Here is a 115,343-nt window from a genome sequence, read left to right on the forward strand (position 1 = left end):
CTCGGTGGCCACCGCCCAAGGAGCCACACCGCCAACCGCGTTGATGAATCCGATGGTGTTCGGACCCATGATCGTCAGATCGAGTTCGACCGCGCTCTCCGCCAGCCGGCGCTGCCGATCACGTCCGTCGGCGCCGGTCTCCCCGTATCCGGAGGCGAGGACGACGGCGTTCTTGATGCCGGCGGCAGCGGCGTCCCGGAGTATGGAGTCGACGCGGTTCGGGCCCACCATGATGTAGGCCAGGTCGACGCGCTCGCCGAGGTCGCGCAGGGTCGGGACGGTCGGCTTCCCGAAGATCTCGTCGTACTTGGGGTGGACGAAGCGCACGTCCTTCACCCCGCCGCCGAGCGCCAGGGCGTTGAGGAGATTCCGCGCCCAGCTGGAGCTTGGGGATGCCCCCACGACCGCGATGCTGCGGGCGCCGAAGAAGCGGCGCAGCCGGACCGGCTCGACGATCGAGCGTCGTGCCGCGTAGTCAACGGTGAGCATGGAGCGTGACTCCTCGAACCTCGGGCGATTTATTTAGCTACGCAAAGTATTCTACATGTCTGACCGCCGGGCAAGTACCGGACCGGTTCCCGATGCCCTCGGCCGCGGTCACCTCCGCGGGTGACCAGGGGCTTCCGGGCGGACCGGGCTAGCCGAAGTAGGCGGTGTTGAGCTCGGCCCCCTGGAGCGTGGCCGGTGTCCCGGTGGCGGCGATCCGTCCGTCGCGGAGCACGATCATCCGCTCGGCGGCTCTCGCCAGGCGATCGCTGTTCTGCTCGACGACCAGCATCGAGATGCCCTCGGCCCGGAGCGACCGCAGGGACGAGTAGATCTTCTCGACCACCACGGGTGCGAGACCCAGTGACGGCTCGTCAAGGAGCAGGAGTCTGGGCCGCTGCGTGATCGCGCGGGCCAGTGAGAGCATCTGCTGCTCTCCGCCGGACAGCAGGCCGGCGAGCTGTGTGCGCCGTTCGGCCAGAATCGGGAACAGCTCGTACACCAGGTCCTGCACTTCCGCGAGCCGGCGTCGCACGGCACGCCGGCTCAGCCGCATCGCGGAGATCTGGAGGTTCTCCTCGACCGTGAGCGGGCGCAGTACGCGATGCCCTTCGGGGAGGATCACGATCCCCTTGCGGACGGCGGCGGCGGTCGACAACCCGTTCACGCGCTCGCCCCGGAACAGGACCTCTCCCGACCTCGGCCTGAGTCCTCCACTGAGGGCCCGCATCAGGGTCGTCTTCCCCGCGCCGTTCATCCCGACCAGGCCGAGCAGTTCGCCCTCGTCAAGAGTGAAGGACACATCATGAAGGACGGTCCGGTGGTCGCCGTAACCGACCCTCAGATCGCGTACGTCGAGAAGCGGCGCGTTCATCCGGGAACCCCCAAGTAGGCTGAGATGACCTCTTGTTGCGCGAAAACCTCTTTGGGCGGGCCTTCGGCGATGACCTGGCCGTGGTCCAGGACGTAGACGCGGTCACACGCGCTGGTGATGAGAGGCAGGTTGTGGTCGACCAGGACCACACCGAGGTCGCGGGCACCGAGCGCGCGAACGGTCGCGGCGATTTCCGCGCGTTCGAACTCGGTCAGTCCGGCACCCGGCTCGTCGAGCAGCAGGAACGCCGGGTCGAGCATCAGGTTCCGGGCGATCTCGACCAGCCGGAGCACGCCGTACGGCTGGTCTCCGGCCAGGCTCTGCGCGCGGTCGGCCAGGGCGAGGCCGGTGAGCAGTGTCATCGCCCGTTCACGGCCGGCGAGCGCTTGCCTGCGGGCGGCCGGGCTCAGCAACGACTGACGGAACCACCCGACCTTTCCGATGCCGTCTCCGGCGAGCATGACGTTCTCCAGCAGGGTCAGTTCGGGGATCACCTTCGGGCTCTGGAATGTCCGGCCGATCCCGGACCGCACGAGATTCTGCGGTGGTACGCCGAGGATCTCGTCGTCGCCGAGGCGGACGGAGCCCGTCGCCCGGACGTCCCCGGTGATCGCGTTGAGGAGCGTGGTCTTGCCGGCACCGTTGGGGCCTATGAGCCCGATGACCTCACCGGTGGCGAAGGAGATCGAGACGTCGTCGACCGCCGTGTTGCCGCCGAAGGCGACCGACACACCGCGCACTTCGACCCGCAGGTCCCGGTGTACGGCCTTGACGGAGTCCGCGAGGTAGCGCGTCACGGTCCCGGTCGCGTCACCACCGCCGTCACCGGTGCCGCCACCGCCCGGATCCGCCGGCTCCAGGGCGTCGGCGGTCCCCGCCGGGTCCGGTCCCCTTCGCCGGACGATCCACTTCATGAGGCTGTCCAGCCAGCCGGCGATACCTCCGCTGGCGATGACGACGAGCACCAGAATGCCCACGCCGTAGACCAGGTCCTGCGCTTGGCTGGTGGCCAGCGAGAGCTCGTCCATCACCAGGATGGCGACGACACCGAAGACAGGACCGAGGAAGTAGCCGCCGCCACCGAGGATCGCGGCGAGCAGCAGAGCGACCAAGCGCGTGAAGCTGAAGGTATCGAGGTCGATCACCAGCTGGAAGTGCGCGAAGAGGACGCCGGCCAGCCCGGCGAGCGCACCTGAGAGCGCGAAGGCGACGAGCCGGGTCGAGTCGGGCGAGACGCCCACCGCGGCGAGGACTCGGGGTCCCTCGCGCAGCGCGGTCAGCTTGCGCCGCATCGCCGAGTGGTGGATGCGCAGGACCAACTCGTAGGTGAGCCAGGCGAAGAAGGCGGCGAGCCAGTAGTACGGCAGGAGGCCGCCGGTGAACTCGTAACCGAAGAGCGTGGGCAGCGGAACGGCGTAGATGCCGATCGTGCCGCCGCTGAACTTCTCCCAGTTCACCATGATCTCGGCGAGGGCGAGCGCGAACGCGAGCGTCTGGATGGCGAGGAACAGTTCGTTGAGGCCCCTCGTCGGTACGGCCACCAGAACGGACAACGCGGTGGTGACCGCGACGGAGATCAACAGGGCCGGCCAGAAGGGCAGTCCGAACTGGACCTCGAGGTAGACGCTCGTGAACGCGCCGGCGCCGTAGGTGATGACGATCGAGAGGTTGAAGATGCCCGCGTAGCCGTAGACGATGTTGAACGCCGCCGTGAGGATGTAGGCGATGACCCCGGCGGACGCCAGATGGACGTAGTAGTCGTTGCCACTGGCGACCAGCCCGATGACCACCAGTACCAGTGGCCCGGCCACGTGTTTGGCCCAGGCCGAGGTCAGTGCGCGGCGGGGTCCGCCGGCCTTCCGCGGGGCGCCGGTCACCTCGGGGCGAGCGGCCTTGTCCAATCCGATGATGCTCATACGCGCTCAGCCGTTCCGCGGAAGGTGAACAGCCCTGTCGGCCGCACGAGCAGCACCAGGGACAGGATCACGAAGAGTGAGGTCAAGTGGTAACTGGCGGCGATGTGCTGGTCGGTGAACGTCATCACGAAGCCCGCCACGACGGCACCGCCCACCGCGCCGAAGAGACTCCCGAGGCCGCCGATGACGGCGCCGACGAGAGTCAGGACGAGGAGGGTCGGCGCTACGTCGACCGAGACGCTGCCGAGAGAGGCCTGGAACATGCCCCCGATGACCAGGCAGACGCCCGAGACGACCCAGGCGAGCAGTTCGAACCGCACCGTGCGGACGCCGTAGACCTGCGCCAGCTCATGGTCGAAGGAGACGGCGGAGAGGTTGTGCCCGATGAGCGTTCTGTCGAACAGGAACCACATCACGAGCAGGAGCAGGAGCGACAGGCCGATGACCAACAGCCGCTGCCTGGACGTTTCGTAGCCGCCGATCGAGACCGACCCGTGGATCCAGGGCTGCACGATCGAGGGCTCCCCTCCGAACCATGTCCGGGTCAGGAAGCTGAGGAGCAGGCCGAAGCCGAGCGTGGCGAGGGTGAGGCCGATGACCGGCGCCCCTTTCCGCTGCGCGGGAACGATCGCGATGGCGTAGCAGAGAGCGCCCAGAACGCCGCCGGCCATGATCGTGAGAAGGACGCCGGCCGCGCCGCTGCCCGCTCCCCACGAGGCGCACGCCGCGCCGGCGAAGACACAGAAGTTCCCCGCGCCGAAGTTGACGACTCCGCTCACGCGGAACACCAGACTGACCGCCAGGACCAGCGGAATCAGCACCGCTGCCTGGGACAGGCCGGTCACGACCAGCGAGATCATTACGCACTCCCTTGTGCTTCGGGATCGGCCGGAACCAGAATCTTTCACGTGGCTAACTGATGTGAGACTGAGGTCGCGCGTCACCCGTGTCAAGGGTTTGGGGGAACCTTCCGCATCGGCCGACGCCGACACTGCCAGATTTACTTAGCGTGGTGTAGCGTTCGTCACCCGATCACAGAGAGGGCCCTCGTATGACCACCGAGCCGCTGCTTCGCCTCTACCACACCGGCATCATCGCGGACAGCCTCGACAACGCGATGGCGGCCATGGGCGATGCCCTGCGCCTCGACTGGGCGCCGCCGTTGACCTCCACGGTGCCGCTGGAATGCCCGGACGGCATCGTCGGGCGTGAGGTCCGGTTCACCTACTCGCTCCAGGGCCCGCACTTCATCGAACTGCTGGAGCAGATCGACCCGGCTCCCTATCTCAATGTGACGGGCGGACGGCGGGTCCACCATCTCGGCTACTACACCGACGACCTGCGCGCCGCGGCGGCGATGCTCGAAGCCAAGGGATACCGGCGCGAGTTGAACGGCGTCGACGAGGACGGCGGTATCGGCCGCGCCACCTTCCACTACAACCCCGAGTCGCCCGGCATGTGGATCGAGCTCGTCTCGCACGAGGTTGCCGAACAGATCGACGGCTGGATCGCCGACGCGGCCGCGGCCAAGAACATCCCGTACCTCTCCCCGTTCGCATGAGCGGGCCGCTGGCCGGCCTTCACGTCCTCGACCTGTCGACGTACGTCGCCGGCCCGTCGGCGACGATGACGCTCGCCCAACTCGGCGCGGACGTCGTACGGGTGGATCCCGCCGGCGGGGCGACGGACACCCGGCGGCTCCCGCGCGCCGCGGACGGCACCAGCCTGTACTGGGCCGGACTGAACAAGGGCAAGCGCTCGGTCGAGGTGGATCTGAGGTCGGAGTCGGGACGCGATGTGGTCCGCTCGCTCCTGGCCGCCCCCGGGAGCGGCCACGGTCTGCTGGTCACCAACGCGGTCGGACAGTCGTGGCTCGACTACGAGGAACTCAGGCGGGTCAGACCCGACGTCATCGTCGCCCACGTCAGGGGCCGCCGCGACGGGCGTCCGGCCGTCGACTACACGATCAACTCGGAGGTGGGCCTGCCGTGGCTGACCGGACCGACGGACAGCTCGCTCCCGGTCAACCATGTCCTGCCGGCCTGGGACCTGCTCGCCGGCCTGCACGTCGCCCTGGCTCTGGTCGCGGCGCACTCCGAGCGCGTCGCCACAGGCCGAGGCCGGCTCGTCGAGGTCAACCTCGCGGACGTCGCCGCCGCGACCATGGCGCACCTGGGCTTCGTCGCCGACGCGGTGGTGAACGGGGCAGGACGGCTCCGCGACGGCAACTACCTCTACGGCAGCTACGGTTGCGACTTCGCGACCGGTGACGGCCGGAGGGTCATGGTGGTCGCCCTGACAGCTCGTCACTGGAACAAGCTCGTCGGGCTGACGGGGACACGTACCGTTCTGGAGAGCCTTCAGCTGACGCTCGGCGTGGACTTCGGCGAGGAAGCGGCGCGATACGAGCACCGGGACCTGATCTCGGCGATCCTCGCCCCCTGGTTCTCCGCGCACACCCACGCCGAAGCCGTCGCGGCACTCGACGCCGGCCACGTCCTGTGGGGCGACTACCGGACCGTCGGCGAGTTCGTGAACGATCCGCTCGTGAGCGCCAATGACCTCTTCCATCAGGTGGATCAGCCAGGTGTGGGGTCCTTTCCGGTTCCGGGTCCGGTCGCTCGATCAGCCGGCTGGGGGCCGGACAGGCCCGGCCCAGCGCCTCGACTCGGCGCCGACAACGACACGGTCGTCAGCGAGTGGTTGCGGACGGAGGGCCGGCAGGCATGAGTACGGAGCGGCTTTTCCTCACCTTCACGCACCTTCGTGACGCGACCCGGCACGCCGAGTACAACGCATGGCACCAGCTCGACCATCTGCCGGAGAACAAGCTGCTTCCCGGCGTCGCCTGGGGGGACCGCTGGGTCCGCACCCCTCGGTGCGCGGCGGCCGGTCATGTGGGTGACATCGCGTACGAGCCGGTCCAGTACGCCGTCGCCTACGGCTTCCGTTCCCCGCTGGAGCCGGCGCTGCGGGACTGGACCGAGCTCAATCAGAGAGCGCTCTGGTGGGGGCGGCGTCCCGAACTGGCCTGGACGGAGCGACGACCGGCCGGCTTCTTCCACCCGGTCAAGGAGTACGCGGCTGCCCGCGTACTCGTCGCGGCGGCGGCACTGCCGCACAGACCGCATCGCGGCATCCACCTCACGCTGTCCAGAACGGCCTCCCCCTCCGTACCCGCCGGCGCCTCCCACTTCGAGGCCCTCGACCGGGAGTTGATCCCGGCGGTACTGACGCTTCCGGGGGTCGCGGGTGCGGCGACGTACCGGTTCGCCGAGGGGGCCGGTGGACTCGGGTCGCCGGCCCCGGGCGCCGACAGGGACCTGACGGTTCGGATCCTGTATCTCGACGGCGACGTCCTGGAGACGAGCTCTCTCATCGAGAATGAGCGGCCGGACTGGATCGGGCGCTCCAGCGCGCCCGGCGACGCCGAGCACGTCCTGCTCAGCACTCCGCTGCTGTCGATCCGCCCCTGGGAGTGGGACTGGTTCGACCGCGGGGCCTGATCCGGGAGAAGGGTCCTGAGCCGTGTCGTCAACGTCCCGTCCGGCTCACGACGCCCGGCTCGGTACACAGCAGCTGACGACGACCGAGGCCGCGCACGTGGCGGAACAGGCGAGCGCGGCCCAGGTAAGCCCGGTCGTCGTCGCCTCTCCCGCCGGGCCGGCGGTCGCACCGATCAGGGCCGCGGTGACCGCACTGCCCACCGCCCCGCCGACGGCCCGCAGGAGGATGTTGACGCTCGTGGCACTGCCTGTCTCCCCCGGCTCGACCGAATCGACGATGAGTCCGGGCAGCGTGCCGAACGTCGCCCCCGCGCCGCAGGACGTCAGGACGACCGATGCCAGCAGCAGCGACAGGCGCCCATCGACCCCGATCAGCATCAGCGGCCCGAGCGCGCCCGCGACACCCCCGGCCGCCAGCGCGATCCGCCGGCCCCACATTCTCGCCATCGCCGTCGCGGTCCTGCTGCTCAGGTAGTTGCAGATCGCGATCGGGACCATCACCACACCGATCGCGCTGAGGCTGAGCCCCACGCCGAACTGGCTGCTTCGGGGGGCGAGACCGACACGGGTGATGAGGACCGGGGTGCTGTACAGGCTCACTCCCATGAGCAGGCCGGTGAGGTGTGCCGCGAGCACATCGCGCCGGGCGAACAGCCTCAGCTCCACCAACGGATGTGCCGCGCGGAGTTCGAGCCGGACCCACAGGAGCAGGAGGACGAGGGCGACTCCCCCGAGAACCAGCACTCCGGCGCTCGACCAGCCCCACGAGTTGCCTTGGCTGATGGCCAGCAGCGCGCACACCGTGGCGGCGATCAGAACGATCGCGCCGGGCACGTCCAGTCGCGGCTTGCCGTCCACCGGCACCACCGCCGGCAGGCCGCCGGCCACCGCGAGGGTGACGAGCAGCGCGAGCGAGGTGGCACCGCCGTAGGCCGCCCGCGGACCGAAATGCTCCGCCACGTACGTCGTGAGCGGGTACGCCGCCCCGGCGCCGAGCGCCGTCGTGATCGACAGGAGCGCGACCAGCCGCGTCATCGCCGGACCGGTGAACAGATCTCGGGCACATGCGATGGTCATCGCCACCAGGGCCACCGCGACGCCCTGGAGCGCACGTCCGGTCAGGAAGACCCCGAACCCTGTCCCGACGGCGGAGATCGCGCAGCCAAGGGTGACGAGGGCGCAGACAACGATCATCGCGGGCCTGCGCCGGCGCCCGTCCGCGAGCCGGCCGAGCAGCGGCGTCAGTGTGGCGCCGACGAGCAGGGTGATGGTGTACGACCACTGGGATGCCTCGGTGCCGACACCGAAGGTCTGCTGGACCTGCGGTACCAGCGGCGCGCCGAGGGTGACGACCGCCGCCGAGACCAGGGCAGTGCTGACCAGGAGTGCCGACAGGGCCCGGCCGCGCATCCCCGGCGCCGGTACCCGATCGCTCAGAGGGTCACCGTCAGCCTGTCCACCGACCGCATCTTCAAGCCTGCCCACTCGGGCTCGAACCCGTCGGCCAGACGCATGTCGGGGAACCGGTCGAGCAGCACGTTCGATGCCATCTCCAGCTCCGATTTCGCCAGCATCGCGCCCAGGCAGAAGTGCCGCCCGGAACCGAAGGCGAACGTGTCACCGGCCGCCGTGAAGGTCTTCGCGTGGTCGAGGTCACCGCGGTGGAAGTCGAAGGTGTCCGGGTCGGCGAACCGCTCCTCGTCACGGTTCGCCGATGCCATGAGCAGCATCACCAGGGAGCCGGCGGGCAGCCGCCTGCCCTGGATCTCGACATCCTGGGTAATCTTGCGGCCGTTCATCTGGGAGGGCGGGCTGATCCGGAGGGTCTCACTGATCGCGGGAATGAGCTGGGAGCGATCGTCCCGCACCTCCTCGAACAGCTCGCGCTCCCGCAGGAGATACGCCAGCATGCTGGCCAGAGCCTTGCCCGTGGTCTCCGAACCGGCGTTGAGCAACTGCGTGACATGGGTGAGGATCTCAAGGTCCGCCAGGCGCTCGCCGTCGATCTCGGCGGTGATCAGCCCGGAGATGAGGTCGTCACCGAGGTTCGAACGACGGTCTTCGACCACGGGGGCGAGGTACTCCCACAGTTCCCTGGTCGCCCGGCGACCGCGTTCGTCGATCTCCGGGTCGCGGGCGAGATTGCCGAGGAAGGCGACGTGACGGCTGTACCAGTCGAAGAACCGGTCGTAGTCGCTGTGCGGCAGCCCGAGCATGTCGGTGATCACATAGACCGGGAGGTAGTAGCCGAAGTCGGCCAGGAGGTCGACGGTGTCGCCCGGCCGGAAGCCACGCGTGATGTGCTCGGACGCCGACGCGACGGAGCGGTCCAGGATCGTCGCGACATTGCGCGCGATGACCGGCGCCCACTTCTGGAGGCCCTTGCCACGGAAGTACGGGGTGACCAGAGCCTTCTTGCGGCTGTGTTCCGCGCCGTCCATCTGAAGCATCGAGCGGCCGAACACGGGCTGCAGGCTGACCTCGTAGTTCTGGGTGGAGAACAGCGGGTTGCGGTAGGCGGATCCGACGTCGGCGTGCTTGCTGATCAGATAGCCCTGGTAGCCGTCGTCCCAGTGCACCGGGTCCTCGGCCCGCAGCCGGCGGTAGAAGGCGTCGGGATCGGCCGCGACCTCCGGCGAGAGGAATCCGGGTAGCGTCTGAGCTGCGGTGTTGGTCATCGCGACGTCGCCTCCTGCGCGATCTCGTCCAGTCGGTATCCAGGGGTGCCCCCGGTGAGGGGCATGACGGTCAGCGAGAGGCCGCCGTCGACGGGCAGATCGACGCCGGTGATGTGCCCGGCGCGCGGACCGGCGAGAAAGACCACCGCCTGGGCGATGTCCTCGGCGCGTCCGATCTTCCGCATGGGCGAGACCGCTTCGCGGTAGCGCCGGTTCGCCTTCGCGGCGGCGTCCTCCGGGTCGCCGAAGGACCCGCGGGTGAGGCCGGTGTCCGTCGGGCCTGGCGAGACGCAGTTGGCACGGATCCCGTAGCGGCCCCATTCGACCGCCATCTGCTGGATCATCACCCGGAGAGCCGCCTTGCTGGCGCTGTACATCCCCAGGGGCGGGGTCGGATGGGTGGCGGAGATCGAGGCCGTGGCGACGATGGAACCGCGCGAGTCACGCAGCGCCGGGAAGGCCGCCCGCGCCAGCAGGAAGGTCGCCCGGGTGTTGACGTCGAACGTCCGCTGATAGGCGTCGAGGCTGAGATCCTCGATCGCGCCGACGGAACTGATCCCGGCGTTGCTCACGAGAGCGTCGAGACCGCCGAAGGCCGAGACGGCTTCTTCCACCGCCTCGCCGACCGCCGGCGGATCGCTCAGGTCGACGGCCACTGGCAGGCAGTCGGCCCCTGTCCCCCGTAGCTCCGAGGCGAGCGACCGGATGGAATCGGCGTCGCGGTCCAGCAGTGCCAGCCGCACCTGCCCGGCTCCGTCACTCCCGGCCGCCCGCGCGGCCAGCGTCGCCACCGCGTGCCCGATCCCACTGCCCGCACCCGTGATGACGTATCGCACCGGAACCTCCAGATTCATTCATTTAGCTATGTGAAATAACACGATAGAAGTGAGGCCCCCCACCGTCAAGGGACATGCTCAGCCCATGAGCCGGATCGGCATGGCGAGGGGAGTCCGCAGCGAACGGCCGCCCCAGCGGAGGTCGGCCTCGACCAGTCTCGCGCCGGGAAACCCGCGTACGACGGCGCCGAACAGCGCCGTCGCCTCCATTCGCGCCAGACCGGCCCCCAGACAGAAGTGCGGTCCGAGGCCGAGCGAGACATGCGCGCGACTGTCCGGGCGCTCGATGTCCAGCTCGTCCGCGCGCCCGAAGACGGCGGGGTCCCGGTTGGCCGCGGCGAGAACACCGATGACCGTGTCACCGGCCTCGACCGGCACGCTGTCGATCTCCCGGCTCTCCTTCGCGACGTACGGAAGGAAGTGCGCCGGCGTGACGAATCGGAGCAGTTCCTCGACCGCGGCCGGGACCCGCTCCGGTTCCGCGACGAGCCTGTCCCACTGATCCGGGTGGCGCAGCAGCTCAAGAAGGCCGATGGCCAGCAGATTGCTGGTCGTCTCGTGACCGGCGAAGATCATCAGTGCCACCATGGCCATCGCCTCCTCGTGGGAGACCGCGCCGCTCTTCTCCGAATCCAGGAGCGCGGCCACGAGGCCCGTCTCGGAGCCGCTCGCCCGCTGGCGCGCGACGAGCACGTCGATATAGGCCATCAGCTGCCGATAGGCCTCGTCGGCCTCGATCGCCGCCCTTTCGGAGTCTGCGTTGAACTTGTTCTCAGCGATCTTCTGGGCCCATGAGTGGACCATGTCGAGGTCGTCGATCGGGATACCCAGGAGATCACCGAGAACCTGGAGAGGGAGTGAGTAGGCGAACTTCTTGAAGTCGGCCTCACCGCCGCCCGCCGCGAGTGAGGCCAGATTACGGTCGACCCGTTCGGTCACCTTGCTCTGCATCTCGCGAGCCAGGCTGCGCGCCGAGAACGGCGGCTGGACGGCCTTGCGCACACGTGGGTGGTCCGGCGGATCCATCCGTACCAGCTGATGGAACTCCTGGTCGAGAACACGGCCGAAGGCGGCACCCCCATGAGGGCTGAACTCCCGCGTCGCACGCTCGTAGCGGGCGGAGGTCTTCGTCCCCTGACGGCTGTAGAGAATGTTGTTGTCCCCCAGCAGCTCCCGCACCTGCTCGTGCCGGCTCAGAATCACCACATCCCCCTTCTTCCACACGGGGATCTCGTCGCGGAGCCGGTTCCAGATGGGATAGGGATCCGCGAGCCTCTCGCCGTCTCCGGCCAGCAGCGCGGTCACGTCATCCCGCAGAGCGTTCATGCCTGCACCTCCACTACGAGCTTGCCGACGACGCGACCGGTGAGCAGATCGGCGAATGCCGAACCCGCGGCGGCCCAGCCGGATGCCAGGTGAATCTCCTGGTCGAGCGCTCCCGACGCGATCATGTCCGCGAGCGCACGGCGCGCGTCGGCGTTCTCCGCGGCGAAGTCGGCGGCCCGGAAACCCTGGACGGTCAGCGAACGGGTCACCAGCCGGAACCAGTTGTCCAGGGGCAGCGGCGGGATCACCGCAGCGCCGATGCCGGACATCTGCCCGCACAGGGCGACGCGGCCGAGCGGTCGAAGCCGCTCGACGAGCCGTGCGGAAGCCTCGCCCCACACATTGTCGAAGACCGCGTGCAGACCGTCGGGCGCCAGGCGGTCGATCTCGGCCTGCCAGTCCTCGCGACGGTGGTCGACAGCGGGGATGCCGAGTCGGTCAAGGCCGTCCACCTTCTCCGGGCCACCCACGAGGCCGATGACATCGGCGCCGCTCGCTGCGATGAGCTGTGCGGCGACCTGGCCCACCCCGCCGAAGGCGCCCGTGACCACGATCTTCTCGCCCGTACGCGGGCGGAGCACCCGCGTCACGCCGAAGTAGGCCGTCAGGCCGGTCAGTCCGAGCAGACCGACGGCGTGATGAAGGGCCACGCCGTCCGGAGCGTCGTACCGCTCGGCAGCGGTGGCCGGGACGCACACCTTCGTGGCCCAGGCGCCCGGCGCGATCACGGTGTCGCCCACGGCGAATCCGTCAGCGCGGGACTCCACCACGGTGCCGACGATGCCCGCGGGCGGGACGAAGCCGGAGCTCTCCGACCGGAGACGGATCCGCTGCGAAGGATCCAGGGAGGCGTACCGAACGTCGACGACGATCTCGCCGTCCGCCGCGCCCGGCAACCGCCGCTCGACCACCTCGAACGAACCGGCGGTGATCGGATCCGCGCCGTCATGGGTGAGCCGGGCTTCGTATGTGGTGGCCGACGCCGCCATGGGGTCCCCTTCACATCCAACGATAAATCAGCATGGTTAATCGAATCTGCCGCCGTCCCTCCCTGGACAGCTCACGAGAGCCGGCCGCCGAGGGCGGAGGCGCCCTACCGGAGAGGGTCCACGGTGCGGTGGCCGCCGACGGCCGCCGCCAGACGTGCGAGGTGGTGGCGCCGATCGCCCAGAAGGTGCTCGATGGTGGTGAGCCGCATCGCGTAATGGCCGACCTGGTACTCCATCGTCAGGCCGATCCCACCGTGCAACTGGATCGCCTCCTGGCCGATATGACGGCCGGACTCGGCTGCCCGGAGCTTGGCCCGCGACGCGGCCTCGATGCCTTCGGCCTCGTCGCCGTCCGCGAGCACCATCGACGCCCAGAGCACGGTGCTGCGTGCGAGTTCGAGGGAGACATACATGTCGGAGGCGCGGAAGGCGAGGTTCTGGAACGCGCTCAGCGGCTTCCCGAACTGGTGGCGGTCGCGCAGATGGTCGCGGGTCATCTCCAGCGCGCGCTCCATGGCGCCGAGCGCCTCATGCGCGTAGGCCACCCGCGCACGCGCTCGCGCGTACTCGATCGTGCCGGTCGCGTCGGCCGTCGGGTCACCGAGGGGCTCCGCGGCGGTTCCGTCGAAGGTCACCCGGGCGGCGCGCCCCCCGTCGTAAGTGCTGAACGAGGTCCGCTCGCCCTGGGCCGTCGTGAAAAGCGCCGGTGTTCCGCCGGCCTCGGCGACCACCACGAGCAGGTCCGCCCTCGCTCCATTGAGCACCGGCGAGACGCTGCCGTCCAGCACCCAGCGGTCACCGTCGCACCGGGCGGCGACCCCCGGACCACCCACGTACGCCGGCAGGACAACGCCCTCCGCGATCCCGGAGACATCGGCGCCGGCCCGCGCGAGGAGTCCGCCGCAGAGTACGACGGCCTCGACGAAGGGCTCGGGGGCCAGCACGCGCCCCATCTCCTCCGCCACCAGCCCGACCTCGACGGGTCCTGCGCCCATACCGCCGGCCTCCTCCGGGAACGGCAGACCGAGGACTCCCATCTCGGCCAGCCGGGACCACATGCCCTCGTCGAAGCCCGGGTCCCCGGCCGTGGCCTCGCGGCGGCCGTCGATCGTGGCGTAGGTCTTGCTCAGCAGACCACGTACGGCGTCCCGGAGGGCGCGCTGCTCGTCGGTGTGGTCGAAGTCCATGTCTCAGAGCCCCAGGATCGTGCCGGCGATGATCTGTCGTTGCACCTCGTTGGAGCCGCCGTAGATGCTGGCGGCCCGCAGATGGAGGTACGAGGGTGCCGCCGGGCGCGTCCACGCCGGCGCCCCCGCGGCCGGGTCACTGGAAAGTCCTTGCTCGCCCGCGAGGTTGAGCACGAGCTCGGTGACCGCCTGCTGCAACTCGGATCCCGCGAGCTTGAGGACGGAGGAGGCGGGCTGGGCCTTGCCGTCCGAGGACTCGGCGGCGACCCGGATCGAGGTGAGCTCGATCGCCAGCAGGTCGTTCTCCAGCCGTGCGAAGTCCGCCGCCAGAAGCGGATCCTCGCGCAGCCGGTCCCCGGCCCACGTCTTGGCCTCCGCCAGCAGCCACTTGGTTCCGCCCACACCCGCGATCCCCGCGCGCTCGTTGCCGAGGAGGAACTTGGCGTAGTGCCATCCGTGGTTCTCCTGACCGACGAGGTTGTCGGCAGGCACCCGGACGTCCTGGAAGAAGACCTCGTTGACAAGGCTCCCGCCGTCGATGAGCCGGATCGGCCGGACGGTGACACCCGGCGTCGTCATGTCGATGAGGAGGAAGGAGATACCGGCCTGCTTGCGGGGAGCGTCCGGATCGGTGCGTACCAGGGTGAAGATCCAGTCGCCGTACTGGGCATAGGAGGTCCAGGTCTTCTGGCCGTTGACGACGTAGTGGTCGCCGTCGCGCACGGCCGAGGTGCGCAGAGCGGCCAGGTCCGATCCGGCGTCGGGCTCGGAGAATCCCTGCGACCACCAGATCCCGGCGTTCCGCGTGGCGGGCAGAAAGCGCTCCTTGACCTGCTGGGAGCCGAACGCGGCGATGACGGGGCCGACCATGGAGGCGTTGAACGTGATCGGCGGCGGGACGCAGGCCGCCCGCATCTCCTCGTGCCAGATGTGCCGCTGGAGCGGAGTCCAGTCCTTGCCGCCCCATTCGACCGGCCAGTTGGGCACGGCGATCCCGGCGGCGTCGAGCGTTCGCATGGACTCGACCATCTGCTCCTTGGTGAGGTCCTCGCGGGCCGCCACCGTGTCCCGGATGTGCCGCGGCACCTGGGTGGTGAAGAACTCCCGCAGTTCGGCACGGAAGGCCGCGTCCTCAGGTGACAACCTCAGTTTCATGCCGCTCCTTCGAGGCGTTCGCCGAGGACGGGGGCAGCACCCCCGGAGATTCACTTAACATCGCTAAATAACACCCTCACCGTTGCATGGCTCACGAGTCGTGTCAAGAACATCTCCGGGCCCGCCCGCACCCCCGCCCCGTCGGCGACGGCCACCGACCCTCCACCCACCACCACAGGCCGCCCTCAAGCCGGGGACTTCCCTGACCGCCCCCAACGAGAGGAATCATCCGATCTCATGAGGTGGAGCGAGATCATTTCGAGCGATCAGACGCCATGGATGCGAATAAATAGGGCTCAAGGGAATCGAGCGGACCGTATAGATCGGATGCTTGGACGTCCTAACCCTTGACGCGTTCCTCGTATTTTATGAATAGTTGCCGACGACACTCTGCGTGAAGCCCGTTGGAAGGGACCCAACTGTGCCCGCTTCGTCTCGTCGCGATTTTCTCCGCATCACCGGAACAGCCGCGGGCGGCGGTCTCGCCCTCGCCGGTGGACTCCGCCCATTCGCGGCCCATGCCGCCCCCGTTCGCCCCTCCGGCGTGGACCTCGTACCGGAGAGCAAGGCCACGGCAATCTGGTACACCACGCCCGCAGTTGAGGCGAGCATCATGCAAGAGGCCCTGCCCGTCGGCAATGGCCGGCTCGGCGCGCTGGCCGGGTGCGATCCGGTGGACGACTACCTCTACCTCACCGACGGCGCCTTCTGGACCGGCGGCCGTAACGACAAGCTGACCGACGACGGCCAACTCCCCTACGGCGCCGATGACTTCGGAAGCTTCGGGCTGCTGGCCAAGCTCCGTGTCGCACTGCCCGGCCACTCGGGCGAGGCGGTGAGCGACTACCGCCGCCAACTCGACCTGAGCAACGGCGTGGTGTCGGCGCGCTATCGACACCGCGGCGTCCGGTATCGCCGCGAGATCTACGCCAGCCACCCGGACGATGTGATCGTCGTCCGGCTCACCGGTGACGGCCCCCACACCGGCACGATCTCCCTGTCCGGCACGCACGAGGAGACCACGTCCGGGGACAAGGGCGGGTTGTCGTTCAGCGGGACGCTGGGCAACGACCTTCGCTACGCCGCGGCCGTGACAGCGGTCAGTGCCACCGGCCGGGTCCGCGTGGAGAACGACAGAATCACCTTCGCCGGCTGCCGTGAACTGCTGATCGTGGTCTGTGGAGGCACCGACTACTTCCCCGACGCCGCGAAGAACTTCCGCGATGCGGCCACCGCTCCCCTCACCGTTGCCCGCGCCAAGGTGGCCGCCGCCGCGAAGGTCTCCGGTGGCACGTTGCTGGACACCCATGTGGCCGACTACCAGCGCCTGTACAACCGGTTCAGCATTGACCTGGGCGAGTCGTCGCAGGTCCAGCGCTCGCTGGACTCGTGGTCGCGCGTCGCGGTGCGGCACACCGACCGGTCGACGCCGGACCCCGAGCTTGAGGCCACGTACGTCCAGTACGGCCGCTACCTCACGATCACCGGATCCCGCGACTGGCTCCCAATGAACCTCCAGGGCATCTGGGTGCACAACAACAAGCCGGACTGGTACGCCGATTACCACACCGACATCAACGTCCAGATGAACTACTGGCTGGCCGACCCCGCCGGACTGGGCGAGAACTCCCTCGCCCTCGCCGAGTACTGCGTGTCCCAACTTCCCGTGTGGACCGATGTCACCAAGCGGCTCTACAACAACGAGAAGAACAGATTCCGTAACAGCACCGGGGACATCGCCGGTTGGGCGGTGGCGTTCTCCACCAACATTCACGGGGGCAGCGGCTGGGTCTGGCACCCGTCCGGCAACGCCTGGCTCTGCAATTCGCTCTGGCGCCACTACGAGTACAGCCAGGACCGGGACTATCTCAAGCTGATCTACCCCGTCCTCAAGGGCGCGGCGGAATTCTGGCGGGCCCGGCTGATCACCGAGACGGTCACCGATCCGGACGGGACCAAGCGTGAGGTGCTGATCGACGACACCGCGTGGTCACCGGAGCACGGCCCGGACGGCAAGGGCAACACCTACGGGCAGGAGCTGGTGTGGGAGCTCTTCGAGGAGTTCGGTACGGCAGCGGCGGTGCTGGGCCGGGACGAGGAACTGGCGGCCGAACTCGCCGCGATGCAGGCCAGGCTCTATCTGCCCCGGGTCAGCCCGAAGACCGGCTGGCTGGAGGAGTGGATGAGCCCGGAGAACCTCGGTGAGACCACGCACCGTCATCTCTCCCCGCTGATCGGTTTCTACCCCGGCGACAGGATCGCCGCGGACACCAGCCCCGCGAAACTCCTCGACGGTGTCCGCGAACTGCTCACCGCACGCGGCATGGACAGCTACGGCTGGGCGTGCGCGTGGCGGTCGTTGTGCTGGTCACGCCTGAAGGAGGCGGAGAAGGCGTACCAGCTCTACCTGACGATTCTGCGACCGTCGATGAACAACGGGAACGGCACGTCGGCCAACTGGTTCGACATGTACAGCCAGGGCAGTTACACGATCTTCCAGATCGACGCGAACCTGGGCGGCGCCGCCGCCGCTCTGGAGATGATCCTCTACTCCCGGCCGGACGTGATCGAGTTGCTGCCGGCTCTCCCCCGTGCGTGGGCCGCCAAGGGTTCGGTGAGCGGCGTCGGGGCTCGCGGCGGCTTCGAGGTGGACCTGTCCTGGCGCGACGGCAAGGCGACGACGGCGACCGTCCGCAGCGTCGGCGGCCGCACGACCGAGCTGCGGGCCGGCGCCTTCCGCAAGCGGATCACCCTGAAGCCCGGCGAATCCATCAAGGTGCGCATCTCCTGAGCCGACATGGACCGGTCGGGCCAGGGGTCCGTCCGCCGTTCGTCGCACCGCTTCCCGGCCGTCCGCTCCACATGCGGTGGGTGGAGCGGACGGTCCGTGTCATGTGGGGCGCCTCCACGCCGAGGGCCGCCGGATGGTGAGCACCTGCGCGGGGCGGCTTCAGACGAACTACGCCCGTCACCGCGATGGCTACTAGGTCCTGTCCGGTGGATCTTCGCGGATAAGACCGGGGCGTCTGGTGCGGTGCATCGCAAGGCGCCGAAGTGCCCACAGGGTGGTTTCCTGTGGGCACTTCGGCAACGCGGCGAGGTGCCGCCCGCCGCGGCAGCGGCTGATGTCACTGCGGCGTTCCGGGCCCGCGAAGATCCGCCGGACAGGACCTAGAGCATCTCCAGAAGGATGCGCCGCAGATCCGTGCGGTCCTGCGGGGTAACCCGCGCCAGCCTGCGGTCGAACTCCGCCGCGAGCGCTGAGAGCGCGCGGTCCCGCGCCGCCTCGCCCTCGGCGGTCAGAAAGAGCCGGTGCCGCCGCAGGTCCTCGTCGTCGATCTCACGCCGCATGAACCCCTTCGCGACGAGGTTGCGGACGTAGACCGTCACGCTCGCCTTAGGGATCATCAGCGCCGCCGCGAGTTCGGCGGGATACGGCGACGCGGCCACCTCGGCCAGCACGAAGAACTCCTTCGTCTCCAGCCCGAGCTCGGCCAGTTCACCGCTGCAGGCATCCATTACGACGCTCAGCAGACGCTGGTTCAGCGTCCACAACTGCGCCCCGTCAACCGCCACGCAAGCCCCTCCATCCGTCCAGGTGGTACAGTTCTGAAGTAGTTCCAAACTGTATCAGCGGTGTTTCGTACTGGGCAGCCATGGAACAAATACATTCGCGAAAGGTGTCATCAGATGCTTCAGCACATCACGATCCCGCGCGGACCGATCGATCTCTCGGCCGATCTCCACCTGCCCGACAGCACCGACGACGCGGCGCCACTGCGCGCCGTGGTGCTCTCCACGCCCGGCAGCAGCGTGAAGGAGCAGATCGGCGCGAACTACGCGTCCCGTCTCGCCGCGCGCGGCGTCGCCGCGCTCGTGTTCGACCCCGCCCATCAAGGTCAGAGTGGCGGAGAGCCTCGCGACCTCGAAGACCCCTACCGCCGCGGCGAGGACATCTCCTACGCGATCGACGCGCTCAGTACGGTCCCCGGCATCGCCCCGGAACGCATCGGCGTCCTCGGCATCTGCGCCGGCGGAGGCTACGCGGTGCACACCGCCCGCACGGACCATCGCATCAAGGCGGTCGGCACGGTCGTCCCAGGCAACATGGGCACGTCGTTCCGCGGCTTCCAGCCCGATGGCGCGGCGGCCGCACTCGACACCATGGCCGCCGCGCGCACCGAAGAGACCCGCTCCGGCGAACTGACCCGCGCGAACTGGCTGCCCGACACCTTGGAAGAGGCCACAGCGGCCGGGCTGACCGATATCGACACGACCCAGGCACTCACCTACTACCGCACCGAGCGGGGCAGGAACGAACACTCCACGAACCGCCGCCTCTCACGCGGCGACTCGCTGCTGCTGGGCTATGACGCGTATCACCTGGTCGACCAGCTCATGACCCAACCGCTCCAGGTCATCCTCGCCGGACGCATCGGCAACACCGGCTCCTACGAGTCCGGCATGGAGTTGTGGAAGCTGGCCCCCAATCCGGTCGACCTCATGGTGATCGACGGCGCCGGCCACTACGAGATGTACGACGAGCCCGAGTACGTCGACGCCGCCGTCGACCGGCTCGCCACCTTCTACTTGAACAACCTCTGAATCATCCGACCCGGTGCCCACCTGGTGCCGACAACAGTCAGGAGTGACCCCGTCGGCGCCATTCCTCCGCGAGCAGTTCGTACGAGCGGACCCGGTCCGTGTGGGCGTGAGTGATCGTCGTGATGAGCAACTCGTCCGCGCCCGTGGCCTCCTGCAATTGTTCCAGCTGGTCGGCCACCCGCCCCGGTGAGCCGACGAACTGTGTGTCGATGCGGTCCTGGACGAGGGCCCGGTCCTCGTCGGTCCACGTGTGGGCACGCGCTTCCTCCGGTGTGGGGAACTCTATGGCGCCCTCGGCGGTACGGATGCTGCGCACCCACAGGCCGTAGCCGGTGGCGAGTTCGCGGGCGGTGGCGTCGTCCTCGGCGACGACGACGTCCGCCGAGACGCTGATGTACGGCTTGTGGAGGAACTCGGAGGGCTGGAAGAAGGACCGGTAGCCGTCCACAGCCTCCAGGACCGTGGCCGGGCCGACGTGGTAGTTCGCCGCGAACCGCAGGCCCCTGGCGCCCGCCACCTCGGCGCTCTGACCACCGCTGCTGCCCAGGATCCACACCTCCACGTCGGCGCCCTCCCCCGGCACGACGTGTGCCTCGACGCCCTCCGGGGAGCGGTAGGTGCCGGCCAGCAGGGCGAGGATGTCGCCGATCTGCTCGGCGTAGTCCTGTGACTCGGCGCCCGGCAGCAGGAGCAGCCTGCGCTGCAGCGCGATGCGGGGTGAGCCGAGCAGATGCTCGAAGGAGAAGCGGGGCGGGATCAACAGGCCGTTCGGGGTGCGGCCGTCGACGACCGGGGTCGCCGTCGGCAACGGTGCGGCCGGCTGTCCCGGCGGGCGGCCGCCCGAGCGGCCCAGGCCCAGATCGAATCGGCCCGGGTGCAGCGCGTCGAGCAGGCCGAACTCCTCCACGGTGGACAGCGCCGTACGGTGCCCGAGCTGCACGGCTCCGGAGCCGAGCCGGATCGTGGAGGTGGCGGATGCGGTCAGGGCCAGGACGACGGCGGGTGACGTGCCGGCCACGCCGGGGTTGAGGTGGTGCTCGGCGAACCAGTAGCGGGCATATCCGAAGCGCTCGGCCCGCTGTGCGAGGTCGATGGAGTTGCGCAGGGCATCGGCTGCCGTCGAGCCGGACGGGATCGGGACCAGGTCGAGGACGCCGAGGGAGATGTCAGACACGGGTGGACTCCTGGGAGGTCTGGGCGACGTGGACGCCGGCCGTGCCCGCGCCGACCGCGATCAGGGTGATGGCGATGAGCTTCACGACGCCGCCCGCTCGCCCCGGACGTCGTCCGGGTGCGCGAGGCCGAGGTGGTCGCGCAGGGTCGTGCCCTCGTACTCGGTACGGAAGACGCCCTGCTCCTGCAGCAGCGGCACGACCTTGTCGGCGAAGGGGTCGAGTCCGCCGGGGGTGATGTGCGGGACGAGGATGAAGCCGTCGGACACATCCGCCTGGACGAAGTCGTTGATGGTCCTGGCGACGGTCTCCGGGGAGCCGACGAAGGTCTGCCGGTTGCCGGTGTGGATGACCAGGTCGCGGATGGACCAGTTGTTGGCGGCCGCCAGCTCGCGCCATTCGCGCGCGGTGGCCAGCGGGTCGCGGTACATGCGCACCTGGGCTCGGCCCTTGGAGATGTGGTCGCCGCCGGCGTCCGGGTCGATGCCGGGCAGCGGTCCTTCCGGGTCGTACGCCGACAGGTCCCGGTTCCAGACGAATTCCAGGTGCTTGATGGCGGTGGCACCGCTGACCTGCTGCCGGCGCACCTCCCTGGCCAGTTCCTCCGCCTCGGCATCGGTGTCGCCGAGCACGAAGGTGGCGGCGGGCAGGATCAGCAGATCGCGGTGGGAACGGCCGTATCTGGCGAGGCGGTTCTTGACGTCCGTGTAGAACGCCTGGCCCTCCTTGAGCGAGGCGTACTGGCTGAAGACGGCGTCCGCGCTCGAAGCGGCGAACTCGCGGCCGTCCTCGGAGTCGCCGGCCTGGAAGATGACAGGGCGTCCTTGCGGGGAGCGGGGCACGTTGAACTGGCCGTGGATGTCGAAGTGTTGACCCGTGTGGACGAAGGAGCCGGCTTTCGCGTCCCGCAGGAAGACACCTGTCGTCCGGTCGGCGACGATCTCGTCGCCGTGCCAGGAGTCGAAGAGCTCGTTCGCCGTGGCCAGGAACTCCTTGGCGCGGGAGTAGCGCTCCTCCTGCGGCAGGAACCCGCCGCGCCGGAAGTTCTCGCCGGTGAAGGCGTCCCAGGAGGTGACGACGTTCCAGGCGGAACGGCCGCCGGAGAGGTGGTCGAGGCCGGCGAACTGGCGGGCCACCTCGTAGGGCTCGTTGAAGGTGGAGTTGATGGTGCCGGTCAGGCCGAGACGCTCGGTGACGGCGGCCAGGGCGGCGAGGACGGTGAAGGTGTCGGGGCGGCCGACAACGTCCAAGTCGTAGATGTTCCCGCCCTGTTCGCGCAGCCTGAGGCCCTCGGCGAGGAACAGGAAGTCGAACTTGGCGCGTTCGGCGGTCTGTGCGAAGTGGACGAAGGAGCTGAACTCGATATGGCTGCCGGCCTTCGGGTCGCTCCACACGGTGGTGTTGTTGACACCGGGGAAGTGCGCGGCCAGATGGATTTGCTTCAGCGGCTTGCTGGTCATGTCGGTACGGTCCTTCCGGCTCAGGCGGTGGCAGCGGCGTAGCGGTTGGCGGGGCGAGGCAGACCCAGCAGGCCGCGGAGGGTGTCGGCCTCGTAGGCGGTACGGAACGCGCCCCGGCGCTGGAGTTCGGGGACCAGGCCGCGGGTGATGGCCAACAGGTCGTGCCCGGCGACGGCGGGCCGCAGCCGGAAGCCGCTCAGCCCCGCCTCGCTGAACTCCTGGATCAGATCGGCGAGTTGGGCGGACGTACCGGCGAAGATCCGGGCGTCGCTGGTGTACGGCTCCCCCGCGAGCGCGTCGAGCCGTGCGCGCCGGTCCTCCGCTGCGGCCTGGTCGTCGTCCAGGAGGACAACCAAGTCCCCGAAGACGTGCAGGAGTTCGTCCGCCCGCCCGGCAGCCTCCTGTTCGGCGCGGATCTCGGCGACGATCGCCCGGACCTGGTCCGCGTCGTGCGGGGTGACGTAGCCGATGTCGCCCTGGCGGGCCACCAGCCGGTACGGGACGGTCTGGTGGGCGAGGGCGGTGACCGGCGGCCGGCCCTGCGGCGGGCGCGGTGTGATGGACGGGCCGCGGACGCTGAAGTGCCTGCTCTCGAAGTCGATGTGGTGCAGCTTGTCCCGGTCGACGAAACGCCCGGTGGCGGCGTCCCGGATCTCCGCGTCGTCCTCCCAGCTGTCCCAGAGTCGGCGCACCACCTCGACGTAGTCGGCGGCCTCGTCGAACAGGTCGGTCAACCGCTCCTGGCCGGAAGGGGTCCGCAGCTCCTCCAGGTTCAGCCGCGGGAAGGTGCGACGGCCGAAGTGGTCGGCCTCGTGCGGACGGGCGGAGATCTGCACCCGCAGACCGGCCCGGCCGGCGCTGACGTAGTCGAGGGTGGCGATCGCCTTGGAGATGTGGAACGGCTCCGTGTGAGTGGCGATCACGGTCGGAACCAGGCCGATGTGCCGGGTGAGGGGTGCGATGCGGGACGCGGTGAGTACGGCGTCGAGGCGTCCGCGTACCTGGTCGGTGCGGCCGTCGAGCTCGCCGTAGTGCGAGGACTGCGGGCCGAGCCCGTCCTCGAAGGTGACGAAGTCGAGCAGCCCGCGCTCGGCCTCGGCGACCAGGTCGGCCCAGTACCCGGCGGTGAACAGGTCCCGGGGGCGGGCGACTTGCTCGCGCCAGGAGGCGGGATGCCAGCCGGTGCCTTCGAGGGCGACGGCGAGGTGCAGCGAAGAAGGGGACACGGATGAATGCCTTCCAGGAGATCCGACGAGAAACGGCGACCCGCTTGAACGGGGCGAACGGCGGCCGACGAGCGGCGGGATGGGGTCCGCCGGCCGAAGACCGGGGAAGGTCAGGAGCGGCATGCCGCTTCTTCCGCGGCGGCGGCTCCGGTGTTCCGCACGAGCCAGAAGACCGTGTGGCAGCGCAGGGTGAAGCCGAGCGACTCGTACAGCCGGATGGCGTCGGTGTTGGTCGCGGCGGCGTGCAGGAAGGGTTGCTCGCCGCGTTCCCTGATGCCGGCCGCGACGGCACGGACCAGGCGCGTGGCCAGGCCCCGGCCGCGGTGGTCCGGGTCGGTGCACACGGCGCTGATCTCGGTCCAGCCGGGCGGGTGCAGCCGTTCACCGGCCATCGCGATCAGTCGGCCGCGGTGGCGGATGCCCAGATAGGTGCCCAGCTCGACGGTGCGCGGCAGGTAAGGGCCCGGTTGGGTGCGGGCGACCAGATCGAGGATCTCGGGTACGTCGGCGGGGTCGAGCCGTACGGCTTCGGGGTCGGGCTCCGCCCGCAGCCCGGCGTCCACGAGCTGGACGCCCTGGCCTGTCTGGACGAGCTCCCAGCCGTTCGGCGGTTCGGTCGCGCCGCTCATCGCGGCGCTGCCGCCGGGGCCGACGAGCGTGGCCAGGTCGGCCCAGGCGCGCGGGTCGTCCTCGTCGGTGACGGCGTGGAAGGGAGCCACGTCGCGCGGATAGCGGGCGGCTCGGCCGACGCGTTCGGCGAAGTGGGCGTGCGGGCCGGTGAGCGCGGCCCAGGCGGGGTTGTCGAGGACGTGGGAAGAGGTGGCTTCGAGGCTGGCGACGGACATCGCGTGACGGCTCCGGTGCTGGGGACATGGGGTGGGGATCCCGCCGCGGGGCGGCGGCGGGATCCCCGGCCGATGGCGGGTCAGGAGTTGTCCAGCGGCAGTCCGGGCGGGTTGACCTCGGACGTGGCGACGGCCTCGTTGGAGAGGTTGTAGGCCTTGAGCCACTCGGCGTACTGACCGTTCTTGATCAGGTGGTTGATGGCGTCGGCGAGGGGCTCGGCGAGGCCGCTGCCCTTCTTCGAGGTGGCCGCGATCAGGCCCTGGAGGCTCGCGCCGGCGCCTGAGTAAGTCCCTGCGGTACGCGTGGCGTTGGGCGTGTCGGCAACCTGGCGGTTGTGGTACGCGATGCCGGGGTTGGGGCCGAAGTACGCGTCGATCCTGCCGCTGGACAGGGCGAGATAGACGCTGTTGCTGTCCTGGAAGTACTTGACGGTGAGCTTCTTGCCCTCCTTGGCCAGCTTCGCCTTCCATTCCAGGAGGATCTTCTCCTGGTTCGTGCCGGAGCCCACGGAGACCGTCTTGCCGGCGAGGTTCCCGTAGTCGCCGTCGAAGTTCCAGGTGCTCTTCTTCGGTGCGGTGAAGGCGAGGTTGTCCTGCCGGTAGGAGGCGAACTCGTACTTCGTCTTCCGCTCCTCGGTGTCCGTGACGTTGGTGAACGCCACGTCGACCTTGCCGCTGTCGATGCCGACGAAGAGGTTCTCCCACGTGGAGTTCTTCACCTCGGGCGTGAGACCGAGGACCGCGGCGACCAGTCGGCCCAGGTCGGGTTCCGCACCGGTGAGGGTCTTCTGGTCGCTGCCCACGTACGCCAGGGGCGGGAAGCCGGCCGGCAGGGCGCCGACGCCGATCGCCAGCTTGCCGCTCTTCCTGACAGCGGCGGGCAGTTCGGCGCTGATGGACGTGACCTCGGAGACCTTGATGGTGGTCTGCCGGGCGGCGCCGTTGGAGACCTGGCCGATGACGACCTCGCCGGTCTTGGCGGCGGTGTCGGTGGAGGTGGCCGCGTCGCTGTCGCCCCCGCAGGCGGCGAGCCCGGTGGCCAGGGAGGCGACGGCGGTCGCCGCGGTGATGCCGCGTATCAGGCCGCGTCGGGTGAAGTGGGTAGGCATGGCCATTCCTTGTCGCTGGAGGTGATGAGGGTGGCGTGGGGGAGGTCGGGGGGCGCGGCGGGTCAGAGGACCTTGCTGAGGAAGTCCCTGGTCCGCTCGTGCCGGGGCTTGTCGAGGACCTCGGAGGGCGGACCCTGCTCGATGATCTTGCCGCCGTCGATGAAGACGACCCGGTCGGCGATCTCTCGGGCGAAGCCGATCTCATGGGTGACGATGACGAGGGTGGTGCCGCCGGTCGCCAAATCCCTGATGACGGCGAGGACTTCGCCGACCAGTTCGGGGTCGAGTGCGGATGTGGGCTCGTCGAACAGGATGACGCCGGGGCGCAGGGCGAGGGCCCGGGCGATGGCGACGCGCTGCTGCTGACCGCCGGAGAGCTGGCGTGGGTAGGCGCCGGTCCTGTCGGCGAGGCCGACCCGGCCGAGGAGTTGGCGGGCGAGTTCCCGCGCCTCGGGCTTGCCCAGCCGGCCGGTGGCGACGGGGGCCGCGGCCACATTGTCGAGGACGGTCAGGTGCGGGAACAGGTTGAAGTTCTGGAAGACGAAGCCGATCCGCCCGCGCTGGGTGAGGATGGCCCGCTCGCTCAGTTCCTTCAGCCACTTGCCCTGCCGCTTCACACCGATCGGCTCGCCGTTGACGCTGACGTAGCCGATCTCGGGCTTCTCCAGGTGGTTGATGACCCGCAGCAGGGTGGACTTGCCGGAGCCGGAGGGGCCGAGGATGACGGTGACCTCGCCGGGACGGACCGTCAGGTCGACGCCGTCCAGCACCCGGTGGGTGCCGTACCACTTGTGCACACCGTGCACCTCGACGGCGGCGGCGTCGGCATCCGCCAGGGCGTCGAGCGTCTTGGCGGTCATACGGCGGCCTCCCGGCGGATGCGGACGCGCAGGTCGGTGAGACCGGTGCGGAGCTTCCGCAGCGGCGTCGGTGGCAGGCCGCGGGTGGCACCGCGGGCGTAGTGCCGCTCGACGTAGAACTGGATGACGGAGACGACGCTGGTCAGGATCAGGTACCAGACGGTGACGACCAGCAGCAGCGGCACGATGTCGCCGGGGTAGGTCGAGCCCATGGTCTGCGCGGAACCGAACAGGTCCAGCAGGGAGACGTAGAAGACCAGCGAGGTGGCCTTGATCAGGCCGATGAGCTGGTTGACGTAGTTCGGGACGATCGAGCGCAGCGCCTGCGGAAAGACGATCTTCCGGAACTGGTAGGACTTCGGCAGGCCGAGCGCCGCGGACGCCTCGTGCTGGCCCTGGTCGACGGAGAGGATGCCGCCGCGGACGACCTCGGCCGCATAGGCGGCCTCGTTCAGGCTGAGACCGATGACGGCGACGACCATGTCGGTGGCGAGTCTCGACTCGTCGAAGGAGAAGAAGGCCGGACCGAAGGGAATGCCGACGCTCAACGTCTCGTACAGCGCACTGAAGTTGTAGAGGAGGATCAGCACAACGATGAGCGGGATGGAGCGCAGGGCCCAGACGTAGGTCCAGCTGACCGCGCGCAGCACCGGGCTCTTCGAGAGCCGGGCCAGGGCGAGCAGGATGCCGCCGAGCAGGCCCAGCACCGCGCTGTAGGCGGTGACTTCGAGGGTGATCAGCAGGCCGTCGAGGATGGTGGGGCGCAAGAACCAGTAGCTCCAGCGGTCCCACTGGTAGAAGGGGTTGGAGACCAGCCCGTGCGCGAACTGGGCGACCAGGACCAGCACGACCGCGGTGCCGATCCAGCGTCCTGGCCGCCGCAACGGCAGAACTCGCTGGGCGGTGAAGGCTTTCGACGGTTCGTCGTCGGTCGGCGCCTCGGGGAGGGTGACGCTGGCGCCAGGGGGTTCACTCATGGTGGGCTCCGGCTGGTTCGGACATCACGGACAGCGCGCCGGCATGCGGCGGCGGATGCCACGGCGAGGTACCAGGGGCAGGGAGGAGGACGGCACACCGCGAGAGCGGTGTTCGTCAGGGATTGAGGCTGCGGGGAGAGGTCAGCCCCGACAGCGGGCACGGCCCGATGCGGTACACAGCGCGCTGTTCACGCGGAGCAGATCGACGGCACGATCGGCGACGAGGATGTTCGGGTACGGCTGTACGCAGCCCTGCGGGCGGCGTGTCGCCGTCCTGGGAACTGCGTACATGGCGTCACCGTCACTGTCTCGGCCCTGTGGGCCTGGCGCTTACCGAAGTGTCATCCGGTCCGGTCGTCACCTGGGGCACCCCCTGCGGTGCGGGGGTTGCCGGTCAGCAAGCCAGGGCTTGTCGCTGACGCTCATGACCATTCTGGGCCGTAGTTAAGACATCCGCCCGAACGAATGTCAACGCCGGTCCACCAGGTGGAACGGCTAGGGCGTGTTTGAGAAGTAGCGTCGTCCGCCCATCGGGCGGGGCCCACGGCGTCTGGTGCGTGCGATCGCAAGGCGGAGACGGGACTTCTCAAACACGCCCTAAGGGGCCGAGTGCGCCGCCCAGTCGAGTATCTGGACCGCCGCTCCGGCGGCCTCCAGGCCCTGGCAGCGCGCGTGGTGACGGCGTTCGATGCCGTCGAGGTCGAGGTGGCCGCCGAAGGCCGGGTGGGCGGCGAGCCGGCGGGCGTAGGCCCACAGGGTCGGATGGCCGGCGATGCGCCGGACGGCGGAGGCGTCCAGGTGGTTGCGGTGCACGGTGTCGAGTTGGACCAGCGCGACCCACAACTCGACGTCGGCGGCGGTGATTTCGTCGCGGATCAGGCAGGTGCGCCCGAAGAGCCGGCGCTCCAGCGCGTCCAGGGTCTCCAGCAGCGTCCCAAGTGCTGTGTCGCGCTCCGCCTGCTCCCCACCGGCCGAACCGGCGCGCTGGGCGGCCTCCTCGATGCCCCGCGCGCACATCCGCTCCACGGCCTCGATCTCCGATTCCGCGCCGCAGGGGTAGAGCGAGGGACCGCGGCCGCCGAAGCGGTGGGCGAGGTCGCGCATGATGTCCGGGGCGTGGGTGCTGACGATCCGTCCGGACCAGTCGTCGCTGAGCACCGGAGCGACGGCGGGGCCCGGGTACCGGTGGGCGCTGGCCTCGTAGAGCGGGCTCAGGGCCGAGTGGCCGCCATCGGGACAGTCGGGCACGGCGGGCAGTCGGGTCACCGGACAGACGGTGTCCAGGCCGAGCAGGCCGTGGGTGACGGCGATGCGCAGGCCGTCGGGACAGGTGGTCGACAGATGCAGGCGGTAGCGGCCCGGAACGGCGTAGTGGCCGCTGCGCGCGTCCGGGCCGATCCGGCCCCGGAAGGCGGGCTCGGGTCGGAGGGACGGGCGGGCGGCCAGCGGTGTGACGGTCATGACTCTCCCCGGGAGCGGGCGCGGACGTACGCGCGGCGGAAGCGATGTCGGGCTGGGGTCTGTTGCCGGATTCCCGTCGTCCGTGCGGAGGGCGGGCGCGGCGTTCCAGGGGACGCCGTGGGCGCAGGGCAGGCGGAGTTCAGCCCTTGGGGCTGATCGCGCTGCAGATACGGAGCAGATCGATGTGACGCCGGGAGGTCAGAAGAGGCGAACGGCTCACTCGGACGGTGACCGGATCAAGGCGCCTCATATTTCCCTACCTATTTACTAGGAATCTCCAGTGAGTGTCGGCCCCACCGACACCGGCGTCAAGAGGGCCGCCCCGCATCGCTGAACGCCCCGGCGGACGGCGGCCGGACAGCCGGTCGGCGGCGCCCATCCGCCGGGGTGGACCTTGACACTCACGGGGGCGGGCAACGTACGTTGAAAGGGAAAGTTCCTTCACGGGTGGAGGCTTTGATGCACGTTCCGGGCGCGGCATCGCGTGGTACGTGCACCAGGCCGTGTCTTCGAACTCCCGCCTGGCCTGCGGCGCCTGGCGCGCGGCTCATCACCCGGCGGCATGTCGACTACTGCCGTACCTCCTCCGCCGTCTGTCCTTCCGTACACGTCTGATCACCGCCGGCCGTCCCGCCGGCTGTCTCGTCGTGGCCCTGTGGCCGCGAGTCATCGTGTTTCCCGGAAGGAACCCCGTTGTCCGGTCCTGCCCTGCACCTCGCCGTCGAGATCGACGGCGACGGCGCCCATCCCGCGGCCTGGCGCCGCGCCGCCCACTCCCCCGGTCAGCTGCTCGCCCCTCGCCGCGTGGCCCGTGTCGCCGCCATCGCCGAGAACGCCGGGTTCACCCTGCTCACCCTGGACGACGGCGTGCTGCCGCCCGGCGCCGCACCGGATCCGGTGGGCCGTATCGGCGCGGTGGAGCGGGCGGCTTTCGTCGCGGCGTCCACGAGCACCATCGGAATCGCGCCCGTCGTCCCGGTGACGTACGCCGAACCCTTCCATGTCTCCAGCCAGTTGGCGGCCCTGGACCACATCTCCGCCGGTCGCGCCGGGTGGGTGGTGACGGAGGAGGAACGTCCCGAGGCGGCCCGCGCCTGGGGGCGCCCACGGGTCGACGACGCCGGCGCGCGGACCCGGGAGTCCCGTGACGGGGTCGAGGTGGCCCGCGCCCTGTGGGACTCGTGGGAGGACGACGCGGTCATCCGGTCCGTGGCCACCGGCCGCTACCTCGACCGCGAACGGCTCCACTACATCGACTTCACCGGTGAGACCTATGCCGTCAAGGGCCCGGCGATCGTGCCGCGCCCGCCCCAGGGCCAGCTCGTCGTCCTGGGACGGCCCGACCGGGTTCCCTCCGCACAGCTCGACGTCGCCCTCGTCGAGGGGCGCGACCTGGCGTCGGTCGCCACGGCCGCTGCCGCCGCCGGTACGCCCCGCGTCCTCGCCGAGGTCGAGGTGGCGCTGGACACCCCGGGGGCCACGGCCGCCGAGCGTGTCGCCGACCTGGAACGGCACACGGCCTGGAGCGACCGGGGAAGGCTGCGGCACATCGGCACCGCTGACCAACTCGTAGCTGTGCTGGTTGAGTTGAGCCGTCACGTCGACGGCGTACGACTGCATCCGCTGGTGCTGGACGAGGACCTGGCCGTCCTCTCCCGCCTCGTCCTGCCCGCCCTGTCCGGGCGACGCCTCGTCGCCCGTCCGCTGCCCGGCACGTCTCTGCGCTCGGCCCTGGGTCTGGAGCGCCCTGCCAATCGCTTCACGGCCGCGGCCGTGGCCACCCAGGAGGACGCCCGATGACCCTCAGCGATCCCCTCGACGTACCCAGACCGCACGCCCAGCTCCACTTCGGAGTGTTCTTCCAGGGCGTCAACCACTGGACCATCTGGTCCGCCCCCGACAGCGGCTCCCAGATCGACCCCGCCTCCTTCCGACAGGTCGCCAGGACCGCCGAACGCGGCCTGCTCGACGCGTTCTTCCTCGGCGAGGGCCTCCGGCTGCGCGAAGTCGACGGCAAGATCCACGATCTGGACGTGGCCGGACGACCGGACGCCATCACCCAGCTCGCGGCGCTGGCCGCGGTCACCCGCCGCATCGGTCTGGTCTCCACCTCCAACACCACCTTCAACGAACCCGCCGATCTGGCCCGCCGCCTGTCCGGCCTCGACCTCCTCTCCGAGGGCCGCGCCGGCTGGAACGTGGTGACCACGGACAACGCCTGGACCGGCGCCAACTTCCGGCGCGGCGGCTACCTCGACCACGCCGACCGCTACCGGCGCGCCGAGGAGTTCCTCTCCGTGGCCCGCGCGCTCTGGGACGGCTGGGAGGACGGAGCCGTCGCGCCGGAAGTCGGCGCGCCCGCCTGGTCGGCGCCCGGCGGCGTACACCAAGTGCGTCACAGGGGACCGCAGTTCGACGTCGACCTCGCCCCGACCCTGCCGCGCAGCGCCCAGGGCCACCCGGTCATCTTCCAGGCCGGGGACTCCGGCGAGGGACGCGACTTCGCCGCCCGCAACGCCGACGTCATCTTCTCCGGGCACGGCAACGACTTCGACGACGCGCTGGCCTTCGCCGACGACATCCGGCGCCGACTGCGGGCGGTCGGGCGGCCCGACGACGATCTGCGGATCCTGCCCGGCACCGAGATCATCCTCGGCGCCACGGAGGAGGAGGCCCAGGAGAAGAAGCGCTGGATCCGTCTCCAACAGGTCACCCCGGCCACGGCGTTGGGGATCGCCGGGCCGCTTTGGGGCATCGATCTCTCCGACCGCGACGCCGACGGGCCGCTGCCGAAGGAAGATCCGGTCGTCAGTGAGAACGACAGCTCCTTCGGTGCACGGCGCATCGCCGACCCGCGTGCGGTCGTGGCCGAGTGGCAGGCGAAGGCGGAGGCGTACGGCTGGTCGCTGCGCGAGACCGTCATCGCGCTCGGCCCACAACGCGGGCACGTCGGCACCCCGTCCGGCCTGGCGGACAAGTTCGCCCACTTCGTGCGGCACGGCGCGACCGACGGCTTCAACGTCACGCCCCACCTCATCCCCGACGGCCTCGACGACATCGTCGACCTGCTCGTCCCGGAACTCCAGGAACGCGGGATCTACCGCACCGAGTACACCGGCACCACCCTGCGCGAGAACCTCGGTCTGCGCGAACCCCTCACCCACCGGTCCGCGCCGGGCCGGCGGCAGGCGGGCTGAGCGCCGGACCGGCCGTTCCGCTCATGACCGAGTACACACGACTGACAAGAAGCCGTCACGAAGGAGATTCCCCATGCCCACCGAGGCCACCACGACGGACCTCCAGGCCTTCACCGAGACCTGGCAGGAGTGGTACCGCGCCCAGGAGGCCCGGCTCGCCGCCCCGCACGGATTCCTCGCGATCACCGGACTGCACTGGCTCGACGACCGGCCCCAGCGGTTCCCGGACGCGCCCGGTGCGTGGCGCACCGGGCCGGAGGGGGTCGTCGTCGACCTCGACGACGGCGAGGAACTGATCGTCGGCGGAACGCCGGTGCGCGGTGAACACCGCTTCGGCGTGCTTCCCGAGCGCGGCGGCGTCGACGCCGTCTGGGGCGACGCCGTCATCGAGGTCGCCCGGCGCGGCGGGCACGACATCGTACGACCCCGGCACCCGGACGCACCGCTGCGCACGGCCTTCACCGGAACGCCCGCCTACGACCCCAACCCGCGCTGGGCCGTGAGGGGCCGCTACATTCCCTTCGACACGCCACGGCCGACCACCGTGGGCGCCGCGGTCGAGGGCCTTGAGCATGTGTACGACGCGCCGGGCAGGGTCGAGTTCGAGCTGGACGGGCGCCGGCTGTCGCTGACCGCGTTCCCCGGTCATGGCGCGGGCCGGCTGATGGTGCTGTTCACCGACGCGACCTCCGGCGTCACCACCTACGCCGCCAACCGGGCCCTGGCCCTGGAGGCACCCGCCGCCGACGGCACGGTCGTTCTGGACTTCAACCGTGCCGCCAACCTGCCGTGCGCCTACACGGACCTGGCCACCTGCCCGCTGCCCCCGGCCGAGAACCGGCTGTCGGTGGCGATCGAGGCCGGCCAGAAGATCCCGCGCGAGCGCGGCGGTTCCTGAACGGGACCCTGACGCGCCTTCCCCCCCCGCCGGCCGCGGTACGGCACCTGTCGCCACCGCACCCGCCGACGCCTGATCTCCGTCTGCCGGTGATCCCCGTTTCCCCCTGATCCCTGGCTCTACAGCACTCCCCCGGGACCGGCGTCGCTCCGGCCGGGGCCACACGCCCACGCACGGCCGTGCCTCGTACGGCGTCCGTGCCAGGTGACACGAGTAGGAGAAGCCCTCCGTGACGACGCTTCCCGATGTCAGATCCACCCGGTGGGCGGCACTGACCGCCCTGGTGACCACCAGTGTTCTGCTGACCGCCTGCGGCTCCGGCGGAGGCGATTCCGGCAGTGGCACCGGGCGGCCCGAGTCCGGCGGCACCCTGACCTTCGCGGTGGGCTCGGACGCCGGCTGCCTGGATCCGCAGCAGGTCGCCAGCAACGAGACCATCTATTCGGTGCGCCAGATCGTGGACTCCCTGACGGATCAGGACCCCAGGACCGGCAAGATCGTGCCATGGCTGGCGAAGAGCTGGGACGTCAGCTCCGACGCCACGGCGTTCACCTTCCGGCTGCGCCCGGACGTCACCTTCAGCGACGGGTCGAAGCTGACCGCTCAGGTGGTCAAGGACAACTTCGACGCGGTGCCCCGGCTCGGTGCGCTCGGCACCCTCGCGCAGGGCTATCTGAGCGGCGTCAAGAGCACCACGGTGACCGGCCCGCTCACCGTGAAGGTGACCTTCGGGCAGCCCAACGCCCAGTTCCTGCAGGCCACTTCGACGCACTCGCTCGGCATAGAGTCCTCGGCGAGCGTGCGGAGGACCCCACAGCAGAAGTGCGGCGACGGGGTGATCGGGTCCGGGCCGTTCGTGCTGAAGCGGTATGTGCAGAACCAGTCGCTCACCCTCGCCAAGCGCACCGGATACGCCTGGGGCTCCTCGCGGTGGAGCAAGAAGGGCGAGGCGTACCTGGACGAGCTGGTGTTCAAGGTCGTACCGGAGGCGGGGGTACGGGCGGGCAGTCTCCAGTCCGGTCAGGTGGACGCGATCAGCAGCGTCGGCAAGGCCAACGAAGCGGCGCTCAAGGGCGGCCAGGTCTCCCTCCAGCGACGGGCCAACCCGGGCGTCGTGTTCGGTCTCGGCCTCAACAACTCACGGCCGGCCCTGAAGGACGCGAGGGTGCGCCGGGCGATCCTGTACGCCATCGACCGGCAGCAGATCGCGGACACCGTGTTCCCGACCGGCACCCGGCCGGCGACCAGCATCCTCGCGCACACCACGCCCGACTACACCAGCCTCGCCCCGGATCTGACGTCCGACGCGGCCAAGGCCAAGCCCCTGCTGGACGCGGCCGGTTGGCAGGCCGGCAGTGACGGCATCCGCACCAAGGACGGCAAGAAGCTCGGTCTGACCATCAACTGGATCCCCAACGCCGACACCAACCAGCCCGCGCTGGAGCTGATCCAGCAGCAACTCAAGGCCATCGGCGTCCAGGTGACCCTCAAGCAGCTCCAGCTCACCCAGCTCACGCCGACGCTGCAGTCGGGCGACTACGACGCGGCCTGGGGCAACGTCACCCGTGCCGACCCGGACATCCTGCGCAGCTCCTTCTCCACCGGGCTGGCCAACTTCTACCGCATACCGACGAGCGGCCTGGACACGGCCCTGACCGCGCAGGCCGCGACCACGGACACCGCAAAGCGAAAGCAACTGATCGGCCAGGCCCAGCAGTTGATTGTGCGGAACGCCTATTACGTGCCGGTCGTCGAGCTCCAGACCCAGTTGGGTGTGTCGAAGCGGGTGCACGACCTGAACTTCGACGCCTCCAGCCGGCTCCAGCTGCACGACACCTGGATCGGCTAGGGCATGCGCCGCTATGTGATCAAACGGCTCGCGCAGGCGGTCGGCGTGCTGTGGGCGGCGTACACGGTCTCGTTCCTGGTGCTGGACTATCTGCCGGGCGACCCGGTCACGGCGATGGCCGGTGCCGGGATGGACTCGGGACAGGTCGACCCGGAGCAGATCGCCGCCCTGCGGCACGAGTACGGCTTCGACAAGCCGGTGCTCGTGCAGTACGCCGACTATCTCGGCCGGGCGGTGCGCGGGGACTTCGGTGACTCGGTCGCCACCGGCCGCCCGGTCACCTCGACGCTGGCCGACGCCCTGCCGCAGACACTGCAGTTGACCGGCGCGGCCCTGTTGCTCGCGGTGGTACTCGGCGGCGGTCTGGCGGTGCTGGCGACCTACACCGCCCGGCGCTGGCTGCGGCAGTTCCTGCTGTCGCTGCCGCCGCTGGGGGTGTCCGTCCCGACGTTCTGGGTGGGGCTGCTGCTGGTCGAGACGTTCTCCTTCCGGCTGCGCTGGTTCCCCGCGTTCGGCAACGACGGACTCAAGGGGCTGGTGCTGCCGGCCCTGACGCTGGCGGTGCCGACCGGCGCGCAGATAGCCCAGGTGCTCGCCAAGAGCCTGCTCACCGCACTGGACCAGGCGTATGTGGAGACCGCACGGGCCAAGGGCGCCGGCCGGTGGCGAATCCATCTGCGGCACGCCCTGCGCAACGCGTCCCTGCCGGCGCTGACGGTCGTGGGCCTGCTGGTGGGGCAGCTGATCGCCGGTTCCGTGGTCGTCGAGACGGTGTTCTCCCGCGACGGCCTGGGCCGCGTCACCGCGGCGGCGGTCACGGCCCAGGACATCCCGCTGGTCCAAGGAGTGGTGATGTTCGGGGCGCTGATCTTTGTGACGACGAACCTGGTCATCGACCTGGTCTATCCACTCCTCGACCCGCGGATCGTTGTGGCCTCACGCAGAAGGGCGGCACTCGCATGAGCCAGAGCCTTGTCGACGACCCGGCCGAGGCGGCGCCGGGACCGGCCCGCCCGGTCGAGGCCGGTTCGGGGCCGGAGCCGGGACGCCGCCTGGACGCGGGGCGGCTGCTGCGCTTCATGGTGCGCCGCCCGGGTCTGCTGCTGTCGGTGGTCGTCCTCGTACTGGTGGTGCTGGCCTCGTTCCGGCCCGGCCTGTTCACCTCGCAGGACCCGCTGAAGGGCGTGCCGTCGGCGAACTTCCGCGGTCCGAGCGGCAGTCACTGGTTCGGCACCGACGAGCTGGGCCGTGATGTGTTCTCGCGAGTCGTCCACGGCGCCCAACTGTCCCTGAAGGCAACGCTGATCGCGGTACTGGTCGCGTTCGTGATCGGCGGGCTGCTCGGGGTCGTCGCCGGGTTCGTGGGCCGCTGGGTGGACGACGTGTTGATGCGCTTCGTGGACGTACTCCTGTCCATCCCCGCCCTGTTCATGTCCCTGGCACTGGTCACGGCGCTGGGCTACGGCACGGTCAAGGTGGCGGTTGCCGTCGGCATCGCCAGCGTCGCCGCGTTCGCGCGAGTGGCCCGCGCGGAGGTGCTGCGGGTGCGGCAGGCGGTGTTCGTGGAGGCGTCGCGCGCGAGCGGGGCCCGCTGGTACTCGGTGCTGGGCCGGCACGTGCTGCCCAACGCGGCGGGCCCGGTGATCGTCCTGGCCACCCTCGACTTCGGCGCCTCCATCCTGGCCGTGTCAGCCCTGAGCTTCCTCGGCTACGGCGCTCCCCCGCCGGCCCCGGAATGGGGCACGTTGATCTCCGACGGCCGCAACTACCTCGCCAACGCCTGGTGGCTGACCGCGCTCCCCGGGCTCGCGATCGCCGCGACCGTGCTGGCCACCAACCGCATCGCCCGAGCACTGGACGGCGAATGGTCCCGACAGCGATGACAGACGAACGTGAGAACGGGGACGACGTGACCGCACCACTGCTGGAGATACGCGGCCTCTCGGTGTCGTACCGCACCCGGGGCGGCACGGTCGAGGCTGTGCGCGGCGTGGACCTCGACGTATGGCCGGGACAGGTGACGGCGGTGGTCGGCGAGTCCGGCTCCGGCAAGAGCACGACCGCGCACGCCGTCACCCGGCTCCTGGCCGCGAACGGCCGTATCGACGCGGGCACGGTCCGCTTCGGCCGGCACGACCTCGCCACGCTGTCGGAGGCGGAACTGCGCACCGTACGCGGAGCACGGATCGGACTGGTCCCGCAGGATCCGACCGTCTCCCTCAACCCGGTCAAGCGGATCGGCGACCAGGTCGCCGAGGTGCTGCGCATCCATGGTCTGGCGACCCGCCGATCGGCTCCCGCCGAGGCGGTCGCCGTGCTGAACCGGGCCGGGCTGCCCGACGCGGCCGTCCGGGCCCTGCAGTACCCGCACGAACTGTCCGGCGGAATGCGGCAACGCGCCCTGATCGCCATCGCCATCGCCGCCCGGCCCGAACTGATCATCGCCGACGAGCCCACCAGCGCGCTCGACGTCACCGTGCAGCGGGTCATCCTCGACCACCTTCAGCGGCTCACCGAGGAGTCGGGCACTGCGGTCCTGCTCGTCACCCACGACCTCGGGGTCGCCGCCGACCGGGCCCAGCGGCTGGTGGTGATGGCCCAGGGCAAGGTCGTCGAGGCGGGCCCCACCCGTGACATCCTGGCCGGCCCACAGGACGACTACACCCGGCACCTGCTGTCCAGCGCCCCGAGCCTGACCACCGCCCGGCCCCGCACCCCGGTCTCCATCCCCGAGGCGGAGACCGCGCCCCTGGTCGAAGTCCGCAACCTGGTCAAGGAGTTCAGGCTGCCCCGTACCGGGGACGGGCCCCGCACCCTGCGCGCCGTCGACGACGTCAGCCTCACCCTCCAACGGGGCCGGACCCTCGCCCTGGTCGGCGAGTCGGGCTCGGGCAAGTCCACCACCGCCCGCCTGGTCCTCCGCCTCGCCGACGCGACCGCCGGACGGATTCTCTTCGACGGCACCGATGTCACCACCGCCAAGGGCGCCCGGGCCAGGCAGCTGCGCCGCCGCGCCCAGCTCGTCTACCAGAACCCCTACGCCTCGCTCGACCCCCGCTTCTCCATCGCCGAGGTGATCACCGAACCGCTGCGCGCCTTCAAGGTCGGCGACCGCGCCTCCCGGCTCGTCCGGGCCCGCGAACTCCTCGACCGCGTGGCCCTGCCCGCCGCGACCCTGGAGCGCCGCCCGGCTGAACTGTCCGGCGGTCAGCGACAGCGCGTGGCCATCGCCCGCGCCCTCTCCCTCTCCCCCGACCTGGTGGTCTGCGACGAGCCGGTTTCCGCGCTCGACGTGTCCGTGCAGGCCCAAGTCCTGGACCTGCTGGCCGAGTTGCAGGCCGACACGGGGGTGGCGTACCTCTTCATCTCGCACGACCTGGCCGTCGTACGGCAGATCGCCCACCAGGTCGCCGTCATGCGGACCGGCCGCGTCGTCGAGACAGGCCTGCCGGATGAACTGTTCACCCGCCCTCGCCACGAGTACACCCGCGAACTGCTCGCGGCGATCCCTGGCAGCCGCTTCCCCGCCCCCGCCGCCGAAACCACCACGAGCTGAGGACCACGGTCGCATGAGCACACCCACTATCACCTCACTGGCCCTTCTCACCCCGGGCAACTTCGCCGACGACGACCCGTACACCGGCCTGGAGGAGACACTCCAACTCTTCGAGTACGGCGAGCGGTTGGGCTTCGACGGCGCCTGGATCCGCCAGCGCCACCTCGAACACGGCGTCGGTTCGGCCGCCGTGTTCCTCGCCGCGGCCGGCCAGCGCACCGAGCGGATCGAGCTCGGCACGGCGGTCATCCCGATCGGCTACGAGAGCCCCTTCCGCCTCGCCGAGGACCTGGCCCTGGCCGACGTACTGTCCCGCGGCCGCCTCCAGGTCGGCTTCAGCACCGGCATGCCCCACGCCGGCCTGCTCGGCGACCTGGTGTACGACGGCGACTGGCGCGGCTTCGACCTGTCGTACGGCAGGATCGCCCGCCTCGTCGACAACTTGCGCGGCGACTACCTCGGCGGCCCGGACACCGTGATCCACTCACCCGGCAACGTCCAGCGGCCGCGGCTGCAGCCGCACAACCCGGGTCTGGTGGAGCGGATCTGGTACGGCGGAGGCAGCTCCCGGTCGGTCCGCTGGGCCGCCGAGCAGGGTCTCAGCCTCCTGTCCGGCAACATCGTCTCCGGCGAGGACACCGACGACTTCACCACCGCCCAGCTGAACCTGCTCTCGGAGTACCGGCGCGGCCTGGGCGACGACCGGCCGACGGCGCGAGTGGCGCTCGGGCGGGTGATCGTGCCGCTCGACAGCGCCGACACGCTCACCCGGGCCCGCTACCGGGACTACGCGGCTGGTCGGCGCGAACGCACCCTGAAGCCGCAGAAGTTGGCAGCGTTGGGCGGGAAACGGTTCCTGTTCGCGCCGGACGTCGTGGGAACCGCGGAGCAGATCCTGGAGCAGCTGACCGCGGACCCCGTGCTCGCCCAGGTGTCGGAGCTGCGTCTGGAGCTGCCGTACGAGTTCCATCGCGAGGAGTACGAACAGATCCTGCACGACGTACGGCACCTGATCGCCCCCGACCTGGGCTGGCGCCCCGCTTCCCCGGCGGCTCAGGAGACGGGCCGGTGAGTCCGCTTCCGGAGCAGTGGTTCACGAGTCGAAGGGCCGCACCTCCTGGATCGCCTCGGCGAAAGTCCGTGGTGCGCGGCCGAGTGCGCGCCGCACCCCGTCGGACACGTACGCGTCCTTACCCAGGCTGAGCGACTCGGCCACGTTGGCGAACGCCTCGGCGTCCGTGGCCGGCACTCCCTGTTCCACGAGTTCGGTGATGTACTCGCGCCTCGACAGCGGTACGTAACGTACGGTGCGGCCGATGGTCTCGGACAAGGTGGTGGCCACTTCGGTGAGCGTCACCGCGCTGGGACCGGACAACTCGTAGGTCTGGCCGGTGTGGCCGTCCGCGGTGAGAGCGGCGACCACCACCGCGGCGACATCGTCGGCATCCAGGAAGCCGGCGGCGCCGTCACCGGCGGACAGGCGCAGCTCACCGGCTCGGACGGCGTCCGCGTAGATGCCTTCGGTGAAGACCTGCGCGAGCCAGCCGGGGCGGATGATGGTCCATTCCAGCCCGCTGTCGCGTACGGCGGCCTCGCTGTCGAGCGCGGCTTCCCGGACGGCGCCGCTCCCCTTGATGAAATCGGGGTCGTCGAGGCCCCGGCCCGAGGCCAGGACGACACGTCGCACTCCATGACGCAGCGCTCTGTCGAGGAAGGGACGAACGAGCCGACTGCCGTTGAGCTGCACGAGGTACAGCCCGCGCACACCGTCAAGAGCTGCGTCCCATGTGCTGGAGTCGGTCCAGTCGAAGGGATGCTCGCCGGTGCGCGACGCTGCGCGTACGGGTGTCCCGAGAGCTCGCAGACGGGCTACGACGCGGCTACCGGACTTGCCTGTGGCCCCGGTGACGAGGATCAGTGGTGTGTTCATGCCTTGAGCCAACCGCGAGAGGGTGCGAGGAGCCATGCTCGGGACGATTTGATCGATGTCACAGCGTCTAAACTCGTGATGGTGGATGCCGTGTCCGAGTTGCTGGCAGATGTGTGGGGTCGCGGTGCGGTGTTCCGGTCGACGGTCCTGCGACCGCCTTGGGCACTGCGGATGGCCACCGACGCCCCACTGATGCTGGCCACAATGCTGCGAGGGCGCGCCTGGTTGGTTGCCGACGGACGAGACCCTGTGCACATGACCGCGGGTGACATCGCTGTTGTACGTCGCGACGTGCCCTACATCGTGGCCGATACTCCGTCATCGGCCTTGTTCCCGGACGTGACACGGACGGTGACCGCGGCCGACCACTGTCCTGGCGGCACCGGGCCCACTCGCTCCTGCGGCAGGCGGGACGGCGAACTCGACGAGGGTCCTGTACTGCTCAGCGGCGCGTTCACACGGCGCGGTGGCCTCAGCGAGCATCTGCTGCAAGCCCTGCCCGACCTTCTCGTCACGTCGGCCGCCGGAAGTGCGATCCCGCCGCCGCAGGTGATGGCCGAGGAAGTTACCCGGCCCCGTCCGGGCCAGGTACTGATACTGGAACGACTGTTGGACCTGCTCTTGGTCGCGGCACTGCGCGAGTGGTTCGACAACGGCCCTGACCGGTGCCGCGCGTTGGACGACCCACGTACGGGCAACGCCCTGCGGCTGATGCACGACACCCCCGCACATCCGTGGACGGTGGCCGAACTCGCCGCCAGGACCGGAGTGTCGAGGGCGTCATTTGCCCACCACTTCGCGTCTCTGGTCGGCGAACCTCCGATGACCTACCTGATGAGTTGGCGGATCGCCCTGGCTGCGGAACTGTTGCGCGACACCGACCTGACCGTCGACGCCGTCGCCCGACGGGTCGGCTACTCCGGGGCGTTCGCATTGAGCGCGGCGTTCAAACGAGTACGCGGCTCGCGTCCCAGCGACCACCGGCGCACCGCCCGACAACCGGAACACTGAACTACTTCAGTATTGCCACGTTATTGGAACCGTATGGGGACTTGCTGTCTAGTGCTGTGACCGCGCCGGAACGTGACGGAGCCCGGGAGCATGTCCAGCTCCCGGGCTCCAGCTTGCCACCCATTTGCGCACACCGGCGGCGTTTAAGAACCGCGGGTCATGTTGAGATCGACGTGTTCTGCCTTTGAACTACAGCGCCACGAGAGAGGCGCCGGAGGGACTTGAACCCCCATCCGTCGATGTTCGCCCACGCTCGGTCGATCCGGTGTTCGGCGGCGAATACTGAGACTGGAGCGAGAATCTGAGTTTCACGGGGCCGCCTCTGCCAGGCTTGGGCCACCCCCGCACGTGGTGCGGGGAGAGGGATTCGAACCCCCAACTGACACCCCTTCATCAGCTTCAACATCAGTTTCAGCTTGCGCTCATCGCGCACCCTCCGCTCGCGACGGAGGGCGTATGTGGGGGCTACCGGAAGAGGTAGCCGAATACCGCCTCGCCGACCCGCTGGTCGGTGACCTCGGTGTTGTTCGCCTCCTCGCGGGCGAACTTGACGGACTGCTGGAGCTTCTCGACGCGGTCGAGGAGCTCGTTGACCCGCCGGGCGGGCAACGCGCCGGAGAACTTCACCGTGGTCCAGTAACCGACCGGGACGTCCTCGTAGTACACCTCGACCTGCGCCGGGTGCTTCTCCGTGGCCTCGGCCTTCACGTGGTTGCGCGGAACCTTCTTCGTGCGGATGGTCCGCACCGGGTCCGTCTTCCACGAGTCCGTCGAGGGGTCCAGATTCCACGACTCGGAGGCGTCGAGCACCGGCAGCTTACGCACGAAGGTGTGCAGATCGGTGAGCTGCTTCTCCAGGAACAACAGGTACGGGACGGGCACCTGGGGCAACAGCACCGTACCGTCGACCACCACGTCCGCGACCGCGGACCGGTTCGCCCAGTCCTTCGTCGCGGTCACGTCGAAGAGCCGCGTCAGCGTCCCGGCGGTCGCCCGCAGAGCGTCCTCGGCCTTGATCTGCACCCGCGTGGACTCGGGCGGCAACTGCTCGCCCTCCTCGTCCTTGGGCTGGTAGGTCCGGGAGATGCCGGCCAGCAGGGCGGGCTTCTGCACGTCCTGGTGAGCCTGGGTGAGCTCCTGGAGGGCCTTGGACTTGACGCCCTTTTCGACTGCGATGATCTGATTCAACTTCGGCACACGGCGAACCTAACAACCTTGCGCCGCACGCACATCCGATTAAACGCCGGCCCCGTCCCTTCCGACCGAGAGGGCTGTCCGACGCGCGAGGCCGCGCTGGGCATCGAGATCGTCACACGGATGCGTGGCCTTCATTCCACCAGTCGGTGACGAGCGCGGCGTACTCGTCAGGTTCCTCTTCCCAGCAGAAGTGACCAGCACCGTCGATGAAATCCACGCGGCTGCGGGGCAGTCGGTCATGCAGGAACTCGGCGTTGACCGGCGGCACGACCTGGTCCTGGCTGCCCGCCACAATACGCACCGGTGTATGGATATCCGGAAGCAAGTCGCCCAGAACGGGAAGCAGTTCGGGATAGCTGCGGGCATAGCTCATCGTCCTGAAGAAGCGGTCGTCCGCGTAGGAGGAGAGATAGTCCTCCTGGATTTCGGGGGACGGCGTGTACCCCTCGATGGTCGCGAGTGTGGCCGTGACGACCTGACGTCCGTCCATCTGTCGGTACGGTTCCAGATCGGAGGCCTCAACCCACTCCTTGAGTGGGCCCGCGAGTTGCAGAGGAACGGCTGCGCCTCCGCTGCCGACGACCACGGTACGAAACCGACCAGGCTGAGAGGCCGCCGCGAACAGTGCCGACGACGTGCCGATGTCGGGGCCGACGAGATGTGGATTCCCCAGCTCGAAGGCATCGGCGACGCGGACGACGAACTCGCCCATCGCCTTTGGGTTCATCAGTGCCTCGCGGCGTTCCGACTGACCGAATCCGGGCGGGTCGACAGCCACCAGATGTGCGTTCTCGGCCAGTTGGGCCCAGGACTGCGCGAACGCGAACACGCTCTCCGGCCAGGGGCTCAGAAAGATGGCGTCCTGGGGCCCATCCCCGCTTTCGGCGAAGCGTACCGACAGTCCGTCGATCGTCCTGAACTGCGGACGGACATCAGAATTCGACCACGATGTACTCATAGACAAGTCCCATCCTGCTCGCACCGCTAAGAATATGTTTACTCGCGCATCCCGGGACAAATGAGAACGCTCACAGCTCAACGTTACCGCTCTTACCCCTTCCTCGCTGTGCGAGCAGACACCCCTCGGAATACTTGGGCGGTAACAGGAGCAGTGCCCCCGTACATCCCCGGCATGGAAGCCGCCGGCGTTCTGGACGAGATCGGCGACCGCGTCATGGCGATGGTGATGCCGAACCGCCCTGAACACGAGCCAGAAGAAGAGCGATGTCGTCCTCCGAAGGCGAAGTGGCCACCATGGTGTCGACGACCGCCTCGCAGAGGTCGTCCAGTGCTACGACGGGCGAGGCAAGGGCGAGACCCAGCCGGTCCAATCCATCGTCGATGTCCCCTCCGCGGGTCTCGATCAAGCCGTCGGTGTACAGGGCGATCACGCTGCCCTCGGACAACTCCACCTCCACCGACTCGAATTCCATCAGTCCAACTCCGATCGGCGGCCCAACCGGTAGATCGGCGAAGGCGACGGTGCCGTCGGGGGAAAGGATCGCGGGGGGAGGATGCCCGGCGCTCGCCATGGTGCAGCGCAGAGTGCTGGGGTCGTAGACCGCGTAGAGACAAGTCGCTCCCACAGTTGTCGATGTGAGACCGGTGTCGTCGGGGCCTTCCCGGGCCATCTCAAGGACGAGCTCATCCAATCGCGAGAGCAGTTCGGCAGGGGGAACTCCCAGGTTCGTGAGCGTATGGACAACCGTACGAAGCCGTCCCATGGCCGCTGCCGCGTTGATGCCGTGGCCGACAACGTCTCCGACCACCAGGGCAACTCTGTCATCGGACAAGGGGATGACATCGAACCAGTCGCCACCCACACCGCCGTGGGTGTCTGATGGCAGATAGCGGGACGCCACCTCGACGGCTCCTTTGCCCCACAGGCGATGCGGCAGCAGATCACGCTGCAGTGCCAGGGCGGCCTCTCGCTCGCGCGTGTACCGAATAGCATTGTCGAGACTCAACGCGGCCCGGTCCGACAGCCCTTCGGCAAGGGCAAGATCGGCCATGGTAAATGGGACTTGGTTCTCCGTACGTACGAAGACGGCCACCCCCAGTACTGCCCCACGCGCCTGAAGCGGGACAATCATCAGGCTATGCATTCCGGTCGCACGAATGACACGCGCCCTGTCCGGATCGTTGTCGAGCCAGGTGCCCGGCGAGGTGTCGAGCAAGGGCTCGAAATGAGATTTCCGCGACTCCAGAACAGCGGTGAACGGGGATGCCGGCGGAACGAATACCGGTTCTCCGCGGTGCCAGAGGGACTCACGCATATCTGAGTGGATGGATTCCGCGCCGGCGCGGTAGAAGACCGGAATGCTGATGTCGGTGGAATTCAGGTGGTTCAGAGGCTCCTGTCCGAGCGCGACAACCTCCGCCAGATCCACCGTGGCGTAGTCCGCCAACGCCGGAACCGCTGTGCTCGCCAATTCCTGAGCGGTGTTGAGAGGATCGAGCGTGGTGCCGATACGCGTGCCTGCCTCGCTGAGCATGTTCAGCCGCTGTCGTGCCCGGCTGTCTTTGATGTTCACAGCCATCGAGCACACACCCACCGCTCGGCCTTCCGCGTCATCAAGGCGGAAGAAGGAGACCGAGAAGCGGGGAGGCTGAGCGTCGGGCGAAGGGCTTGTGCTCGGATCCAGTTCGTGATCGAGGAGGGGCAGGCCCCGCTCCAGGACGTGCCGCAGAGCAGTCTCCAGGAACACGGGATGGTTGGTCGCGACCACATCTGTGATGTGGCGTCCCAGCTCCACATTCGACTTGTAGACTCCCTCGTTGGTGTCGCTGCTGTTGAACCAGACACAGCGCAGATCGCGGTCCCAGACCGCGATACCAATGGGTGAGCTGTTGAAGATCGCGTTCAGCACCGAAGGATTCATATCCGTCGACACCGCCAACTTGCCCGACCACACAAACCAGTCGTTTTCACTGTCGCCGCTTTGAACGGGCGATACCTGGATATCCAGTTTCACTTTCCGCCGGTCACGGCACCTGATGTCCATCGACCCCGACCAGGACCGGGACGCTGCCGAAAGGTTGGCATGCATTGAATTTCGGGGCAGGCCAAACAGGTCTTCCACCGGCCGGTTCACCACCTCTGCGGCTGAGTATCCCCAAATGCGCTCGGCGGCCGGGGTCCACCTGACCACGGTCAGAGCAGCGTTGGTCAGAGCCAGCACCTCGATCGCCTCGCGGTCGGATCCCATTCCAGCGGAAGCCGCAGATCGACAAGTTGAGGCGCAACCATGTGAGCGCGACGGGACAGCCATTATGGCGAACTCCCGACGCCCCGCTCCTCGCCGGTCATCGTAAGAGCGGCAGGAACGGGAACTTCAAGACTCTTGAGCAGTCGCGCAAGCTCTCCGTCCAACTCCACCCCCACACGTGCGATCCGCGAGTCCCCGAAACTGGCGAACTGGGTACTCGGCTGGTCGATACAGAATCGAACGGCCCCGTCCGGATCTTCAATAATGGTAGTCCGCAGAGGCGCGTAGAGCATTGCCGCCGCATCGTGACGGAACATACGCTCGGCCATGCCATGATTTCCCATAAGATATTGCGTGCACCGGGCCTCGTCACCTGCGAGATTCATCATCGCAGTCACATCACTACGCCAATAGATGATGAAATCATGCGGAGCGTTCTCCGCCGTTGCCGTAAGCACGGCGTCCCAGTCGGCATTGTTTTCCTTAAGCGCATCAAAGCGTGCCACGTCCAGCGTCGGCACCGCGGCTTCGTAGCGCTCTCGAAAATCTTCGTAAGATACACCGACATCAACCTGCAGCCGCCGCACCTCGTGTACGACCGCTGGAGCGCTTTCGGATTTTGGCGTCACCACGCCCCCTCACAAGAAGCCCTTGACAGTCGGGCTGACAAGTCTAGCCTGCTTATCACCATCGCGCCTGGCGACTGTTTAGCGGTACCGGAAACAATGGCCGCCGGCCCAGTGTATTGACGCGCAGCACCAGGGTCGTGAAGTGCTGGCGGCGGCCCCGGGCTCGGTGACTTCGGGCCGCATCTTGGGACACATCGTCAGCACAGGCCGTGGTAGGGCAGGTCCGGGATATACGTGCGCCACTCCTCACGGGTGATGTCACGGCCGGCCTTCTTGCAGACGGTGACCGCCAGTGCGTCGGGCGCCAGGTCGACGGACTGGGCGCGGCTGCCGCTGAGGGCGCGCAGCACGCTGCCGTCGAAGGCCATGGCGTCGATCTCCCGGCCGCCCATGTCGAGGGGTTGGCCCAGGGAGAGGCGGGCGTCGACATCCCACAGCTGCACGGTGTCCGTCTCGACGGTGGCGGCCAGCAGAGTGCCGTCAGGGGAGAAGACGGTGTCCGAGAGGTATGCGCCGGAGCGTGTGCCGCCGCGCACGGTGCTGCTGGGCATCCGGGCCAGGCGGTGGCGGACCTCGCTGTCCCACAGCTCGACCCAGCCGGTGGCGCGCACCACGGCAAGGACCTTGCCGTCGGGCGAGTGGGCGAGGTCCACGGTGTCCTCGTTGCCGAAGGCCGCGCGGCGGTTGGTCCGTGTCGCCAGGTCGAGGACGTCGCCCTCGGTGGTGACCAGACGGCGGCTGTCCCGGCTGAACTGGCCGAATCCGTGCTGTCCTTGAGCGAAGCGGTGCACCCGCCTGCGATCTCGGATGTCCCAGACGTCGATGGCACCGCCCTCGCCGGAGGGAACTCCCGCGTAGTCGTTGCTGAAGGCGATATGGCGGTTGTCGCGGGAGATCGTGATCTCGAAGACGTCGCGTTGTTCGGGCACGGGCGCGCGCAGCAGTTCCTTGCGGGCGCGCCGGTCCCACACGCTCACGGACAGACGGAGGTCGCCCCCGGACGGCCGGAAGTCGGTGAAGGCTACGAGGCTGCCGTCCGGGGACAGGGCGCTGACCCGGGTCTGCGCGGCCTCGCCGAGCCCCGGACTTTGCGGCAGCGGCGTACCGCTCTCCTTGCCCGTGCGCGCGTCGAAGACGTGCTGGACGGGAGCGTCGACACCCTGGCGGTAGAGACCGGTCCGGCCGTCCGCGGAGATCGCCGCGCCCTCGACGGCCGGCCCCTGCCCTCCGCCGGACAGGGCGGCTGTCAGGTCGAGCCGGTGGACCTGTTGGGAGCCGCTGTCCAGATAGGTGAGCGTGCTGGACTTCTCGTCCAGGCCCATCCGGAAGCCGCCGCTGTTGCTGCCGTCCTTGTTGCCTGAGCGGTCGGCGAGCCGGAAGAGCGGGACGGAGGAGCCGTCGAGCGCCCAGACGGCGATGGGGTGTTCCTGGGAGGAGGCGAGAGCGTAGTGGCCCCCGGCACTCAGATATACGCTCGCGTTCGTCTCGTCGAGCGTCTCGATCGAGGTACCGGCTCGCGGGAGGCCGTCCGCGGTGGACCAGACGAAGAAGCTCCCGCCGTCCCGCAGACCCAACAGGCTGCCGTCCGCGCTGAAGTCCAGCTCTCCGCCACAGGTGACCCGTACGTCGTCGAAACGACTCGCGGGGCTGGTGCTGGAGAACACGAACCGGGGCTCGGCGTCCCCCGGGCGGATCGCCCACACGGTCAGAGGCTCGCCGCTGCCGCCCGCGGCGCTCTGTGGGCAGGACGCGAAGTGCGTGCCGTCCGGCGAGAGATACATCCCGCTCGACTTCTCCGTCGTCCAGGAGACGAGCCCGGTGGCGGGCGAGAAGAACCGATGGGTGACAGGTGCGTCGGTCGGCGGGCTCTCCTGGACGAACAGGACATGTCCCTGGTTCGACAACTGGTCGGGGCGGAAGCCGGGCTGACGGGGTACTGGCTTGCCGGACGGTTTGCCGTCACGGGTGGACACGAGCTGGTAAGTGCCGGACGTGCCCTTCTTCAGCAGCAGTCGGCCGTCCCTGCTGACCAGGGGCGGAGTGGGTGGATTCACCATGGCGCCGGCCACCGTGAGCCGGGGCTTCGTGACACCCTCCTGCCCCTTGGTCAGATCCCAGAACCTGGTCTCGTCCTCGGTGTAGGTCATGAAGCTGAGGCCGCGCTCCAGGAGCGCCTCACCGTTGTCCGGGGACGAACTGGGCGAGGGCACATCGATCACGCCGGTCTCCTGCTGCGTCGCCGCCGCGCTCAGCGACGACCGCGCCTCCGGTGTCCGCGCGATGCGCCACGCGGCGAGGCTCAGCAGCAGTGCGGTGTCCGGACTGCTGCCACGCAGATTGTCCGCGGCCTGTGCCACGGAGCGGGACGTGGCCTGGTCGCGGCGGAGTTCCGCCTCGGCGCCACGCCGGGCACTCTCCCGGCTCTGGAACCAGGCGACGGTTCCGGCGAGCAGCGCCAGGACCGTCAACGCGGCTGTCACCGAGAGCAGTTGACGTCGACGACGGGCGGCACGGGCGGACCCTTCCCGGGCCGCGTGCAGAAAGCGGAGCTCCAGGGGATTTGGCCGCAGATGGAAGGGCGCCACGGCCAGCCAGTCCAGGAAGGTGCGCAGGGCGGTGCCGTGCGGCAGGTCGTCAGGCCGTTCACCGTGCGCCAGCCACTGGCGGGCGGCGCGCCCCAGAGAACGGTGGACAACGAGGCTCTGGCGGTCGGCGTCGACGGCGTCACGCAGCCTGCTCCAGGCGGGGACGAGCGCGGCGCTGACGGGGCGTACGGAACCGTCCTCTCCGTCGGCCTCCAGGACACCGGCGTCGGCAAGTACGGTGACGGCCGCCTGGATCGCCCGCCGCTCGCTGTCGGGGCGCCCGGCGTACAACTCGTCCTGGCTCGCGGTACGTACGGAATCCTGGGAGCCGTCCACCGCGTCACCGGGGACGACCAGACGTAACAGAAGTTCGTGGGCCGCGAGTTGGGACGCGGGAGGCAGCGAGCCGAAGGCCGCTTCGGCGCGCTCGCCCAGCGGGGGAACGGTCTCGGCGGAGGGCGGCACGTCCTCACGCGAGGTGGCGCGGCGCGCGCCCGCTTCGAGCAGCGCCCGGCGCGGATCGACGGCCTTGCTCGGCCCTCCGATCAGATCGCTGAGCAACTCCTGTGCGGAGGGCCGCAGTTCGGGATCCTTGGCGAGAGCTGCGGCAACCAGTGGGCGGAACCGGGCGGGCACCGCGCCGAGATCCGGGTGGACGGACGCGGTGCGGTGAGCCACCTCACCGAGATGGGCGCCGCGGAACGGTTCGTCACCGCTCGCCGCGAACAACACCACAGCCCCCCACGCGAAGACGTCGGACGCGGTGGTCGCCCGCTTGCCGGACAGGACCTCCGGCGCCATGTAGCCGAGGGTGCCCATGAGCGCGCCGGTGTCCGTGAGGGACATGTCGGCGGCGCGGGCGATACCGAAGTCGATGATGCGGGGCCCGTCCGGACCCAGAAGAATGTTGCCGGGCTTCAGGTCGCGGTGAATCACACCGGCGCTGTGGATCGCGGCGACCGCCGTCGCCGCGCCGATCGCCAGACGCAGTACGGCATCGGGGTCGAGCGGCCCACGCCGCTGGACATGGGCGGTGAGGGTGGGCCCCGGAATGTACTCGCTGACGATGTACGGCACGGCGCCCTCGTGCCCCGCGCCGTTGGCCGGCGGCAGGGCCACGTCCAGGATCCGGGCCGTACAGAAGGGGGCGACCTTCCGTGCCGCCTCGGCCTCCTTGCCGAACCGGTCCCACACGAACTGCGTGGCGTCCCGGCGCAGCGCCTTGACGGCGACCCGCGCGCCGCCCCGGTCGTACGCCTCGTACACCACACCCTGCCCGCCGGACCCCAGCCGCGATGCGATCCAGTAGTCGCCGAGCCGCTCGGGGTCCTCCGGCGTGAGTGGAGTCGTCAACTCGACTTGCCTCCTTGACTGTTGGTGGTGCCGATGGGCGAGCCCGGTAAGACCGACCTGACGCTCTTTTCGAGACGCCCGAGGGTGGGAATTCGGTTGCCGGGGCAGGGACGGAATCGCCTGACGTCGCCGGAGCGGGGTCGCCGGAGCGACGGGCTGTTTCGGATCACGAACAGGATCTACATCGTTCGGGACGCCGACCAGGGTGTCGACAGCACCCGAATCGACGAGGTAAAGCGACTGCACACCGGCCACGGCCGAGGAAGCCGCCTTCGAGAACAGGGGGTTCGCCACCCACGACGACACCGAACGCGCCGCCCGTCTCGACGGATTCGCCGGCGTCTCCGACAACTCCGACTCCACCGGCGACGCCGCGCCCGTATCGGCGCATGAGCTGTCCGCATCCGCTGCAGGGTCCGATCTCCCAGGTCGGACATCCGAGCGCGGAGGCGGCTGCGGCCCGTTCGTCTGGGGCCACCTGGCGGAGAACGACCGGGCTGGTGGCCGTTGATGGCGTAAAGATCGCGTCGGCTCTCCCTAAGACGGTGTCCTATGTGGTGAGGTGGTCGTTGGGTCAGTTATGGGGCGGGGTAAGTGGAGTTGGATTGTTCCGGACGGGTTGTGGGAGATCGCGGAGCCGCTGATCCCGCCGTCGAAGGTGCGGCCGCAGGGCGGCGGGACCCAGGACACGCCTGATGAGACGCTGTTCGCGGCGAACATCTACGTGTTGGTCAGCGGATGCGCCTGGCGGGCATTGCCTCCGTGCTTCGGGATATCGAAGTCGACGGCCCACCGCAGGTTTCTGATCTGGTCAAGAGCCGGTGTCTGGGGCCGGCTCCACGAAGAGATCCTGCACCGCCTCGACGACGCCGGCCTGCTCGACCTCTCCCGGGCCGTCCTCGACTCCGCGCACGTCAGGGCCAAAAAAGGGGCGAACTCACAGGCCCGAGCCCCGTGGACCGGGGCAAACCGGGTTCCAGGATGCACATCCTGTCGGACGCGAACGGACTGCCCCTCCTCGTCGGCCTCTCTGCGGCGAACACCCACGACAGCCTCGCGCTGAAGCCCATGATCGAGGGCCACCAAACGAGACACGACCCCCACCACGGCCGCTACCTCAAACCCCCAGCGCCCGCACGCGGACAAAGCGCACAACGTCCCCCACCTGCGGAAATGGTTACGGGGCAAGCGCATCGGCGTGCGCATCGCCCGCAAGGGAGCCGAGTCCAGCGAACGGTTAGGACGACGGCGATGGGTCATCGAGCGGACCATGTCCTGGCTGACCGGCTACCGCAGACTCAACCACCGCTACGAACGCCACCCCCGCAACTACCTGGCCTTCCTCGGGCTCGCCGCAGCCCTCTGCTGCTACAAACGACTCGTCCGACTCACCACATAGGACACCGTCTTAGGGGCCGAGCCTATGAACGCCGGTCCGGTCGGCCCAAGGCGACCGGATACAGTGCGCGAGACGGCAGCCTGGTCAGGAGGCGAAGCATGACCGACACCAGCGACACCCGGCCCGCCGAGGGCGAAGCGCAAGCGCCGCGGCGGAGCCGACTGCGCCGCCTGATGCGCTACATCCCTCTGATCGCCCCCATCCTGCTCTGGGCCGTGCCCTGCTGGGTGCTCCTGCACACCGGCCAGCACTGGCCGCTGCCGGTCACGCTCGTCGGCACCGCTCTGTTCGCCCTCGGTCTCGTCGGTATGCCGCTCGCGATGGCGCGCGGCCACGGCCGGCGCCAGCAGGATCGGGCGGCGATCGTAGGTGACACCCTGCTGGGCACCAGCTGGGTTCTGTTCACCTGGTCCGTTCTGATCGGCGGCCTCTTGCGGCTCGTCCTGACCGTGGCCGGCGTCGGCGAGGGTCAGGACCGGGCCCGGACCGTCACCTGGGCCGTCCTCGCCGTCAGCGCCGTACTGCTCGGCTGGGGGTACGCCGAGGCCCGTCGCGTGCCGCGCGTGCGCCGGCTCGACGTGCGACTCCCGCGGCTGGGTGCCGGGTTGGACGGCCTCCGGGTCGTCCTCATCACTGACACCCACTACGGCCCGCTCGATCGCGCTCGCTGGTCGGCGCGGGTGTGCGAGACGGTGAACACTTTGGAAGCCGACCTGGTCTGCCACACCGGCGACATCGCGGACGGCACCGCCGAGCGCCGCCGCGCCCAGGCGATGCCACTCGGTACCGTGCGGGCAACCCGGGCCCGCGTGTACGTCACCGGGAACCACGAGTACTACAGCGAGGCCCAGGGCTGGGTCGACCTGATGGAGGAGCTGGACTGGGAGCCGCTGCGCAACCGCCATCTCCTGCTCGAACGTGGCGGCGACACCCTCGTGGTGGCCGGCGTGGACGACGTCACCGCCGAGTCCTCCGGCCTGGCCGGACACCGAGCCCACCTCGCCGGAGCCCTGGAGGGCGCCGACCACAATCTGCCCGTCCTGCTCCTGGCCCATCAGCCCGCGTTCATCGACCGGGCCGCGGCGGGCGGTGTCGACCTCCAGCTCTCCGGACACACCCACGGCGGCCAGATCTGGCCCTTCCACCACCTGGTCCGCCTCGACCAGCCCGCCCTCGCCGGACTCAGCCGCCACGGCGCCCGCACGCTCCTCTACACCAGCCGCGGCACCGGCTTCTGGGGCCCGCCGTTCCGCGTCTTCGCCCCCAGCGAGATCACCCTGCTCGTACTCCGGTCCCCGCACCCCACCACCTCGCCCTAGGGTCTGTCGTTTGGATCTTGCCGGGCTCGCGGTCCCTGGAGCCGCGCCTCGCCTCGTTGTCGTCGGTCGCCATGGCTCCGCCATGACTCGCTCCTCCGCCTTGCGATCCACGACACCAGACCCCGCTCCCTGATCCGGCCTGATCCAAACGACAGACCCTAGCCTCAGCCGCATCACGAGGCATCAAGGCCACCTTTGGCCTTTCGGCTTCATTCAGGGTGGGGGCAGCGCGGTGCGGCCTGGATCCTGGAACATCGGTGCCGAGTCGCTGGCGGTCGCGACAGGCCATTCGCGCAGGTCAGCGGCGTCGCCCCGTCGGCCCTTGCCGCCTTGACAGGGTCCGACCTGCCCGACAGTACGCCTGACACACCATCAGAACGAGCGTCACGAGCGTCATTTCAGCGTCAAGATATCGCCCGTAACGCTCACACCGCACATAATGCCCACTCAAAAAACCGCAGGTCAGTCGTCCTTCTTCACCGGCTCCAGGATCGCCACGCACTCGACGTGGTGCGTCATCGGGAACAGGTTCAAGGGACCGCCCACCTTCTGGGTGGGATACACGAACGACCAGCACGATCCGGGTATCGGTTCAATCTCCCGCTGACGGACGACTACCTGCTAACGATCAAGGCCCCGCCCATCCCGAGCTCCCCGCCCCGGTCGCACGCCAGCCCCGTGACCTGCAACCTCAAGTTAAAAAGGCTGACTTCCAACACGGCCTGGCAGTCCTGGATCTCACTCCTGCTCACTCCGGGTGGCTGCTGAAGGCCGCTCAAGAACCTGCTTCGCAGACCGGACCCACTGCGACACAGAGATCGCTGGGGAGCGTCTGGGGAGAACCGACTGTGTTACCGGGCACGAGCCTGAAAGACGCCGAAAGAGACATCCCTGCGGATCAGAGGCTAGATTCACGGCAAAACCGCAGGTCAGCCCGACCTTCTGGACAACTTCATGACGTACGTCCGGGGATCGTCGGCCTCGACGATCCCGGGGAGCGAGCCGCCTTCACACAAGGGCGTGGCGTAGCGGGTCGCAGGGACCTCTTGCAACACTTTCCAGGCCATCCATCTCTTGTCTTGCACTCCGCGACCACCGTCGGCCTTGCCAAGGTTACGACGGACGCTCCGGCCTCCCGCATGATCGAGGCAACGAGCCGCTGCCGGCCCGCTCCGCGGCGCTAATCGATCCCTTCCGCTGCGACAGCGAGGGCTTCGCGCAGGGTCGTCTCCAACTCGGTCTCCGCTGACGTGCGTTCACCTCGCGCGTGGTCGCCGCGCCAGGCGTAGTGTTCGACCGCCGCGCGCAGGGCCGCGTTGAACATCGCCGCACGGATCGTCACGCGCAGGTCGGCGGGCGGCAGTCCGGCCCGCTCGGCGAGGGCGCGGGCGAAGGCCGGCTCGGCCTCGTCGTAGGTCTGGAGCCAGACGGCGCGCAGTCCGGGTTCAGTCCGGGTGAGCCGGACCAGGGCGCCGACGGTGGTGCGGTCGGGGCCGCCGGCGATGCCGGGCGCCGCCACGAGCCATCGGCCCACGGCCTCTTCCAGGGACTGCCCGGGCGGCCACTCGCGCAGGAAGGCGGCGATCGTGTCGATGCCTTCGGAGAACAGCGGTGTCACGCAGCTCTCCTTGCTCGGGAAGTAGCGCCACACGGTGCGCGCCGACAGCCCGACGGCCCTGCCGATCTGCTCTCCGGTCGTGGACGTGACGCCCTGGGTGACGAACAGGTCCACCGCGGCCCGGGCGATCTCCCGTCGGATCTCGGTCTTGCGCGCCTCGGTCAGGGGCGGTCGTCCCGTACGGCCATGGGGTGCGGTCATCGGTTCCTCCTGCTCCGTCGTTCGTGCGATCGAGCTCTCGGAGATCTTCCCTCACGTCTTTATGTCACTCAGAGACAATAAGTCGTACGGTGGTGGCACCAGGGGCCGATCGGAGCCCCACACGACGAGGAACAGGAGAACCACGTGGCCGGCACATTCGACGGACGCGGCGTCATTGTCACCGGAGCGGGATCGGGGATAGGCCGCTCCACCGCCCTGGCCTTCGCCGCCGAGGGCGCCCGGGTGCTGATCGCGGACCTCAACGCCGGGGGCGCCGCGTCGACGGTCGAGGCCATCGAGAAGTCGGGTGGCACAGCCGTCGCCGTCACCGGCGACCTGGGCGAGCAGGCCGTCGTGGACCAGGTGACGCGGACCGCGATCGAGCGCTTCGGCAGCGTGGACGTCCTGGTGAACAACGCCGGGATCATGGACGGGATGACAGCGCTGGCGGATGTGACCGACGCGGAGTGGGAGCGTGTCCTCCGAGTCAACCTGACCGCGCCCTTCCTGCTCACCCGCGCCGTGCTGCCGCACATGCTGGCGGCCGGCGAGGGCGCCATCGTCAACACCGCCTCCGAGGCCGGCCTGCGGGGCAGCGCGGCGGGCGCCGCATACACGGCCTCGAAGCACGGCGTGGTGGGACTGACCAAGAACCTCGCGGTGATGTACCGCAAACAGGGCATTCGCGCGAACGCCATCGCCCCGGGCGGCACCGCCACCGGCATCGTCCACAGTGCCGACCCGGCCGCACACGGCCCCTCGGCACTCGGCCCCCACTTCGTCAACCTCGGTCGCCTGGCTCAGCCCGAGGAACAGGCCGCAGCCATCCTGTTCCTCGCCTCGGACGCGGCGAGGAACATCAACGGAGCGATCCTGCCGGTGGACGACGGATGGGCCGCGGTGTGATGGCGACGGGTCTCGCTACCAGCCGGCCTTCACCCCGTTGTAGGCCTTGCGGCAGTCGGCGTTGGTGGCCTCCACGGCGAGCTTCTGTGCGACGTTCTGCCAGACCTTCTTGGCCACCTTCTCCAACTCCCGTGTCGCGGCGGGGATGTTCGGGGCGTACTTCCTGATCGTCCCGATGGCGGAGGTGGTGAACTTGTTGCACACGGGTCCGGCGGCGTTCCGGTAGCGGGTGTCCAGGTCCGTGGCCACCGCCTGGCCGTTCCTGGTGGCCCAGTTGTTCCAGGCAGCGCACGCGTTCTCGGTGAAGGCCCGCTGGTCGGCCTCGCTCAGCTTCCCGACCTCGTCCAGCATGGCGCTCTGGACCTTGTCGGGGACCGTGAAGTCCGCGACGGGGAACTTGTCGAGGGTGGTGAGCAGCGCTTCCTGACACGCGGGCGGCAGCGGAGCCGCCTGCGCGGAGGCGGGGACGGCCAGGGTCGAGGCGGACAGGAGAACCGCGGTGAGGACGGCGCTCCGGACGGTACGGGTACGCGAAAGGGTCATGGGGATGGTGCTCCTTGTGCGAAGAATGTGATGGCCGGGCGACGGATCATCGCCCGGTTGCAGAACGATCTCCGGCTCCCGCAGGTCACGGCGGCCGTCAGGCCGGACGGCCGGTGGCCCGCCGGTCAGTTGGGCCGTACGCGCTGTGCGACCGCGCCGGGAGTGCGTCGCGGGTACGCCGGCGGAAGACCATGAACGCGGCCAGCGCCGCCCCCAGGAGCCAGAGCGACTGGATCGCGAGGCCCTGGGCCACCGGCGCGGTGGAGAAGGCCGCGGACATGCTGGCCTGCACGGCTCCGTACGACGGCAGGAAGCGCACGACGGCGCTGTCCGACCCGGAGCTGGACAGGGGGTTCTGCAGGGCGACGTCGATGATGCTGATCATCAGGATGGCGAACATCCCCTCCACCTCGCGGCGGAGCACCGAGCCGAACACCACTCCGAGCGCGCCGTAGGTCAGGGCCGCGCAGAACAGCGCGGCGGCGAGCATGAGGGGCTGTCGGGGGGACCAGGCGAAGCCGGCGGCGGCCGTGGCGTATGCCGCGACGGCGGCGCAGACCAGGGTGAGCGCGGAGAGTTTGGCGAGGACCAGGTGATGACGCGGGTACCCCGCCATGGCCAGGCGCCGGTCGAAGGCACCGCCCGTGAAGGTGGCGGCGAACATCATGAACCCGGCGATCAGGGTGACCGCGTTCAGCGCGCCGGTGATCTGGGTGAGGTGATTGCCGGGCGGGGTCAGCACCTCGCCCGTGGCCCGCAGCCGGAACGGTGCCGGCCGGTCGGGAATGGTCACGTAGGCCAGGGCGATCCACACCGGGATGTACAGCACCACCAGCAGCATCGCGAACCGGTTGCGGGCGTGACCGATCAGCGCGTACCGGGAGGCCGTGGTGAACAGGGACCAGTGTCGCCTCATGCGGCCGCCTCCGAGTACCGGTCCTGGCGCTGGAGGCGCCCGTCCTCCAGGCGCCACAACTGGTCCAGCCGCTCGGTGTCGTACGCGAGGTGCGAGACGACCAGCACCGAGCGTCCGGCGTCGCGCAGCCTTGTCGCCAGTTCCCAGAAGCGCAGGTACGTCTCCCAGTCGAAGCCCTGGTAGGGCTCGTCGAGCAGCAGCACGTCCGGGTCGTGCATGAGCGCGAGGGTCAGGTTCAGCTTCTGCCGTGAGCCGCCGCTGAGCAGACCCGCGCGCTGGTCGAGGTACTCGGTGAAGGCCAGGGTCTCCATCACTTCCTCGGCTCGCCGCAGGTCCGCCAGTCCGAAGGCGTGCCGGAACAAGTCCAGGTGCTGGCGGACGGTGAAGGAGTCGTCCAGGACCACGGACTGCGGGCAGTAGCCGAACCTGCCGTTGTGGTGCACCGAGCCCCGGTCCGGCCGGAGTTCACCGGCGAGGATCCTCAGCAGCGTCGTCTTGCCGGCGCCGTTCTCGCCGACGATCCCGGCGAGGACCCCGGGCCGCAGTTGGAGGCCGGCGCCCCGGAGAACGGCGTGCTGCCGGTAGGAGTGGTGCACATCTGTGACGTCCATCGCGCTGCTCCGTCGTGCCAGGTCTTCCGGATGGCCACGGAAGCGGTACGCGTCTTCCGATGGGCGGCGGAACCGGGCCGCCCGTGCCCAACGAGCAGGCAGCGCAACGGAAACGGCGCCGGGAGCGGTTCCGTTCCACGGCGTCAACCCGCCGCATACCGCGTCACACGTGCGGCGGCTTCGCCGGCGGAAACAGATTTCGGGGCGCCCGGGGCGGCTAGCGTGGCCACCCCCGGCAGTCCGGTCCACGTGGGATGCCGGAGAAGTCACGCACGCACAGGGAAGATCGGTCGGTCATGCGGAGAACATGCGTCATCGGCGCCGGCCCGTCAGGCCTGGCCGCGAGCAAGGTCCTTGCCTCGCGGAACGTTCCGTTCGACTGCTTCGAGGCCGGGTCGGGCGTCGGCGGACTCTGGCGGTACGGCAACGACAACGGCATATCGGGGGTGTACGCGTCCCTGCACGCGAACATCTCGAAGGAGAGCATGTCCTTCTCCTCCCTGGCCATGCCGGAGACCGGTCCGGTCTTTCCGCACCACAGCGTGGTCCTGGCCTATCTGGAGGACTACGCCGCGTCGTTCGGTCTGCACCGCCACATCGTGTTCGGCACGAGGGTCACCTCGGTGCGGCCCCTGGACGGCGGCTGGGAGGTGGTCTGCCGGCGCCGTGGCGGCGTGGCCGAGGAGACGCGGCGCTACACCGAGGTCGTGGTGGCCAACGGGCACCACTGGGATCCGCGTTTCCCGGCCCCCGCCGTGCCCGGCGCCGAGGAGTTCGGGGGGACGGCGATCCACTCGCACGACTACCGCACCCCCGACCCGTACGCCGGCCGGCGGGTGCTGGTGATCGGCATGGGCAACTCCGCGTGCGAGATCGCGGCGGAGGTCTCGCGTACGGCGGCGCGGACGTTCCTCTCCGCGCGCGACGCGGCCCATCTGTTCCCCAAGATGCTGCTGGGCCGTCCGGCGGACCATCTGGCGTGGAGCCCGCTGTCCGATCTCCCGCGGTTCCTCAAGGATCCGGCGTTGCGGCTCCTCCTGCGGTTCACCTGCGGTGCCCCGGCCCGTTACGGGCTCCCCGAACCGGTCCGCGGACCGCTCGCCGGCCACCCCTCCACCTCCGACGAACTCCTCGCCCAGCTCGCCCGGGGCGCGGTCACACCGAAGCCCGGCGTCAGTTCCTTCGGCCGGGACACTGCGGTCTTCGGGGACGGCAGCCGTGAGGCGGTGGACGCCGTGGTGTACGCCACGGGCTACAGGATCTCCTTCCCCTTTCTTGAACCCTCCGTTTTCGCCGCCCCGGACGGCCGCACGGAGCTCTATCTCCGCACGGTCCCGCCCCGCGTCCCCGGGCTCTACTTCATGGGGCTCGCGCAGCCCTCCGGTGCGGCGTTCCCGCTGCTCGAACCGCAGGCGGAATGGATCACCGAGCTGATCGAGGGCGCGGTCGCCCTGCCGTCGCCGGCGGACATGGCGCGGGCGATCGCGCGCGAGTGGCGCCGCCATCGCAAGACGTACGTGTCCACCTACCGCCACGGGATCGAAATTGACTTCCGCTCCTACCGAAGAGCCCTCCACCGGGAACGCCGAGCAGGCAGGCGTCGCGCACGCGGCGCCGTCCCTGCCCTGCCCGCCGTGGCCCGCCCCGCCCCGGCGGCCGACGCCCTGTGATCCGCTCAGCGAGGTGTTCCACCGGATGTCCGGCACGCACCAGTTGGCGGTGGGGTGGGCGGTGCGCTTCCGTGGGGAGCCGCCTTCACCGGACGTCCTGCGCCAGCACGTACGAGCCGGACTGGCGGACCTTCCGACGCTGACCCACCGTGTCGAGGAGGGGCTGGGGCCTCGTCCCTGCTTCGTGCCCGTCCCGGACCTCGACCTGCGCCAGCATGTGCGCGAACTGCTCATGACGGATCCCCGGGAGCGGTGGCAGAACTGCCTGGGGGAAGTGCTGGCGCGACCACTGCCGGCCGCGCCCCGCCCGCCCTGGGATCTCTGGCTGATTCACGGGTGCACCGGTACCACCGGCACCACCGGCCCGCCCGAGTACGTGCTGGTGTTCCGCATCCACCACGCTCTGGAAGACGGCGCGGGGCACCACTACGTACTGCGGACGCTGTTCACCCCGCGCGTGCCGGCGCAAAGGCCGCACGGTGTCCGGGACTCGTCTGCGCCCGCCGACAGCGGGGGGCGGGTCTCCTCCCGTGCCGTGCTGGGCATCATGGGCGACGTCGCCGGAAGCCTGCGGGGCAGCGGCACCTGGTCGGTGCTGCGCCGGCCGCCGACGGGGAAGCTCGCCACGGCCGTCGGGACCGTGCGGACCCCGCGGCTGCTCGCTCTCTCCCGGGCCCTCGGTACCGACGTCAGCGCGGTCTTCCTGACCGCGCTGACCGGGGCGATGCGGGCTGTCGCCCTGGCCGAGGACGAACGTCCGGCGCCCCTCACACTCCTGTGGCCCGTGTCGGTCCGGACCGGCGGCGAACGGGGCGCGGTGGGCAACTTCCTCACCATGGTGCGTCTGCGGCTGCCCTGTGAGGAGCCCCTTCCTCCGCGCCGACTCGCCTCTCTCTCAGGTCAGTTGGAGCCCGGACGCGTCGAGCGGAGGATGCACACCACCCGCGCTCTCATGCGGCGCGCGCCGCGTCCGGTGAGCCTCGGCACGCTGCGGCTGCTCATGCGTCCGCGCCACGCCTCCCTCACCGGCACCTACTTCCCCGCGGCCCTGCCACAACCGGTCCTCGGTGAGGCACGGTTGGACGGCGCGCTCGGGCTGGGCGCTCCCCTGCCCGGTCAGCTCTGCCATCTGACGCTGCTCAGGTACCGGGCCGAGTGCACGCTCTCCGTCGTCCACGACACGGCCTTCCCCCGCGGGGCCGACCTCCCGGAGCTGTGGCTGACGGCCCTGGCAGAACTCGAAGCGACGGTCTGACAGGGACGGCGAGTGCCGCGACCCGCGCCGCGAGAGCGTGCTCACACCGGCGCGAGGGTTTTCTCCAGTTCATCCACGGCCTGCTCCCACAGTTCAGGAAGCAACTCCCCGAGCGGAAGGGCGCGGTCGGCCACGAAGGACGTCTCGGTCCAGTCGCCGAAGAACGAAAGGCCCACTCCGAAGAGGTGCCCGGGCACGAGCAGGGGGAGGAGGGCGACGCCGGTCACCCGGCCGTCCCCCAGGCTTCCCTTGTCGGCGACCGGCATGGACGTGGCCATGACGTCGGTCACCCGCGGGGAGAGCATCCTTCGCAGGTACCACTCGGTCGGGCGGTCCGGCATGTAGCGGACAAGGTCCTGAATGGCCTGCCGCCAGGTCTCGCCCCGCAGTCTCCGGGTCGTGGCCATGACGTGCTCCAGCCGCCGCAGGGGCGAGTCGCCGTCCCGGGATCCGGTCCCGCGCTCCGGGGCGGCCCGCACGGGCAGCTCCAGCGGCAGGGCGAAGCACCGGTTGCCCCAGGTCTGTTCCTCGTCCGAGCGGCGTGCGTCGACGGGCAGCAGCGCCCTCACCCGGGGAAGCGGTACGCCGGACCGGGCCGACCAGACCGACAACGCCCCGGCGAGCGCGGCCAGATGGACGTCGTGGGCCGATCCGCCATGTGCCGCGGCGATCCGGCGGAGGGCGTCCGTCGGTACGCGGCCCCGCCACAGCCGCCGCTCTCCCGTGGGGACGACGGGGACGGCCGGGCGGTGGCCGCGAACGGCGAGGGAGCCGGCCAGGAAGATCGTGGACAGCCCGACCGCCGTGGCCACCCGTCGGGGCAGACCGGCCGGGCGGCCCTTCCTCGGCACCGGGCGGGCCGATGGCTCCCCCTCGCCCAGCAGGGCCCGGAAAGTCATCGCGGCGGCCGAACCGTCCTGGCAGGCGTGGTGGAAGCGGTAGCACACGGCGTACTCGTCAGGGATATGGCCGTGGACCAGCCAGATCCCCCAGTAGGTGCCGGGCGCGAACGGCGCGTCGAGCGCGGTGCGCAGGGCGGCGTCCCACCCCGCGAGGTCCTTCGCGACCACCTCGTGGACGTGCCGGTCGACGGTGAAGTCCGCGTCCGGCCGCCACCGGGGGCGCCGGGAGCCGCCCTCGACCCGGCTCGTGAGCAGAGGCAGCCGGCCCAGGCGAGAGCCCACGTACGCGCGGAAGTCCGCCAGGCTCGGGGGCGGACCGCTCAGATACGCGACACCGCCGGCGTCCCAGCGGACGTCGGGGTGGCGGCGCTCCATGCCGAGGAACGCGCGGTCGACCGAGTGGGTGGGGTGGCTGGGGAGGGGAACGGACCGCGTTGACGGATCGGACACGGGCATCGGGGAGCTCCAGTTCGTGCCAGGGGACGGACAGGCGGGCGAGGTCTCCCGACCGGGACGGACCACCGGTTGGAAGGGCCGCCGGTCGGACGGACCACCGGCCGGAAGGACCACCGGTCGGAGGCCGCAGCGACGCCGAACGCGTCACGGGCCTGAATAGACACGGTTTATATCCGGCCACGGTGATCGGTCGTGCTCGCCCGCGGCCCGCGACGTACGCGCTCCCCTCCGCCCCACCGGGCTCGACGCCCGGCACAGGCCGCCGGCGGGGACGCGGAGCCGCCCCGGACCGCCCGCCGTCCACCGCCCGCGAGATCACCCGAAAGGGGGACGGTCCGCCGGGCGGCCCGCCCCTTCCCGGCTCCTTGCGCCGCGAGCCGTCCGGGACACACACGAACCGTGGCGTGGGTACTTCATTCGGGTGAGCCGGTGGAATCGAGGGCTCCATCACCGACCACCGTCTGACACTGTGTGCCGTGCGCCAGTGGTCATCAAGCCCGGGAGATGCCTGAGCGGCCCCCGGCGGGGCCGGAGGTGGTCCTGTCCCTTTCAGAGCCCTTGGAGCCAAGGTCATGCACGTCGCCCTCACCGGCGCCACCGGATTCCTCGGACTGCGCCTGCTGCGCCGTCTGCTCGACACCTACCGGTCGGTGACGGTCCTGGTCCACGCGGGGTCGGGTGACGCGCTGCACCGCATCACCCGGTTCTTCGTACTGACCGGCGTGCCCGAGGCGTTCGTCGCCGAACTCCCCGGCCGGCTGCGGGTGGTGGAGACCGAGTTGGAGCGACCCGGGCTGGGGCTGTCCAGGCGCGTGTTCCAGGAGTTGGCCGACGGTCTGGGCGCGATCTGGCACAGCGCGGGCAGCATCAACCTGGAGGGAGACCTTCCCGAGTTGCGCCGGACCAACGTCGAAGGAACCCGGCACGTACTGGAGTTGGCCGCCGCCGGACGCGAGAGACCCATGGTCCACCACGTGAGTACCGCTTTCGTCGCCGGAAGCCGGCGTGAAGGGGTGGCGTACGAGGACGAGTTGGACGACACGTACGGCTTCGAGAACGCCTACGAACGCTCCAAGTACGAGGCGGAGGTGCTGATCCACGCGTGGTCGCGCGAGCACCGCCGACCGGTCGTGGTGCTGCGGCCGAGCATCCTCGTCACGGATCTGCCTCCGCACCCGGAACTGCCCTCGCATCCGCTTCAGGTCGTCGAGCGGATCCTGCGCGACGCGCGACGCACCGCCCACCCCGGAAGCCCGGGCCACGACGGCGACGGACCCGACGACCCCCGCGTCCGGTTGGTGGGTCATCCGCACGGCCGGCTGAACCTGATGCAGGTGGAGCACGCGGCCGAGGTCATGGTGCGGCTGGCCGGCCGGACGCCCTCGGGCGGAGTCGACACGTACCACGTCGTCCACGACCGCGACGTGCCCGTGCTGACGGTCAAGACCCTGCTGGAACGCCTGATCGAGGTGTCGATCGACCTGGTCGCCACGGCGCCGGACGACCCGTCGGCGCTGGAGGCGCTGGTGGACTTCTACCCGGGTCTGACGGCCTACCTGACCCACCGGCGGCGCTTCGACGACACCCGGGTCCGGGCCCTGTTCGGGTCGTCGGCGGCCTCCGGCCGGGTGGACCTCGACTACCTGTGGTCCGGCCTGGCCCCGAGGGGCCGGGTTCCCGCCGGGCCGTCGCCCACCGCCGCCTTCCCGTCCGCCCGGTACGCCTGATCCGCACGTCTCTCTCCCGCAGGAGCCCCTCCTTGTCCGTCCTCTCCACTCCCGTCGCCCCCGCCGCGGCCCCGCCGGTCTTCTCCCCCGAGGAGATCGCCGCCCGGGCCCGGCGGATCCGGGAACCCGTACACATCGTCAGCGGGCCGACCGGCCGTGAACTGGGTCTGGCGGCCGGTCCCTTACCCGACGGCCCGGTACTCGGGACACTGCCGCCGCTCTACCCCGAGTGGCTCGGCGGGCGCACCTTCTGCGAGGCGCACGGCGTCCGTTTCCCTTATGTGGCGGGCGAGATGGCGAACGGCATCGCGACCACCCGGATGGTGTCAGCGATGGCCCGGGCGGAGATGCTCGGGTTCTTCGGCGCCGGCGGCCTGGCGTACGCCGATGTGGAACGGGCCGTGCACGCGCTGGCCGGGGAGCTGCGGTCCCGTTCGAACTGGGGCGTGAACCTGATCCACTCACCGGCCGAACCCGCGCTGGAGTTCCGCGTCGCCGAGCTGCTGCTGCGCAGCGGTGTGCCCCGGATCTCGGCGTCGGCGTTCATGGAGCTCACCCCGGCCGTCGTGCTGTGCTCGGCCCGGGGACTGCGCCGCGGCGCCGACGGCGCAATCGTCCGGCGCACGCGGATGCTCGCCAAGGTCTCCCGGCCCGAGGTGGCCGAGAGGTTCCTCTCGCCCGCCCCGGCCGCGCTGCTGGACCGGCTCGTCGTCCAGGGGAAGCTGACCCCGCAGGAGGCGGGCCTCGCGGCCCTGGTGCCGGTGGCCGAGGACATCACCGTGGAGGCCGACAGCGGAGGTCACACCGACAACCGGCCGTTGTCGGCCCTGCTGCCGAGGATCGCCCTGCTGCGCGACACACTGTGCCGGCGGTTCGGCTACCGCCGCCCGGTCAGGATCGGCGCGGCCGGCGGCCTGGGCACTCCGGCCGCGGTGGCCGCCGCCTTCGCCCTCGGCGCGTCCTACGTCGTCCTCGGATCGGTGAACCAGACGGCCACCGAGGCGGGGCTCTCCGAAGAGGCCAAGGAGATGCTCTGCGAGGCTGATGTCGCCGATGTGGCCATGGCGCCGGCGGCGGACATGTTCGAGCTGGGTGTCACGCTGCAAGTGCTGTCCCGGGGGACGATGTTCGCCCAGCGGGCCGGCAGGCTCCACTCGGCCTACCGGGCACACGGTTCGCTGGAGGAGATCCCGCCCGCGGTGCGCGCCGCGATCGAACGGGACGTGCTGCGCGCCTCGTTCGACGAGGTCTGGCAGCACACGCGCGCGTTCTGGGAGCGGCGCGATCCTTCGGAGATCACGCGTGCGGAGGCCGATCCGAAGCACCGTATGGCGCTGGTCTTCCGCTGGTACCTGGGCAGTTCCAGCCGGTGGGCGATCACCGGCGAGACGGCCCGGCGTACCGACTACCAGATCTGGTGCGGGCCGGCGACGGGGGCGTTCAACCGCTGGGTCGCTGGCACATTCCTGGCCGAACCGGCGAACCGGTCCGTGGTGCAGATCGCGCTCAACCTGCTCGAAGGCGCCGCGGTGCTCACCCGCGCCCATCAACTGCGCACCTATGGAGTTCCGTTGCCGTCCGAGGCGTTCGTCTACACCCCGCGCGTGCTGGCATGAGCGGCCCCGGCGCCCCCGAGGCGTCAACCGCGGGCGTTCAACTCGGAGATGACGATGCGCCAGTTCGTATCCGTGGGCAGGTGCCCGTCGCCGTGGTCGGTGTCGGCGCCCTGGTGCCCGGCGCGACGGACGCGGCAGGCTACTGGCGGATCCTGACCGGCGGCCGGGATCTGATCACCGAAGTGCCCGCCTCCCGCTGGCTGGTGACGGACCATTACGACCCCGATCCGGCCGCACCCGACAAGACGTACGCCCGCCGTGGCGCCTTCCTGCCGGAGGTGGACTTCGACCCGTTGGCGTACGGCGTGCCGCCCGCCAACCTGTCTTCGACGGACACCTCCCAACTGCTCGCCCTGATGGTCGCCGACCAGGTGCTGACCGACGCCGGCGGTCTGTCGGGCATGGACCGGGACCGGGTCGGCGTCGTCCTCGGCGCGGCCGCCCTGGAGCTGCTCCCGCACATGTATGGGCGCGCGCATCGCCCGGTGTGGCTGAAGGGGCTGCGGGAGAGCGGTCTCGCCGAGGCCGAGGCGCAGGCCGTGTGCGACCGTATCTCGGCGCACTTCGGTCCATGGCAGGAGTCGACCTTCCCGGGCCTGCTCGGCAATGTGGTCGCGGGCCGGATCGCCAACAGGTTCGACCTGCACGGCATCAACCACACCACCGACGCCGCCTGTGCCAGCTCCCTGGCCGCACTGTCCACGGCGGTCGGTGAGCTGACGCTCGGGCGGACCGACCTGGTGATCAGCGGCGGTGTGGACACCGGGAACGACATCGGGATGTTCCTGTGCTTCTCCAAGACGCCCGCGCTCTCCCGCACCGGTGACTGCCGTCCGTTCTCGGACGCGGCGGACGGCACCATGCTCGGCGAGGCGGTCGTCATGTACGCACTGAAGCGGCTGTCCGACGCGGAGCGGGACGGTGACCGGATCCACGCGGTGATCCGGGGCATCGGCACCTCGTCCGACGGTAGGGGTACGGCGATCTACGCGCCGCTTCCCGACGGTCAGGCACGGGCTCTGCGACGCGCATACGAGGACGCGGGCTACGGTCCGCAGACGGTGGAGCTGGTCGAGGCCCACGGGACCGGCACGAAGGCCGGGGACACCGCCGAACTCACGGCGCTGCGCGAGGTGTTCGAGGCTTCGGGACGCGACGACGGGCAGTGGTGCGCGATCGGATCGGTCAAGTCGCAGATCGGCCACACCAAGTGCGCCGCGGGCGCGGCGGGGCTGCTGAAGGCGGTCATGGCCCTGCACCACAAGGTGCTGCCGCCGACCATCAAGGTCGACCGGCCGGTGCCGGCGGCAGCCGCCCCGGACGGCCCGTTCTACGTCAACACCGAGGCCCGGCCGTGGGTGCGGTCCGCCGCTCATCCGCGCCGGGCGTCGGTGTCGAGCTTCGGCTTCGGGGGCAGCAACTTCCACGTCACGCTGGAGGAGTACGTGCCCTCGGGCACCCCGGCCCGGGTGCCGCCGCGCCATCGCTCCGCACCGAGCGAACTCGTCCTGTTCAGCGGCGCGTCGCCGTCCGACCTGGTGCCGCCGGAAACGTATGGCGACCGTCCGCTGGCCGCGCTCGCCCGGGAGAGCCACAGCGCGTTCTCGCCCACCGATCCGGTGCGGCTGGCCGTCGTCGCCACGGACACCGGGGACCTGAGGGAGAAGTATGCGCGGGCCCTCGCACTGATCCGGCAGCGGCCCGGCACGGCGTTCGCGGCACCGAACGGCGTCCGGTACGCGTGCGGGGATCCCGTGCCCGGCCGACTCGCGTTCCTGTTTCCGGGGCAGGGATCCCAGTACGTGGGGATGGGCGCCGGCCTCGCGATGCTGTCACCGGCCGCCCAGGCCGTGTGGGACCGGCTGGGCGGCACCAGGTTCGACGGGCGGTCCCTGCACCGGCTGGTGTTCCCGCCGCCCGCCTTCGCCGACGAGGAACGCGCGGCCCAGGCCGCGCGTCTGGCCGCAACCGAGTGGGCGCAGCCCGCGCTCGCGGTGCACGCGCTCGCCTCGCTGGCCGTACTGCGGGGTCTGGGGCTGCGACCGGACTGCGTGGCGGGCCACAGCTTCGGTGAGCTGGTGGCGCTGCACTGCGCGGGTGCCATGGACGCCGATACGCTGGTCGCTCTGGCCCGCAGGCGCGGTGAGCTGATGCGGGACGTGGCCCGCGTACCGGGCGCGATGCTGGCCGTGGCGGCGGACCGCGAGCACGTGGCGGCGGTGCTGGACGGTGGCGAGTTCGGCGACATCTGGCCGGCCAACCTCAACTCCCCGCTCCAGGTGGTGCTTTCGGGTACGGGAGAGGCTGTCGCGCGCGCCGAGAAGGCGTTCGCGGCAGAGGGTGTCGGCACACACCGGCTGACCACTTCGACCGCTTTCCACAGCCCGCTGGTCGCCCCGGCCGGTGAGCCGCTCGCCGCGTTCCTGCGCACGGTCCCGCTCACGGAGCCCCGGATCGAGGTGTACGGCAACGCGGACGCGGCACCGTACCCGTCGTCGCCCGACGAGGTACGCCGCCGGATCGCCGGCCATCTGGCCTCACCTGTGCTCTTCCAGGACCAGATCGAGGCGATGTACGCGGCGGGGGTGCGGACCTTCGTCGAGGTCGGCGCCGGCACCGCGCTGACCGGCCTGGTCGGACAGATCCTGGGTGACCGCGAGCACGCGGCCGTCCCCGTGGACCGGGCGGACCGGTCCGGGGTCGGCGCCCTGCACACCGCGCTCGGTGAACTCGCCGTACGGGGTGTCCCGTTGGACTTCGATTCCCTCTGGGCGCCGTACGCCGCGCCCGAGACCTCAGTGAAGGAGCGCAAGCCCCGGATGACCGTGCAGATCAGCGGAGCCAACTACGGTCAGCTCTACCCGCCCCGCGCGGAGGCCGCCGCACCGCAGCAGCCGCCCACTCCGGAGCCGTCGGCGTACGGGACAGCGCCCGTCCTGGAACCGGAGCCCGCGTACGACCCCGTGACCGCGTACGGCGCCGAGCCCGAGCCCGAGCCCGATGCCGGCGTCGGCGTCGGCGTCGGCGTCGGCGTCGGCGTCGGCGTCGAGTGGTACGCCGCGGTGGAGAGCGTCCAGCGGCAGACGGCGGAGGCGCACGCGGCCTGCCAACGCATGCTGACCGAGAGCCATATGGCTTTTCTGCGGATGACCGAGACGACCCTGGCCGCGATGCTCGGGGCACAGGGCGTCGCCGCCGTACCCGACGCCTTGGCTCCCCCGGCGGCGATCGGCGTTCCCGGGACCGTGCCCACCGTCGTACCCGCCGCGCCCCGCGAGGCGCCCTCGCCCGCACCGGTCGCCACCGAGGAACGGGCCCCGGCCGCCGTCCCGTTGGCCCCCTCGGCGCCGGCCGCCGATGCCGCGCCCCTGACGGTCCCGGACCTGGAGGAACTGCTGCTCTCAGTGGTGGCCAAGCTCACCGGCTACCCGACGGAAATGCTCAACGTGGACATGGAGTTGGAGGCGGATCTGGGAGTCGACTCGATCAAGCGCGTCGAGATCCTGTCGGCCGTACGCCGGAGGGTGGGCGACGTGGCGACGGGAAACGTCGGACAGCTCGGCAAACTCCGCACGTTGCGCGAGATCGTCGAGGCGCTCACCGCGGCCGACCGGCCGCCGGGGACCCCGGCGCCGGACTCTCCGGCCGTGACCGGGCCCCCGGCCGTCCCTGAGATGCCCGTCGTCCCGGAGATCCCCGCCATGCGCACCGGGTCCGGGCAAGGGGCAGCGCTGACGAGGCTGGTGCCGCGCGCGGTGGAGTCACCGGCGTCCGGCCTGGCGACGGCGGGGCTCCTGGACGGGCCGCTCGTGGTGGCGGGCGGGGGCGCCGACGGCGCCGCGCTCACCGCCCTGGTCGCGCGGAAGCTGGCGGAGCACGGCGTGGACGCCACCGCCGTTGCGGAGGTGCCCGGGGACGCGCGCGGAGTCGTGCACCTCGGCGGGCTGACCGGGGGCGGCACGCCGGACGATGCGCGGGAGGTCCACCGGTCGGCGTTCCGCGCCGCGCGCGCGGTGGCGGCACAGGCCGGCGAAGGGGGCGGACTGTTCGTGACCGTGCAGGACACCGGAGGCGACTTCGGGCTCGACGGCCGCGCACCCGAGCGCGCGTGGCTGGGCGGCGTCGCCGGTCTGACCAGGACCGTGGCGAAGGAGTGGCCGGGTGTCCCGGTCAAGGCCGTCGACTGCGAGCGGGGCGGTCGGAGCGACGAGGAGGTCGCCGAGGCGATCGTGCGGGAACTGCTGGAAGGCGGCCCCGACCCGGAGGCGGGTCTCCGCGCGGACGGCACCCGCACCACACCGCGCACGGTACCCGCGCCGGTGATGCCCGGCAGCACCCGGCGGATCACCTCGGAGTCGGTGATCGTGGCCACCGGAGGGGCCCGCGGGGTGACCTCCGCCGCGCTGCTGGACCTGGCCAGGACCCACCGGCCGCGGATCGCGCTGCTCGGCAGGACGGCACCGGCTCCCGAGCCCGCGGGGCTCGCGTCGGCCGCCGACGAACCGGCGCTCACCCGGCTGCTCGCCGAGCGTTCGGCCGAGGGCGCGGCCGAGGGCGCGGCGAACTCCTCGCCCGCCCGGATCGCGGCGCGGGCCCGGGAGATCCTGGCCGCGCGCGAGGTACGGGCGACGCTGGCGGCGCTGGAGGCGGCGGGATCCCCCGTCCGGTACGTCCAGGTGGACGTCCGTGACGGCGACGCCGTCGCCGCCGCCCTGCGCGAGGTACGTGACGCGTGGGGGCCGGTCACCGGCATCGTGCACGGTGCGGGAGTACTGGCCGACAAGCGGATCGCCGACAAGACCGACGAGCAGGTCGAGCGGGTGATGTCCACCAAGGTGGACGGTCTGCGCGCGCTGCTGGCCGCGACGGCGGACGATCCGCTGGAGGTGATCTGCCTGTTCTCCTCGGTGGCCGCCGTGTTCGGCAACGCGGGACAGAGCGACTACGCCATGGCCAACGAGATCCTGGGTCAGGTCGCGTCGGCGGAGCAGGCCCGCCGCCCGGACTGCCTGGTGCGGTGCGTCGCCTGGGGGCCGTGGCGCGGCGGCATGGTCACGCCCGCTCTGGCCGGGCATTTCGGCCGGTCCGGGGTTCCGCTGATCCCTCTGGAGCAGGGGGCGGCCGCTTTCACGGCCGAGCTGGACGGCACGGTCGGCGAGGCCCGCGTCGTCCTGGTGGCCGGCGACGATCCGGCGGCCCTGTCCCCGGCCGGCGATCCGCGTCCGGCGCAGTTGCTGGTCCGGGCGGACAACCTGCCACAGCTCGCCGACCACGCGCTCGCCGGGGTGCCCGTGCTGCCCGTGGCGATGGTTCTGAACTGGTTCGTGGGGGCGGCCACCGCGTGGCTGCCCGGTGCCGGCCAACTCGTCCTGCGCGACCTGCGCGTGTATCAGAAGTACGCCCTGCCCGAACTGGCCGGCACAGGCCACAGGATCACCGTGCACGGCAGCCGGGGCGCGGCCGGTTCGCCCACGGGGCTGGAGGCGGAACTGCGCGGGGAGAGCGGGGTGGCGCACTTCCGGGCCGTGCTGGACACGGGGGCCGAAGAGCCGGATCCGGCCACGTGGGGCAGCCCGGACGGTCTCAAGCCACTGGACCGCACCGAGTTGTACGACGGGGAGAGCCTCTTCCACGGCCCCCGCTTCCACTCCGTGCGCTCACTGCGCGGTGTCTCGGAGCACGGAGCCGAGGCGATCGTCGCGGGCGTACGCGCCTTGGAATGGTCCGGTGAGCACTGGCCGCTCGACCCGGCCGCCATCGACGGCGCGCTCCAACTCGCCCTGGTCTGGGCGCAAGAGGTACTGGGCGCGGCGACGCTGCCGATGGCCGTCGCGGAGTGCCGGGTGTACCGGAGCGGACCGGTGGACGACACGGTGCGGTGTGTGCTGCGGGGCCGGAAGGTTCACAGCACGGGGGCGCGCTGCGATGCGGCGCTGATCGACGCCGACGGCGCCGTCCGCCTGGAACTGCTCGGCGTGGAACTCGTCCGCCGCCCCTCCTGAGTTCCGCCCCCTCCGGACCAGCCCCGCCCAGCCGTGAAGTGAGACCCGCATGCAATTCGAACCGATCGCCGTCGTCGGCCGGGGCTGTGTGCTGCCCGACGCGCTCGATCCGGACACGTTCTGGGACAACATCGCCGCGGGCCGCAGCAGCCTGTCGGCCATCGAGGAGGCCCGGTGGCGGCTGCCGCGCCACCGGGCCATGGGCTCGGTGGACGACCACCTCGACCGCACCTGGAGCGATGTCGGCGGGTACGTCCGGGGGTTCGAGTCCGTCTTCGACCCCAGCGGTTTCCGAATCGCCCCGGAGCGGATCCTGTCGCTGGACCCGCTCTTCCACTGGGTCATGTACGGCATCCGGCAGGCACTTAACGAGGCGGGCCGCGAGGGCCCTCTGCCCCGCGCGGGGCTGGTGCTGGGGAACCTGTCCTATCCCACGCCCGCGGGGGCGGCATTCGCCGAGCACGTCTGGCTGTCCGCCCAGCGGCCCCCGCTCCGTGACGCCTTGCTGACGGGAGAGCGCGGGCGGCGGTCCGACGCCCTCAATCGCTTCTCGTCCGGGCTGCCCGCCCGGGTCGCGGCCCGAGCCCTCGGGCTGGGCGCGGGCGCGTGGTCGCTCGACGCCGCCTGCGCGTCGTCGCTGTATGCCGTCAAGCTGGCGTGCGACCGACTGCACGACGGCACGGCGGACCTGATGGTGGCAGGTGCGGTCAGCCGGGCGGACCCCCTCTATCTGCACGTCGGGTTCTGCGGGCTGTCCGCGGCGAGCCGCACGGGGCGCAGCCGGCCCTTCCACCGTGACGCGGACGGGCTGGTGTCCGGCGAGGGCGCCGGGTTCGTCGCGCTGATGCGGCTGTCCGAGGCCCGCGCCGCGCGTCTGCCCGTGCTCGGTGTGATCCGCGGTGCCGGGTTGTCCAACGACGGGCGCGGCGCCGGGCTGATCAGCCCGGCGGAGGAGGGCCAGGTCCGGGCCATGCGTCTGGCGTACGACGCGGCGGGCGTCGCGCCCGGGACCGTGTCACTCGTCGAGTGCCATGCGACGGGGACGCCGGTCGGGGACGCGGTGGAGGCGCGCGCCATGGGCCGGGTCTTCGGGACCGCTGACGACGTGCCCATCGGTTCAGTGAAGTCGAACGTCGGGCACCTGCTGGCGTCGGCGGGCGTGGCCGGGCTGCTGAAGGTGCTCGGCGCGCTGCGTGCGGGGGTCCGTCCGGCGACGCTCGGCGCGGAACGACCGCTGGAGGCACTGGCGGGCACGCCGTTGCGGGTGCTGACCGCGCCGGAACCGTGGTCCGGGCCGCGCCGGGCGGCGGTGAGCGCGTTCGGGTTCGGCGGGACCAACGCCCATTTGGTGGTGGACCTTCCGGAGGACGGCGACACGGTGTCCGCCGTACCGCGGCCGATCCGCCCGGCCGCCGCCGTGACCGCTCCGGCCCCGGTACGGAAATCGCCGGGCGGCCGTACGCCGGTGGCGATCGTCGCCCTCGGCGCCCGGGTCGGCGACGGGACCTGTACGGAGGACTTCCGGCGGGCGGTGCTGGGTGGTGAGCGGCGTGGCCCCGCCCCCGGGGTCGTCGTGGAATTGACGGACCTGTGCTTCCCGCCAGTGGGCCTGGAGCGAACCGTGCGCCATCAGCTCCTGGTGCTGGAGGCCGCCCGGGAGGCCGTCCGCTCGGTGTCCCTGCCCCGAGAGCGGACCATGGTGGTCATCGGCATGGGGGTGGACCCGGAGGTGGCCCGGGCGGGCGCCCGCTGGAGGGTTCCCCACTGGCTGGAGCAGGCCGGGCTCGCCGCCACACCCGAGTCGGCGGACCTCGCCCGGGACGCGTTCCTGCCGCCCGTGACCGCCGAGGGGGTGGTGGGCACCATGCCGAACCTGGTGGCGAACCGGATCAGTACCCAACTCGACCTGGCGGGACCGGGTTTCGCGGTCTCGGCGGAGGAGGCGTCGGGACTGGTGGCGCTGGAACTCGCGGCCCGCGCCGTCCGGTCGGGAGAGGTCGACGCCGCGCTCGTCGGTGCCACCGACCTGTCCTGCGAGGCGGTGCATCAGGCCGCCCAGCGGGATCTGGGCCGGGAGGACGAACCGGGGGACGCGGCCGTCGTCCTGGTCCTCAAGTCCTTGGACACCGCGCGCAGGGACGGTGACACCGTCGTCGCCCTGCTCGACGAGGCCAACGAGGCCAACAACGACAACGACGACGGCGAGGACACCGCCAACGCGCCCGACGTGGTCATCGGGGACGGCCCTGACGCGGTGTTCGACCCGGCGTCGGCCTTCGGGCGCGCTCACGCCGCGTACGGGCTGGTCTGCGTCGCGGTCGCGGCGCTCTCGCTCCAGCACCGCGCGGTGCCGCGTCCGGGCGTTCCCGCGGACACCGCGACCGTCGCGCACACGGCGAGGGCCTCGGTGACACCGCTGGAAGGGCCCACCGCGAGTGTCCGGCTGCGCGCGGCGGACGCCCGGCCGTGGCTGCGGGGCCCGGCTCCGCGCCTGCGTGTCTTCTCCGGGGCCGACCGCCGGGAGGTGCTGGCCGCGCTGGAGTCCGGTGCGGAGTCCGTCGCCGGACCGGCCCGGCTGGCGCTCGTGGCCGACGACGACGCGTTTCCCGGCCGGAAGGAGGCCGCCCGCCGCTGGCTGGCCGAGGGCGGAGCCCGTCCGGCCGATGTGCGGTACCGGGACAGGCCGGTCACGGGGCAGACCGCGTTCGTGTACACCAACGGCTCGGCCGCGTACCCGGGTATGGGCCACGAGTTGATGCTCGCGCTGCCGTCGGTCGGCGAGGCCGTCCGTGCCAGGCACGGGGCGACCGGTGCACGGATGCGGACCGGGGCGGAGAGCGGAGTGCTCGACCAGATCTGGGGTGCCGCCGAACTCGCCGTCCACCACACCGTGTTCACCCGCGAGGTGCTCGGGCTCCGGCCGGTGGCCGCTCTCGGGTACTCCTCCGGCGAGTCGGCCGCCCTGGTGGCGCTGGGTGCCTGGCCGGACGCGGCGGGGCTGTACCGCGCCACCCGGGACAGCGGTCTGTTCACGACCGAACTCACGGGTGAACTCCGGGCGGTGCGGCGCCACTGGGAACGTCTGGGCGTCGAGGGCCACCGCTGGTCGAGCTATCTGGTCAGTGCGCCCCTGGAGGCGGTCCGTGCCGAGCTCGCCGCCGAGGTCGCGGTCCATCTGATGGCGGTGAACGCCCCCGGAGTCTGCGTCATCGGCGGCGAGTCCCGCGCGTGCGCGGCCGTCGTGGGCAGGATCGGCGCCGACCACGCGATCGAACTCGACTACGACATGGCCGCCCACGCACCGGAGTTGGCGCAGATCCGGGAGGTATGGCGTGCGGCCCACCATCGTCCGACCGTCGACGTACCCGGTGTGCGGTTCTACAGCGGGGCCACCGGGCAGTCCTACCGGCCGACGGCCGAGCGGGCCGCCGAGGCGCTCACCGCGCAGGGACTGAACACGATCGACTTCGCGGCCACGGTCGAGCAGGCGTGGGCTGACGGCGTCCGGGTCTTCGTGGAGCACGGGCCGCGCACGCTGTGCACCGGCTGGATCAAGCGGGTGCTCGGCGACCGGGACCATGTGGCTGTCGCACTCGACGCCCCGGGCGACACCCGGCTGCGGCAGCCCTGCCTGGCGGTGGCCGAACTCGTCGTCGCGGGCGTGCCGGTGCACGCCGACGAGTTCTTCGCCCGGCTCGCGGAAGCCGCCACGGAGGTCCCGCGTCCCGGGCCCACCGTCACCGTGCCCGTACTCGCGCCGCCGTGTCTGCCGCCACTGGAGCCAGCGGTGGTGACCCTGCCCCGGGCCCCCGAGCTGGCGCCGGTGCCCGACCGGGAGGCCGGCCCGTCCGGCGCACCGGGGCGCGCCGCCGTGCCCCGTCCCGGTACCGCGGAGCCACGCCCCCTGCCGGACGTCCGGCCGACAGGCCCGGAGGGGCGCGATCCGCGGGCGGCGGGCGCCCGTGCCGCGGTCCTGCGGCAGAGCCGACGGGTCGCCGAGCTGCACCAGGAGATCACGGCCGGGCACACCGAGGCCCATCAGCGGTTCCTGCGGGCGTCCGCTCTCGCCGTCATCGCGCTGGGGAGCGCCGGGTCCGTTCCCGTACGGCCATCGGGCCCGCCTGCCCCGCGTACGGCCGCCGGGCCGCCGCCGGCCCCCGTACGGCCCGAGCCCCGCCCGGCGCTCCTGCCCGCTCCCCCGCCGGAAGCAGCACCCGCACAACTCCTGAGGCCGGGGCCGAAGTTCGACCGCGCCCAGTTGGAGCACCTCGCCTCCCGGGAGATCTCCACGCTGTTCGGCCCGCGGTTCGCCGAGCAGGACGCGTACGCGGTGCAGACACGGATGCCCCAGCCGCCGATGCTGTTCGCGGACCGGGTCACCGGTATCGACGCCGTGCCGGCGGCGCTCGCCACGCCGGGCCCGGTGCGCACCGACGGAACGATCTGGACGGAGACCGATGTCCGGCCCGACGACTGGTACCTGGACTCCACCGGACGTATGCCGGCCGGGCTGCTGATCGAGGCGGGCCAGGCGGATCTGCTCCTGCTGAGCTGGCTGGGCGTGGACCTCCTCAATCGGGGGGAGCGCGCCTACCGGCTGCTGGGCTGCGAGGTGACGTACCACGGCGGCCCGCCGGAAGCGGGCGACACCCTGTGCTACGAGATCCACATCGACGGCCACGCGGAGCACGAAGGCGTCCGGCTGGCCTTCTTCCATTACGACTGCTACGTGGACGGCGAACTCCGGCTCAGCGTTCGCGAGGGCCAGGCGGGGTTCTTCACCCCCGAGGAGCTCGCCGGCAGCGGCGGTGTGCGGTGGGATCCCGCCGAGCGCCCACCCGGCGACGACCTGCCGGTGGACCCGCCGGCGGTGCGCTGCGGACGGACCCGCTTCGACGCGGACCGGGTGCGGGCCCTGGCCCAGGGGCGGCCGGCGGAGTGCTTCGGCCCCGGCTGGGAGGCGACGGCTGCCCACGTCCGCCCGCCCCGGCTCGACGACGGCAGACTGCGGCTGCTCCACGAGGTGACCGCGTTCGACCCGGCCGGAGGGCCGTGGGGCCGCGGCTATCTGCGGGCCGAGACCCCGCTGTCGCCGGACGACTGGTTCTTCGCGGGTCACTTCAAGAACGACCCCTGTATGCCGGGCACCCTGATGCTTCAGGGCGGTCTCCAGGCGATGGCGTTCTACCTGGCGGCCACGGGCTTCACGGTGGACCGGGACGGCTGGCGTTTCGAGCCCGTCGACGATCACCCGTGCAGGACGATGTGCCGGGGCCAGGCGACTCCGGTCAATCAGCGTGTCGTCTACGAGGTGTTCGTACGCGGTGTCTCGGCCGGGCCTGTGCCGACGCTGTATGCCGATGTGCTGGGCTCGGTGGACGGGGCGAGGGCGTTCCTGGGCCGGGACGTCGCACTGCGGCTCGTACCCGACTGGCCGCTGTCGCACTGGCGGCACTCGGGCCCGCCCGTCGAGCAGGACAGCGGTACACCGGTGCCGCTCCCCCTGCTCGGCGGGCTGGCCGGGCACGAGGAGAAGAAGCCGGTGGCGACGGCGGCGGACGGATTCCCCTTCGACCGCGCCTCGTTGCTGGCGTGCGCCTGGGGCAGGCCGAGTGAGGCGTTCGGTCCCGCGTACGAGCCCTTCGACGGCACCCGCAAGGTCGCGCGGCTGCCCGGTCCCCCGTACCACTTCATGAGCCGGATCGTCTCGGTGGACGGTCCGCAGGGCGGTATGCGGGAGGGCAGCGGTGTCGTCGCGGAGTACGACGTGCCCGCGCGGGCCTGGTACTTCGAGCAGAGCGGCGGCCGTACGATGCCGTTCGCGGTCCTGATGGAGATCGCGCTGCAACCCTGCGGGTGGCTGGCCTCGTACGTCGGCAGCGCGTTGACCACCGACACGGATCTGCTGTTCCGCAACCTCGACGGGGCGGGAACGGTCACCGGTGAGGTCACTCCGGCGACGGGAACGGTCCGTACCCATGCCGAACTGACGCGTGTCTCCCGGAGCGGGGACATGATCATCGAGTCGTTCCGGGTGAGGTGCACGGCCGACGGGGCACCGCTGTTCGAACTCTCCACGGTCTTCGGCTACTTCCCGCCGTCGGCCTTCGACGACCAGCAGGGCCTCACGGTGTCGGCCCAGGACCGGGTCCGTCTCGACGAGCCCTGCGACCGGGTGGTCGATCTGACCGCCCGGCCCGCTCGTTACTGCGCCGGGGAGCCGCGGCTGCCGGGTCCCATGCTGCTGATGCTCGACCGGATCACCGGTTCCTGGCCGGACGGGGGCCGCATGGGGCTGGGGCGGCTGCGGTCGGAGAAGGACGTGGTCCCGGACGAGTGGTTCTTCCGGGCCCATTTCTTCCAGGACCCGGTGCAGCCGGGGTCGTTGGGCGTGGAGGCCATGTGCCAGTTGCTCCAGTACCACCTTCTTGAGCGCGGCGCCGCGGACGGCGTTCCACGTCCCCGGTTCGAGCCGGTGCTGCCGGGCCACGAGACGACCTGGACGTACCGCGGCCAAATCACCCCGGCCAACCGGCTGATCCGGGTGGACATGGACATCGTGGAGAGCGGCACGGACACGCGGGGCCCCTACGCGAGGGCGGACGCGTCGCTGTGGGGCGACGACACGTGCATCTACCGGGTGCGCGGCCTGGGCATGCGCGTGGTGTCCGACACGGCTCCCTGACGCGAGCGCCCCCTGCTCAGGTGCCGCGTGTGTTCAGGTGCCGCGTGGCGGTGTCGTCTTCGGGGTGCTGGGCAACGGGCGGTTGCTGCTCTGCTCCCCGCGCGTGCGGGGGTGATCCGCCCGACAGAGCGCGGAAGAGCCCTGCGGGAGTTCCGGAGCGGGCAGTCGGGCATCGGCGTAGCTCGTCACCCTCTCTGATGCGAGTGCCCTCCGCCTAGGGCGTGTTTTAGAAGTAGCGTCGTCCGCCCATCGGGCGGGGCCCACGGCGTCTGGTGCGTGCGATCGCAAGGCGGAGGATCATCCTCGTACTGGACGTACTTGGATGACTCCGACAACGCAGCGAGCGCGCGTGCCAGGCGTCGTGGGCCAGACGGGACTTCTCAAACACGCCCTGGCCGAGCTGGCCACGGCGAGCGCCGCCCGGCCACCCCAGGGGCCCGCCGTTCGTGTCGGTCTCGGACCGCGTCGTCATGTACAGCGCCCTCGATGTCGAAGAGTGGCTGCGCAGCCGCCGAGTCGTTCCCCACCGAGAAGCCTGATGACCGACAAGGCCATTCTCCCGGTCGGCGTCTGGCTCTCCACCGATATCGAATACCGGCCCAACCGCCCTGCCCCCTACCGAGCGCGCGTCCGGTGGACCGATCCCGTCTCGAAGCGCCGTCTGTCCCTCTCCGAGGGAAAGCCCAACGAGGACGAGGCGCAGGAATGGCTCCGGGCCATCATCGAGGCTGCGGAAGCCGGACTGTCCCCTTCGCTCGCCACCATGAAGCTCGCCGAATACGGCGAAGCCAACATGGATCTCGCCCTGCGCGGACTGGAGTTGAAGACACACGACCCATACCGGGCGGGATGGCGGCAGCGCGTCGTCCCCGCTCTCGGGCATGTCCCGGTACGTATGATCACCAACGGTGCCCGTCGACCGCACCGTCCAGCAGTGGATCGCCGACGAACACAGCCGGTCAACCGTCAAGAACACCATCGCCGTCCTGGTCCGCGTCATGGAACAGGCCGTCCGGGACGGCCTCATCAAGGTCAACCCCGCCCGCGTCACCGGCTGGCAGAAGCTCTACAAGCAAGCGGAAGACGAACTTCTCGACCCGCGCGCGCTGGCTCTCCCCAACTGGGAAACGCTCGTGCAGCTGGCCGAGGCGCTCGTAGCCGCGTCCCACGACCGGTACCGCGGCTGGGGAGAGGTCGCCCTCTTCGCGGCGTGCACCGCAGCCCGGATCGGCGAGGTCTCCGGATGCCGCGTCGGCGACATCGACACCACCCAGTGGATCTGGACCGTCCGGCGCCAGACCACTCCCGCGCCCGGCGGGCTCACCGACAAAGGCACCAAAGGAAAACGCGCCCGCAAGGTTCCCACCGTCGAGGAGATCCGCCCCCTCGTCGCCCAGCGCATCCTGTCAGCCGGCCCCGAACCCGACGCCCGCCTGTTCACCGGCCCGCGCGGCGGACGCATCTCCACCGCCGTCCTGCGCGACGCCACCCACTGGGACGACGTGGTCACCAAGCTCGGCTACGAACACCTGCGCCGCCACGACCTCCGGCACACCGGACTGACCTGGTTCGCCGACGCCGGAGTCCAGGCACACGTCCCTCCGCAGGATCGCCGGCCACGGATCACTGACAACCACCCAGCGCTACCTGCACCCCGACGTACACAAGATCACGGCCGCCGGGGCGGCGCTCTCCGCACACCTGAGCGTGTTGCGCGCACCACGCTCACTGCCGAGCCCGATCGTCGTGACCCGCTGACCTCGCTCAAGGGCGCCGGTCCCCACCTGGTCCCCAAGAATGATCAAGGGCCGGTCTCGGATTTCTCCGAAACCGGCCCTGACCTACGACTCTCACGAGTCGGGACGACAGGATTTGAACCTGCGACCCCTTGACCCCCAGTCAAGTGCGCTACCAAGCTGCGCCACGTCCCGATGCCCGTCTGACCTGGGGTTTCCCCCGATCGATCGCGCATGAGAACAATACCGCACTCCGAGCGGTGGTCACGAACCGCTTTTTCCCTTGTGCGGCCTGGGCCGGTCGCTTGACCTCAACTTAGGTTCAGGTTGCACGGTTGTCCCCATGACACCATCAGCGTCGACACCGACCTACGGCTACCAGGACCTCGACCGGCTCCTGGCGCACCTGACCGGCGACGAGAAGCACGGGCCCGCCGCGACCTCCACCCTCGATGCGATCTGGGTGCTCTACGACCGGGTGCTGAACGTCTCCCCCGCGACCGCGGACGACCCCGCGCGGGACCGTTTCCTGCTGTCGAAGGGGCACGGGCCCATGGCGTACTACGCCGTCCTCGCCGCCAAGGGCTTCTTCCCCGAGTCGCTGCTCGCCGACTTCGGCTCGTACGACTCACCCCTCGGGTACCACCCCGACCGGACGCTCGTGCCGGGCGCCGAGATCAGCAGCGGGTCGCTCGGGCACGGGCTGCCGCTCGCCGTCGGGAGCGCGCTCGGGCTGCGGGCGCAGGGGCTCGGCGGCTCCAAGGTCTGGGTGCTCATCGGCGACGCCGAGCTGGACGAGGGCAGCAACCACGAAGCCATCGCCTACGCGGGCCCCACCGGTCTCGAACAGCTGCACACGCTCGTGATCGACAACTCGTCTGCCACATACGGCTGGCCGGGCGGGATCGCGTCCCGGTTCACGGCCGCGGGCTGGTCGGCCGTGACCGTCGACGGGCGGGACCACGAGGCGCTGTACGAGGCGTTCACCGCACCCCATCCGGGCCAGGCCAGGGCGGTCGTCGCCCGCGTCGAGCCGAAGTCCTGACCACGGGTCACCGCCCCCCCTTGCCACTCGGAGGTTTTCAGATGGACACCATGCGTGAGCGCTTCGCCTCGACCGTGTCGCAGCTCCTGGACGAGGACCCGCGGCTCGCCGTCGTACTCGCCGTGATCGGCAGCGACGGCTTCCGCGAGGCGGAACGCCGGCACCCGCACCGGGTGATCGACGTGGGGATCCGCGAACAACTGCTCGTCGGCGCGGGCGGCGGGCTCGCACTCGCCGGAATGCGGCCGATCGTCCACACGTTCGCGAGCTTCCTCGTGGAACGCCCCTTCGAACAGGTGAAGTTGGACTTCGGACACCAGGGCGTGGGCGGCGTGCTGGTGAGCGCCGGGGCGTCGTACGACACTCCGTCGGCCGGTCTCACCCATATGTCGCCCGGCGACGTGGCACTGCTCGACACACTCGACGGCTGGACCGTGCAGGTGCCGGGTCACCCGGACGAGGCCGAGGCCCTGCTGCGGCAGGCCGCGAAGGGCGACGACCGGGTGTACCTACGGCTGTCGCTCCAGACCAACGACATGGCGCGGCCGGTCGACGGGGCGGGCTTCCTGACCGTACGCGAGGGCCGGCACGGCGTGGTGGTCGCCGTCGGGCCGATGCTGGACAACGTCCTCGTGGCGACGGAGGGGCTCGACACGACGGTGCTGTACGCGACGACGGTCCGCCCCTTCGACGGCGCGGCGCTGCGCCGGGCGGTCGGCGACACGGGAGCGGCGGAGGCCGTCATCGTGGAGCCGTATCTCGCCGGGACATCGACCGCATCGGCCACCGAGGCACTGGCCGACGTGCCGCACCGGGTGCTCGGGCTGGGCGTGGGCCGGCGCGAACTGCGCAAGTACGGTGAGATCACCGACCACTTGGCGGCACACGGCCTCGACCCCCGGTCGCTGAGGGAGCGGATCTCCGGCTTCCTGACGGGAGGTGCGTGACGGTACACCCAACTCCTATACCACAGTGGGCGCTTCCGACCCATTGACCCCCCGGAACCAGTGAACTTACGCTGTGCGGCGTACTAAAGAAAGCGCTTTCTTACCCTTCGTCGCCGCCACCTGCACCGGGAGCGCCCGTGAGAAGCCGTCCACCAGACCGATCCCCTCTGCGCATCGGCCGATCCCGAGGGGCACTTACGCCCTTCACCGTCGTCCTGGCACTGCTCGCTCTCGTGCTCGGACTCGGGGTCGCCTCGCCGCCTCCCGCGGAGGCGGCGCCGTACCGTGTCCTGGTCTTCTCCAAGGTCACCAACTTCGAGCACGAGTCGATCCAGGCCGGGATCGACGGCATCAAGAAGCTCGGCGCGGAGAACGGCTTCGAGGTCGAGGCGTCCGACGACGCCGGTGTCTTCACCGACGCGAGCCTCGGACGCTTCCAGGCGATCGTCTTCAACAACACCAACTCCACGCCGGAGTCGGGCGATCTGCTGGACGCGCCGCAGCGCGCCGCCCTGCAGAAGTTCGTCCGCGCCGGCGGCGGCTGGGTGGGACTCCACGCGGCGTCCGCGAGTGAACGCGACTGGGACTGGTACGAGGGGCTGACCGGCGCCATCTTCGACAAGCACCCCGCCATCCAGACCGGCCGCGTCAAGGTGCTCGACCAGGCGCACCCCTCCACCAAGGGACTTCCGGAGCTCTGGGAGCGTACGGAGGAGTGGTACAACTGGCGCACCAACCCGACGGGCAAGGTGCACACCCTCGCGCAGATCAAGGTGAACGACGGCATCACCGGGCTGGACGAGGGCGTCGACCACCCGTGGTCCTGGTGCCAGAACTACGACGGCGGACGTTCGTGGTTCACCGCCGGCGGTCATGACGCGTCCTCCTTCCAGGAGGAGAACTTCCTCAAGCACCTTCTGGGCGGCATCCAGTGGGCCGCAGGCAACAAGCCCGGCGACTGCTCGGCCACCAAGACCGGGTCGTTCAAGCGTACGCAGCTGGCGACCGACCTCTCCGACCCCTACGAGCTGGCCGTGACCCCGGACCGCCGGGTGATCTACATCCAGCGCACGGGGAAGCTCCAGGTCCTCGACCAGGCGACGATGCAGACCACCACCGCGCTGGACTTCGACTACAGCCTGAAGATGACCGAGCAGTCCGACGGGCTCATCGGGCTGACGCTCGATCCGGACTTCGCGGAGAACAACTGGCTCTATCTCCTGCACTCCGACAAGGAGAAGAAGCAGATCAACCTGTCGCGCTACACGCTGACGGGGAACACGGTCGACCCGGCGTCCGAGAAGCTCATCCTGGAGATCCCGACCGACCGCGACGAGCAGCGCGCCAACGTACACATGGCCGGCTCGCTCGCCTTCGACAAGGACGGCGACCTCTACATCGCGACCGGTGACAACACCGACCCGTTCGTCTCCGACAACTTCACGCCGATCGACGAGCGTCCGGGCCGGCAGGTGTTCGACGCGCAGCGCAGCGCGGCCAACACCAACGACCTGCGGGGCAAGGTCCTGCGGATCACCCCCGAGGACGACGGGACGTACACCGTCCCCGAGGGGAACCTCTTCGCGCCGGGCACGGAGAAGACCCGTCCCGAGGTCTACGCGATGGGGCTGCGCAACGTCTTCCGTATCACCACCGACCCGAAGACCGGGGTGCTGCTGGTCGGCGACTACGGTCCCGACTCGCGTTCGGCGGACCCGAACCGCGGGCCCGAGGGTACGGTCGAGTTCAACCGGGTCCCGAAGGCGGCGAACCTCGGCTGGCCGTACTGCATCGGCGCCAACACCCCGTTCAACGACTACGACTTCGCGACCAAGGTCTCGGGTCCGAAGTTCGACTGCGCCAAGCCGGTCAACGAGTCGCCGAACAACACAGGTCTGCGCGAACTGCCGCCGGCCGTGCCTGCGACCGTCCCGTACCAGTACTCCGGCTCGCCGCAGTTCCCCGAGGTCGGCGGCGGCGGTGCGCCGATGAGCGGTCCCGTCTACGACTACGACCCCGACAACCCCTCGCCCACCAAGTTCCCCGAGTACTTCGACTCGAAGTGGTTCGCCTTCGATCTGGGCCAGAACTGGTTCAAGACGTTCTCGGTCCAGCAGAAGGACCAGGAGTTCACCGACCCGCGCTTCCCGGACGCCAAGGCGGGGGACATCCAGTCGATCAACAAGATCTTCACCGACATGAAGTTCAACCAGCTCTTCGAGTCGGAGTTCGGACCTGACGGTTCGATGTATGTGATCGACTTCGGGGTCGGTTCGGGCGCGGGACGTACGGGCGTGATCAACCAGGGCACCGCCATCTACCGCATCGACTACACCGGTGACGGCCAGCTGCCCACGGCGAAGATCAGCGCCACGTCCGACACCGGGCCCGCGCCGCGGAGCGTGAAGTTCTCCAGCGCGGGTTCCGGACTGCCGGGGGGCAAGCCCGTCACATACGCGTGGGACTTCGACGGGGACGGCACCGTCGACTCCACGAAGGCCAACCCGACTCATATCTACGTCGACAAGGGCGTCTTCACCGCACGGCTGACGGTCACCGGTCCCGACAAGCTCTCGGCGCAGGCCGGCCAGGAGATCGTCGTGGGCAACACGCGGCCCGCGCTGACCATCCAGAAGGCCCCGGACGGCGGCATGTTCAGCCTCGGCGACACGGTCCCCTTCACCGTGAAGGTCAGGGACCCCGAGGACGGCAAGAGCGCGGAGATCGACTGCGGGCGCGTCACCGTCGAGGGGCGGCTCGGTCACGGGACCACGCTGCACCCGGTGCAGTCCAAGCAGGGCTGCGCGGGTGAGTTCACCGTCCCGACGAACGACGAGCACGCGAACCAGGATCTCTTCTTCCGCATCACCGCCAGTTACAAGGACGACGGCGGCGACGGCGCCCCCGCGCTGACGGGAACCGCCGTCTCGAATCTGAAGGCCTCCTACCGCGAGGGCGAGTTCTTCAGCGAGACCGGCGGCGACGGCGGCGGCGTCACCATCGGCGCCCGCGCCGAGGCGTCCGGCGGCAGGCGCGTGATCGAGATCGAGCACGGCGACTGGGTCGCGTTCGACCCGGTGAACCTCACGGGCGTGCAGTCCGTGACGGTCGGCGCGTCGTCGGGCGGTACGGGCGGGACCATCGAGTTCCGCAACGGCTCGCCGACCGGCCCGCTGATGGGCTCGGTCACCGTCCCGAACACCGGCAACTGGACCAACTTCATCTCGCCGACCACAGCGCTCAGGCCGGTCGGCGGCACGGTGAAGATGTACGTGGTCTTCAGCAACCCCGACTGGAAGCCGGACGGCCAGGACGTGCTGTCTCTGGACTGGCTGCGCTTCAACGGCCGCGGGGTCGAGAAGAAGCCGGGCACCGGTGTCACGGTCAACACGACCAAGGAGGAGGGCAACGCACCGCTCGCGGTCCAGCTGACCAGCACGGTGAAGCTCGCCGATGACCGGTCCGTCGCCTCGTACAGCTGGAACTTCGGCGACAACAGCAAGCCCACCGGCGAGCAGGGTGCGAGCGCGACCCACACCTACACACGGCCGGGCGCGTACACGGCGCATCTGACGGTCACGGACGACAAGGGCGACACGACGACCGGCGCCGTCGAGATCACCGCGCGCTGACCCGGAGCAGTGGGCCGGGGCAGTGGGCCGGCGCAGTGAGTCGCAGCAACACGAGCCGCATTCGAGCGAGTTGAGAGAGGTCACGTGAGCGTGAACGGAACACGAAGAGCGTTCCTGGGTACGGCGGCGGTGGGACTGGCCGCGGTGGGACTGGCGTCGACGGCGACGACCGCGTACGCGTCGGAGTCCGGCCGGGGCCACGGGCACGGACATGGGCACGGACATGGCCACGGCCGGCCCAAGCGCAAGATCCCGCGTTCGGGCATCGGTATGCACCTCTACACGATGCGCTCCATCCTCGAAACGGACTTCGAGGGGACGCTGGAGCAGCTGGCGGACATCGGTTACGCGACGGTCGGCGTCAGCGGACGGTTCGGCCGCAACGCCGCGCAGATCCGCCAGGTGCTGGACGACGTCGGCCTCAAGGCGGTGCTGGAGCACGTCGGTTACGGCATCGTGGCGGGCACCGGTCTCCAGCAGGCCATCGCGGACGTCCACACGCTGGGCGGCGAGTGGGTCGTCGTACCGAGCCTGCCGGGCGAGATGCACACCCCCGCCGGCTACCGCGAGGCGGCGGCGGCGATGAACAGGGCGGGCCGCGTGGCACGTGAGTCGGGTCTGGGCCCGGTTCTCTTCCACAACCACGACGCGGACCACAAGGTGGTCGACGGCGAGGTCCTGTACGACATCCTGCTCAACGAGACCGACCCCGAGTATGTCGGCTTCGAACTGGACCTCTACTGGGCCGCGAAGGGCGGGGCGGATCCGCGCCGGCTGTTCGTGGAGGAGGGCCCGCGCTTCCCGGCGCTGCACGTCAAGGACATGGCCCCGAACGGCGACTTCGCGGACGTCGGCTCAGGCGTCCTGGACTTCGCCGAGATGTTCGAGACGGCGCGCCGGGGCGGCGTACGGCAGTGGCTGGTCGAGCACGACTCGCCGAAGGACCCGATCGCCACGGCCCGCAACAGCTACCGCCACCTGTCGAGGCTGCGGTACTGAGGCAGCCCCGTACGACCGGGGTAACCCCCGTACGAGCACCGCACCCCCCGTCGGGCCTCACGGCCGGGCGGGGGGTGCGGTGCTCTCAGGGGGCGCAGGCGGGTCAGCGGGGAGCCGCGTAACAGTGGACCTGGACGGTCTGGTCCGGCCCCCACCGCTGCTCGCCCGTCGCCATCAGCGTCCATCCCTGGCGTTCGTACAGAGCCGCGGCGGAGCGGTCGGAGGTCACCACGTCCAGCACCGGATGCAGCCCATGCCCGCGGGCCTCCCGGACCGCCTCGGCCAGCAGCAGCGCCCCGATCCCCTGGCCCCGGGCTTTCGGCGAGACGTACAGCCGGCTCACCACCGCCGTCTCCTCCGGGCTCGTGCCGGTGCGACCGCTCCAGAGATCGGGCGCGGCATCGCCGGGGCGGGCGCGGGACAGGCACAGGTGACCGGCGATCCGGCCGTCGAGCAGTGCCACCCACGCGGCGAGCGACTCGGGCGGCGCGAGCCAACCCGGGGGGTCCTGAGGCCAGTTGACGGGATATCCGTCGCTCTGGTGGACCTCGGCGAGCACGCGGACACACGCGTCGAGATCGGCGGCGTCGCGGTGCCTCACAGAGATACGTTCTTCGCTCACCGGGGAAGCCAATCACAGCGCCTGCCTGCGGACACCCGGATATCCGGGGGCGACGGGAACGGGCGGGGGCCGGCACGTCGCCAAGTCGTGCCGCCCCCCACCCGGTTCATGGGACCGGTCAGTCCTCGGCCGACGCCGCCCCCAGCAGCTCCCGGATGTGCGTGGTCGCCTCGCGGAACTCCGGCCTGGCCAGGGTCTCCACGTAGTCCCGCTCCGCCGGCAGCCCCACGTCGATGACCTCGGTGATGGTGCCCGGCCGCGGGCTCATCACCACGACCCGGTTCGCCAGATAGACGGCCTCCGAGATGGAGTGCGTGACCAGCAGTACGGTCGTGCCGGTCTCCCGCCAGATGCGGTTGAGCTCCATGTTCATCTGCTCGCGCGTCAGCGCGTCGAGCGCGCCGAACGGCTCGTCCATCAAGAGCACCGGCGGCTGGTGCAGCAGCGCCCGGCACAGGGCCACCCGCTGCTGCATCCCGCCGGACAGCTCGTGCGGATAGGCGTCCTCGAAGCCTCCGAGGCCGGTCATCCGGATGAGTTCGTCCGCGCGGTCGCGCGCCACCACGTTAGGCATCCGGCGCACCTCGGCCTGGAGCAGGATGTTGCGCCGCGCGGTGCGCCACTCCAGCAGGGCGGCCCGCTGGAAGACGTAACCGATGTCGGGCCGTGGCCCGTCGACCTGCTCACCGTGCAGCCGTACGTCACCGGCGGACGCCTTCAGCAGGCCGGCGACCAGCTTGAGCAGTGTCGACTTGCCGCAGCCCGAGGGGCCGACGATCGCCACGAACTCGCCCATCGGCACATCGAGCGACACGTCCCGCAGGGCGGTGACGTCGCGGTCCTTCGTACGGAAGCGGACAGCGACATCGGCCAGCGAGACCGCCGCCGTGCCGTCGGCGCCCGCGCCGTCCTTCGGTCCGTCGTCCTTGCTGAGACTGGTCTTGCTCACGCCATGCTCCCGGAGAGTCGCTTCCCTGGGCATCGTCATCCCTTCAGTGCCGAACTGTCCCAGTAGTCCGAGGGAGCCTTCGGGTTCTTCACGAGACCGGCCTCGGCGAAGACGTCGATGGTCGCCTGCCAGTCGGCCTCGGTGTTGAGCCCGGGAGCCTTGCCCTGGGTGGACTCGGTGTGCAGCAGCGTCATCGTCGTCGCGAACTGCTCGGTCAGTACGGCCTTCGGCGGCAGCTGCTCCGACGCGCCCTCCATGGCGGCGACGGCGGGCTCCGGCGCCTTCTCGGCCGCGGCCCACGCCTCGCTGACCGCCGCGGTCATGCGCTTGGTGAGGTCGGCGTCCGACTGAAGGATCTTCTGGCCGGCGATCAGACCGTTGGAGTAGAAGTTGAGCCCGTTCTCCGAGAAGCGCAGGTACTCGACGTCCTTCTTGGCCTTGTCCGCCATGGTCGGGCCCTGGTCGCTCGCGTAGCCGAGCAGCGCGTCCGTCTTGCCGGAGATCACCGCGGCGATCTTGCCCGCCGGGTCGGTGTTCTGGATCTTGACGTCCGACAGCTTGAGGTTGTTCTTCTCCAGGAAGATCGGGAACGTCTTGGTGAGCGCGTCACCGGCCGTGCCCGCGACCGTCTTGCCCTTGATGTCGGCGGGCGTCTTGATGTTCTGGTCGCTGAAGAACTGCACGGACGACGGCGTCGTCTGGAGCATCACGCCGAGGCTCTTGACGTTGACGCCCTGGTCGACGCCGCTCAGCACGGCGGGGGTGTCCGCCCAGCCGAAGTCGGTCTGCCCGGCGGCGGTCGCCTGGACGGTCTTCTGGGAGCCCTGGCCCGCCCTGATCTCCAGGTCGATGCCGTGCTTCTCGAAGATCTTCTCCTTGACGCCGTAGTAGAACGGCGCGTGTTCGCCGTACGGGTACCAGTTGAGCGTCAGCGTCACCTTGTCGAGCTTCTTGCCCGAGTCGCTGGTGCTGGTGTCGTCGCCGTCCTCGCCGCAGGCGGTGGCGACCAGAAGAAGCGGCACGAGGCCGATCAGGAGTCTGCGGGAGTGCATGGCTGGCCCTTCTCGGAGGGGAGGTCTCATCAGAACGAGGTCGTGACGTTGTTGTCCCGGCGGCTGGCGTGCCAGGGCAGGAGCAGCTTCTCGGCGATCTCGACCAGGACGAACAGGACGACGCCGATCAGTGACATGACGAGCAGGCCCGCGAACAGCATCGGGGTGTCGAGGTTTCCGTTGGCCTGGAGGATCACATAGCCCAGCCCCTCGTTGGCCCCGACGAACTCGCCCACGACCGCGCCGGTGACCGCGAGCGTCACCGCGACCTTGAGGCCCGAGAACAGATGCGGCAGCGAGGCGGGGAAGCGGATCTTGACGAAGGTCTGCCACGGCTTCGCCCCCATCGTCGCGGACAGTTGGAGCATCTCGGGGTCGACCGCCTTGAGGCCGGTGACCATGGAGATCACCACCGGGAAGAAGGCGATGAGGACCGCGATGAGGACCTTCGGCGTGATACCGAAGCCGAGCCACACGACGAACAGCGGCGCGATGGCGATCTTCGGTACGACCTGGGCGAACAGCAGGATCGGGTAGAGGGTCTTCTCGACGGTCGACGAGTAGACCATCACGACCGCCGCGAGCACCCCGACGACGACGGCGATGAGGAAGCCGAGCAGGGTCTCGTAGGTGGTCACCCACGTGTGTTCCCAGATGTAACTGGTCTGGCCCGTCAGCACGTCCAGGGTCGCCCCGGGTGAGGGGACGAGATAGGGCTCGACCAGCTCGGCCGCGGCGATGGCCCACCACGCGACGAAGCACGCGAGCAGCAGCACGACGGGCCGCCAGCTGGTCTCGACGGCCTTGCCGAACCGCTCCCCCGCTCCTGGCCTGTTGCGTGTGGCGACTCCCGCGATCTCTTTGGTCGGTCCCGGCATGACACTCTGGCTCACAGTGAACTCCTCGGGAATCAGGAGCGGTTACTCAACGCTGTCCGATCCTCTGCTGTACCGGTTGCCGTTCTGCCGTACCGGAAGAAGCGCTTTCAGAAAGCGCTTTCTGGTAAGGTGATCGCCACGCTAATGACTGCTTGTCCGAACGGTCAATAGGTCGTCCGGAAGTTTCCGGGGCCCGCCAAGGGACCTGCCGCCACGGCAACTCGGGGGCCGACGTGAGTGAACGGGAAGCACGGGTCCATGTGACGCTCGACGTCGTGGCCCGGCGTGCGGGGGTCTCGCTGGCGACCGCGTCCAGGGCGTTGAACGGCACGACACGTGTCCGGGACGAGCTTCGTGAACGGGTGCGCGCGGCAGCGGATTTGCTCGGTTACATCCCCAACGCACATGCCCAGGCGCTCGCCAGCTCGTCGAGCAACACGGTCGGGCTGATCTGCCACGACGTGGGTGACCCGTACTTCGCCGCTATCGCCGACGGTGTGATGCGGGCTGCGGCCGAACAGGACGTTCTGGTCATGCTCGCGAGCACGTTCCGCGAACCGGCGCGGGAGATCGAGTACGTCTCCATCCTCCGCGCCCAGCGCGCCCGCGCCATCCTGCTGATCGGCTCCGGCTTCCAGGACCGCACCTGGGAACGGGCGTTGGGCGCGGAGCTGGACCCGTACATCCGCGCGGGCGGCCGGGTGGCCGTCGTCAGCCGGCACCGCAGCGTCCGCGCCGACGCCGTCCTGCCGGAGAACCGCGCGGGCGCCGCGAAGCTCGCCCGCGCGCTGCTGGCGCTCGGCCACCGGCGGTTCGCCGTGCTGAGCGGGCCGCCCGAACTCACCACCGTCGCCGACCGGTTGGCGGGCTTCCGCGAGGGCCTGGCCGAGGCGGGGATCACACTCGGCCCCGAATGTGTCGTAGAAGGCGCTTTCACCCGCGACGGCGGTTATGCGGCGGCCCGCGAACTCCTCACCCGTGCCACCCGCCCCACCTGTGTCTTCGGCGTGACCGACGTGATGGCGGTGGGAGCGCTCGCCGCTTTCCGGGAGGCAGGCATCGAGGTCCCCGGGGACATCTCGCTCGCGGGCTTCGACGACATCCCGCTCGTACGGGAGTTGACTCCCCCGCTCACCACCGTCGCCCTGCCGCTGACCGCCATGGGGCAGCATGCCATCTCGCTGGCGCTGCGCGAGCCGCGCGGGGAGCGGTCGCGGGTGCTGAGGGTGGGCGGCGAGGTGGTGCTGCGCGCCAGCACGGCGCCGCCGCCGGGCGGTGCGGGGGACGCGGGTGCGACGGTAGACGGAGGAGAGGTCACGTGAGAGACGATCTGGCCGGGCTCAGGATCGACCGCGTCGAGACGTTCGCCGTCGAACTGCCCACCCACCGCTCCTTCGGCGTCGCCGGCGGCTCCGTGGCCGTCGCCGGGAAACCGTCCGTCCGGATTTTGGTCCGGGTCGGTGCGGACGGGGCGTACGGATGGGGTGAGGCGACGCCCATCCCCGCCTGGACGTACGAGACCGCCGAGTCCATCGTGACCACGATCGACCGCTATCTGGCGCCGGCGATCATCGGCACACCCGGGTGGAATCTGGACGCCGTCGACACCGCCTTCGACCGGGCTGTCAACCGTGGCCTGACCATCGGCGCACCCCTCGCCAAGAGCGCCGTGGACGTGGCGCTGCACGATCTGCTCGGCCGGGCGGCGGGCGTGCCGCTCGGTGTTCTGTGGGGGCAGCGCCGGACCCCGAGCGTCGAGCTGGGCTGGATCGTCTCGGGCCAGTCGCCCGCCGAGGTGGGTGACAGCGTCGCCGAGGGCAGGGACGAGGGATACCGCGCCTTCAAGGTCAAGATCGGTCTGCACGACGAGGACACCGACGCGGCGGTCGTGGCCGCCGTCCGGGAACACGCCCCGGACGCGCCGCTCTGGGTCGACGCGAATCAGGCGTACACGGTTCCGGTCGCCCTGCGGATGGCCCGCCGCCTCGACGCGCTCGGGGTCACCGCCTTCGAACAGCCCCTGCCCGCCAACGACATCGCCGGGCTGCGGCGGCTGCGGGACGTCTCGGCCGTACCGGTGGCGCTCGACGAGAGCCTGCGGCATCCGAGCGATCTGGCGACCTTCGTCCGACTCGGCGCGGTCGATGTCGCGATCGCCAAGGTCCAGCGCAGCGGCGGCCTCACGCTCTCCCGGCGGCTCTGCTCGCTCGCCGAGGACTGCGGGGTCGAGCTGATGGGGTCGGGGCTCACCGAGTCGGACCTGGGACTGGCCGCCTCGCTGCATCTGTTCGCGGCGTACGGCATCACGACCCCGGTCGACCTCAACGGCCGCCAGTTCATCGGCTCGCCGTACGCGGGTGGGACCGTGCGGGTCGAGAACGGGACCGCGTGGGTGCCCGAGGGGCCGGGTCTCGGTGTGGAGGTGGACGAGTCGGTGGTACGCGAACTGGCCGTCGACGTACTGGAACACCGTGACTGACCATGCACGACGCCGAATTGACGGCCCGTCAGATGTCTGATCACGCCGCCCCGTCGTCCGGGCCGATACCGCTCGGCACGGGGGTGCCGGGCACATCGTCCACCGGGACGGCGGTGAGCAGGTGCTGGACGAGTGTGACGAGCGTGCGGATGCCGGAGCTGGCGATGCGCGCGTCGCATATCACCACCGGCACGTCCGGCCTGAGGTCGATGGCCGCCCGGACCTCCTCGGGGTCGTAACGGAAGCCGCCGTCGAACTCGTTGACGGCGACGACGAATCCGATGCCGCGCTGCTCGAAGAAGTCCACGGCGGAGAAGGAGTTCTCCAGCCGTCTGGTGTCGGCGAGGACGATCGCGCCGAGGGCGCCCTGGGAGAGCTCGTCCCACATGAACCAGAACCGTTCCTGGCCGGGGGTGCCGAAGAGGTAGAGCACATGGCGCTCGTCGAGGGTTATCCGGCCGAAGTCCATCGCGACGGTGGTCGATCTCTTCAGCTCGACTCCCGTCAGATCGTCCGTCTCGGCCCCGACCTGCGTCAGCAGCTCCTCGGTGTTCAGCGGTGCGATCTCGCTGACCGATCCCACGAATGTCGTCTTGCCCACGCCGAAGCCGCCGGCCACCAGGACCTTGAGCGCGGTCGGGAAGGGGGTGGGAAAGCAGTCAGAGCTGTCGTCGTAGGCCATCGAGTACTGCCTCCAGAAGGGCACAGTCGCTGGGATTGTCGAAGTTGTGCGGCGGCCGGACGGTGACCGCGCCGCTGTCCATGAGGTCGGAGAGCAGGATCTTCGTCACGACGGCGGGCAGCCGCAGATGTCCGGCGATCTCCGCGACCGAGGTCGGCCCCTGGCAGAGGCCGAGCGCCTCGCTGTGCTCGGGGCCGAAGTACCTGTCGCTCGCCGCCCCCGTGGCCATGACCAGCGACAACAGATCCAGCGCGGCCGTCGGGCGGGTGCGGCCCCCGCTGACCGTGTATGGGCGGATGAGCCGGCCCGCCGCGTCGTCCAGCCACGGCCCGTCCGTGGGGACCGTCACGCTCACTGTCCCGTGACGCTCGATGTCGTGCCGACCGCCTGCCTGACCGGCGTCGCCAGATACGGCCGGACGCTCTTCACGAACATCGCCATCTCGTAGCCGAGGACCGCCGCGTCCGCCTCGCGTCCGGCCAGCACGGCGAGACAGGTGCCGGAGCCCGCCGTCGAGACGAAGAGCAGGGTGGAGTCCAGCTCCACCACCACCTGGCGTACCTCGCCGGCGTCGCCGAAGCGCGCGCCCGCGCTGCGCCCCAGTGAGTAGAGGCCGGAGGCGAGAGCGGCCATGTGGTCGGCGCTGTCGGGATCGAGGCCGTGGACTGATCTGACGAGTCCGTCGGAGGAGAGGAGTACCGCGCTGCGGGTGTACGACACCCGTTGGACCAGGCCGCTCAGCAGCCAGTCGAGGTCGGAGACATGGCCTGTCGGCCCATCGCTCACCATGGTGATCTACTCCTTGTGGGGATTGTCTCGGTCTTGGCGGTGCGGATCCGGAAGTTCCGTCACGGGGGTGGGAGTTGGGCCGGAGGCCGGGGCGGGATCGGGGCGGGGATCCCCGGCGGGCTGGGCCTCGGCGAGGCCGATACCGCGCTGGAAGGCGGCCATCAGACCGGGGTCGTGCAGGGTCGGTACACCGTCGCCGGGTGGGGCGGGCGCGTCCCTCAACTGCGGGACCAGGTGCTCCTGGCTGCGGCGCCTGGGCAGTTGGGGCCGGTCCATGGTGCCGCGCACGACGCCGGGGGCGGGGAGGTCCGACGGCGGGCCGGGGAATGACGAGTCGGGCGGTGCGGGGTCGGGGGCCTGCCGGAACTCGGGCGGGAGCGGGCCGGGACGCGCGCCGGCCGGTGTGGGGCGCGCGCCGTTCTCGCCGCGTACGGGCAACGGCCCTCCGCCGGACGTCCGCCGGTGCGACGTGCGCCGGCTCTCCGTGACGGGGCGCAGCTCCGTCTCGTACACCTGCTTGGGTACGGGCGCGGGCGCCGGGACCGGGGCGGGGACGGATGTCGGCGGCACGGGCTGCGGCGCTGTCCGAGCCGGTCCGGCCGTCTGCTGTCCGTCCGGGTCCGCGCCCAACAGGCCCTGCGGCAGGACAAGTACGGCCTGGACACCGCCGTAGATGTTGGCGTGCAGGCGAACCGCGATGCCATGCCGTCGGGCGAGGGCGGACACCACGAACAGCCCGATCCGGCCGTCCTGGAGCAGATGGGCGACATTGACCTGGTCGGGATCGGCGAGCAGGGTGTTCATCCGTTTCTGCTCGTCGGCGGGCATGCCGAGCCCGCGGTCCTCCACCTCGATGGCCAGCCCGGCGGTGACCGGCTGGGCCCGGAGGAGGACCTCGGTCTGCGGCGGGGAGAACACCGTGGCGTTCTCGACCAGTTCGGCCAGCAGATGGACGACGTCGGCGACGGCGTGGCCGCGCAGGGTGCCGTTGACCGGCGGCACGAGTTTGACGCGCGGGTACTGCTCCACCTCGGCGACCGCCGAGCGCAGCACCTCGGTCAGGGTGACCGGGCGGCTCCACTGGCGGCGGGAGACGGCGCCGCCGAGTACGGCGAGGTTCTCGGCGTGCCTGCGGATGCGGGTGGCGAGATGGTCGACCTGGAAGAGACCTTTCAGCAGGTCCGGGTCCTCGACCTTGTTCTCCAGGTCGTCCAGGACTTCGATCTCCCGGTGGACGAGTGACTGGAGTCTGCGGGCGAGGTTGACGAAGACCTCGACCTTCTGTTCGTTGCCGACGCTGCTCGACAGCCGGGACGCCTGGACGACGGCGGCGACGGCGGCGTCCTGGGAGCGTCCCAGTTCCTGGGCGAGCAGGGCGAGTTCGTCGCCGACGGGCGCCTTCACCCCGGGGGTTCGGCGCGGCGGGGGGCCCTCGCCCCGGCGGAGCTGTTCGACGACGCCGCGCAGGTCGGCCTGGGCGCGGGCGCTCGACCGGCGCAGCGCGTGGCAGCGGTCGATCACGGACCTGGCCGCGCGGTCGGCGCCGATGACGGCGGCTGTGGCCGCGACGACGCCGGAGAGCACCGTGCCGCCGACGGCCGCCCAGATCTCGGGGGTCGGCCGTACGCCGCCGGAGCGCACGGTGACGAGCACGGCGAGCAGGCCGCTGAGTGAGGCGATGACGGTCGGCGCCAGAGCGGCGCGCAGGAGTTGAGGGTGTATACGTCGTTCGGGTGACCCCGGCGCGTCCGGCCCGGGAGGCGGCGCGCCCTTGGCCGGTGACGGCTTGGCGGAGGGCGCGCGGCTGCCCGGCCGGCCGTGCCGTCCGCCTTCTCGGCGTTCGGGTCGCGCGGTGGGTGCGCGAAGTTGAGACATCGGTGTCCTCGGTACGTGGGGCCCCAGGCATTCGGTGTTCTGCGAAGTGAACGATGCCCAGCGTTGATCGCCGAGCACACACGGTAGTTGGCGAATAGTCAGTCGCGGCGGACAGTTGACGAACTTGCCCACAGAGCATCCCGCTCTGGTATGAGCCATCGCACAACAGTACGAAACAGTGCAATCGCCTTGAGGGCCGGAGCAGTTGCCCACGTCTCCGGCACTCGTCCGCCCGGCGCCCGGCGCCCTACGGCCGCCCCGGGGCTCCCCGCCGCCGTACTACTCGGCGGCGAGGATCACCGAGCGCGTGAGGTGGCGCGGCCGGTCGGGATCGAGACCCCGCGCGTCCGCGAGGGCGAGGGCGAGGCGCTGGATCCGTACGAGTTCGGCCAGCGGGTCGAGTTCACCGGCCACCCACAGGCCGCCGGTCGCGCCGACCTGCTCGGCGAGACCCTCGGGCGCGGGGCCGAGCAGCCAGGTCGCCGTGCCCTCGGTGGTGATGCTGATGGGGCCGTGCCGGTACTCCATCGCGGGGTACGACTCCGTCCAGGCGAGCGCGGCCTCCCGCATCTTGAGCGCGCCCTCGTTGGCCAGTCCGACGGTCCAGCCCTGTCCGAGAAAGGTGAACTGCGAGCAGTCGGTGACCCCTTCGGGCAGCGGCTCGGCGACGGCCCGCTCGCCGTCGGCGACCACGGACGCCGTGTGCAGGCCGAGATGGGCGCGGAGCAGAGTGAGGGCCGTGGTGGCGAACCGGGTCTGCACGACGGACCGTTCGTCGGCGAAGTCCAGCACGACCAGGTCGTCGGCGGCCGAGCGGATGGGCGTCTCGGGGTCTGCGGTGATCGCCGTCGTACGGGCCGTGCCACGGGCGGCGGCCAGCAGTTGGAGGACCTCGGTGGTGGTGCCCGACCGGGTGAGCGCCACGATGCGGTCGTAACGGCGGCCGGCCGGGAACTCGGAGGCGGCGAACGCGTCGGTCTCGCCCTGACCCGCGCCCTCGCGCAGCGCCGCGTACGCCTGCGCCATGTAGTACGAGGTGCCGCAGCCGACGACCGCCGTGCGCTCACCGGCCTCGGGCAGCCGGCCCGAGCCGCGCAGGCCGTCGGCGAGCTCCGCCGCCCGGCTCCAGTTCGCGGGCTGGCTGGCAAGTTCCGTCTCGACAAACGTCACGTCGGCTCTCCACTCTCGATCTCCGCAGCGGACATGCTTGTTCATGCATGCTAAGTGAGCCTTTCGAGCACCCAAGTGAGCGTCGACACCGCACTTGCCGCGCAGCCCATCGGCTACTGGAGTGGAGCCGCGAACAGAGCGATCAGCACGCACATCCGTGAGGCGATGGCCCGCCTCCAAAGGAGCTGGCCGCCTCCGCCGACCTGCTCGGCGGTGTGGTTACACACCCGGGTCTGTCCGGCTCGTTCAGCCAGGACCTGACGCCCGGCACGTATCTGCTCTTCGAGTACTTCGACCTGGAGAACGCTCCCGCGCCCCGCTACCGCTGGCTGACCGTCAGCGGCGCGCCGAGCGGCACGCACCCGACGCCCACCGCGACCCTGGTCTCGGAGCGCGTCGCGGGTGCTCCCCGCTTCACGCTGTCGGGCACGGTGCGGGCCGGGCGCCCGCTGAAGTTCGTGAACACGCTGCCGCAGGAGAACGAGGCGGTCTTCTTCCCGCTGGCCGCCGACGTGACCGGGTCCGACCTCACGTCGTACTTCGACACGTTCGGTCCCAACGGTGAATGGCCCGCCGACCCGCCGCCGTTCGACCAGTCCAAGGGTGTCGGCTCGCTGCCGCTGAACCCGCAGCGTTCCTCCGTGATCCAGATCCCCCTGACCGCCGGCCGCTATGCGGCGCTCACCTGGCTGAAGGACGCCACCGACGGCAGGACGCGACTGGTCAAGGAGGGCCAGTACAAGATCGTCGAGGTCCGCTGAGTGCCGCGCTTGACCTCAACCACACTTCAGCTTCTAACGTCCATAACAGCGGGTCAGAGGCCTGCGGCCGACCAGACAGGGGAACTTCATGACGACGACCGCCGCGCCTCGCGCGGGCCGGAAGGAGTGGATCGGGCTGGCCGTACTGGCCATGCCGACGCTGCTCATCGCGATGGACATGACCGTCCTGCACCTCGCGGTCCCTTCACTGACAGCGGACTTGGGGCCCAGCACGTCGCAACTGCTGTGGATCATGGACATCTACGGATTCCTGGTCGCCGGCCTGCTCATCACCATGGGCACCCTCGGTGACCGGATCGGGCGGCGCAAGCTGCTGATGTCCGGCGCCGCCGCCTTCGGCATCGCCTCGGCACTCGCCGCGTTCTCCAACAGCGCCGAGATGCTGATCGTGACCCGGGCACTGCTCGGTGTCGCGGGCGCGACCCTGATGCCCTCGACGCTGTCCCTGATCCGCAACATGTTCCACGACGCCGCGCAGCGCACCGTCGCCATCAGTGTGTGGATGACCTGCTTCGCGGTGGGTGGCGCCCTCGGACCGCTGCTCGGCGGATTCCTGCTGGACTACTTCTGGTGGGGCTCGGCTTTCCTGATCGGCGTCCCCGTCATGGTGATCCTGCTCGTACTCGGTCCCGTTCTGCTGCCGGAGCACCGTGACGAGCAGGCGGGCAGGCTGGACTTCGGCAGCGCGGTGATGTCGCTGGTCGCCGTCCTGTCCGTGGTCTACGGCCTCAAACTGGTCGCCGAGGACGGCTTCGGTCTTCAGCCGGTCGCCTTCGTACTGCTGGGTCTGGCCGTCGGGTACGCCTTCGTCCGCCGCCAGCGCTCGCTCGCCGACCCGCTGCTCGACCTCAAGCTCTTCCGGGAGCGCACCTTCAGCGCCTCGGCGGGTCTGCTCACCATCGGCATTCTGGTGATGGCGGGTTCGCAGCTCTTCACGCTCCAGTACCTCCAGCTCGTACACGGACTCTCCCCGCTGTCCGCCGGCTTCTGGTCGCTGCCCAACGCGGCCGGTCTGATGGTCGGTGCCATGTCGGCCCCGGCACTCGCGGCGAAGATCCGTCCCGGTTACGTCATCGCGGGCGGCCTGGTCGTCGCGGCGATCGGACTGGGAATGCTCACGCTGGTCAGCGCGACCGCCGGGCTCGGCATCCTGGTGACGGCGTCGGCGATCATGGGTGCCGGTCTGGGCCCGATGGCCTCCCTCAGCACGGACCTGGTGGTCGGCGCGGCTCCGGCGGAGCGCGCCGGTGCGGCATCGGCCATCTCCGAGACGGGCACCGAGCTGGGCTCGGGACTGGGCATCGCGGTCCTCGGCAGCATCGGCTTCGGCGTCTACCGCGGCGAGATCGAGAGCACCATGCCGGCGGGCGTCGACTCCGAGGCGGCGCACGAGTCGCTCGGTGGCGCGGTGGCGGCGGCCGAGGAGCTCGGCGGCAGGGCGGGCGACGAACTGCTCACCGTCGCCCGGGAGGCGTTCACGTACGGCATGCACGTGACGGCCGTCGTCGGCGCGGCTGTCGCGCTCGTCCTGGCACTGCTGGCATCGGTGCTGCTGCGCGACGTCAAGCCGGGCGCGGGCGGTCACGACGAGCCGGCGGACGACCGCCCCGCAGGGCGAGGCGTCGAAGAGCGGGACGACGCTCGGAAGCGGCATCTGAACCACCTGGTCAGGGCGGGCGCCGGGGAGTCAGCTCCCCGGCGCATCGCCGGGACCGCCCGGTGTCGTACGAAGCACGTCACCGGAGCACAGCCATACGAACGGCCGGCCCCGTCCGGCCACGAAGAGAACGGGAGGCTCGCCCCATGGAGCAGTCGGAAGACAGGACCGCCACCGTCGAGTTCGTGCTGGACGTGATCTGCGCGGCGTCCTACATCGCGTACGTCCGCCTGGAGCGCGCGATCGAGCGGGTGCGGGCCGACGGAGGCAAGGTCGATGTGGTCTTCCGTCCCTTCCAGCTCGCCCCGGACGCGGCCTTCGACGGAGAGCCGCTGCTGGAGGTGCTCGCCGGGATGTTCGGCAGTCATGTGGTGGCGGAGACCCGGCAGGCCGCGGCGGACGCGGTGCAGGACGGCGTAACGCTGGACTACGGCCGGGCGGTGGCCGCCGACACCTTCGAGGCGCACCGGCTGATCCGGTCGGCGGCGTCGCGCGGACTGGGCGAGGCCGCGGTCGAGCGGCTGTTCCGGGCGCACTTCACCGACGGTCTGAACATCGCGGACCCGGCGACGCTGGAGCGACTGGCGGCCGAGATCGGGGTCGACACCAACGACGCCCCCGCGGGCCAACTCCGCAACGATCTGGCCCGTGTCCGGGCGGCCGGCATCCGTTCGGTTCCGCAGATCTCCTTCGACGGCGGCCGACCGCTGTCGGGCACGCAGTCGGAGACGACGTACGCGAAGGCCCTCCAGGCGGCCTAAGGCATATCGGCAAGGCACGGCATCTGATCCCGATACTCACGGCTGAGCCCGCACGGCCCGCCCAATCCCCCGCAGCGAGCCCTGAGTTGGCCGGCCGTGTGCCGCCGGGGCGCCCACGCGTCCCGGCGGTTCTCATGTCCAGGCCCTGTTTCGATCCGGGACAGCCGGAGACCGGGCCCCGCCCCGCACAATCGAATGGAGACACCGATGCGGGTCTCGTTCGCGGTCTTCCCGGCCACAGCACATCTGCATCCCGTGACGCCTCTGGCGTGGGCGCTGCAGAGCGCCGGCCACGAGGTACGGATCGTCAGTCCCCCGGAGATGGCCGACAGCATCAGCGCTGTCGGTCTGACTCCCGTGCCGCTCGGCGAGACCGTGGATCTCACCGCCGCCGCTCCCGACATCGGGCCACGGCTCGACCAGGTCACCCGGGCGCTGTCCCTGACCGCCGACACCCATCTGTGGGAGATCCTGCGCCGCCGGGTGCTGCCCGCGCTGGCGAAGTACTTCCCGGCCGGGCCGGCCGCCCCAGGGCACCGGGACATGCTGGACGACATCGTGGAGTTCGCCCGCGGCTGGCGCCCGGATTTGGTGCTCTGGGACCCGGCGTTCCCCCCGGCGCCGGTCGCCGCCCGGGTCAGCGGCGCCGCGCCGGTCGAGGACCCGCAGGTCGCGGTGGTGCGGCCGATGCTGGAGCGGTACGGGCTGGAGTTCGACGAGGAGACACTGCTCGGGCAGTGGACCGTCGACCCGATGCCCGCCCGGCTGCGGCTGCCGCTGGGCGTGCGGTCCGTCCCCGTGCGCTGGGTTCCCTTCAACGGCTCGGCCGCGGTCCCCGACTGATGTTCATCAACTCCGCCACCGCGGGGCTCTTCCTCTCCACCGAACTGCTCGGGCTCGGCCCCGGCGACGACGTGGTGCTGCCCTCGGTGAGCTTCGTCGCCGCCGGCAACGCGGTCGCGGCGACCGGTGCCCGTCCGGTCTTCTGCGACGTCGACGAGCGCACGCTCAACCCGACCGCCGCCGACATCGAACGCGCGCTGACCCCCCGTACCAAGGCGGTTCTGGTGCTGCACTACGGCGGCTATCCCGGCGACATCGCCGCGATCGCCGCCCTGTGCCAGGAGCGCGGCATCCCGCTCATCGAGGGCGCCGCCTGCGCCGTCGCCTCGACGGCGGACGGCACCGCCTGCGGCGCCTTCGGCGACGTCGCCATGTGGAGCTTCGACTCGATGAAGGTCCTGGTCACCGGCGACGGCGGGATGCTCTATGTCAGGGACCAGGACAGCCACATCGGTCCCAACACGTCCATCGGGCGCGACTGCACGCTGCGCGGCACCCAGGTGAGCGAGTCCATCGTCATGGACGGCGCGACCATCTCCCAGGTCCCCGGCCTGCAAGGCTCAGTCATCGGCCGTAACGCCACGGTCGGTACAACGCCCGAGCAGGACCCCCACCACCGTCTCGTGGTGGGCGACCACACCAGGATCGAGGTGGCGGCATGAGGACACTGGTCACCGGAGGCGCGGGCTTCATCGGCTCGCACTACGTCAGGACCCTTCTGGAGGGCGGCTATCCGGGCTCCGAAGGCACCGAGGTCACCGTCCTTGACAGACTCACCTACGCCGGCAACCGGGACAACCTCCCCGCCGCGCATCCCCGGCTGACCTTCGTACGGGGCGACATCTGCGACCCGGAGCTGGTGCGCGCGCTGCTGCCCGGACACGACGCGGTGGTGCACTTCGCCGCGGAGTCGCACGTCGACCGGTCGCTGGAATCCGCGGCGGAGTTCATCCGCACGAACGTCGGCGGTACACAGACGCTGCTCGACGGCTGTGTCGCGGCGGGCGTCGAGCGGTTCGTGCACGTCTCCACGGACGAGGTGTACGGCTCCATCGACCACGGTTCCTGGACGGAGGAGTGGCCGCTCGCGCCCAACTCCCCGTACGCCGCGAGCAAGGCGGCCTCGGACCTGATCGCCCGCGCCTGCTGGCGCACCCATGGGCTGAACCTGTCGATCACACGCTGCTCCAACAACTACGGCCCCTACCAGCACCCCGAGAAGCTGATCCCGCGCTTCATCACCAACCTCCAGGAAGGTGTGCCGCTCCCGTTGTACGGCGACGGGCGCAACGTCCGCGAGTGGCTGCACGTGGACGACCACTGCCGGGCCGTCCAGCTGGTCCTCGACCGGGGCCGGGCGGGCGAGATCTACAACATCGGCGGCGGCAACGAGCAGACCAACCTCGGTATCACCGAACTGCTTCTGGACCTCTTCGGGGCCGACCGGTCGATGGTCCGGCGGGTGGCCGACCGCAAGGGCCACGACCTGCGCTACTCGCTGGACGAGAGCAAGATCCGCGACGAGCTCGGCTACACCCCGCGCGTGCCGTTCGACCGGGGCCTCGCCGACACCGTCGCCTGGTACCGCGACAACCCCGCCTGGTGGAAGGCCGTCAAGCAGCGCACCGACAACCTCCGAGGAGCCTGACATGAGCGAGCACAAAGCACTGATTCTGGACGAGACCCGCAAGTACCACCTTGACACCCGGAACGGCGGCGGTTTCGTTCCGGGTGTCAGCGAGATCTGGCCCTCGGGCGCGGTGCTCGACGAGGACGACCGGGTGGCGCTGGTCGAGGCGGCCCTCACGATGCGGATCGCGGCCGGGCACAGCTCACGCAAGTTCGAGTCGGCCTTCGCCCGTAAGCTCAAACGGCGGAAGGCCCATCTGACGAACTCCGGTTCGTCGGCGAACCTGCTCGCGATGGCCGCCTTCACCTCGCATCTGCTGGAGGACCGCCCGCTGGTGCCGGGCGACGAGGTCATCACCGTCGCGGCGGGCTTCCCGACCACGGTCAACCCGATCCTGCAGAACGGCCTGATCCCCGTCTTCGTCGACGTCGAGCTGGGGACGTACAACACCACCGCGAGGCGGGTGGCGGAGGCGATCGGGCCCCGCACCGGGGCCATCATGATCGCGCACGCGCTCGGCAACCCCTTCGAGGCCACCGAGATCGCCCAACTCGCCGAGGATCACGATCTGTTCTTCATCGAGGACAACTGAACTGCTGCTGCGGGACAACGTGGTGAACATGGACGCCCGTACGGTACTGGCCTGCGCGCCGACCGCCCACGACGAGCACGGGGCGCTGCACAGCGACACCGAACTGCTGTCCTGGTTCACCTCCGAGCGCTCCCGGCACGATGTACGCGCGCGGCTCGTCCCGCTGAACGAACTGCCCGACTGGCGGCGCGGCGACGCCACCACCGAGCATGTGCACGGCCGTTACTTCCGGGTGGTGGGCGTCCAGGTCGAGGCCGGCAATCGCGAGGTCACCGGCTGGACCCAGCCCCTGTTCGAACCGTGCGGTCTCGGTGTCACCGCGTTCCTGGCCCGGCGTATCGACGGGGTGCCGCACGTCCTGGCGCACGCCCGGGTCGAGGGCGGCTTCCTCGACACGGTCGAACTGGGCCCGACGGTCCAGTACACCCCGGACAACCACGCCCATCTGACGGGCGGCGACCGGCCGCCCTTCCTGGACCTGGTGCTGAGCGCCGATCCGTCCCGTATCCGCTACGAGGCACGGCACTCGGAGGAGGGCGGGCGGTTCCTGAACGCCGAGAGCCGCTGCCTGGTCGTGGACGTGGACGGGCTGGATCTGGGCGGGCCGGACATCAGCAGGCCGGACATCGGCGGGCTCGGCCGGACCGGTGACCGTGGTGGCTCGGACGCGCCGGCCGGCTATCGGTGGGTAACTCCCGGCCAGCTCAACTCCCTCTCCCGGCACGGTCATTACGTCAATGTCCAGGCCCGCACCCTGCTGGCCTGCTTCAACTCCGGGGCGGTCCGGTGGTAGCCCCGGCCCCGCCGTCGCCGCTGCGGGTCGGCGTGCTGGGCTGCGCCGACATCGCCCGCCGCCGGATGCTGCCCGCGATGGCGGCATCGGGTGACATCGAGATCGCCGCAGTGGCCAGCCGCGACGCGGACCGGGCGGCGCGCACCGCCCGGGAGTTCGGCTGCCTCGCGGTCCACGGCTACGCGGAACTGCTGGCGCCGGCGGACGCACGCGGGCTGGCGCTGCTGGAGAACGTCATGTTCGTCCATCATCCGCAGCACACCGCCGTGCGTGAGCTGCTGGCGGACGGGGCGATCGGCACCCTGCGCGGCTTCCAGTCCGCCTTCACCGTCCCCCGCCGCCCGGCGGGGGACGTGCGCCACGAGCCCGATCTGGGCGGCGGGGCCCTCTGGGACACGGGCGTCTATCCGCTGCGCGCGGCTCTCCATCTGCTGGGCCCGGAGCTGGAGTTGGTCGCGGCGCTGCGCGGCTCAGGACCGGGAGACCGGGTGGACACCGGCGGCGCCGCGCTGCTGAGCACACCCGCCGGTGTCTTCGCCCAGATCGGCTACGGGCTGGACCATGCCTACCGCTCGTCGTACGAACTGGTGGGCAGCGAGGGCCGGATCACGCTGGACCGCGCCTTCACCCCGCCGGCCGGTCATTCGCCCGTGATCGGTCTGCAACGGGCGTCCGGCACCGAGGAGATCGTCCTCGAACCGCACGACCAGGTGGCCGGCTCGAACTCCACCATCCACTTCGAGGGCGACCGCGCCGAGGTCCGCGCCCACCTCGTCGCCACCCATGTCCACCACGACGACGAGGGCCCGCACTTCACCGTCGGCACCTACTTCGACATCACCGCGGTCCGCACCCCGGCCGGCTGGCGTATGGCCCGCCTGGCCTGCCGCGTGGTCTGGACGGCGGGCAAGGGCCTGGCCCCGACACCGGGCGCGGACCGCGGGTCCGTGAGCTGCCGGTAGCGGGCCGGGTGCGGGGTCCCCGCACCCAGTGTTTCCGCTGCCGGTGCGTGGCTGTTCGTTACGGCGCGCTCTGCGCGGATGGCGCGGCCCCGGAGGAGTCCGCACCGGTGGCGCCTGCGGCACCCGCGGCCGAGGTGTCGCCGGTGGACGCGGTGGTCGCCGCGGTCTTCTTGTCGGCCGTGCCCGGCTCCGTACCGGAGGAGGACGAGACGGACGCCTTCTCCCCGGCCGGAACCGCCTCCGGCCAGCCGTCGGCCGGCGGGATCGCGACGGAGCGCCACCACGGAGTGCCGGGAATGCTGTCGCCCACCGTCGGCTCGTAGGACTCGCCGGGGCGCGGCAGCGCGATACGTACGCCCGCCTCGGCCGCCGCCGTGACCGTGCCCTCGCCGGGCTCGGCCCACGGGTGCGGGGCCAGATTGAACGTGCCCCAGTGGATCGGCAGCATCACGCCTGTGGGGTCGCCCTGCTGGAGGTCGACGTGGGCGCGCAGGCCCTCGGCCGGGGTCATGTGGATGTCCGGCCAGTATTCGCTGTAGGCGCCGATCTGGATCATCGTGGCGTCGAAGGGGCCGTGCGCGGCGCCGATGTCGCGGAAGCCGGAGAAGTAGCCGGTGTCACCGCTGTGGTAGATCCGGTGCTCGGGGCCCGCGACGGCCCAGGACGCCCAGAGGGTGTGCTGCTGGTTGCGCAGGCCACGGCCGCAGAAGTGGCGCGCGGGCGTCGCGGTGAAGGAGATGCCGGCCACCTCCGCCGTCTCGTTCCAGTCCAGCTCGCGCAGGCGCGCCGCGGGCACTCCCCACTGCTCAAGGTGCGCGCCGACGCCCAGCGGCACGGCGAAGACGGTGTCCGTGGAGGCGAGCCCCTTGATCGTCGGCAGATCGAGATGGTCGTAGTGGTCGTGCGAGATGACGACGACATCGACCGGACCGAGTGCGGCGAGCGAGACCGGTACAGGGTGGAGCCTCTTCGGTCCGGCGAAGGAGAAAGGGGAGCAGCGCTCGCCCCAGACGGGGTCGAAGAGCACGCGCCGGCCGTCGATCTCGGCGAGGACGCTGGAGTGCCCCATCCAGGTCAGCCGCAGCCCGGAGGCGGGCGGTACGGCGAGGTCCGCGAGTGTGTCCTGGTGGACCGGGATCGGGGTGGCGGGCGCGCGGCGGGCGCGTGACTCCTTACGGAGGTAGACCTTCGACAGCTCCAGCATGGAGCCGGACGGTCTGGTCCTGGCGGTTCCCTCAGGATTCTGGAACACACCGTCGGCGAAGTTCGGGGAATTGAGGATCCGCTCCAGGCGCTCGCCGGCCGGGTCGGCCCCGAAGGTCTCGGACCGCATCGCGCGCAGTCGGGAGCGGAGTGAGGGTGGGGAGCCGGCGCCGGTCACTGCATCTCCTGAAGGTTCGGGTTCATATCATTATGGGCGTTTTTCGCTACCGGGGTGCCAGGCCGGTTCTGCCGTCCGAGGCACCTGACTGCAACGTCCGGACGATCTCCCGGATTCCCCCACATGGCCACCGACAGTCGAATTCCGGCCACTCGGCCACCGCCCGCCGGGCGGCCGGTGGCCACCGGGATCTCTTTGACAGCCGCTCCCCCGGCTCCGGATACTGACTTTCCATTCAGTTGCAGAGCTCCCCCACGGTCTGCCGTCGCCCCCCGGAGGCGCCCACCCATGTCCCCGCTCATATCGCTGACCTGGCAGGACCACATCACCGGCCGCAAGGGGTATCTGGTCGTCGACCGACTCGTGCGCGGTGTCTCCAGCGGTGGACTGCGGATGCGGGAGGGCTGTTCGCTGGAGGAGGTGACCGGGCTCGCGCGTGGCATGACCATGAAGGAGGCCCTGCACTTCAACGACGACCCGTCGGCGCGCTACATCCCGCTCGGCGGCGCCAAGGGCGGTATCGACTGCGATCCCCGGGACCCGGCGGCGTACGGCATCCTCGTCCGCTACCTGCGCGCCCTGCGGCCGTACATCGAGACCGTCTGGACCATGGGCGAGGACCTGGGGCTGACCCAGGACCTGATCGACAGGGCCGCCGGCGAGGCTGGGCTCGTCTCGACCGTCCAGGCGATCCATCCGCTCCTCGACGACGAGGAGGCCGCGCGACGGCGGCTCGCCGACGCCTTCGCCGTGGACATCGACGGCATCGGCCTGGACGAGCTGGCCGGCGGCTGCGGGGTGGCCGAGGCGGCGCTCACCGCGCTGGACCGGGCGGGGGTGGCGTACGACGGGACACGGGTCGCGGTGCAGGGCCTGGGGACCATGGGCGGGGCGACCGCGCGGTTCCTCGGCCGGGCCGGACTCACCGTCGTGGCCGTGGCGGACGTCAAGGGCACCATCGCCTGTCCGGAGGGCCTGGACGTCGAGGCGCTGCTTGCCGCGCGTGACGCGTTCGGGACGGTGGACCGCGCGGTGCTGCGACCCGGCGACCGTGAACTGCCGGGTGACGCCTGGCTGTCGGCGGACGCGGAGATCCTGGTACCGGCGGCCGTCTCGTACGCGATCGACACCGCCAACCAGGCGCGAATCAGGGCCCGTTGGATCGTCGAGGCGGCCAACATGCCTGTGCTGGCCGAGGCGGAGGAGCTGCTGGCCGCACGCGGGATCACCGTGCTGCCGGACATCGTTGTCAACTCCGGTACGAACGCCTGGTGGTGGTGGACCCTCTTCGGCGACATCGGCCCCGACGCGGACGAGGCCTTCGCCCACACACGGCGCTCCATGCGCGCGCTGACGGAGCTGATGCTGGCTCGCGCGGAGGCCGACGGTACGACCCCGAGAGCCGCCGCGTACGCGATCGCCACGGCCCGACTGCCCCTGATCACCGAGCGGTTCGGCCACTACCACTGACCGGAGCCCCTATTTGTTTACAGCCCGGCGAATTGTGTCAACCGCCGGGAGTTAGGGTTCAAGTGTGGCGAGAGTACGGCTGAGTGTGGAGGAGCGGCGCGAGGACCTCCTGCGCGCCGCCGTCGATCAGATCCAGACACGGGGAGTGGCGGCCGTGCGCGTGGCCGACGTCGCCACCGTCCTGGGCGTGAGCAACGCCCTGGTGCTGTACCACTTCTCCACGAAGGAGAAGCTTCTCGCCGCCGCCTTCCGGCACGCCGCCGAGGAAGACCTGGCGCAGTTGCGGGAGTTGCTCGGCCGCCGTACCAGCGCCCTGCGAAGGCTGCACGCCGCGATCCGCTGGTACGCGCCGACCGGCGAGGCCAAGGGCTGGCGGCTCTGGATCGAGGGATGGGCGGCGGCGCCGCGCGAGCCCACGCTGCACGAGGTGGCCAGCGAACTCGACCAGCAGTGGAAGGCCGCGCTCGCCTCCGTCATCAACGAAGGCGTCGAAGCGGGTGAGTTCCGCTGCTCCGACCCGGTCGCCGCGGCCTGGCGGCTGACCGCGCTGCTGGACGGACTCGCCGTGCAGATGACCTCGTACGCGGGATCGCTGACCCGCGCCACCCTCCTGGACTGGACGGACGAGGCGCTGGCACGCGAACTGAGCATCGACAGAGCGGAGCTCACCGCCGCGAGCGGATGACCGGTCCCGCCGGCCGGGAAAGAGCCACCCGAAGCGCCACCGGAGGTCGCCCTCACCGGCCGGAACCGCCACGGCCATACTGTGCGCGAGATCCGGAATCCGGAACGAAGGTGGAGACTGTGGCGCAGCGGCAGACCGAACATCCGGACGTTGGGAAAACAGCCGGGCCGGGGGCCGGGCCCAGAGCGGAGCAGGACCATGACGTGCTGGTCGTCGGCGGCAGCGGGGTCGACACGGTCGTCCGTGTCGACTCGCTCCCCGTCCCGCTCGCCGACTCGGTCGGTGTGGGGCCGATCCGCGAATGGCCCGGTCAGACCGGTGGCAATGTGGCTCTGGGCTGTCGGGCCCTCGGACTGAACGTCAAATTCCTCGACTTCGTCGGTGACGACCCGGCGGGCGGTCAGGTACGCGAACATCTCGCCAAGGGCGGTGTGGACTTCGAGGGGCTGATCTCGTCCGCGGGCACCCGGCGTGCGGTCAATCTCGTCGAGACGACGGGCGGCCGGATGTCCTTCCACGACGCGCGTGATCCGGAAGACCTGCGGATGCCGCGCGACTTCTATCTCCCCCACCTCACGCGGGCCCGCCATGTCCATGTGTCGATCACGAACTTCACCCGTTTCCTCTTCGACGACATCATCGAACAGGGGATCCCCGTCTCGACCGATCTGCACGACTGGGACGGGGTGGACTCCTACCACCGGGAGTTCGCCTACCGCGCGGACCTGGTCTTCCTCAGCGCCGCGGGAGCGAGCGAGCGGATAGCCCCGGTGATGCGGGAGATCCTGCGTGAGGGCAGGGCGCAGGCGGTGGTGGCCACGGCGGGCGCCGGAGGGTCGTATCTGCTGACCCGGGAGGGCAGCCGTACTCCCCGGCCGATCCCGGCGACCGTCCCGCCCGCACCGGTGGTGGACTCCAACGGCGCGGGCGACGCGTATGTCGCCGGGTTCCTCTACGGGCGGCTGGCCGGGCGGGACCTGGAGGCGTGCGCGCGCCTGGGCGCGGTCGCGGGGGCCTACGCCTGCACGGTGGAGGGCAGTTCGTCGCTGATCGGCGCCGACGCGCTCCTCTCCCGCACGTCCTGACCCAGGTCTGCTTGAGGCCCGAGGCAGGTGTGAAGCAGGTCCGGCTCAGGTCTGCTTCAGCGGTTCGTACTCCCCGGGGTCCAGGCCGAACGTCCAGGCGACGCCCGCCTTGGCGGTACGAGTCCCCGGCGGCACGCGCAGCCAGTAGGTGCGGCTCGTGCCGTCGGGCTCCGGGGTGGAGTTGACGACTTCGACCATCACGACGTCCTCGTCCCCGGCGAGGGCTATCCGCCAGAGGATGCCGGTCTCGTCCTTGTTGATCGGCTCGGCGCCGGACTCGGTGAGATACCGGTCGTAGCCGTAGTGCTCCAGCATGACGCGGCGCAGCTCCGCGTTCTCCTCGTTACGGATCCGCGCGGGGTCGAGCGAGGTGAGCTCGTCGAGGAAGTCGGCCGGGACCGGCATCCCGCGCCAGGCGTAGAGGGCGAAGCCGTCGGGGTAGGCGAGGGCCGGGCCGTCACCGCGGTCGAGGCGCCCCGCCTCGTCACGGTGCAGCTCCACCGGACGTTCGCAGACCACCGTCACCTTCTCGTAGGGCCACCACCAGCCCGCGTGCGCCGCGACCTCGGCGAGTCCCGTGAGCCGGTCGCCACGGCCGTCGAACGCGGCGAGCCAGGCCGCGTCGTGCTGACCGAGGACCGCGTCGAGCAGCAGCTGACGCGTGGCGGGGAGGTCCTCCGCCTCCGTGCCGAGCGAGTCGGTGATGCCGGAGCGGATCCGGTCGGCGAGGGCGCGGGTGGTGTCCCAGAGCCGGGCACCGGTGGCCCCCCACCGGTCGGCCCAGCCCGCCGGGCCCAACTCGTCGTGAATACGGCGCCGTTCGTCCGCCCATGGCTTGGTGCGGACCTCCTCACGGACCGATCTGCCCCGATCCGTGAGGGACTTGACGGCGGCGAGCCCGGCGAGCGGGGAGTCCGCCCAGATGATCCGCTCCGGCTCGGCCAGTCCGGCCGTTCGGTACGCGAGCCGTATCCCCGCCTCGGCCGCCGGCCGGTCGGCCGCGCCTGTCGCCGCCGCGACGCCCCGCCACTTGTCCACATTCCGCATGTCTGAAGCCCCGTCCCCTGTCGTCACTGTCCCTGTACTTTCCTGCCGAGCCGTCCCGGCCCGTTCGCGCGGCCGTTTCGCGCGTCCTCAGTCGGCGACGACGCGCACCGCTCCCGGCAGGTACTCCCGCTGGCGCACCACGCGGAACCACCCCTTCGGCAGCGCTATCGCCGCGTGCTCCTCGTGCACCACCCGGCCGCCCTCCGGCAGATGAAGCAGCATCGGCCCGAACTCGCCCCCCGTCTCGCGGACGAGCAGGCCGGGGCCGGTCACCGCGTGGGCGTGTCCCGTGACCTCACCGAGCGCCAGGACGAGGCGCCCCCGCGCGTCCCTCGGCTCGCTCCGCGCCTCGGCCGCACCGGGCGGCACGCTCTCCTCCGCCACGGGCACGATGAGCACGTCTCCCTGCCGGTACATGACTCTCCCCTCGACCGGCGGCGCCGAGTGCGCCGACCTGTGAACGACGCTAGACGGTGGGTCTGACAATCGGCTCCGCCCCCGAACCGGGCTTGTCAGTGGCGCCTGTTACAACTTCTCTCAGCATCAAGCCGATCAACGCCGACGCCCGGTGTCTGGAGCACTCGCCATGACCATTTCGAACCACCTGCAGGAGTTGGACGGCCTGCCCGCGTTCGACTTCCCCGACGCCGAAGCCGAGCCGAAGGCGAAGCTCCCCGACGCGGGGTCGGTGGCCTGGCGCGTCGCGGTGGACGCGTACGAGAGCGAGGAGGAGTGGGAGTCGGCGTTCGCCCGTTTCCTCAAGGCCGTCGACGCGACCCAGGTCCGCGCGCTGATCGTCGGCGCCTGGAGCGACGTCTACGAGACCGCTCCTGACGGCGTGATCGGGGCCATCGTCGCCGCGAGCGACCAACTCCCCTCTCTGGGCGCGCTGTTCGTCGGTGACATCACCTACGAGGAGTGCGAGATCTCGTGGATCAACCAGACGGCGATGGCGCCGCTGCTCAACGGCCTGCCGCAGCTGCACTCGTTCGGGGTGCGCGGCGGCCAAGGGCTGGACATGGCCGGCGTCAAGCACGAGCGGCTTCGCTCACTGACCGTCGAGACGGGCGGTCTGGACGCCGATGTCGTGCGGAACATAGCCGCGGCCGAACTGCCCGCGCTGGAGCGGCTGGACATCTGGCTGGGTGTGTCCTGGTACGGCGCGAACACGGTCGTGGCGGACCTGGAGCCGTTCCTCACCGGAGTGCGTCTCCCCGCTCTGAAGTCACTGGCACTGCGCAACAGCGAGATCCAGGACGACATCGCGGCGGCGCTGGCGGGAGCGCCCGTCGTTGCGCGGCTGGAGACGGTCGACCTGTCGATGGGCACCCTCGGTGACGAGGGAGCCGAGGCACTGCTCGGCGGTCAGCCGCTCACGCATCTCAAGAAGCTCGATCTGCACCACCACTTTCTCAGCGAGCCGATGCGGAAGCGGATCCGTACGACTCTGGAGCCCGCCGGTGTGGTCGTGGATCTCTCCGGGTGCGAGTCCGAGAGGAACGGCGACTCGCGTTACACGGCGGTGGCCGAATGAGCGGCGCGATGGACATCGAGCACTTCGACGAGTTCCACGGGCTGCCGGTCTTCACCCTCCCCCACCACAAGATCCGGTCGCTGAAGGCGCTGCCCGAGGCCGAGGCCGTCGCCTGGCGGCTCGATTGCGGGTGGGAAGAGGAGTGGACCTTCCCCGAGTTGTGGAAGCACTTCACGGATGCCGTCGACACGGAGCGCGTGCGCGCGCTGGTCATCGGACCGTGGTGGAGCGGGGATTACAGCGAGCTGGCGCCCGCCCTCGAACTGATCGTCGCCGACGCGGCACGCTTCCCCGCCCTGCGCGCCCTGTTCCTGGGGGACGTGGTCGGCGAGGAGTGCGAGGTGTCCTGGCTGGTGATGACCGACGTCACCCCGGCGATCGAGGCTTTCCCGTCCCTGGAGGAGTTCGCCGTGCGTGGCTGCGGCGACACGTATCAGAACGGTGCCGTGCGGCTGCGGCCGGTGCAGCACGAGAGGCTGCGCCTCCTGCGGTTCGAGTCGGGCGGGCTGCGGGGCTCTGTCGTCCGCGCGGTGGGCGAGAGCGAACTGCCCGCGCTGGAGCGGCTGGAGCTGTGGCTGGGCATCGAGGAGTACGGCGGCGACGCGACCGTCGCCGATCTCGCGCCGCTCCTCGACGGCGGCCGGTTCCCGCTCCTGCGCCATCTGGGGCTCCGGAACAGCGAGATCCAGGACGAGATCGCCGGCGCCGTGGCCTCCGCGCCGGTCGTCGCCGGGCTCGAATCGCTGGCGCTGTCCATGGGCACGCTCGCCGACCCGGGCGGTGAAGCCCTCCTCGCCGGCCAGCCGCTCACCCATCTGAAGACGCTGGACCTGCGCCACCACTTCATGTCGCCGGACGTGACCGACAGAATCCAGCAGACCCTGGGTCCGCACGGGGTGCGGGTGGAGCTGGAGCCGCCCTACGACCTCAGCGCTGACGACGAGTGGCGTTATGTCGCCGTCTCCGAGTAGCGGCGGGCCGGGCCCGCGACGATCCGCCGGACAGGGCCTGGCGGTCGTCGGCAATCCCGCGAACCGCCGCGTCCGGCTTTTCCAGGACGCGGTGGGCGCGGCGGGCCTGCCACCGGCCCGTGAGGTGGCCTGGCTCGAAGTGCTGGGCGGGCGTGCCGAGTTCCACCCCGGTGAGACCGTGCGTGTCGAGTCGCCGGGCGAGGACGCGGCGGTGGAGCGGCTGTTGCGCGGCACGGACGATCCGACGCGGGTCGAGGGCACGGCGCTCTGGTACGAGCGGTTCACCTCCGCCGTACGGGAATTGGGCCGTGGGGTGCGCGAGGCGGGTGCGCGTCTCCTGGACGATCCGGACGAGTTGGCGGTGCTGTTCGACAAGCGGCTGTGCCACGAGGTGCTGGACCTGGCCTCCGTCCCGGTGCCGCCGTCACCGACCTCGGGGCCCGGCGCCCCGCCCGTTCGCGGCTGGGACGACGTACGTGCGCTGATGGACGGCCCCGGCATGCGCCGCGCGTTCGTCAAGATCGCCCACGGCTCGTCCGCCTCGGGAGTGCTGGCCGTCGAGTACGCCGGCCCCGGCCGCGTGCGCGCGACGACATCGGTCGAACGCGACGCGGCGGGACGGCTGTTCAACTCGCTGCGGGTACGGCGGCTGACGACCGAGCCGGAGGTGGCCGCGATCGTCGACGCGCTGGCCCCGGACGGGTTGCATGTCGAGCGGTGGCTGCCGAAGGCCATGCTGAACGGCAGGGCGACTGACCTGCGGGTGGTGGTCGTCGCGGGCCGCGCGACGCACGCCGTCGTACGGACCAGCTCGTCGCCGATGACCAACCTGCATCTCGGCGGGTCGCGTGGCGATTTGAACGCGGTGCGGGAGGCGACCGAAGCGGCGAGCGGCGGCGGGGGGTGGCGAGCCGCCCTGGAGATCTGCGAACAGGCCGCCGCCTGCTTCCCCGGCACGCACTGCGTCGGCGTGGACCTGCTGCCCGCGACCGGCTGGCGCCGCTTCGCCGTCGGCGAGGTCAACGCCTTCGGCGATCTGCTGCCCGGCCTCACCGGACTGCCCGGCAGCGGCGCGGAAGGCCTGGACACCTACGGGGCGCAAATCGCGTCGCTGCGGGCGGGCGGTCCGCCCGCGGCCGGCGCGGGACAGGAGCGCCGTGCGCGGCTCTGAGAGGAAGGACTCCGCGACGACGCGTGCCGCGCACGCGGACGCACACGCGCAGGCGGACGCCGACGCACACGCCGACGCGGAGAACAAGCAGGTGGACCACGTGGGCACGGAGATCGCGAACGCGGTGACCGGGCGTGCGGCGACCACCGGAACGGTGGGCGAGGACCCGCGGATCGCCGACGCGCGACTGCCCGACATGCGCCAAGTCGTCGGCCGCGACGACCTGCTGCTCATCACGCTCGACACCCTGCGTTACGACGTGGCCGCCGAGCTGACCGCGGCGGGCCGGCTGCCGAATCTCGCCCGGCATCTCCCGGGCGGGCGCTGGGAGAAGCGGCACGCCCCCGGCAGCTTCACCTACGCCTCGCACCAGGCGATGTTCGCCGGGTTCCTGCCGACGCCCGCGTCGGCGGGGCCGCATCCGCGGCTGTTCGCCGCGCGGTTCGAGGGGAGCGAGTCCACGGCCGCGAGGACGTTCGTCTTCGACGCGCCCGACCTCGTGTCGGGTCTCGCGGACGCCGGGTACCGGACGGTGTGCGTCGGAGGTGTCGGCTTCTTCAACAAGCGGGGCGCGCTCGGTTCCGTACTGCCGGGGATGTTCCAGGAGAGCCACTGGGAGCCGGAGTTCGGCGTCGCGTCGCCGACGTCCTTCGAGTCGCAGGTGGCCCGCGCGGAGGGGGTCGTGGCCGAACTGCCGGCCGGTCAGCGGCTGTTCCTCTTCGTCAATGTGCCGTCGCTGCACCAGCCGAACTGGTTCCATCTGCCCGGCGCCACCCGTGAGGCGGGTGACTCGCGTGAGACGCACGCCGCCGCGCTCGAATACGTGGACCGGCACATCGGCCGGCTCTTCGCCGCGGCGAGCAGCCGCCGCCGCTGCTTCACGATCGTCTGTTCCGACCACGGCACGGCCTACGGCGACGACGGCTGGACGGGCCACCGCCTCGGCCACGAGTCCGTCTGGACCGTGCCGTACGCCCACTTCTTCCTGGAACCAGGGGCACCCTGATGACCGACACGACCAGTACCACCGGCACCGCGCCCCGGCCGCGCCCGTACGAGAGTTACGTCTACGCCTATCCGCACAAGACGGCGTACCGCCCGCTGGCCGACCGTCCGGCGCTGAGCGGCCTGTGGGCCGGTGAGCGGAAGGACGCGCTCTCGCTCTATCTGCACATACCGTTCTGCGAGGTCCGCTGCGGCTTCTGCAATCTCTTCA

General features: G+C 70.4%; 86 protein-coding genes, 1 tRNA gene, 5 pseudogenes and 1 riboswitch (2 of these 93 running past the window's edge). Of the genes and pseudogenes, 47 read left to right on the top strand and 45 right to left on the bottom strand.

Features of this window, described 5'->3' with window-relative positions:
- The 4 genes from OIE74_RS04965 to OIE74_RS04980 form a co-directional block, all read right to left on the bottom strand.
- Positions 1–489: the beginning of an acetate--CoA ligase family protein gene (locus tag OIE74_RS04965; RefSeq protein ID WP_329378797.1), read on the bottom strand. 1,692 nt of this gene lie to the left of the window's left edge; only the first 489 of its 2,181 coding nucleotides appear in the window; its start codon is at positions 487–489; its stop codon lies beyond the left edge, outside the window.
- A gap of 148 nt (positions 490–637) precedes the next feature.
- The gene (locus tag OIE74_RS04970) at positions 638–1,360 is read right to left on the bottom strand and encodes an ABC transporter ATP-binding protein (RefSeq protein WP_329378799.1); all 723 of its coding nucleotides are present in this window, start codon (positions 1,358–1,360) and stop codon (positions 638–640) included.
- Positions 1,357–3,276, bottom strand: coding sequence for a branched-chain amino acid ABC transporter ATP-binding protein/permease (locus tag OIE74_RS04975; RefSeq protein ID WP_329378801.1), 1,920 nt, complete (start codon positions 3,274–3,276; stop codon positions 1,357–1,359). Before OIE74_RS04975 ends, OIE74_RS04970 begins: the two co-directional genes overlap by 4 nt.
- Entirely contained in the window at positions 3,273–4,136 is an 864-nt protein-coding gene (locus tag OIE74_RS04980) for a branched-chain amino acid ABC transporter permease (protein ID WP_329378803.1), read from the bottom strand. Before OIE74_RS04980 ends, OIE74_RS04975 begins: the two co-directional genes overlap by 4 nt.
- A gap of 191 nt (positions 4,137–4,327) precedes the next feature.
- Between OIE74_RS04980 and OIE74_RS04985 the strand changes: the two genes are divergently transcribed.
- The 3 genes from OIE74_RS04985 to OIE74_RS04995 are packed head-to-tail and all read left to right on the top strand — an operon-like array spanning position 4,328 to position 6,782.
- Positions 4,328–4,837 (top strand): VOC family protein, encoded by a 510-nt coding sequence (locus tag OIE74_RS04985; protein ID WP_329378805.1) that lies wholly within the window; start codon positions 4,328–4,330, stop codon positions 4,835–4,837.
- Positions 4,834–6,006, top strand: coding sequence for a CoA transferase (locus OIE74_RS04990; RefSeq protein ID WP_329378807.1), 1,173 nt, complete (start codon positions 4,834–4,836; stop codon positions 6,004–6,006). The genes OIE74_RS04985 and OIE74_RS04990 overlap by 4 nt, the downstream gene beginning before the upstream one ends.
- Positions 6,003–6,782 carry a hypothetical protein gene (locus OIE74_RS04995; protein ID WP_329378809.1) on the top strand — a complete coding sequence of 260 codons (780 nt, stop codon included), beginning with the start codon at positions 6,003–6,005 and terminating at the stop codon, positions 6,780–6,782. The genes OIE74_RS04990 and OIE74_RS04995 overlap by 4 nt, the downstream gene beginning before the upstream one ends.
- 45 nt (positions 6,783–6,827) lie before the next feature.
- On the opposite strand, the gene OIE74_RS05000 is transcribed toward OIE74_RS04995, so the two are convergent.
- The 7 genes from OIE74_RS05000 to OIE74_RS05030 all read right to left on the bottom strand — a co-directional run bounded on the left by OIE74_RS05000 (position 6,828) and on the right by OIE74_RS05030 (position 14,953).
- A complete protein-coding gene (locus tag OIE74_RS05000; RefSeq protein ID WP_329378811.1) occupies positions 6,828–8,192 on the bottom strand; it encodes an MFS transporter in 1,365 nt (454 codons plus the stop codon).
- A gap of 23 nt (positions 8,193–8,215) precedes the next feature.
- Entirely contained in the window at positions 8,216–9,460 is a 1,245-nt protein-coding gene (locus tag OIE74_RS05005) for a cytochrome P450 (RefSeq protein ID WP_329378813.1), read from the bottom strand.
- Complete coding sequence (locus OIE74_RS05010; protein WP_329378815.1) at positions 9,457–10,314, bottom strand: SDR family NAD(P)-dependent oxidoreductase; 858 nt, start codon at positions 10,312–10,314, stop codon at positions 9,457–9,459. The genes OIE74_RS05005 and OIE74_RS05010 overlap by 4 nt, the downstream gene beginning before the upstream one ends.
- 60 nt (positions 10,315–10,374) lie before the next feature.
- Complete coding sequence (locus OIE74_RS05015; protein WP_329378817.1) at positions 10,375–11,622, bottom strand: cytochrome P450; 1,248 nt, start codon at positions 11,620–11,622, stop codon at positions 10,375–10,377.
- On the bottom strand, positions 11,619–12,611 hold the full coding sequence (locus tag OIE74_RS05020) for an NADP-dependent oxidoreductase (RefSeq protein WP_329378819.1): 993 nt from the start codon (positions 12,609–12,611) through the stop codon (positions 11,619–11,621). Before OIE74_RS05020 ends, OIE74_RS05015 begins: the two co-directional genes overlap by 4 nt.
- 104 nt (positions 12,612–12,715) lie before the next feature.
- Positions 12,716–13,798 (bottom strand): acyl-CoA dehydrogenase family protein, encoded by a 1,083-nt coding sequence (locus OIE74_RS05025; protein WP_329378821.1) that lies wholly within the window; start codon positions 13,796–13,798, stop codon positions 12,716–12,718.
- A gap of 3 nt (positions 13,799–13,801) precedes the next feature.
- Complete coding sequence (locus OIE74_RS05030) at positions 13,802–14,953, bottom strand: acyl-CoA dehydrogenase family protein (protein WP_329378823.1); 1,152 nt, start codon at positions 14,951–14,953, stop codon at positions 13,802–13,804.
- A gap of 421 nt (positions 14,954–15,374) precedes the next feature.
- On the opposite strand from OIE74_RS05030, the gene OIE74_RS05035 reads away from it, so the two are divergent.
- On the top strand, positions 15,375–17,744 hold the full coding sequence (locus OIE74_RS05035) for a glycosyl hydrolase family 95 catalytic domain-containing protein (RefSeq protein ID WP_329378824.1): 2,370 nt from the start codon (positions 15,375–15,377) through the stop codon (positions 17,742–17,744).
- A 380-nt stretch (positions 17,745–18,124) separates the two neighbouring features.
- Here OIE74_RS05035 and OIE74_RS05040 read toward each other — a convergent pair whose 3' ends face one another.
- Positions 18,125–18,529 (bottom strand): MarR family winged helix-turn-helix transcriptional regulator, encoded by a 405-nt coding sequence (locus tag OIE74_RS05040; protein ID WP_329378826.1) that lies wholly within the window; start codon positions 18,527–18,529, stop codon positions 18,125–18,127.
- Between the two features lie 114 nt (positions 18,530–18,643).
- Between OIE74_RS05040 and OIE74_RS05045 the strand changes: the two genes are divergently transcribed.
- Positions 18,644–19,558: an alpha/beta hydrolase gene (locus OIE74_RS05045; RefSeq protein ID WP_329378828.1), complete on the top strand. Its 915-nt coding sequence runs from the start codon at positions 18,644–18,646 to the stop codon at positions 19,556–19,558.
- Between the two features lie 37 nt (positions 19,559–19,595).
- Here the strand turns inward: OIE74_RS05045 and OIE74_RS05050 are convergent, their stop codons facing one another.
- The 8 genes from OIE74_RS05050 to OIE74_RS05085 all read right to left on the bottom strand — a co-directional run bounded on the left by OIE74_RS05050 (position 19,596) and on the right by OIE74_RS05085 (position 28,668).
- Entirely contained in the window at positions 19,596–20,732 is a 1,137-nt protein-coding gene (locus OIE74_RS05050; protein ID WP_329378831.1) for an LLM class flavin-dependent oxidoreductase, read from the bottom strand.
- A gap of 81 nt (positions 20,733–20,813) precedes the next feature.
- Positions 20,814–22,190 (bottom strand): NtaA/DmoA family FMN-dependent monooxygenase, encoded by a 1,377-nt coding sequence (locus OIE74_RS05055; protein ID WP_329378833.1) that lies wholly within the window; start codon positions 22,188–22,190, stop codon positions 20,814–20,816.
- A 20-nt stretch (positions 22,191–22,210) separates the two neighbouring features.
- Complete coding sequence (locus OIE74_RS05060) at positions 22,211–23,416, bottom strand: LLM class flavin-dependent oxidoreductase (protein ID WP_329378835.1); 1,206 nt, start codon at positions 23,414–23,416, stop codon at positions 22,211–22,213.
- A 110-nt stretch (positions 23,417–23,526) separates the two neighbouring features.
- Positions 23,527–24,261 (bottom strand): GNAT family N-acetyltransferase, encoded by a 735-nt coding sequence (locus OIE74_RS05065; RefSeq protein ID WP_329378838.1) that lies wholly within the window; start codon positions 24,259–24,261, stop codon positions 23,527–23,529.
- A gap of 80 nt (positions 24,262–24,341) precedes the next feature.
- Positions 24,342–25,370: a transporter substrate-binding domain-containing protein gene (locus OIE74_RS05070; protein WP_329378840.1), complete on the bottom strand. Its 1,029-nt coding sequence runs from the start codon at positions 25,368–25,370 to the stop codon at positions 24,342–24,344.
- 62 nt (positions 25,371–25,432) lie between these two features.
- Positions 25,433–26,230, bottom strand: a complete 798-nt coding sequence (locus tag OIE74_RS05075; RefSeq protein WP_329378842.1) for an amino acid ABC transporter ATP-binding protein — start codon at positions 26,228–26,230, stop codon at positions 25,433–25,435.
- Positions 26,227–27,207 (bottom strand): amino acid ABC transporter permease, encoded by a 981-nt coding sequence (locus OIE74_RS05080; protein ID WP_329378844.1) that lies wholly within the window; start codon positions 27,205–27,207, stop codon positions 26,227–26,229. Before OIE74_RS05080 ends, OIE74_RS05075 begins: the two co-directional genes overlap by 4 nt.
- Before the next feature lie 321 nt (positions 27,208–27,528).
- Positions 27,529–27,637: riboswitch (SAM riboswitch) on the bottom strand.
- Between the two features lie 167 nt (positions 27,638–27,804).
- Positions 27,805–28,668: a glutathione S-transferase C-terminal domain-containing protein gene (locus tag OIE74_RS05085; protein WP_329378846.1), complete on the bottom strand. Its 864-nt coding sequence runs from the start codon at positions 28,666–28,668 to the stop codon at positions 27,805–27,807.
- A gap of 693 nt (positions 28,669–29,361) precedes the next feature.
- Between OIE74_RS05085 and OIE74_RS05090 the strand changes: the two genes are divergently transcribed.
- The 8 genes from OIE74_RS05090 (at position 29,362) to OIE74_RS05125 (ending at position 39,240) form a co-directional block, all read left to right on the top strand.
- Positions 29,362–30,468 (top strand): LLM class flavin-dependent oxidoreductase, encoded by a 1,107-nt coding sequence (locus OIE74_RS05090; RefSeq protein WP_329378848.1) that lies wholly within the window; start codon positions 29,362–29,364, stop codon positions 30,466–30,468.
- A complete protein-coding gene (locus OIE74_RS05095) occupies positions 30,465–31,865 on the top strand; it encodes an NtaA/DmoA family FMN-dependent monooxygenase (RefSeq protein WP_329378850.1) in 1,401 nt (466 codons plus the stop codon). Before OIE74_RS05090 ends, OIE74_RS05095 begins: the two co-directional genes overlap by 4 nt.
- A gap of 73 nt (positions 31,866–31,938) precedes the next feature.
- Entirely contained in the window at positions 31,939–32,763 is an 825-nt protein-coding gene (locus tag OIE74_RS05100) for a DUF1684 domain-containing protein (RefSeq protein WP_329378852.1), read from the top strand.
- 229 nt (positions 32,764–32,992) lie between these two features.
- A complete protein-coding gene (locus OIE74_RS05105) occupies positions 32,993–34,612 on the top strand; it encodes an ABC transporter substrate-binding protein (protein ID WP_329378854.1) in 1,620 nt (539 codons plus the stop codon).
- 3 nt (positions 34,613–34,615) lie between these two features.
- The gene (locus tag OIE74_RS05110; protein ID WP_329378856.1) at positions 34,616–35,575 is read left to right on the top strand and encodes an ABC transporter permease; all 960 of its coding nucleotides are present in this window, start codon (positions 34,616–34,618) and stop codon (positions 35,573–35,575) included.
- Positions 35,572–36,495 (top strand): ABC transporter permease, encoded by a 924-nt coding sequence (locus OIE74_RS05115; protein ID WP_329378858.1) that lies wholly within the window; start codon positions 35,572–35,574, stop codon positions 36,493–36,495. Before OIE74_RS05110 ends, OIE74_RS05115 begins: the two co-directional genes overlap by 4 nt.
- On the top strand, positions 36,492–38,168 hold the full coding sequence (locus OIE74_RS05120) for an ABC transporter ATP-binding protein (RefSeq protein WP_329378860.1): 1,677 nt from the start codon (positions 36,492–36,494) through the stop codon (positions 38,166–38,168). The genes OIE74_RS05115 and OIE74_RS05120 overlap by 4 nt, the downstream gene beginning before the upstream one ends.
- A 13-nt stretch (positions 38,169–38,181) precedes the next feature.
- Positions 38,182–39,240, top strand: a complete 1,059-nt coding sequence (locus OIE74_RS05125; RefSeq protein WP_329378862.1) for an LLM class flavin-dependent oxidoreductase — start codon at positions 38,182–38,184, stop codon at positions 39,238–39,240.
- Positions 39,241–39,261: 21 nt separating this feature from the next.
- On the opposite strand, the gene OIE74_RS05130 is transcribed toward OIE74_RS05125, so the two are convergent.
- The gene (locus tag OIE74_RS05130) at positions 39,262–40,098 is read right to left on the bottom strand and encodes an NAD(P)H-binding protein (protein WP_329378864.1); all 837 of its coding nucleotides are present in this window, start codon (positions 40,096–40,098) and stop codon (positions 39,262–39,264) included.
- A 78-nt stretch (positions 40,099–40,176) separates the two neighbouring features.
- On the opposite strand from OIE74_RS05130, the gene OIE74_RS05135 reads away from it, so the two are divergent.
- Positions 40,177–41,109 carry an AraC family transcriptional regulator gene (locus OIE74_RS05135; RefSeq protein ID WP_329378866.1) on the top strand — a complete coding sequence of 311 codons (933 nt, stop codon included), beginning with the start codon at positions 40,177–40,179 and terminating at the stop codon, positions 41,107–41,109.
- 465 nt (positions 41,110–41,574) lie between these two features.
- Here the strand turns inward: OIE74_RS05135 and OIE74_RS05140 are convergent, their stop codons facing one another.
- The 5 genes from OIE74_RS05140 to OIE74_RS05160 form a co-directional block, all read right to left on the bottom strand.
- Positions 41,575–42,306, bottom strand: coding sequence for a DUF7873 family protein (locus OIE74_RS05140; protein ID WP_329378868.1), 732 nt, complete (start codon positions 42,304–42,306; stop codon positions 41,575–41,577).
- A 112-nt stretch (positions 42,307–42,418) separates the two neighbouring features.
- On the bottom strand, positions 42,419–43,264 hold the full coding sequence (locus OIE74_RS05145) for an alpha/beta fold hydrolase (RefSeq protein ID WP_329378869.1): 846 nt from the start codon (positions 43,262–43,264) through the stop codon (positions 42,419–42,421).
- 214 nt (positions 43,265–43,478) lie between these two features.
- Positions 43,479–45,515, bottom strand: a complete 2,037-nt coding sequence (locus OIE74_RS05150) for a SpoIIE family protein phosphatase (protein ID WP_329378871.1) — start codon at positions 45,513–45,515, stop codon at positions 43,479–43,481.
- Positions 45,516–45,577: 62 nt separating this feature from the next.
- The gene (locus OIE74_RS05155; RefSeq protein WP_329378873.1) at positions 45,578–46,144 is read right to left on the bottom strand and encodes a DUF302 domain-containing protein; all 567 of its coding nucleotides are present in this window, start codon (positions 46,142–46,144) and stop codon (positions 45,578–45,580) included.
- A gap of 197 nt (positions 46,145–46,341) precedes the next feature.
- On the bottom strand, positions 46,342–50,082 hold the full coding sequence (locus OIE74_RS05160) for a WD40 repeat domain-containing serine/threonine protein kinase (RefSeq protein ID WP_329378875.1): 3,741 nt from the start codon (positions 50,080–50,082) through the stop codon (positions 46,342–46,344).
- 580 nt (positions 50,083–50,662) lie between these two features.
- Here OIE74_RS05160 and OIE74_RS05165 point away from each other — a divergent pair.
- A pseudogene (locus OIE74_RS05165) lies at positions 50,663–51,481 on the top strand (IS5 family transposase).
- 98 nt (positions 51,482–51,579) lie between these two features.
- Positions 51,580–52,800 carry a metallophosphoesterase gene (locus tag OIE74_RS05170; RefSeq protein ID WP_329378877.1) on the top strand — a complete coding sequence of 407 codons (1,221 nt, stop codon included), beginning with the start codon at positions 51,580–51,582 and terminating at the stop codon, positions 52,798–52,800.
- Positions 52,801–53,744: 944 nt separating this feature from the next.
- On the opposite strand, the pseudogene OIE74_RS38580 reads toward OIE74_RS05170, so the two are convergent.
- A pseudogene (locus OIE74_RS38580) lies at positions 53,745–53,855 on the bottom strand (HipA family kinase); the annotation flags it as partial.
- Between the two features lie 125 nt (positions 53,856–53,980).
- Positions 53,981–54,619, bottom strand: a complete 639-nt coding sequence (locus OIE74_RS05175) for a TetR/AcrR family transcriptional regulator (protein WP_329378878.1) — start codon at positions 54,617–54,619, stop codon at positions 53,981–53,983.
- Between the two features lie 144 nt (positions 54,620–54,763).
- Between OIE74_RS05175 and OIE74_RS05180 the strand changes: the two genes are divergently transcribed.
- A complete protein-coding gene (locus OIE74_RS05180) occupies positions 54,764–55,525 on the top strand; it encodes an SDR family NAD(P)-dependent oxidoreductase (protein WP_329378879.1) in 762 nt (253 codons plus the stop codon).
- A gap of 15 nt (positions 55,526–55,540) precedes the next feature.
- Here OIE74_RS05180 and OIE74_RS05185 read toward each other — a convergent pair whose 3' ends face one another.
- The 3 genes from OIE74_RS05185 to OIE74_RS05195 form a co-directional block, all read right to left on the bottom strand.
- Positions 55,541–56,068: a hypothetical protein gene (locus OIE74_RS05185; protein WP_329378880.1), complete on the bottom strand. Its 528-nt coding sequence runs from the start codon at positions 56,066–56,068 to the stop codon at positions 55,541–55,543.
- A gap of 97 nt (positions 56,069–56,165) precedes the next feature.
- Positions 56,166–56,984 (bottom strand): ABC transporter permease, encoded by an 819-nt coding sequence (locus OIE74_RS05190; protein ID WP_329378881.1) that lies wholly within the window; start codon positions 56,982–56,984, stop codon positions 56,166–56,168.
- Positions 56,981–57,595, bottom strand: coding sequence for an ABC transporter ATP-binding protein (locus tag OIE74_RS05195; RefSeq protein WP_329378883.1), 615 nt, complete (start codon positions 57,593–57,595; stop codon positions 56,981–56,983). The genes OIE74_RS05190 and OIE74_RS05195 overlap by 4 nt, the downstream gene beginning before the upstream one ends.
- A gap of 296 nt (positions 57,596–57,891) precedes the next feature.
- Here OIE74_RS05195 and OIE74_RS05200 point away from each other — a divergent pair, with 296 nt between their 5' ends.
- Both OIE74_RS05200 and OIE74_RS05205 read left to right on the top strand, forming a co-directional pair.
- A complete protein-coding gene (locus OIE74_RS05200; RefSeq protein ID WP_329378885.1) occupies positions 57,892–59,265 on the top strand; it encodes a flavin-containing monooxygenase in 1,374 nt (457 codons plus the stop codon).
- Between the two features lie 25 nt (positions 59,266–59,290).
- Positions 59,291–60,520, top strand: coding sequence for a wax ester/triacylglycerol synthase domain-containing protein (locus OIE74_RS05205; RefSeq protein ID WP_329378887.1), 1,230 nt, complete (start codon positions 59,291–59,293; stop codon positions 60,518–60,520).
- Between the two features lie 41 nt (positions 60,521–60,561).
- On the opposite strand, the gene OIE74_RS05210 is transcribed toward OIE74_RS05205, so the two are convergent.
- Positions 60,562–61,878: a wax ester/triacylglycerol synthase domain-containing protein gene (locus OIE74_RS05210; protein ID WP_329378889.1), complete on the bottom strand. Its 1,317-nt coding sequence runs from the start codon at positions 61,876–61,878 to the stop codon at positions 60,562–60,564.
- Positions 61,879–62,450: 572 nt separating this feature from the next.
- On the opposite strand from OIE74_RS05210, the gene OIE74_RS05215 reads away from it, so the two are divergent.
- From OIE74_RS05215 to OIE74_RS05235, 5 genes are all read left to right on the top strand, one after another.
- Positions 62,451–63,605 carry an SDR family oxidoreductase gene (locus tag OIE74_RS05215; protein ID WP_329378891.1) on the top strand — a complete coding sequence of 385 codons (1,155 nt, stop codon included), beginning with the start codon at positions 62,451–62,453 and terminating at the stop codon, positions 63,603–63,605.
- Positions 63,606–63,637: 32 nt separating this feature from the next.
- On the top strand, positions 63,638–65,221 hold the full coding sequence (locus OIE74_RS05220; RefSeq protein ID WP_329378893.1) for a PfaD family polyunsaturated fatty acid/polyketide biosynthesis protein: 1,584 nt from the start codon (positions 63,638–63,640) through the stop codon (positions 65,219–65,221).
- Positions 65,218–71,223, top strand: a complete 6,006-nt coding sequence (locus OIE74_RS05225) for an SDR family NAD(P)-dependent oxidoreductase (RefSeq protein WP_443076027.1) — start codon at positions 65,218–65,220, stop codon at positions 71,221–71,223. Before OIE74_RS05220 ends, OIE74_RS05225 begins: the two co-directional genes overlap by 4 nt.
- A 49-nt stretch (positions 71,224–71,272) precedes the next feature.
- Positions 71,273–77,908, top strand: coding sequence for a polyketide synthase (locus OIE74_RS05230; RefSeq protein ID WP_329378897.1), 6,636 nt, complete (start codon positions 71,273–71,275; stop codon positions 77,906–77,908).
- 908 nt (positions 77,909–78,816) lie between these two features.
- The gene (locus OIE74_RS05235; protein WP_329378899.1) at positions 78,817–79,800 is read left to right on the top strand and encodes a tyrosine-type recombinase/integrase; all 984 of its coding nucleotides are present in this window, start codon (positions 78,817–78,819) and stop codon (positions 79,798–79,800) included.
- On the opposite strand, the gene OIE74_RS05240 is transcribed toward OIE74_RS05235, so the two are convergent.
- Positions 79,766–79,839: transfer RNA gene (locus tag OIE74_RS05240), tRNA-Pro, on the bottom strand. The genes OIE74_RS05235 and OIE74_RS05240 overlap by 35 nt on opposite strands.
- A gap of 148 nt (positions 79,840–79,987) precedes the next feature.
- On the opposite strand from OIE74_RS05240, the gene OIE74_RS05245 reads away from it, so the two are divergent.
- The 4 genes from OIE74_RS05245 (at position 79,988) to OIE74_RS05260 (ending at position 86,267) form a co-directional block, all read left to right on the top strand.
- Positions 79,988–80,689 carry a transketolase gene (locus OIE74_RS05245; protein ID WP_329378901.1) on the top strand — a complete coding sequence of 234 codons (702 nt, stop codon included), beginning with the start codon at positions 79,988–79,990 and terminating at the stop codon, positions 80,687–80,689.
- A 41-nt stretch (positions 80,690–80,730) separates the two neighbouring features.
- On the top strand, positions 80,731–81,636 hold the full coding sequence (locus tag OIE74_RS05250) for a transketolase family protein (protein WP_329378903.1): 906 nt from the start codon (positions 80,731–80,733) through the stop codon (positions 81,634–81,636).
- A 137-nt stretch (positions 81,637–81,773) separates the two neighbouring features.
- Positions 81,774–85,268 carry a ThuA domain-containing protein gene (locus OIE74_RS05255; protein WP_443076028.1) on the top strand — a complete coding sequence of 1,165 codons (3,495 nt, stop codon included), beginning with the start codon at positions 81,774–81,776 and terminating at the stop codon, positions 85,266–85,268.
- A 90-nt stretch (positions 85,269–85,358) separates the two neighbouring features.
- Positions 85,359–86,267: a sugar phosphate isomerase/epimerase family protein gene (locus OIE74_RS05260; protein WP_329392169.1), complete on the top strand. Its 909-nt coding sequence runs from the start codon at positions 85,359–85,361 to the stop codon at positions 86,265–86,267.
- 103 nt (positions 86,268–86,370) lie between these two features.
- Here the strand turns inward: OIE74_RS05260 and OIE74_RS05265 are convergent, their stop codons facing one another.
- From OIE74_RS05265 to OIE74_RS05280, 4 genes are all read right to left on the bottom strand, one after another.
- Positions 86,371–86,889: a GNAT family N-acetyltransferase gene (locus tag OIE74_RS05265; RefSeq protein WP_329378905.1), complete on the bottom strand. Its 519-nt coding sequence runs from the start codon at positions 86,887–86,889 to the stop codon at positions 86,371–86,373.
- 118 nt (positions 86,890–87,007) lie between these two features.
- Positions 87,008–87,871: an ABC transporter ATP-binding protein gene (locus tag OIE74_RS05270; RefSeq protein WP_443076029.1), complete on the bottom strand. Its 864-nt coding sequence runs from the start codon at positions 87,869–87,871 to the stop codon at positions 87,008–87,010.
- Between the two features lie 2 nt (positions 87,872–87,873).
- A complete protein-coding gene (locus OIE74_RS05275) occupies positions 87,874–88,890 on the bottom strand; it encodes an ABC transporter substrate-binding protein (protein ID WP_329378909.1) in 1,017 nt (338 codons plus the stop codon).
- A 29-nt stretch (positions 88,891–88,919) separates the two neighbouring features.
- On the bottom strand, positions 88,920–89,768 hold the full coding sequence (locus OIE74_RS05280; protein WP_329392170.1) for an ABC transporter permease: 849 nt from the start codon (positions 89,766–89,768) through the stop codon (positions 88,920–88,922).
- A gap of 260 nt (positions 89,769–90,028) precedes the next feature.
- Here OIE74_RS05280 and OIE74_RS05285 point away from each other — a divergent pair, with 260 nt between their 5' ends.
- Positions 90,029–91,090 carry a LacI family DNA-binding transcriptional regulator gene (locus tag OIE74_RS05285; RefSeq protein WP_329392171.1) on the top strand — a complete coding sequence of 354 codons (1,062 nt, stop codon included), beginning with the start codon at positions 90,029–90,031 and terminating at the stop codon, positions 91,088–91,090.
- A complete protein-coding gene (locus OIE74_RS05290) occupies positions 91,087–92,247 on the top strand; it encodes a mandelate racemase/muconate lactonizing enzyme family protein (RefSeq protein ID WP_329378911.1) in 1,161 nt (386 codons plus the stop codon). The genes OIE74_RS05285 and OIE74_RS05290 overlap by 4 nt, the downstream gene beginning before the upstream one ends.
- Positions 92,248–92,287: 40 nt before the next feature.
- On the opposite strand, the gene OIE74_RS05295 is transcribed toward OIE74_RS05290, so the two are convergent.
- The 5 genes from OIE74_RS05295 to OIE74_RS05315 form a co-directional block, all read right to left on the bottom strand.
- The gene (locus tag OIE74_RS05295) at positions 92,288–92,929 is read right to left on the bottom strand and encodes a GTP-binding protein (protein ID WP_329378913.1); all 642 of its coding nucleotides are present in this window, start codon (positions 92,927–92,929) and stop codon (positions 92,288–92,290) included.
- Complete coding sequence (locus OIE74_RS05300; RefSeq protein ID WP_443076030.1) at positions 92,907–93,278, bottom strand: DUF742 domain-containing protein; 372 nt, start codon at positions 93,276–93,278, stop codon at positions 92,907–92,909. The genes OIE74_RS05295 and OIE74_RS05300 overlap by 23 nt, the downstream gene beginning before the upstream one ends.
- Positions 93,279–93,280: 2 nt before the next feature.
- Complete coding sequence (locus OIE74_RS05305) at positions 93,281–93,718, bottom strand: roadblock/LC7 domain-containing protein (protein WP_329378918.1); 438 nt, start codon at positions 93,716–93,718, stop codon at positions 93,281–93,283.
- Positions 93,719–93,724: 6 nt separating this feature from the next.
- The gene (locus OIE74_RS05310) at positions 93,725–95,593 is read right to left on the bottom strand and encodes a sensor histidine kinase (protein WP_329378920.1); all 1,869 of its coding nucleotides are present in this window, start codon (positions 95,591–95,593) and stop codon (positions 93,725–93,727) included.
- Positions 95,594–95,872: 279 nt separating this feature from the next.
- Entirely contained in the window at positions 95,873–96,763 is an 891-nt protein-coding gene (locus tag OIE74_RS05315; RefSeq protein ID WP_329378922.1) for an SIS domain-containing protein, read from the bottom strand.
- Between the two features lie 215 nt (positions 96,764–96,978).
- Between OIE74_RS05315 and OIE74_RS05320 the strand changes: the two genes are divergently transcribed.
- The 9 genes and pseudogenes from OIE74_RS05320 to OIE74_RS05360 all read left to right on the top strand — a co-directional run bounded on the left by OIE74_RS05320 (position 96,979) and on the right by OIE74_RS05360 (position 104,783).
- Positions 96,979–97,524, top strand: coding sequence for a hypothetical protein (locus tag OIE74_RS05320; RefSeq protein ID WP_329378924.1), 546 nt, complete (start codon positions 96,979–96,981; stop codon positions 97,522–97,524).
- Positions 97,525–97,612: 88 nt separating this feature from the next.
- A pseudogene (locus OIE74_RS05325) lies at positions 97,613–99,103 on the top strand (MFS transporter); the annotation flags it as partial.
- Between the two features lie 245 nt (positions 99,104–99,348).
- Complete coding sequence (locus OIE74_RS05330; RefSeq protein ID WP_329378928.1) at positions 99,349–99,963, top strand: DsbA family oxidoreductase; 615 nt, start codon at positions 99,349–99,351, stop codon at positions 99,961–99,963.
- Positions 99,964–100,170: 207 nt separating this feature from the next.
- Complete coding sequence (locus OIE74_RS05335) at positions 100,171–100,806, top strand: hypothetical protein (RefSeq protein ID WP_329378931.1); 636 nt, start codon at positions 100,171–100,173, stop codon at positions 100,804–100,806.
- Entirely contained in the window at positions 100,806–101,468 is a 663-nt protein-coding gene (locus OIE74_RS05340; RefSeq protein ID WP_329378933.1) for a DegT/DnrJ/EryC1/StrS family aminotransferase, read from the top strand. Before OIE74_RS05335 ends, OIE74_RS05340 begins: the two co-directional genes overlap by 1 nt.
- Positions 101,465–102,454 (top strand): dTDP-glucose 4,6-dehydratase, encoded by a 990-nt coding sequence (gene rfbB / locus OIE74_RS05345; RefSeq protein ID WP_329378935.1) that lies wholly within the window; start codon positions 101,465–101,467, stop codon positions 102,452–102,454. The genes OIE74_RS05340 and rfbB overlap by 4 nt, the downstream gene beginning before the upstream one ends.
- Position 102,455: 1 nt before the next feature.
- Positions 102,456–103,025 (top strand): annotated as a pseudogene (locus tag OIE74_RS05350) (DegT/DnrJ/EryC1/StrS family aminotransferase); the annotation flags it as partial.
- Position 103,026: 1 nt separating this feature from the next.
- Positions 103,027–103,821 (top strand): annotated as a pseudogene (locus OIE74_RS05355) (NDP-hexose 2,3-dehydratase family protein); the annotation flags it as partial.
- Positions 103,815–104,783 carry a Gfo/Idh/MocA family protein gene (locus OIE74_RS05360; protein ID WP_329378937.1) on the top strand — a complete coding sequence of 323 codons (969 nt, stop codon included), beginning with the start codon at positions 103,815–103,817 and terminating at the stop codon, positions 104,781–104,783. The pseudogene OIE74_RS05355 and the gene OIE74_RS05360, both read left to right, overlap by 7 nt.
- 58 nt (positions 104,784–104,841) lie before the next feature.
- Here OIE74_RS05360 and OIE74_RS05365 read toward each other — a convergent pair whose 3' ends face one another.
- Entirely contained in the window at positions 104,842–106,164 is a 1,323-nt protein-coding gene (locus OIE74_RS05365) for an MBL fold metallo-hydrolase (protein WP_443076031.1), read from the bottom strand.
- Positions 106,165–106,452: 288 nt separating this feature from the next.
- Here OIE74_RS05365 and OIE74_RS05370 point away from each other — a divergent pair, with 288 nt between their 5' ends.
- The 3 genes from OIE74_RS05370 (at position 106,453) to OIE74_RS05380 (ending at position 109,404) form a co-directional block, all read left to right on the top strand.
- Positions 106,453–107,634: a Glu/Leu/Phe/Val dehydrogenase dimerization domain-containing protein gene (locus OIE74_RS05370; RefSeq protein ID WP_329378939.1), complete on the top strand. Its 1,182-nt coding sequence runs from the start codon at positions 106,453–106,455 to the stop codon at positions 107,632–107,634.
- Between the two features lie 64 nt (positions 107,635–107,698).
- Positions 107,699–108,319, top strand: a complete 621-nt coding sequence (locus OIE74_RS05375) for a TetR/AcrR family transcriptional regulator (protein WP_329378941.1) — start codon at positions 107,699–107,701, stop codon at positions 108,317–108,319.
- A gap of 206 nt (positions 108,320–108,525) precedes the next feature.
- Entirely contained in the window at positions 108,526–109,404 is an 879-nt protein-coding gene (locus OIE74_RS05380; protein WP_329392173.1) for a carbohydrate kinase family protein, read from the top strand.
- Between the two features lie 45 nt (positions 109,405–109,449).
- Here OIE74_RS05380 and OIE74_RS05385 read toward each other — a convergent pair whose 3' ends face one another.
- On the bottom strand, positions 109,450–110,451 hold the full coding sequence (locus OIE74_RS05385) for a DUF6745 domain-containing protein (RefSeq protein ID WP_329378943.1): 1,002 nt from the start codon (positions 110,449–110,451) through the stop codon (positions 109,450–109,452).
- An 87-nt stretch (positions 110,452–110,538) separates the two neighbouring features.
- Complete coding sequence (locus OIE74_RS05390; protein WP_329378945.1) at positions 110,539–110,868, bottom strand: hypothetical protein; 330 nt, start codon at positions 110,866–110,868, stop codon at positions 110,539–110,541.
- 169 nt (positions 110,869–111,037) lie between these two features.
- Between OIE74_RS05390 and OIE74_RS05395 the strand changes: the two genes are divergently transcribed.
- The 5 genes from OIE74_RS05395 to OIE74_RS05415 form a co-directional block, all read left to right on the top strand.
- Positions 111,038–111,985 carry an STM4015 family protein gene (locus OIE74_RS05395; RefSeq protein ID WP_329378947.1) on the top strand — a complete coding sequence of 316 codons (948 nt, stop codon included), beginning with the start codon at positions 111,038–111,040 and terminating at the stop codon, positions 111,983–111,985.
- 8 nt (positions 111,986–111,993) lie between these two features.
- Entirely contained in the window at positions 111,994–112,956 is a 963-nt protein-coding gene (locus OIE74_RS05400; protein WP_329378949.1) for an STM4015 family protein, read from the top strand.
- Positions 112,937–114,127, top strand: a complete 1,191-nt coding sequence (locus tag OIE74_RS05405; protein WP_329378951.1) for an STM4014 family protein — start codon at positions 112,937–112,939, stop codon at positions 114,125–114,127. The genes OIE74_RS05400 and OIE74_RS05405 overlap by 20 nt, the downstream gene beginning before the upstream one ends.
- A 196-nt stretch (positions 114,128–114,323) precedes the next feature.
- On the top strand, positions 114,324–115,133 hold the full coding sequence (locus tag OIE74_RS05410) for an STM4013/SEN3800 family hydrolase (protein WP_329392174.1): 810 nt from the start codon (positions 114,324–114,326) through the stop codon (positions 115,131–115,133).
- A protein-coding gene (locus OIE74_RS05415) for an STM4012 family radical SAM protein (protein ID WP_329378953.1) crosses the window boundary here: on the top strand, positions 115,133–115,343 show its 5' end (the start). The gene runs 1,160 nt beyond the window's last position; only the first 211 of its 1,371 coding nucleotides appear in the window; the start codon lies at positions 115,133–115,135; the stop codon falls past the right edge of the window. Before OIE74_RS05410 ends, OIE74_RS05415 begins: the two co-directional genes overlap by 1 nt.

It is taken from the genome of Streptomyces sp. NBC_01716, assembly GCF_036248275.1.
Taxonomy (GTDB): Bacteria; Actinomycetota; Actinomycetes; order Streptomycetales; family Streptomycetaceae; genus Streptomyces.

What these genes read in the sequence shown, in the direction of transcription:
- OIE74_RS05085 (WP_329378846.1), bottom strand. Translation starts at nt 28,668, where the DNA reads ATGACCGTCACACCGCTGGCCGCCCGCCCGTCCCTCCGACCCGAGCCC.
- OIE74_RS05045 (WP_329378828.1), top strand. Translation starts at nt 18,644, where the DNA reads ATGCTTCAGCACATCACGATCCCGCGCGGACCGATCGATCTCTCGGCC.
- OIE74_RS05125 (WP_329378862.1), top strand. Translation starts at nt 38,182, where the DNA reads ATGAGCACACCCACTATCACCTCACTGGCCCTTCTCACCCCGGGCAAC.
- OIE74_RS05010 (WP_329378815.1), bottom strand. Translation starts at nt 10,314, where the DNA reads ATGAATCTGGAGGTTCCGGTGCGATACGTCATCACGGGTGCGGGCAGT.
- OIE74_RS05310 (WP_329378920.1), bottom strand. Translation starts at nt 95,593, where the DNA reads ATGTCTCAACTTCGCGCACCCACCGCGCGACCCGAACGCCGAGAAGGC.
- OIE74_RS05340 (WP_329378933.1), top strand. Translation starts at nt 100,806, where the DNA reads ATGTTCATCAACTCCGCCACCGCGGGGCTCTTCCTCTCCACCGAACTG.
- OIE74_RS05395 (WP_329378947.1), top strand. Translation starts at nt 111,038, where the DNA reads ATGACCATTTCGAACCACCTGCAGGAGTTGGACGGCCTGCCCGCGTTC.
- OIE74_RS05075 (WP_329378842.1), bottom strand. Translation starts at nt 26,230, where the DNA reads ATGACCGCCAAGACGCTCGACGCCCTGGCGGATGCCGACGCCGCCGCC.
- OIE74_RS05080 (WP_329378844.1), bottom strand. Translation starts at nt 27,207, where the DNA reads ATGAGTGAACCCCCTGGCGCCAGCGTCACCCTCCCCGAGGCGCCGACC.
- OIE74_RS05190 (WP_329378881.1), bottom strand. Translation starts at nt 56,984, where the DNA reads ATGAGGCGACACTGGTCCCTGTTCACCACGGCCTCCCGGTACGCGCTG.
- OIE74_RS05025 (WP_329378821.1), bottom strand. Translation starts at nt 13,798, where the DNA reads ATGGACTTCGACCACACCGACGAGCAGCGCGCCCTCCGGGACGCCGTA.
- OIE74_RS05390 (WP_329378945.1), bottom strand. Translation starts at nt 110,868, where the DNA reads ATGTACCGGCAGGGAGACGTGCTCATCGTGCCCGTGGCGGAGGAGAGC.
- OIE74_RS05135 (WP_329378866.1), top strand. Translation starts at nt 40,177, where the DNA reads ATGGTGGATGCCGTGTCCGAGTTGCTGGCAGATGTGTGGGGTCGCGGT.
- OIE74_RS05245 (WP_329378901.1), top strand. Translation starts at nt 79,988, where the DNA reads ATGACACCATCAGCGTCGACACCGACCTACGGCTACCAGGACCTCGAC.
- OIE74_RS04975 (WP_329378801.1), bottom strand. Translation starts at nt 3,276, where the DNA reads ATGAGCATCATCGGATTGGACAAGGCCGCTCGCCCCGAGGTGACCGGC.
- OIE74_RS05100 (WP_329378852.1), top strand. Translation starts at nt 31,939, where the DNA reads ATGCCCACCGAGGCCACCACGACGGACCTCCAGGCCTTCACCGAGACC.
- OIE74_RS05095 (WP_329378850.1), top strand. Translation starts at nt 30,465, where the DNA reads ATGACCCTCAGCGATCCCCTCGACGTACCCAGACCGCACGCCCAGCTC.
- OIE74_RS05210 (WP_329378889.1), bottom strand. Translation starts at nt 61,878, where the DNA reads ATGCCCGTGTCCGATCCGTCAACGCGGTCCGTTCCCCTCCCCAGCCAC.
- OIE74_RS05330 (WP_329378928.1), top strand. Translation starts at nt 99,349, where the DNA reads ATGGAGCAGTCGGAAGACAGGACCGCCACCGTCGAGTTCGTGCTGGAC.
- OIE74_RS05110 (WP_329378856.1), top strand. Translation starts at nt 34,616, where the DNA reads ATGCGCCGCTATGTGATCAAACGGCTCGCGCAGGCGGTCGGCGTGCTG.
- OIE74_RS05205 (WP_329378887.1), top strand. Translation starts at nt 59,291, where the DNA reads ATGTCCGGCACGCACCAGTTGGCGGTGGGGTGGGCGGTGCGCTTCCGT.
- OIE74_RS05000 (WP_329378811.1), bottom strand. Translation starts at nt 8,192, where the DNA reads ATGCGCGGCCGGGCCCTGTCGGCACTCCTGGTCAGCACTGCCCTGGTC.
- OIE74_RS05275 (WP_329378909.1), bottom strand. Translation starts at nt 88,890, where the DNA reads ATGCACTCCCGCAGACTCCTGATCGGCCTCGTGCCGCTTCTTCTGGTC.
- OIE74_RS05070 (WP_329378840.1), bottom strand. Translation starts at nt 25,370, where the DNA reads ATGCCTACCCACTTCACCCGACGCGGCCTGATACGCGGCATCACCGCG.
- OIE74_RS05370 (WP_329378939.1), top strand. Translation starts at nt 106,453, where the DNA reads ATGTCCCCGCTCATATCGCTGACCTGGCAGGACCACATCACCGGCCGC.
- OIE74_RS05400 (WP_329378949.1), top strand. Translation starts at nt 111,994, where the DNA reads ATGGACATCGAGCACTTCGACGAGTTCCACGGGCTGCCGGTCTTCACC.
- OIE74_RS05230 (WP_329378897.1), top strand. Translation starts at nt 71,273, where the DNA reads ATGCAATTCGAACCGATCGCCGTCGTCGGCCGGGGCTGTGTGCTGCCC.
- OIE74_RS05405 (WP_329378951.1), top strand. Translation starts at nt 112,937, where the DNA reads ATGTCGCCGTCTCCGAGTAGCGGCGGGCCGGGCCCGCGACGATCCGCC.
- OIE74_RS05225 (WP_443076027.1), top strand. Translation starts at nt 65,218, where the DNA reads ATGAGCGGCCCCGGCGCCCCCGAGGCGTCAACCGCGGGCGTTCAACTC.
- OIE74_RS05295 (WP_329378913.1), bottom strand. Translation starts at nt 92,929, where the DNA reads ATGGCCTACGACGACAGCTCTGACTGCTTTCCCACCCCCTTCCCGACC.
- OIE74_RS05200 (WP_329378885.1), top strand. Translation starts at nt 57,892, where the DNA reads ATGCGGAGAACATGCGTCATCGGCGCCGGCCCGTCAGGCCTGGCCGCG.
- OIE74_RS05305 (WP_329378918.1), bottom strand. Translation starts at nt 93,718, where the DNA reads ATGGTGAGCGATGGGCCGACAGGCCATGTCTCCGACCTCGACTGGCTG.
- OIE74_RS05185 (WP_329378880.1), bottom strand. Translation starts at nt 56,068, where the DNA reads ATGACCCTTTCGCGTACCCGTACCGTCCGGAGCGCCGTCCTCACCGCG.
- OIE74_RS05065 (WP_329378838.1), bottom strand. Translation starts at nt 24,261, where the DNA reads ATGTCCGTCGCCAGCCTCGAAGCCACCTCTTCCCACGTCCTCGACAAC.
- OIE74_RS05120 (WP_329378860.1), top strand. Translation starts at nt 36,492, where the DNA reads ATGACAGACGAACGTGAGAACGGGGACGACGTGACCGCACCACTGCTG.
- OIE74_RS05385 (WP_329378943.1), bottom strand. Translation starts at nt 110,451, where the DNA reads ATGCGGAATGTGGACAAGTGGCGGGGCGTCGCGGCGGCGACAGGCGCG.
- OIE74_RS04985 (WP_329378805.1), top strand. Translation starts at nt 4,328, where the DNA reads ATGACCACCGAGCCGCTGCTTCGCCTCTACCACACCGGCATCATCGCG.
- OIE74_RS05055 (WP_329378833.1), bottom strand. Translation starts at nt 22,190, where the DNA reads ATGACCAGCAAGCCGCTGAAGCAAATCCATCTGGCCGCGCACTTCCCC.
- OIE74_RS05410 (WP_329392174.1), top strand. Translation starts at nt 114,324, where the DNA reads ATGCGCCAAGTCGTCGGCCGCGACGACCTGCTGCTCATCACGCTCGAC.
- OIE74_RS05270 (WP_443076029.1), bottom strand. Translation starts at nt 87,871, where the DNA reads ATGCCCAGGGAAGCGACTCTCCGGGAGCATGGCGTGAGCAAGACCAGT.
- OIE74_RS05015 (WP_329378817.1), bottom strand. Translation starts at nt 11,622, where the DNA reads ATGAACGCTCTGCGGGATGACGTGACCGCGCTGCTGGCCGGAGACGGC.
- OIE74_RS05170 (WP_329378877.1), top strand. Translation starts at nt 51,580, where the DNA reads ATGACCGACACCAGCGACACCCGGCCCGCCGAGGGCGAAGCGCAAGCG.
- OIE74_RS05280 (WP_329392170.1), bottom strand. Translation starts at nt 89,768, where the DNA reads ATGCCGGGACCGACCAAAGAGATCGCGGGAGTCGCCACACGCAACAGG.
- OIE74_RS05005 (WP_329378813.1), bottom strand. Translation starts at nt 9,460, where the DNA reads ATGACCAACACCGCAGCTCAGACGCTACCCGGATTCCTCTCGCCGGAG.
- OIE74_RS05195 (WP_329378883.1), bottom strand. Translation starts at nt 57,595, where the DNA reads ATGGACGTCACAGATGTGCACCACTCCTACCGGCAGCACGCCGTTCTC.
- OIE74_RS05250 (WP_329378903.1), top strand. Translation starts at nt 80,731, where the DNA reads ATGGACACCATGCGTGAGCGCTTCGCCTCGACCGTGTCGCAGCTCCTG.
- OIE74_RS05020 (WP_329378819.1), bottom strand. Translation starts at nt 12,611, where the DNA reads ATGGCGGCGTCGGCCACCACATACGAAGCCCGGCTCACCCATGACGGC.
- OIE74_RS04995 (WP_329378809.1), top strand. Translation starts at nt 6,003, where the DNA reads ATGAGTACGGAGCGGCTTTTCCTCACCTTCACGCACCTTCGTGACGCG.
- OIE74_RS05175 (WP_329378878.1), bottom strand. Translation starts at nt 54,619, where the DNA reads ATGACCGCACCCCATGGCCGTACGGGACGACCGCCCCTGACCGAGGCG.
- OIE74_RS04980 (WP_329378803.1), bottom strand. Translation starts at nt 4,136, where the DNA reads ATGATCTCGCTGGTCGTGACCGGCCTGTCCCAGGCAGCGGTGCTGATT.
- OIE74_RS05150 (WP_329378871.1), bottom strand. Translation starts at nt 45,515, where the DNA reads ATGGGATCCGACCGCGAGGCGATCGAGGTGCTGGCTCTGACCAACGCT.
- OIE74_RS05215 (WP_329378891.1), top strand. Translation starts at nt 62,451, where the DNA reads ATGCACGTCGCCCTCACCGGCGCCACCGGATTCCTCGGACTGCGCCTG.
- OIE74_RS05115 (WP_329378858.1), top strand. Translation starts at nt 35,572, where the DNA reads ATGAGCCAGAGCCTTGTCGACGACCCGGCCGAGGCGGCGCCGGGACCG.
- OIE74_RS04990 (WP_329378807.1), top strand. Translation starts at nt 4,834, where the DNA reads ATGAGCGGGCCGCTGGCCGGCCTTCACGTCCTCGACCTGTCGACGTAC.
- OIE74_RS05335 (WP_329378931.1), top strand. Translation starts at nt 100,171, where the DNA reads ATGCGGGTCTCGTTCGCGGTCTTCCCGGCCACAGCACATCTGCATCCC.
- OIE74_RS05030 (WP_329378823.1), bottom strand. Translation starts at nt 14,953, where the DNA reads ATGAAACTGAGGTTGTCACCTGAGGACGCGGCCTTCCGTGCCGAACTG.
- rfbB (WP_329378935.1), top strand. Translation starts at nt 101,465, where the DNA reads ATGAGGACACTGGTCACCGGAGGCGCGGGCTTCATCGGCTCGCACTAC.
- OIE74_RS05130 (WP_329378864.1), bottom strand. Translation starts at nt 40,098, where the DNA reads ATGAACACACCACTGATCCTCGTCACCGGGGCCACAGGCAAGTCCGGT.
- OIE74_RS05145 (WP_329378869.1), bottom strand. Translation starts at nt 43,264, where the DNA reads ATGAGTACATCGTGGTCGAATTCTGATGTCCGTCCGCAGTTCAGGACG.
- OIE74_RS04970 (WP_329378799.1), bottom strand. Translation starts at nt 1,360, where the DNA reads ATGAACGCGCCGCTTCTCGACGTACGCGATCTGAGGGTCGGTTACGGC.